Here is a 111,379-nt window from a genome sequence, read left to right on the forward strand (position 1 = left end):
GGGGCTCACATGTCCACGGCCGGCCGGCGTCGGCGTGAACCTGCAAGGTCGTGGCCATCGGAGGTGGGCGGCGGCGCGGGGGCCGGGGGCAATGAGACGCCTCCGGATCAGGCCGGCGATCATGGCGCGTCACGGGAAGGCGCGCGTCCGGGTACGGGGTTCGCAGGTCTCCCGCCCGCCCGCCGAAGGCGCGTCCGTTAGTCGCCAAGCAGCGGCCCTATGCGGTGGCGAGAGCCATTTCGGACAGCTTTCGATCAGACGGACCGCGCGGAGCGTCGTCGCGAAGCCGAAACGGTAATCACATCACAGCATCCGGGCTCCGCGCCCGGCGCTCCGCCCGCCCTTTCCAACTCCGCGTGAAAACGACGGAGCGTCCGATCGTGCCTGAAGCCTTCCCCGGCCTCGCGTTGCAAAAAGAACTTTACAGCGCAAAGCAGGCGGGCTAGATGGTCCTCATGACCGCAGCTTCCACGCCCTTTGTACGCGCCTCCGCCGACTGGACCGCCGGCCAGGCCGTCGGCCGCGTTCTCGTCGCCTCGGGCGCGGCGTTCGGTGCGGCCAACCTGTTCCAGTGGGGCCTCATGTCCGGCCTCCTGCCGCTGCATCCTGCGTGGCTCTCGCTCAGCTGGCCGGTCGCGCTGGCCGTCTTCTTCAGCGTCCTTATCCGCGTGCGCCGCAACCCGTCGCCGGGCGCGCGCACCGCGGGCGGCTGGTCGCGCCGCGCCATTGCGGTCCAGCTGTCGGTCGTCGCGGCGCTTCTGGCCGTCTCGGCCGCCACCGGCCGGTGGGAGACCATGGCCTGGGCGACGGTCAGCACGCCCGCGCTCTACGCGGCCGCCTGGGCCGTGGCGGCGCTGCGGACGCGCCGGCCGGTTCTGGCGCTGCCCGCCGTGGCCGGCCTCGCCGGCGCCGCGACGATCGCCCTCCTGCTGGGCAGCCCCGCCCAGCATCTGGCCTCGGCGGCGACCCTTCTGTTCACCGCCCTGATCCCGGGGCTTCTCCTCATCACCGCCCGTTCGGAGGCCTGACCATGACCCAGGACGACATCCGCTCCATGAAGGACGAGATCGCCTACATCAAAGCCCTGGCCGAGGAGGGCCGTCGCACGCCCGTCATGGGCGGCGGCATCCTGATCGCGGCGGGCCTGATCTTCGGCCTGGCCTCCATCGTCCACTGGCTCATCGCCATCGAGGCCCTGACCGTCACCCCCGTCGCCTATGCGGTCATCTGGATCGCCGCCATGGCCGCATTCTTCGCCTGTCTGTTCGTCCTCATCGGACGCAACAAGGGCCGCCCGGGCGCCGCCTCGCTGGTCAATCAGGCGGTGGGCACGGCCTGGATGGGCGTCGGCCTGCTGATCTTCGTCATGTCACTTTCGATCGCCGTCATCTCGTGGCGCGTGCAGAGCGAGATCCTGACGCTGATCTTCCCGTCGATGATCTTCGCGGCCTACGGCTCCGGCTGGGCGGTTTCGGCGACGATGTCGAAGTCGCGCTGGCAGTGGTGGCTGGCCATCGCGGCCTGGGCGGCCGCGCCCGCCATCGCCGCCCTGGTCGGCACCAGCTGGATCTGGCTGGCCTACGCCGCCGGCCTGATGCTGCTGGCCCTGATCCCCGGCGTCATCCTGGTCCGGCAGGAGCCGGCGGAGGTCGTCTGACCATGGCCGACGGCTTCGACATCAACCGCATCGACGAGGTCATCCACGGCCGGGTCCGGCTGGGAATCATGGCCTATCTGTCGGGCGCCGGCACGGCCGACTTCGGCGAACTGAAGACGCGACTCCAGACCACGGACGGCAACCTGTCGGTCCACCTGCGCAAGCTGGAGGAGGCGGGCTTCGTCGAGGTCACGAAACGCTTCGTCGGCCGCAAGCCCCTGACCGAGGCCCGGCTGACCGAGGACGGCCGCCTGGCCTTCGTGCAGTACCTCGACGCCATGGGCGCCCTGCAGGCCGCGGCCCAGCCGAAGCCGGACTGACTTCCGACGCGGAACGTGAGAAGGGCAGGGTCATGAGCCGGCTCCTGTCCTTCGACGCCATCGACAACTTCCGCGACTACGGCGACTACGCCACGGCCGCGGGGCGGCGGATCCGCGCCGGGCGTCTCTACCGGTCGGCCCATCACGCCCGCGCCAGCGACGCCGATCTCGACAGGCTGGCGGATCTCGGCCTCGGCGCCGTCGTGGACCTGCGCCGTCCCTCGGAACGCCTGCGCCAGCCGTCGCGCCGACCGGCGACCGCGTCCTGCGCGGTGGTCGAAAGCCATCACGACGACGGGGGCGAGGCCCCGCACATCACCTTCCTGCGGACCTCCGACCTCAGCGAGGCGTCCGGTCGAGACTTCATGCACCAGGCCTATCGCCGCCTGCCCTATGAGACGCCGCATCTCGACCTCTTCGCCCGGTATTTCCGTGCGCTCGGCGAGGCCGAGGGTCCGGTGCTCATCCACTGCGCGGCCGGGAAGGACCGCACCGGCCTGCTCGCGGCCCTGACGCATCACCTCCTCGGCGTGTCGCGCGACGACATGATCGAGGACTATCTGCTGACCAACACCGCCGTGGACCTCGAGGCCCGGGCGCCCGACATCGCCCGACAACTTCACGCCATGACCGGCCGCACCGCCTCGCATGCCGCGGTCGTCGCCTTCATGGGCGTGTCGCCGGACTTTCTCGACGTCGCCTTCCGCACCATCGAGGCGCGGGACGGCTCGCTCGACGCCTATCTGGAACGTGCGCTCGGCGTCGATGCCGCGCTGCGTGACCGCATCGGCGAGCGGCTGGCGGCGTGAGCGCGACCTTCACGGTCCGGCTGGCCCGCCCGCTGGGCCGGATCGACGCCGCCGCCGTCGCCCATGCCCTGCGCGACCGACCCGGCGCCCTCGTCCTGACCGCCTCACCGGAGGGGGGACGCGCCGTGATCGCGGCCGACCCGGACCTGACCTTCGCCGGAGCCGTGGCCGACGCGGCCCCCTTCGCCCGGCTCGCCGATCCGCTCTGGGGAAGCGGCGTCGTCGGCCTCGCTTCCTACGATCTCGGCGCGCGTCCCGCGGTCGGCCGGCGCGGCGACTGGCCCGACCTCATGCTGGCCCGCTACCCGTCGATGATCGAGATCGACGCCGGGGGTCGGGCGATCGCCGTGGGCCGCGGGCCGGACGCGGGCGCCGCCGTTATCGCGCGGGATCGCGCCGCCGCCTGGGCGGTCGCGCCGCCGCCGCCGCCTCCGGCCGCGGCGCCCTCTCCCCACTTCGCCGCCGAGGCGCCCGGCGAGGCCTATGAGGCGGCGGTCGCCGACGTCGTCGCCCGCATCGCCGCCGGCGAGCTGTTCCAGGCCAACGTCGCCCGCGGCTGGAGCGGTCGCCTCCGGCCGGGCGCCGATCCCTTCGACGCCTTCGCCCGTCTGCGCGGCCGGTCCTCGGCCTACGGCGCCTTCTGGCGGCTGGACGACCGGGCCCTCGTGTCCAACTCGCCCGAACTCTTCCTGACCCTCGACCGCGCGACGCGCCGGGTGGAGACCCGACCGATCAAGGGCACCCGTCCCCGCCACCCCGATCCCGAACGCGACGCGGCCCTGGCCGAGGAGCTGAGGTCCAGCGCCAAGGACCGCGCCGAGAACCTCATGATCGTGGACCTCATGCGCAACGACCTCGCCCGCGCCTGCGAACCCGGCTCGGTGCGGGTGGAGCGGCTCTTCGAACTGGAGGCCCACCCCACCGTGCACCATCTGGTCTCCACGGTGACGGGGCGCCTGGCGGACGGCGCCGGTCCGGCGGAACTGATGGCCGCGGCCTTTCCGCCCGGCTCCATCACCGGCGCCCCGAAGCATCAGGCGATGAAGGTCATCGCCGGACACGAGCCGCCGCGCGGACCATGGTGCGGCTCGCTTTTTCTGATGGAGGAGGAGCGTTTCACGGCCTCGGTCCTGATCCGCACGGCGGCCTTTGAACGACGCGGCGGTGGCTGGACGTGGCGGACCCTCGCGGGGGCCGGCATCGTCGCCGACAGCGATCCGGCCGCCGAGCGGGCCGAAACCGAAGCCAAGATCGCGGCCCTGCGCGAGGCCCTGGCCGGCGCTCAGGGCGTATAGGCGATCGTCTCGACCTCACGCGGCCGCATGTAGAACTTGTGAGAGAATTTGGTGATGGACGGCATCAGATAGTCGACCGGGGAATCGTAGTCGTACGTCGTTTCCGTCACCACGATCGTCTGACCCCGCTCCACCACGCCGGCGGGCAGGGTCATGGTCCCCGTCAGCGCCGGCAGGCCCTTGCCGCGGCTCCAGACGATGCGGTTCACGTCGTCGTTCCCGCGCGTCACGGCCGAGGCGCGCAGCTTCAGCGTGGCCGAGGGAAACGGCTTCATGATCTGGACGCCGACGTTGAACAGATCGTCCATCTGCGCGCCGGTGATGGCCTGTCGCTGGGTGATCAGGTCGGCCACGACCGCCGCGCTCTGGCCGGCCCGCTTCTGGGCCATGAACCCCTGACAGAACTCGGCCAGGCCGAAATACATGGCCACCAGCACCGGGGCCAGGAGCGCGAACTCCACCGCCGACACGCCGCGACGGTCGCGCCGCAGCCGCGCGAACACGCCGGCGCTCGTGGAGGCGCGCCGCATCAGAACGGCTCGTTCTGGAAGGCGGTGGTGGCCATCAGCCAGCTGTCCGAGCCACCGCGGGCTAAGCCCTGCGCCAGAAAAGGCGTGAACAGCGTGTGCCGGTACCAGGCCCGCGCCAGCATCAGGCTGCCGGCGGCGCCGTTCTGGTAGGTCAGCCCCGCCGAGGAGAACCCGCCGCCCTGCATGGGATCGGGAACGTTGGGCGCCGTGTAGTTGCCGACCACGCGCACGTCCACGAACACCTTCCCCTCGCAGCCGGCGGAGAAGATGCTCATGCGGGCGCACATGCGGGTCTTGAAGGTGGCGTCCGTGAAGCCTTGGGCCGAGGCCTGTCCGGTCCGTACGAGACGGCCCGTCTCGATGACGGCGTTCTCGAGCACGGAGTCGAGGACGAAGACGAAGGCGATCTCGGCGATCGCGAACAGCATGAACAGAAAGGGAAGGGCGATCATGCCGAACTCGACGGCCGCCGCGCCTTTGCGCGGACGCCGCCGGATCAGCCGATGCAGGAGCGCCCGGCGCATGCCGGTCAGTTCGGGGCGGCCGCCGGGGCCGCGGCGGCCGACGCGCCGTCGTTGGGCGAACGCAGGGTCGGCGCGCAGGAGGCGGCGCACGCCATCTCGGTGACCTGGGCGCCGCGCCACACGCGTACGCGGCCGACGTCGCCGCCCGCCACGACGACCTGGCTCTGGAACAGGGTCCGGCCCACGCCGTCGACCACGACCACCTCGGTCACGCCATAGCCCTTGCCCGTGACGAACAGGGTGTTGGCGTCCACGACGGTCACGTCGGCGATCTGGGGGTTGCCGACGATCACCGAGCCGGCCTGGCCGCGCAGCTGGATGCGGGCGGACTGGTCAATCTCGACGTTCAGGGACTGGGACTGCGCCGCCGCCGCGCCGGGGGTGGCCGCCGCGATCAGCAGGCCGGCGGCGATCAGAAGGCCGCGCGTCGATCGATGTCCGATGGCCATGGGGCCGCTCCCTTGGAATTCCGCACGCCCGCGAGGGGCGCCCGCACACTGGCGGGCAAATCTCAAGAAAGTCTGAAGTGACCCGAGCGGCGGCTGCGAGGAGTTCAACTTGATGAACATGCAGGTAACCACGAATTCAGCATCGTTCGTCTTGGCATTTACTCTGATTTAAGCGCGCTCGTGCAGTTTGGTCATACGGGGAACGGGCGCAGCAAGCGGCGGCCCCAAGTTGGTGGAAGTCATCTCGCGTTCCGTTTTCCAATCTGAAGGACAGATTCACATGACCAAGTTCGTTTCCCGCTTCATGGCCGACGAATCCGGCGCCACGGCCATCGAGTACGGCCTGATCGCCGCCCTGATCGCCGTCGTCATCATCACGGCCGTCACGGCCCTGGGCTCGACCATCAAGACCAAGTTCAACGCCGTCGTGACCGGCATGGGCGGCACCGCCGGCGCCTAAGCCGACGCACCGTCTCGAAACCGCGAAAGGCCCGGGGCTTCGGCTCCGGGCCTTTCTGCTTTCCGGGTCTGCAAGTCGAGAAATGAGGGTGAACGCGCAAGTAACCGTGTCCGCGCACCCGCCCTTAACGCAGGTCGGCGAAAGTGACCGTGCATTCCGGGGGCTCAGCGGGCGACCGCCCTCCCGATTGAAGTCGCTCGCTGAACCAAACTGAAGGACATCCCATGACCAAGTTCGTTTCCCGCTTCATGGCCGACGAATCCGGCGCCACGGCCATCGAGTACGGCCTGATCGCCGCCCTGATCGCCGTCGTCATCATCACGGCCGTCACCGCCCTGGGCTCGACCATCAAGACCAAGTTCAACGCCGTCGTGACCGGCATGGGCGGCACCGCCGGCGCCTAAGCCGACGCACCGTCTCGAAACCGCGAAAGGCCCGGGGCTTCGGCTCCGGGCCTTTCTGCTTTCCGGCGTGCGCAAAAACGCGCCCTTAACCGCCTGCGGGGCAGGATGGCCGCATGGATCCGCTCCACCTTCTGCCCCTCAGCCTTCTGCCCGCCCTGGTCATCGTCGCCGGGCTGAAGGATCTGACCAGCATGACCATCCCGAACTGGATCTCGGCGATCCTTGTCGTCGCCTTCTTTCCCGTGGCCTTCCTGATGGGCCTGCCGGTCGTGTCGGTGGCGGTGCATCTGGGGGTCGGTCTGGCCGCCCTGCTGGTGGCCGCCGGCATGTTCGCCCTGCGCTGGATCGGCGGCGGCGACGCCAAGCTGACGGCGGCGGCATGCCTGTGGCTGGGCGTGTCGGGATCCGGCATGTTCCTGTTGTGGACGGGGTTGATGGGCGGCCTGTTCTGCCTGTTCCTGATCTTCGCGCGCTTCCAGGCGCAGACCGCGCTGCCGGCCGGGGCGCCCGGCTGGGTCGTGCGCCTGATGGAGCCGAAGGGCGACATCCCCTACGGCGTCGCCATCGCCGCCGGCGCCCTGATGGCCTGGCCGGCCAGCCCCCTGATGAGCCTCTACGCCTCAGGCGTTTGAAAACCGGCGTTTAGGGGGCCGTTAACCCGCGGGCTTCATGGTCGTTAACGCAGGCGCCGGGAGTGTGACTTCCGCGATTCGCCCGCGTCGGAGACCCGTGGATGAAACCCGCCCGCATCGCCGTGATCTGCGTCGCCGCCGTCGCCGCCATCGGACTGGCCTTCGTCGTGCGCGCCATGGGCTCCGGCTCGGGCGAACCCGTGCAGACGGCCGCCGCCGCGCCGGTCGCAGCCGTGCCGATGGCCAAGGTTCTGGTCGCCGCGCGCGACCTCGAGCCGGGCAAGCGTCTGGTCGCCGACGACCTGGAGTGGAAGGACGTCCCCGCCGCCGAGGTCCTGCCCGAACACTTCACCGACGGCACGACGCCCGTCCCCGCCCAGCCCGCGGCCGAGGTCAAGCCGGCAGACGGTTCCGCCGTGGCCCGGGTCACCCGAGCGGCGTCCGAAGTGGCCACCGGCGGGGCCAAGTCCGACTGGCTGGGCGCGGTGGTCCGCGAGCCCATCCTGGCCGGCGAGCCCATGCTGGACCGCAAGGTCGTGCGCGCCGGCGACAGCGGCTATCTGGCCGCCTATCTGGAGCCCGGCATGCGGGCCATGGCGATCCGTGTCACGGTCGAGACCGCCGCGGGCGGCTTCATCCTGCCCGGCGACCGGGTCGACGTGCTGCTGACCCGCGAGATGAAGCTGTCCGACGTCGCCGGCGAGAACTCCGGCCGCAGCCGCTTCGCCACCAACACGGTCATGGCCAACGTCAAGGTTCTGGCCATCGACCAGACCACCAGCGTCGACGACGACGCCAAGGCGGTGGTGGGCGCCACCGCCACGCTGGAAGTTCGCCCCCAGGACGCCGAGGCCCTGGCCCTGGCGAAGTCCGAGGGCGAACTGAGCCTCGTCCTGCGCTCCTATGCCGACACCGGCGGCCCGTCCGGTCGGGTCGGTCCCTCGCCGAGCCAGAACACGACCTCGACGGTTCGCGTGTTCCGCGGCGGCGATCCTGAAGTGGTGGTGGTGCAATGAGACGCCTGACCGTCCTCCTGACCGCCGCCGGAATGGCGCTGGCGCCGATGACGCCGGCGACCTCGGCCATGGCCCAGAGCCGCGCCGTCGTCGCGGCCGGCGCCGCGTCGCAGCTGGTGAACCTGCCGCGCGGCAGCTCCATGGCCATCGATCTTCCGGCTGACGCCCGCGACGTCATCGTGTCCAATCCCGCGGTGGCCGAAGCCGTCCTGCACTCGCCGCGCCGGATCACCATCATCGGCCTGGCGCCGGGCGAGACGGACGCCGTCTTCCTCGACGCCGCGGGCCGCTCGATCCTGACCCTGCGCGTCCGGGTCGACGCCGGCGTCTCGGCGCTGCAGGACACCTTGTCGCGCACCCTGCCGGGCGTGAACGTCCGCGCCGAGGCCGTCAACGACAGCATCCTGCTGACCGGCACCGTCTCCAGCCCGGGCGAGGCCGACCGCGTCACCCAGATCGCGCGCGCCTTCGTCAGCGCGCCGGAGAAGGTCATCAACATGATGACCATCGAAGGCTCGGATCAGGTCACGGTCCGCGCCCGGGTGATCGAGGTGCAGCGCACGGCGGTCAAGCAGCTGGGCTTCGACGTCAACGCCATCCTGAACACGATCGGCGACGGCCTCTCGCTGCAGAACATCGCCACCTTCGCCGTTTCCGGCAGCCAGCTGGGCGGCGGCCAGATCACCTACAACGACGCCAACAACGACGGCGAGGGTGTGACGGGCACGATCCGCGCCTTCGAGCGCACCGGCCTGATCCGCATCCTGGCCGAACCGAACGCCACCTCCGTCTCCGGCGAAAGCGCGGAATTCCTCGCCGGCGGCGAATTTCCGGTGCCGGTCGGTCGCGACGACCGCGGCAACATCCTGATCGAGTTCAAGCCCTACGGCGTGCGGCTTGCCTTCCGCCCCATCGTGCTGTCGGGCGGCCGCATCTCGCTGCAGCTGTCGACCGAGGTGTCGGAGCTGACGACCAACGGGGCCTTCACGCTCGGGGGCACCGGGCCCAACGCGCTCGTCATTCCGGCGCTGGCGGTGCGCCGCACGTCGAACACCGTGGAACTCCCGTCCGGCGGATCTCTGATGATCGCCGGCCTGCTGCGCGAGGACACCCGGCAGAACATCGACCAGCTGCCCGGGATCGGCTCCCTGCCGGTGCTGGGCGGCCTGTTCCGCTCGCGCGACTATCTGGCCGGCGAGACCGAGCTGGTGATCATCATCGAGGCCTACATCGTCTCGCCGACGTCTCCGAACGCCCTGCAGACCCCGGCCGACGGCTTGGTCGTCTCGGGCGACCTGCAGACGCTTCTCTTCGGGCGGCTGACGGAATGGTACGGCGTGCCGGCGCCGCAGGCCGGCGCCTCGGCCGGCTGGCAGGGCCCCGTGGGCTATGTGATCGAGTGAGACGGACCATGCGCACCCTCCTGATCGCCACCGTCGCCGCCGTCGCCCTGACCGGGTGCGCCCAGACGGGCGGACTGTTCCAGGGCGAAACCCCGCCGCTCACGCCGCTGTCGCACTATGCCCTCCGGGTCGAGCCGGGCTTGGACCGCATCGCCCTGGCGGTGCACGAGACCGGTCTGTCGACGGCCCAGACCGACGCCCTGGCCGCCCTGAGCCACCGCTGGAAGCGCGGCGGCGCCGGTCGTCTGTTCATCCAGTCGCCGTCGGGCGAGGACCAGGTGTCCGCGGCCATGGCGTGGGCCGTTCACGACGCGCTGGTCCGCTTCGGCATCCCGGCTTCGGCCCTGACGGTGGAAGCCTACGGCGCGCCGGACGGCCGCGCGCCGGTGCTGGTGGGGTTCGAGACGGTGCAGGCGGTCATCCCGAACTGCGCCGCCGAGCGCGGCACGCTCAACGGCCGCGTCTCCAACGGCCCGTCCCCCGGTCTGGGCTGCTCGGTGAACGCCAATCTGGCGGCCCAGATCGACGATCCCCGCGACATCGCGCGCCCACGCGGCATGACCCCGTCCGACTCCGGTCGCGCGGCAGTGGTCTTCTCGGCCTACCGCACGGGCGAGACCACGTCGGCGACGCAGGAAGAACTGGTCGCGGGCCGCATCTCACGGGCGGTGGAATAGGTCGGCATGAACAACGCCTTCGCCCAGAGCCGCGACGAATTCGAGGACGACGCCTTCGACCTCGACATGGATTACGTCCGCGACGAGCCGGGCGCTCCGCAGCCGTTCACCGACGTCGCCGTGCCGGCGGCCCGCGAGCCGCTTCAGTTCACGCCGCCCGCCCCCACGGCTCCGGTTCCCGCCGCGGCCCTGCCGGTCGCCGCCGGCGAGCCGTTCAATCCCGTCGGCGAGATGATCGCCCATGCGGGCTCGGCCCTGGCGCCCATGGCGGCGGACGTTTCGGTGCCCCGCATCGGCATCCACGTCTTCGCTGAGCGTCAGGACACGTTGGCCGCGGCCGAGCGCGCCGGTCAGGACCGTCGCCTGTCGCGCGCCACCACCCAGGTCCGCGTCGGCGGCGTGGCCGCCGCGGTCGAGACCTACCGGCACGAGCCGACCCCGCCGCTGGTCGTCGTGGAATCCACCGCCGACCCGGCCACCCTGCTGGGCGAGATCGACCACCTCGCCGAGGTCTGCGACGCCGGCACCAAGGTCGTGGTCATCGCCTCGGTCAACGACATCCTGCTGTACCGTGAGCTGATGCGGCGGGGGGTCAGCGAGTATCTGGTCGCCCCCGTCCAGCCGCTGCAGCTGATCGCGGCCATCGGCGGCCTGTTCGCCGATCCGGCCCAGCCGTTCGTCGGCCGGACCATCGCGTTCGTCGGCGCGCGGGGCGGCTGCGGGGCCTCGGCCATCGCTCACAACACCGCCTATGCGATGTCCGAGAAGATCGGCGCCAACACCGTCATCGTCGACTACGACCTGCCGTTCGGCACCGCCGGGCTGGACTTCAATCAGGATCCGCTGAACGGCGTGGCCGACGCCCTGGGCCAGCCCGACCGTCTGGATCCGACCCTGCTCGATCGCATGATGGTGCGCTGCACCGACAAGCTGTCGCTGTTCGCGGCGCCCGCCACGCTCGACGCGGACTGGGACGTCAGCCCCGAAGCGTTCGAAGAGGTCACCACGCAGATCCGCGGCACCGCGCCGTTCGTCGTGCTGGATCTCCCGCACCTCTGGTCGGGATGGATGCGGCGCACCCTGATCTCGGCCGACGAGGTCGTGGTCGTCGCCACGCCCGACCTGGCCAGCCTGCGCAACGCCAAGAACATGATCGACCTGATCAAGCAGGGGCGGCCCAACGACGCCCCGCCGCGTCTGGTGCTCAATCAGGTCGGCGTGCCCGGCCGGCCGGAAATCCCGGCCAAGGAATTCGGGGCCGCCCTGGGCGTGCATCCCAGTCTGATCATCCCGTTCGAGCCCAAGGTGTTCGGCGCCGCCGCCAACAACGGGCAGATGATCCTGGACCTCGGCGGCAAGTCGAAGGCGGCCGAGAGCTTTCAGACTCTGGCCCAGATCGTCTCGCGCCGCGAGCTCCCGCAGCTGGCCGGGCCCAAGGCCGCGAAGCCGGCGGGCAAGTCGATCTTCGGATCCCTGTTCAGGAAGAAGAGCTGAGTGTTCGGCAAGCGCACAGGACAGCCCGGCGCGGCCCCGCCGCCGCTGCGTCCCGTCGCGCCTGAACCCGCGCCCGAAGCCTTCGCCCCCGCGCCCGATTTCCAGCCGGCGCAGGGCGTCCAGACCCAGGCGTTCGCCTTCGGCGGCGAGGCCGAGGTCATGGAGCGCCCCGCGGCCCAGCCCGTCCCCGCCGCGGCCCCCCGCGCGGCGCCCATGGCCGACCGGCTGGACGCCCTCGCTTCACGACCCAAGCCGCAACCGCAGGCTCCGAAGCCGGAAGGTCCCGGCCCGCGCGCCACCGCCGGCTTCGAACAGCTGAAGAAGGCGCAGCAGGTCGCCGAGATCGTCCGCGAGCAGTCGGACTACTACCACGCCACGAAGACCACGATCTTCAACGCGCTGATGAACACGATCGATCTGGCCCAGCTGGCCCAGCTCGACACCAAGGCCGCGTCCGAGGAAATTCGCGACATCGTCGCCGAGCTGGTGGCGATCAAGAACGTCTCCATGTCGGTGGCCGAGCAGGAGCACCTGGTCCAGGACATCGTCAACGACGTCCTCGGCTATGGTCCGCTGGAGCCGCTGCTGGCCCGTGACGACATCGCCGACATCATGGTCAATGGCGCCGGGCGGGTGTTCATCGAGGTCGGCGGCAAGGTCCAGCTGACCAACGTCCGCTTCCGCGACAACGCCCAGCTGATGAACATCTGTCAGCGGATCGTGTCGCAGGTCGGCCGCCGCGTGGACGAAAGCAGCCCCATCTGCGACGCGCGCCTGCCTGACGGGTCGCGCGTCAACGTCATCGCCCCGCCGCTGGCCATCGACGGCGCCACGCTGACGATCCGGAAGTTCAAGAAAGACAAGCTGACCATGAAGAATCTGGTGGAGTACGCCTCCATCAGTCCCGAGGGCGCGCGCGTGCTCGGCGTCATCGGCGCGTCGCGATGCAATCTGGTCATCTCCGGCGGCACGGGGTCAGGCAAGACCACCCTGCTGAACACCCTGACGGCCTTCATCGACCCGACCGAGCGGGTCATCACCTGCGAGGACGCCGCCGAACTGCAACTGCAGCAGCCGCACGTCGTGCGTCTGGAAACCCGCCCGCCGAACCTTGAGGGGCAGGGCCAGATCACTATGCGCGATCTGGTCAAGAACTGTCTGCGCATGCGCCCGGAGCGGATCATCGTCGGCGAGGTCCGCGGACCCGAGGCCTTCGACCTGCTGCAGGCCATGAACACCGGCCACGACGGCTCCATGGGCACGCTGCACGCCAACAGCCCCCGCGAGGCGATCAGCCGGATGGAATCGATGATCACCATGGGCGGCTATGGCCTGCCGTCCAAGACGATCCGCGAGATGATCGTCGGCTCGGTGGACGTGATCATCCAGGCCGCCCGCCTCCGCGACGGCTCGCGCCGCATCACGCACATCACCGAGGTGGTGGGTCTGGAAGGCGACGTGATCGTCACCCAGGACCTGTTCGTCTACGAGATCACCGGAGAGGACGAGAACGGCCGCATCATCGGCCGCCATCGCTCGACCGGCATCGCCCGCCCGCGCTTCTGGGACCGCGCCCGCTACTACGGTCTGGAGCGCGAGCTGGCCGAAGCGCTGGACGCGGCGGAGTAGGGCGATGCTGGAGATTCTGGCCGGCGTGCTCGGCTTCATCGTCATCGGGTCGCTGGGCTGGGTCTTCGTCGGCGGCGACGATTCCAGCAGCCAGGCGCTGAAGCGCGCCCAGACCTTCGGCGGGCCCAAGGTCGATCAAAACGCCCGCTCGAAGAAGGCGGCTGCGGCCGCCAACACGCCCGAGGCGCGGCGCAAGCAGATCATGACGCAGCTGCAGGAGGCCGACCGCGCCGAACGCAAGGCGCGCATGACCATGGCCGCCAAGCTGAAGCAGGCGGGACTGGGCATCACCCTGCGCACCTTCGTCGTCGTCAGCGTGGTGGTCGGGCTGATCGCCGGGCTGCTGCCGCTGCTGTTCGGCGCCAACGTCTTCCTGTGCCTGGGCCTGGCCGTCGTTTTCGGCCTGGGCCTGCCGCGCTGGTTCGTCGGCATGCTGGGCAAGCGCCGCATGAAGAAGTTCGGCAGCCTGTTCCCCGACGCCGTCGACGTGATCGTGCGCGGCATCAAGTCGGGCCTGCCGGTGCACGACTGCTTCAAGATCATCGCGCGGGAGAGCCCGGCGCCGCTGGGGCCGGAGTTCCAGCGTCTGGTCGACGGCCTCGGCGTCGGCCTGACCCTGCCGCAGGCGCTGGACCGGATGTACGAGCGCATGCCGACCCCCGAGCTGAAATTCTTCGCCATCGTCATGGCGATCCAGCAGAAGACCGGCGGCAACCTGGCCGAGGCGCTGTCCAACCTCACCACCGTGCTGCGCGCGCGCAAGATGATGGGCGAGAAGATCAAGGCGCTGTCGTCGGAGGCCACGGCCTCCGCCGGCATCATCGGCTCGCTGCCGCCGGCGGTCATGATTCTCGTGACGCTGACGACCCCCGCCTACATGATGCTGATGTTCACCGACCCCCGCGGACAGTTCATGCTGCTGGTCGCCGGCTTCATGATGGGCTTCGGCGTCTTCGTCATGAAGAAGATGATCGCGTTCAAGTTCTGAGGGCCGGGCGATGACCGAACTGATGGCCTTCCTGACGGATCCGCAGAACCTGCTCAGCCTGATGGTGGGCCTGCTGTCGTTCGCCGCCATCTGGGGCCTGATCACCGGGCTGAGCGGCGGCAAGGGCCTGGACAAGCGCATGAAGGCCGTCGCGGAACGCCGCGACGAGCTGAAGCGTCGCTCGCGTCAGGCGATCGCCCAGCAGGCCCAGGCGGGCGGCGCCCTGCGGCACACGGACGAAGGGTTCAAGAAGCGCGTCGTTGAGCGTCTGAACCTGACCAAGCTGCTCGAGGACCCGAAGGTCGCCGAAAAGATGGCCCAGGCCGGCTATCGCGGGCCGAAACCGCTGACCACCTTCTACTTCTTCCGCTTCTCCATGCCGTTCGTCTTCATGGCGGTGGCGATCTTCTATCTGTTCATCTTCAACGATTTCGGTCTGCCGCTGATGACGCGGGTGCTGGCCGTGGCGGTGGCGACGGTGGTCGGCTTCTACGCGCCCAACCTGTTCCTGGAGAACCGCATCTCCAAGCGCCGCACCTCGATCATGCAGGCCTTTCCGGACGCGCTGGACCTGCTGCTGATCTGCGTCGAGGCCGGCATGTCGATCGAGGCGGCGATCCAGAAGGTCAGCCAGGAGATCGGCGGATCGTCCATCGATCTGGCCGAGGAGCTGACCCTGCTGTCGGCCGAGCTGTCCTATCTGCCGGATCGCCGCATGGCCTATGAGGGGCTGGCGAAGCGCACCAACCATCCGGGCGTCCGCTCGGTCGCAACCGCCATGACCCAGGCCGAGACCTACGGCACGCCTTTGGGCACGGCCCTGCGCACCATGGCCAAGGAAAATCGCGAGATGCGCCTGTCGGCCGCCGAAAAGAAGGCGGCGGCCCTGCCGGCCAAGCTGACCGTGCCGATGATCATCTTCTTCCTGCCGGTGCTGTTCATCGTCATCCTGACCCCTGCGATCATCAACATTCAGGACACGATGGCCAAGGGCGGCTGACCCCGGTCAGCTCTCGGCGTTCGCCTTGATCGCCTCGCCGATCGCCTCGGCCGCCCGCTTCAGCTTCGCGCGGTGTTTGTCGAAGTACATCTCGCCGCGCAGGCCGCGGAAGATCCAGCCGTTGGCGACGATGCACGAGCCGGGCTCCAGCTCCTCGATCTCGTAGTACCGCACCGAGCGGAACCACAGGCCGCGGCTTTCGGCCCAGACCAGCTGGGCCCGCGGCTGCCATTCGACGACGCGGGCGACGGCGCGGCGCTCGCCCACCCCCTCCACGGTTTCCGTCAGCGCCAGCTCGCCCCCGAAGGCGATCGTGCCCTCCACGGTCGTCTCGACCGGGTTCCAGCGGTCCCAGGACGGCAGGTCGGCGATCAGGTTCCAGATGTCGTCCGAGGGGGCTTGCACCCCGACGCGCTTTTCGATGCGGGCGGTTTCCATCCGGCTTTTCCAGCACGCCTGAATGGCGGAGAAAAGGCTTTCAGCGCGCGCCTTCCGGGCCCGGCTGACTGGCGGGCTGCACGTCGGGAGCGGGGCGTTCGTCACGGTCGGGCAGATCGGGCGGCGGCGTGCGCAAACCCCTCAGCACGAAGGCCAGCACAAGCGCCACGCCGGCCATCCCCACGTTGAGGACGAACGGCGCCGGCTCCGTCCACTCGTACAGCGCGACGCCGATCACCGGCGGGAACAGGAAGCTGATGCCTGCCAGCGCCATCATCAGGCCGGCGATCGCGCCCTGCTCCCCCGGTCCGACCGCCAGCGAAGAGCCGGCCGTGAAGCCCGGTCGCGCGAAGCCCAGACCCAGCGACACCAGCGCGTAGCCCACCACGACGGCGAAGAAGTCCGGCGCGGCGACGCTGAGCAGGTTGCCCAGCAGAGCCAGACCCGCGCCCCAGCGCATCAGCGCCCTCGGCTGGAGGTTCAACAGCGGGATCAGGCCCCACTGCGCCAGCAAGGTCGCCGCCGCCCCCGCGAACATGGCCAGACCGATGAAGGGCTGGGCTTGGGTGGCGCTCATGCCCTGCGCCGCCAGCTCGTCGATGACGTGAAACCCGAGCACCGAGATGTTCACGGCCTGAACCCCGGTCACCAGCACGCCGAAGGCCAGATGTCCGGAGATGCGCGGGTCCTTCCACAGCCCCTTCGACGGCGTCAGTTCGCGGGCCTGACGCGGCACCTCGCCCGACGGCAGGGATCGCCAGACCCAGGCCAGCACGCACGCGCCGATCAGCGCGAAGACGTACATCGGGCCCGCCAGCCCGACGACCGGCAGCACCAGAAAGGGCGCCAGCGTCGGCCCGATCACCGTGCCCAGACCCTGGGCCGACGCCAGCATCGACATGGCGCGCGTCCGCTCCTGCGCCGTGGTGCGGTCGGCGACGTAGGCCTGCGACGCGATCGGGGCGGCCGACCCGAACAGGCCGTAGATCGCCCGCGCCGTGGCCATCAGCGCAAAGGCGACGCCGGCGCCCAGCCACCCTTCCAGACCGGCGGTGGTCGCGACGCCGAAGCCCGCCATCGAGACGACGAATCCGCCCAGCCCCAGCTGGATGGTCCGCTTTCGCCCCCACGCGTCGGAGCGCCGGGCCCAGACGGGGCTGGCGACCGTCCACAGCAGCGCCGACAGGGCGAAGGCGCCCGCCACCAGGGTGTCGGCCAGTCCGAACTCGCGCCCGATGGTGGGAAGGACCGATTGCAACGCCATATTGCCGCCCGCTGCGATCAGGCTGACGAGGAACAGGATGGCGAAGGCCTGGGACCGCAGGTTCATACGCTCACTCCGCCGCGGGCGCGGGCAGCAGTCTCATTCGCCGCCCGTCGTCCAGCCCCAGCCGGGCGTTGATCTCCAGCAGATCCGTGCCCGGTTCGATGACGAGCAGTTCCGCGGGTCGGGCGGCGTTGACGGCCACCACTGCGCGCTTGGGGCACACGTCGAAGCAGTCGGTGTGTCGGACGGTGATCTCGGACTTCCGGCCCTTGCCCGCCTTGAGATACTTCCTGAGCGCCTTTTTCAGGCTCCTGTCGCCGTTCGGCCCGAAGCCTTCGTCGTCCAGCTTCTTCGAGCATTTTCGGCACACCAGGACGACGTCCTGCCAGCGGGTCTTTGCGGCCTTGATGGGCATGAGTGCGAATTCGGCGTTTCCCGCGGCTTGCGCAACCCCGGGAGTGGGCCGCATCGTGCGCCGAACGCCGGGGGACTCCAGATGATCCGCACGCTCGCCTTCGCCGCCGCCCTGCTGGCGGCCGTTCCTGCGCAGGCCCAGATCCGCGCGCCGGACGCCGCGGTCGCCGCCGTGATGCCGGATGTGGTCGCCTGGCGGCGCGACTTCCACGCCAACCCGGAGCTGGGCTTCGCCGAGCACCGCACGGCCGCCGCCGTAGCCGCCCACCTGCGGTCGCTGGGGCTGGAGGTGCACGAGAACGTCGGCAGGACCGGCGTGATCGGGGTGCTGCGCGGCGGGCGGCCGGGCAAGACCGTGGCGCTGCGGGCCGACATGGACGCCCTGCCGGTGCAGGAGGCGACGGGGCTGCCCTTCGCCTCGACCGCCACGGGGACCTACATGGGGAATGTCGTGCCGGTGGCCCACGCCTGCGGCCACGACGCCCACGTCGCCATGCTGATGGGCGCCGCGGAGGTGCTGGCCGGCATGAAGGATCAGATCGGCGGCACGATCGTCTTCATCTTCCAGGCGGCGGAGGAGGGGGCGCCTCCCGGCGAGCCCCTGGGCGGCGCGGCGCTGATGGTTCAGGAAGGCGTGCTGGAGCGCTTCGGCGTCGACGCGGTGTTCGGGCTGCACGTGGTGCCCGGCGAACCGGGCGCCGTCTGGTGGCGGCCGGAGGGCTTCATGGCCGCGTCCGACCGCGTGGACATCGTGCTGAAGGGTCGGCAGACGCACGGCGCCTGGCCGTGGAAGGGCGTCGACGTCATCGCGGCGTCCGCCGCCGTGGTGCAGACGGTCAACACCCTGACCTCGCGCACGGTCGATCCGACCACCACGCCGACCGTCTTCACCATCGCCACGCTGGACGCCGGCGTCCGCTACAACATAATCCCGGATCAGGCCGTGATGTCGGGCACGCTGCGGACGTTCGACGTCGATCAGCGCGACGATCTGGTCGCCCGCGCGGAGGCCGCCATCGGCCACGTGGCGCAGGCCCACGGCGCGACCGCGGAGTTCTCAATCCGCCAGAACGCGGCGCTGGTCTACAACGACCCGGAGCTGTCGGGCTGGCTGGCCCCGGTCTTGGAGACGGTGTCGCCCGGCAAGGTGAATCCGGCCGCCCCGCCGACGACGGTCGCCGAGGATTTCAGCTACTTCCAGCAGAAGGTCCCGGGCGTCTTCTTCCACCTCGGCGCCTCGGCTGACGGCGTCGATCCCGCCGCCAGTCCGCCCAACCACTCACCGCAGTTCGACGTGAACGAGCGGGTGCTGGAGACCGGCGTGCGCGCCCACGTGACGATCGCGCTGAGCTTTCTGGCCGACTAGGCGAAGAAGCCCCGGATCACCCGCTCATAGACGCGGGTCAGGGCTTCCAGCTCCGTCACCGGCACGCGCTCGTCGATCTGGTGCATGGTCTGGCCGACCAACCCCAGCTCCAGCACCGGGCACATCGCGCGGATGAAGCGGGCGTCCGAGGTGCCGCCGGTGGTGGAGGCTTCAGGGCGGATCCCCGTTTCCGCCTCGACCGCGTCCAGCACGCCGCGCACGAAGGGGCCGGGCTCGGTCAGGAAGGCGTCGCCGGACCACAGGTGCTCGGTCGTCACCGTCACGCCCGGCGTCTCCGCGGCCTTCGCCTGCGCGTCCAGCCAGGCCATCAGGCTCTCGCCGGTGTGGGCGGGATTGAAGCGGACGTTCAGCCGCCCCCGCGCCTCCGCCGGGATCAGGTTGGTCGCCGCGTTGCCGACGTCCAGCGTCGTGATCTCCAGGTTGGACGGCTGGAACGCCGTGTAACCGTCGTCGAGCCGATGATCGGCCAGCTGCGTCATCAGCCGCGCCAGCACCGGGGCGGGATTGGCCGCCCGGTCGGGATAGGCGACGTGCCCCTGCTTGCCCTTGACCGTGATCCAGGTATTCAGCGAGCCGCGACGGCCGATCTTGATCATGTCGCCCAGCACATGCTGCGACGACGGCTCGCCGACCACGCAGGCGTCGATCACCTCGCCTTCGGCCTGCAGCGCCTGCACCACCCGTTTGGTGCCGTGCAGGGCGGGGCCCTCCTCGTCGCCGGTGATCAGGAAGGACAGGCTGCCCGCGACGCCCCCTTGCGCCAGAACGCGGCTGACCGCGGCCGTCCAGGCGGCGATGCCGCCCTTCATGTCCACCGCACCGCGCCCGATCACCACGCCTTCCCGCACCTCGGCCTCGAAGGGATCGGACGACCAGGCCTCTGGCGCGCCCGTGGGCACCACGTCCGTGTGCCCGGCGAAGCAGAGGTTCGGCCCCGTCGTGCCCCTGCGCGCATACAGGTTCTCGATCCCCTCGAAAGGCATGCGCCGCACGACGAAGCCCATGCCCTCCAGCAGGTGGTGCAGGACGTCCATCGCCCCCGCGTCGACCGGCGTCACCGAGGGGCGCCGGATCAGGTCGCGGGTCAGCTGGACGGGATCGATGGGGACGGCGCTCATGGACTCGTGCTTAAGCGTCATCCGATCACGGGAGAAGAGTCATGCCGAAGATCGATCCCGCGGCCGCCCCGACCGGGCACGGCACCAGCTATCCGGACGCCTTCGCCGGGCCGTGCAAGCCGCGCCGTCGCTGGCGCCTGGGCGACGCGGCCGGGCTGAGCCAGTTCGGCGTCAACCTGCTGCGTCTGCCCGCCGGCGCCTGGTCCAGCCAACGTCATTGGCACCAGACGGAGGACGAGTTCGTATGGGTGCTGGAAGGCGAGGTGGTGCTGGTCGAGGACCAGGGCGAGACGATTCTGGCCGCCGGCGACTGCGCGGGGTGGAAGGCCGGCGTGCCGAACGGCCACAAGCTGGAGAACCGCACCGGCCGCGAGGCCGTTCTTCTCGAGGTCGGCACGCGCACCCCCGGGGGCGACGGCGCCGACTATCCCGACATCGACATGGTCCTGCCCAAGGGGGCGGACCGCTATTTCCACCGCGACGGAACCCCGTACCCCAAGCATGACCGACGCACCTGAGGCGCCCCAGCCGATCACGCCCTCCGTCTCCGAGGCGGCGCAGGACGCGCACGGCACGAACCCCTGGCGCAATCCGGACTTCCGTCGACTCTGGGTCGGGCGGCTGGCGGCTGTGCTGGCCATCCAGACCCAGGGGGCGGCCCTGCTCTGGCAGGTCTACGACATCGCGCGGCGGGATCATCCGATCGAGCAGGCCAGCCTGTATCTGGGTCTGATCGGCCTGTGCCAGTTCCTGCCGCTGATGGCCCTGACCCTGCCCGCGGGCGAGATGGCCGACCGACTGGACCGCAAGCGGACCGTCGTCCTGTCGATCATGGTCGAGGGGCTGTGCGCCGTCATCTTCCTGGGCCTGGCCCTGCACGGCAGCCCGCCCTTGTGGGCGCTGCTGGCCACGGCCGCCCTGTTCGGCGCCGCGCGGGCCTTCCTGGCCCCGGCCAGTCAGGCCTTCCTGCCCATGGTCGTCGGCCGCGCCGCCCTGCCGCGGGCCATCGCCGCACAGTCGATCGCCTTCCAGACCGGCAGCATCGCCGCGCCCGCCATTGCCGGGCTGATCGTCGGCATCGCCGTGCCCTGGGCCTACGCCACCGCCCTGTGCCTGTTCGGCGTCGGCCTGCTCTGCATCGCCACGATCCGCACCTCGGGCAAGCCGCGGCGCGAGCGCACGCCGTTCAGCGCCCGCGCCATGTTCGAAGCGGTGAACGTGGGGCTGAGATACGTCTGGAACACCAAGGTGGTGCTGGGCGCCATCTCGCTGGATCTGGTCGTGGTGTTGCTGGCGGGCGTGGCGCTGCTGACGCCCATCTTCGCGCGCGACATCTTCCACGTGGGGGCCGAGGGCTTCGGCGTCCTGCGCGCCTCTTTCGGCCTCGGGGCCCTGTTGATGGCCGGCTGGCTGGCGCGCTTCCCCATCGTGCGTCGCGGGGGCGCGTGGATGTTCGGCGCGGTGGCGCTGTTCGGACTGTCGGCGCTGAGCTTCGGCGTGGCCGGATGGGGCGCGATGAGCTTCGGCTGGACGCATCTGGCGTGGGTCGCCGGCGTCGCCCTGTTCCTCGCGGGGGCGGCGGACATGATCAGCGTCAACATACGCCAGACCCTGATCCAGCTGGCCACGCCCGACGAGATGCGCGGCCGCGTCTCGTCGGTGTCGATGCTGTTCATCGGCGCGTCCAACGAGTTGGGCGAGTTCTATACCGGCTTCGCCGTGCGCATCCTCGGCCCGATCGGAGCCGCCCTGTTCGGCGGCTCCGCGGCGATCGCTTCGGTCGGCGTGTGGAGCTGGCTGTTCCCCGGCCTGCGCAAGGCCGACCGGCTCAGCTAGGCGTTCAGTCCTCCAGGAAACGGTCCACCAGGGCGAAGAGGACGTCCGGCTGGTCGGCCATGATGAAGTGGCGCGACCCGTCGACCCGCTCCAGCCTCAGGTCGGGCACGCCGGCCCATTGTTGCGACCACATGGCGTCGGCCATGGCCGCGGGCGCCCCGCCGTCGGCGTCCGCCGCGTAGACGGCCCAGACCGGCACCTTCATCGTCGACAGACCTGGCCGTGCGTCGGTGGTCATGACCTCCGCGATGCCGGTGGCGAGCGCCTGCCGGTCGGACGCCATGACCCAGGCGACCATCGCGGTCTGCATGGCGGGGTCCTTCGACAGTCCCGGCGCGCCGGCGATCTGTGCGGCGCGAAGGCCAGCGTCGTCGCCCGTCAGCATCTGCGACGCCGCTTGGGCCGCGAAGGGCCGGGCGCTCTCGACCGTGGCCGTGGGGCCGAACAGGGCGCTGAAGAAGGGCAGGCTGTCCACGCTCATGATCCGTCCGACCAGATCGGGCCGCGTCTGCGCCAGGAGAAGCGCGGACAGACCGCCCATGGAGTGACCGATGACGGCGGGCTTCCGCAGGCCGCGGGTCTCGATGTAGCCCGCCACCGCCTCGACGGCAGGCGTCAGAAGGGCGCCGTCGCCGTGCGTCCACGGCTCGCCTGCGAAGCCGGCCAGCTGAACCAGATGCACCCTGTGCGTCGCAGACAGCCGCTGCGCCAGGGGTCGCCACACCTCGCGACTGGATCCGTAGCCCGGGATCAGGATGACGTCGGGCCCCTGACCCGACACCTCCACCGAGATGCGCCCGTCGCGGAAGAGGGCGTCGGAGGCGACCCCGCTCTGGGCCTCGGCCCGGCCCGCGATCAGGGCGGCCCCGCCCACGGCCAGGGTCAGGGCAGAGGCGATGAAGAGGGCGCGCAGGGTCGCACGCCCCGCGAAGCGGCGCATGATCGGCATGGTTTCGGTTCCTTGTGAGGTGGGATCGCCCGGGATCAGGCGTGGGGGTTCTCGAAGATGTCCTCGACCGGCCGCTCGAACAGCACGGCGATGCGGTAGGCGAGATCGAGCGAGGGATCGTGCTTCTCGGTCTCCAGCGCGTTCACCGCCTGGCGCGACACGCCCAGCGCCTGACCCAGCTGTTCCTGGGTCCAGCCGCGCTCCGTGCGCAGAAGCTTCAGCCGGTTCTTCATCGCGACGACCTCAGGAACGGGGCGACGACCCCGAAGCAGGCCCAGAACAGCGGATAGACGAACCACGCGGGGACGTGCGTCGCGTCCGCATAGCTTTCGCCGAAGCCCCAGAAGGTGGCGATGGCCATGCTCAGGCCCGCGGCCACGATGAACTGCTTGGCGATCAGCGCGCGGACGAACTCGTCGCTCTCCCGCATGAAGCTCAGCGTGGCCCAGATCTGACCGATCACCGGGGCGCTCACCGCGGCGGCCAGCAGCCATGCCGCGACCGGCGACGTCAGGTCGTCGAATGCGCCGAAGATGGCGGCGACGTTGATGGCCGTGTAGCCGCTCATGAAGGCCAGGGTTCGGACCACATACCGCCGACCGGCCTCGGTGCCGTTTCTGAAGCTGCCCAGCATGTCATGTCCTCCTGACCTGATGTAAGGTCAACATGACACAGCTAGCGTGTCAGGTCAACATGACTTCGAGTCAGGCGTGCCTGACCCGACGGTCCGCGGGGAGGACCACTCGCTTTCCGGGAGGAAAGGCGCTAGGATGCCCTCATCGCGGGCAGACCTCCGGCGTCCGCGGCTGGAAGAGATCGGTGACGCACGCCGCATACTTTCGCCCTTTGCAGCGAAAGTCGCATCGTGACCTACGATCTACATCTGGAAACCGCGGACGGCGTCCGCATCGAGCCGCATGACGCCGAGCACATCTCGGCGCTTTACGATCACTGCGAGGCAAGGCTGGCCGCCGAGGCCTCGGTGAAGAAGATCCACCTGCACCTCGGCGATCGCCGCCTGCACACGATCGTCCGTCGGGACGGCCCCCGCGGCGGCTGAGGCTCACTGACGCCGGCGCTGCGCCGCCTGCCAGGCCTCGAACTCGTCGACCACGTCGGACTGGCGCAGGACCTTGCCGTAGGGATCGACCACATAGTGCGCGCCCGCCGGCAGGGCGATCTCGCCCCGGCCGCCGGTCATCGGCACGACCTGGACGCGGCCGGCGACCTCGATCTCGACCGGCAGCGGGAAGGGCGCGCCGTTCCCGGTCTTCCATTCCAGCCGCAGCCGGTCGCCGTCGCGCGTCTCGACCAGATCCGGAATGGCGGCCTGGTACAGATAGCCCTCGAAGAACCAGTCCAGATCCTGACCGGTCACCTGATTGACGATGGCCATGTAGTCGCGGGTCGAGGCGAAGCGCGGCTCGAAATTGCCGGGACGCGGGTCGTCGCGGCCGTAGACCAGCAGACGGATGGACCGGAAGAAGGCCTCGTCGCCGATCAGGTTCCGCAGGGTGTGGGCGACCAGAGACGCCTTTGAGTAGACGTCGTTGCCGGGGCCGGCCTGCGACGTGCCTTCGTCGGTGATCTCCTTGCCCGAGACGATCGGGTATTCGTTGCCGAGACCCAGCCGCTGTTCCAGCAGCTCGGCCTGGAAGATGCGGTCGCCGTGCAGCCAGCGCAGGTAGAGCGGCTGCATGTAGGTGCCCAGCCCCTCGTGCAGCCAGATGTCGTCCAGATCGACGTGCGTCAGCTGATTGCCGAACCACTCGTGCGCCATCTCGTGGTGCAGCAGCCAGTCATAGCCCTTGTGATCCTTGCGGTACTGGTTGCCGTAGGCGTTCAGCGTCTGGTGCTCCATGCCCAGATGCGGCGTCTCGACCACGCCCAGCTTCTCGTCGGCGAAGGGATAGGGGCCCACCACCTCCTCGAAGAACTGCAACATCAGCGGAAACTCGGCGAACAGGTCCTCGACCTTGGCCGGGTCGTCCGACTTCAGGTGCCAGTAGCTCATCTGGATGTCGTTGCCGAAGCGGCTGCGGTACGTCGCCGTCCGTTCGATGAACGGCCCGACGTTGATCGAGATCGCATAGGTGTTCATCTGGCCGGCCGACCAGTTCCAGGTCGTCGTGCCGTCGCCGTTGTCGGTCTTGCCGACGAAGCGGCCGGGTCCGGGAGCCGCCAGGTTCGACGGCACGGTGATGTGCATGTCGACGGCGCGCGGCTCGGCCGTGCCCCAGTCGATGCAGGGCCAGATCATGTCGCAGCCGTCCCCCTGGACGGCGGTCGCGATCCACGGCTCCCCCGACGGCGCGGTGCGCCACACCCAGCCGCCGTCCCAGGGCGCGTTGCGCGCCGGATGCGGCACACCGGCGTAGGCGATCCGCACCTGAACCGACCGCCCCACGGCCACAGGCCGGGGCAGGGTGATGGTCATCCGCCCTTGCGGATTGGTCCATGCCGTCCGGGGCAGGGCGCGACCGTCGACCGTGATCGCGGAGACGTCAAACCGCGTGTCCAGATCCAGCACCAGCCGCGGCAGGGGGGCGGTGGCGGTGAAGTCCAGCGTCGCGACGCCCTCGATCGACTTCGTCTCCGGCAGGATCCTGAAGGCCAGATCGGCCTTGTCGAATTGCATCGCCACCTGTTCGGGCGCGCGCGGCCAGCCGCTGTCGCGGGTCCAGTCGGTCGAGGTGCGCTGGGCTGGCGCCTCCTGCGCCAGGGCGGCGCCGGTCAGGGACAGGGCCGTGGTCAGCGCCAGGGCGGCGGTCAGGGACTTCGTCATCGGGCTTCCTCTCAGCGGCGCGGGCGCAGGCGGTCGACCAGCGGGTCCTGCCGCAGCACCTTGTTCTCGGGATCCACGACCACCACGGCGTCGGCCGGCACGTCCAGAGAGCCGCGGCCGCCCGTCATCGGCACGGTGCGGACCTCGCCGTTCACCGACACGTCCAGAGGCATGGGGAAGACGCCGGCCGGCGTCGACCAGCTGAGGTTCAGCCTGTTCCCGTCACGCGTCTGGGTCAGGACCGGAAGGGACGCCTCGTACAGATAGGCGTCGAAGAACCAGTCATAGTTCTCGCCCGTCACCTGATTGACGATCTGGTTGTACTGCGGCGTCGAGCGGGTCTGGGGCTCGAAATTGCCCGGCCGCGGATCGGGCCGGCCATAGGTCAGGATGCGCAGGCTCTCGAAGAAGTCCTCGTCGCCCAGCGTCATGCGAAGGGTGTGCGCCACCAACGACCCCTTGGAATAGATGTCGCCGCCCGGGCCGCCCGGCCGGTTGTAGACGTCGTTCACCGTCTTGGGCGTTCGCGACACGATGGGCGCACGGTTCAACAGGCCGTCGCGCTGATCCGCCAGCTCACGCTGCATGTACCGGTCGCCGCGCAGCCACCCGGCGTAGAGCGGCTGCATGTAGCTGCCCAGCCCCTCGTGCAGCCACATGTCGTCGGCATTCCAGTTGGTCAGCTGATTGGCGAACCACTCGTGGGAAAACTCGTGCTGCAGCAGCCAGTCATAGCCGCGGCCGTCCATCCGGTATTGGTTGCCGTAGGCGTTCAGCGTCTGATGCTCCATGCCCAGATGCGGCGTTTCGACCACGCCCATCTTTTCGTCGGCGAAGGGGAAGGGGCCGACGGTCGCCTCGAAGAAGTCCAGCATCTGCGGAAACTCCGCGAACAGACGCTCCACGTCCTCCGGCTTGTCGGATTTCAGGTGCCAGAAATGCATCGGGATCTCGTTGCCGAACCGGCTCCGGTAGGTCGCCGTCCGCTCGACGTAGGGTCCCACGTTCAGCGTGATGGCGTAGATGTTCGGTTGCTTGATCGACCAGGCCCAGGTCGTCGTGCCGTCGCCGTTGTCCGTCTTGCCCTGGAACGTGCCGGGCCCCGGCGCCGAGACGTTCGACGGCACCGTGAAGCGCACGTCGGCCTGTGCGACCTCGCCAGCGGAGTTGTCGATGCAGGGATACAGCAGGTCGCACCCGTTCAGCTGGAACGCCGAGGCCACCCAAGGCTCGCCCGTGGGCGCCGTGGCCCACACAACGCCGCCGTCCCACGGCGCACGGGGGGCCACGCGCGGGCTGCCGGCCCATTTGACGCCCAATCTGACCGTCTGGCCGGGCGCCATGGCGCGCGGCAGCTGCGCCGTCAGGCGGCCCTCCGGATTGCTCCAGCGCTCGCGGGGCACCACCACGCCGTCGACCGTGACCTCCGACACGTCGAACACCGTGTCCAGTTCGACCGACAGCCTGTCAGTGGGCGCCAGCACGGCGAACTCCAGCATGCTTTCTCCGCGAACGGCCTTCTGCTCCGGCAGGACGGTCAGATGCAGGTCCATCCTGTCGAACCGCACGGCCTCCTGCTCCGGAGCCCGCGGGTTGTCCGTCTCCAGCGTGAAGGGAGTCGAGGTGCGCGCGGCGTCCTGCGCGACGGCGGGGGCGGCGACGGCCAGACTGGCGGCGACGATCAGGGCGAGACGGGAAGCGGCCACGGCGGACTCCTCGAAATTCGGGTCCGCCGACCTTAAGCGCCGCTTTGGAAAAGGGGAGTCGTCCCGGCGACCATTACGGAATGGTCATGAAGCCGGAGGAGGCAAGCAAAAAGGCCGGCGCCTCCGCCGGCCTTTTCAGAACCCGATGTCGTCGCCTGATCAGGCGGCGGCGTTCTCGGCCAGCTTGGCGCGGACCTGACGCTTGATGCGCTGGGCAGTCGGCGACAGCTGCTCGTCACGGGCCTTGACGATGTAGGCGTCCAGCCCGCCCTTGAAGTCCAGGGTGCGCAGGGCGGCGTTGGAGATGCGCAGGCTGAAGGTCTGGCCCAGCGCTTCCGAAGCGACCTTGACCGTCTTGAGCGACGGCAGGAAGCGGCGCTTGGTCTTGATGTTCGAGTGGCTGACCGAGTGGCCGACCATCGGGCCCACGCCAGTCAGTTCGCAACGACGAGCCATTCGTCAGATCCTTCGCGGAGCGCCTGCCGACAGGGTCGCGGGCGCAATAAACAAAAGCGCGCGGAAGGGGCTCCCGCGCGAGAGGGGGCCGTATAGAGGAAGGCGCCCCGGAACGTCAACCCGCCGTCAAGCCCGGGCGACGGGCGGCGCGGCCGTTCAGCCGCCGTTCAAATCCCGCCACATATGCCCCATAGCATGATCGTTCACCTTCTTCGGGGGACCTGAAGACATGAAGACCCGCTTTCTGGCTTTGGCCGCCGTCTCCGGCGCCGTGCTGGCGCTGGGCGTCTCCGACCGCCCCGTCGCCGGCCCCGCGCCCCAGAACGCCCAGCACGTGCTGCCCGGCTACTGGGAATACACGACCTCGGCCGTCGGCGTTCGCGACACGGAGCGCAAATGCGTGCGTCCGTCGGAGATCAACCGCTTCTTCGGCGGCCTGTCGACGCGCCGCTGGAGCTGCACCTATCCGGTGCGCGAGGTCGGCGGCGGCAATGCGCGGTTCGAGGGAACATGCCGCGATCGCAAGGGCCGCACCGTGCGCGTGCGTCTGTCGGGCACCTATCGTCAGGAAAGCTTCCGCTTCAACGGCGGCGCCCAGCTCGCCCGCGGCACGCCCTACCTTCCCGCCTCCATCACCGCCAACCGCATCTCGGCCGACTGCCCGGCGGGCGCGGAGTATTTCTGAGGCCGTCACGCGGCCGTTGACTTAACTCTACATATGTAGATTTATTCGCGCGTGACCCGTTCCCGCGCCCTTTCCGCCGCCGGTCGCCGCCTGCTGGCCGCGTTCCTGGCCTCTCCCGGCCAATGGCGGCACGGCTACGACCTGTGCCGGGACGCGGAAGTCAAATCCGGCACCCTGTACCCGCTTCTTATCCGGCTGGAGGCGCAGGGGCATCTGCAGGCGGAATGGCGGGACGCCGAAGAGCCCGGTCGGCCGCCGCGCCACGTCTATCGATTGACGGCGTCGGGCATGCGACTGGCGGCCGACAATCCGATCCCCGACGCTCAGGCGTCCACGACCGTGCCGGCGGGGCGGCCCGCGTGACCGCCGCCGCCATCCGCGCGATCCTCGCCGTCGCCGGACTCATCGCGCCGCCGCGGCTCGCCCCCTGGATCGAGGCCGCCGCGCGTGAGACGGAGGCGATCCCCCACGCGGGCCATGCGCTGCAGTTCGCCCTCGGCTGTTTTTTCTGGACCGCCCGCGAGGCGGCGCTCGCCCGGATCAGCAACCTGACGAAGGAGACCACCATGCCCCCCACGGCATCCGGACGCACGCCGCGCGCAGCTGGCGTGGCGTGCGCACTCGGGGCGACGTCGCTCGGCGTCGTCTACATGGGACTGGCCGGCGCGCCGCTGAGCTATCCGCTCCTCAACGCGGCCGCGGCGGTCTTCGGTCTGGTGGGCTTGGCCGGACTGGGGCTGGCGGAGCGGCGCGGGCATTTGAAGGCGGGGCCCCTGTCGCTTGCGCTGGGGCTGACGGTCCTCGCCGTTTCGTTGTGGGGCGCCGAAGCGACCGGGGTCCGACGGTGGGCCGACCTTGGCGGACTGGTGGTTCAGCCGTCCCTGATCGCCGTCCCCCTTATGGTCGCGCTCTTCGCGAAGGCGCGCGACGGACTCTCGGCGCTGGGGCTGGTGATCGTCGCCGCCGCGCTCGCGATCCAGCCGGACCGCGGCGTGGCGGGGCCTTTGACGGCCGCGCTGGCCGCGCTGACGCTGCTGCGTCCCGGCCGGCTTGAGGCGATGGCGCTGGCCGCCGCAGCGTTCGCCTTCGCATTGACCCTGATCAGACCGGACGCCTCGCCTGCCGTGCCCTATGTGGACCGCGTCCTGCACACCGCGTTCGACGTCGGCTGGCTTGCCGGCTCCGCCGTGCTGGCCGGCTCCGCCCTGCTCGTGGTTCCCGCCGTCGTCGCACGGCGCGTCGGTCCTGCCATGGCCGCCTTCGGCGCCATGTGGGCCGGGCTCATCGTCGCGGCCGCCGTGGCCAATCATCCCACGCCCCTGGTCGGCTATGGCGGAAGCGCCGTGGTGGGCTACCTGCTCAGCCTGATCGCCCTGTCTTCCGGCGCGCGGGCTCCGGCGCGGCGAGGCTCGATCGTGCCGACGGAGGAGGCGCCGCCATCGGACGCGTCGGCCCTGTTCGTCGTAGGCGGACGCTGACCGGGCCGCAGAGAAAAAGGCCCGGGATCGCTCCCGGGCCTTTCGTGCATTCCGACGAGAGCGAAGCCGATCAGGCGGCTTCGGCTTCCTCGGCGGCCTCGGCGGCGGCGACGACGGCCTTCTTGGCGCTGAGCGACTTGCCCAGCAGGGCGACGGCGGCGTCCTTGTCGATCTTGTTGGCGGCGGCGACCTCGCGGGCCATGCGGTCCAGCGCGCTCTCGTACAGCTGGCGCTCCGAATAGGACTGCTCCGGCTGGGTCTCGGCGCGGTGCAGATCGCGGACGACCTCGGCGATGGAGATCAGGTCGCCGGAGTTGATCTTGGCCTCATACTCCTGCGCGCGGCGCGACCACATGGTGCGCTTGATGCGGGCGCGGCCCTTGAGCGTGGTCAGGGCCTTGGTGACGACGTCGTCGCCGGCCAGCGAGCGCAGGCCCGCGGTCTTGGCCTTCTTCGTCGGCACGCGCAGGGTCATCTTCTCGTGGTCGAAGGTCACGACGTAGACCTCCAGGCTCATGCCCGCCACTTCCTGCGTCTCGATCGCCGCCACCTTGCCGACGCCGTGCGCCGGATAGACGACCGCGTCGCCGACCTTGAACTCCAGACCGCTCTTGTTCGTCATCGTTCTTCCTTTCCGGCCGATCGGGAAGGATGAGGCGCGCCGCGACGTTCAGACGATGCTCCGCCCGCCGCCGGATCGCTCCGTCGGAGGGTGCAGGATCGGTCTTCAGCTACGGAAACGGATCACCAGACCTCGGGCCGCCCCCGCTCTTCGGCAGGGGTCTGTCGCAAAAGCGGTCGAGCACGATCCGTCGCCGGGCGCTCGACCAATGACGGGGAACCTATCACAAAACCGCAAGATTTCAAAATGTCGGCTTCGTGATCTCGCCCTGCGGCGCGAATCCTCGCCGCGGAGCCGACCAGACGGCCGTCAGCTGCCCTTGCCGGGCTTCTCGCTGAAATACTTCTCGAACTTGCCGGTTTCGCGCTCGAACTGTTCCTTGTCCGCCGGCGGCGTGCCCTTGACCGTGATGTTCGGCCAGACCTTGGCGTATTCGGCGTTGATCTGCAGCCACTTGCCGTCCGGCTCGTCCTCGGTGTCCGGCTTGATGGCGTCGACGGGGCACTCGGGCTCGCACACGCCGCAGTCGATGCATTCGTCCGGCGCGATGACGAGGAAGTTCTCGCCCTCGTAGAAGCAGTCGACCGGGCACACCTCGACGCAGTCCATGAACTTGCAGCGCACGCAGGCGTCGGTGACGATGTAGGTCATTGCGGCGAAACGGACGCTGTTCGGGGCGGGAGGCGGCAGATGACCCCGCAGCCTGCGCCCGTCAACCCCCGGGGGCCGTCGCGTCGCGCCACAGGCCGCGGGCCTCGTCCGCCGGGCCGCGCCGCTCGCCGAAGCCCAGCACCTCCACTTCGACCAGCCGCGATCCCGCGGGAAACAGCAGGACGTCGCCGACGTGGACCGACCGGCTGGGCTTGTCGAGCCGGGTCTGGGCGCCGTGATGGGTCAGCCGGACCCGGCCGGCCTCGACCATGGCCGCCGCGGCCGAGCGCGTCTTCGCGAAGCGCGCGCGCCACAGCCAGACGTCGACCCGGCACGCCCCCTCGCTCATGCGGCGGTCGCCTCCGGCTCCGCCCGGGCATAGGCGCGCGAAAGCTTGCGATATTGCGGAGAGTTGAAGGCGACGAGGGTCGCGAGGATGCCCACGACGCCCGCGACCGTGAAGACCAGCGCGATTCCCCGTGCGGGCCCCGTGCCGAACCAGTCGCCGATGGCCGCCGCGCCGGCGCCGCCTTCCGACATGAACGGGATGACCACGAACTGGGTCAGCGGCCCGATCAGGAAGGCCGTCAGGGGGCTTGCCGCCTGCTCCACCGACTGGGCGAACCCGAACACGCGGCCCTGCCGCTCGAAGGGCACGACCTTCTGCAGCGTGGTGTGCTCCGCCGCCTCGGCGAACGGACCCAGGAACATCCAGAGGAAGGTGCCGGCGAACAGCAGCCAGATCCACGGCTGCAGGGTGAACACCGCCGCCCCGCTCCACGCGATCAGGTTGACGATCATGAGGGTGCGCAGCGGGCTCTTTCCCAGACCGGTTCGGGCGATCACCAGCCCCGAGAAGATGAAGCCGGTCGAGACCGCGCCCCACATCAGGCCCCAGTGCTGTACCTTCATCAGCGACAGTCCGTAGGCGTCCATCAGCGCCATGAAGATGCCGCCCAGGAAGTTGTTGAAGGTGGCGAACAGGATCAGGGCGAACAGCCCCGGCACGGCCCCCACGACCGCCAGCGTCCCGCGGATGTCGACCCGGCGCCGTCCCGGCGTGCCGTCGGCGTCGGCCTCCGGTTCCGGGCGGGGTTCGTCCACGCGCAGGAAGCGCAGATGAAGAAAGGCCGCGGTGGTGAGCGTCAGGGCGAAGATCAGCGTCCCTTCCATGCCCGTTCGGGCCACCAGAAATCCGGAGATGACCGAGGTCGTCAGGAAGCCGACGCCGGTGACCATGCCGACCAGACCATTGGCCCGGTCGCGCCGGTCTTCCGGGACCAGCAGGGTGACGAGCGTCGGCAGGGCGATGCCGCGGATGTTGCCGGCGATGACGCCGAGCATGACCAGGCTGACGAAGAGCCAGAGCGTCGGCGAAGCGACGTCGCGCATCGGCGGCTCGCCGACGCCCAGCAGCAGCGCCAGCGCGGCGGCATAGAAGGCCACCGACACGGCGCTGGACGCCATCATGACCCGCTTCTTGCGGTGGTGGTCGACCAGACTGCCCAGCCAGAAGGCCAGGCCCGCCGTCAGCACCAGATACATCCCGGCGATCAGGCCGGTGGCGAACACCGACCGCGTTTCCAGATAGATCCAGAAGGTGATCGCGAACCACACCGTGAAGTTGGTGACGTTGGCGACCAGGTTGTTGGCCAGCAGGTTGTGGAACGGGGTCATCCGACCTGAAAAGCGCGGGAAGCGTCGCGGTTCAAGCGCGGGGTTTGCGCTGGCGCTTGCGTGCGGGCCGTGAGGGCGCGATCGGCCGCGCCAGTCCCGCCAGCGCCGCGAACGGCGACGCCGGCACGCGGTCGGTCTCCCGCACCGTTCGGGCGCGCGGGGTTCTGAGCGCCTTCGCCAGGTCGTCGGCTTGCCGGGACGTCAGCTCCAGTTCCGTGAGGGCCCCCGCATCCAGCGGTCCCGGCGCGGCCGCGCGCAGCTCCGCCAGTCTTTCCAGCCTCTCCAGCGGCAAAGTCAGGCCCGCCGCGATCCGCAGCCCCCGTGACGACAGCGCGCGCGCATGCGCCGTGCCGGGTTCGCGCGCCCAGAAGGCTTGGGCGAAGGCCCGCCCGCGCGCCTTCTGGTCGGCCGGAAGCCAGACGCTGTGCGCGCCCATCCGGACGCCGAACGTCTTCAGGGTGCGCCGCTCGACCTGGCTCAGCGCCGTCAGCTCGCCCTCGACGTCGCGGCGCGGCAGGATCCCGCCGGCCTCCACCAGCCGGAAGGCCAGACCCCGCGTCAGACCCTTGAGCCCGCCGCTTTCCAGCGCCCGCTTCAGCCGCGACAGGCCGCGCAGCGCCCGACCTGCCTCTTGCGCCAGCCACGCTTCAAGTCGGCGCCGCGCCCGTTCACGGGCCGCTTCGGCGCCCTGATCGCCGATCAGGCGGACCCGCGGCGACCACGGATCGTCGTTGCAGACCCGCGCCACCAGATCGCCGCGCCACGTGACGGCGCCGTCCGGCAGCAGGGCGAAGGCGTCGTCCGCGTCGGCCGCCAGCCGGCCCAGCCGCCGCGCCACCTCCGGCTCGACCGCCCGCTGCGCCAGTCGCCGCTGCGACGGATGGGCTGCCGCATCGCGGTCCGTCACGAACCGCAGCCCCTCCAGCCGCCCCAGCTCGGCCCCCTCGATCGAGACCGCCCCGCTCCCGTCGACCTGCACCGCGGCCTCGTCTTCCGTATGCAGGGCACGCATCAGGGCCGTGGTCTTGCGGTCGACGAAGCGCGCGGTCAGCCGGGCGTGCAAAGCGTCGGACAGCCGGTCTTCCAGCGCGCGCGTCCGTTCGCGCCAGTGGGCGGCGTTTTCCAGCCAGTCCGGCCGCGCGGCGACGTAGGCCAGCGTCCGCACCCCCGCCAGTCGCGCCGACAGCTGGTCGATCTGACCGTCGTCATGATCCAGCCCGCGGAACCGCTTGTCGACCCAGTCCTCGGGCAGGCGGCCACTCGGTCCGATCAGGGCGTGAAACACGTCCATCGTCAGCCGGAAATGCTCGTCCGCCGTCGTCTTCTGGAAGTCAGGGACTTGGCAGGCGTCCCACAGCCGCATCAGGCTGCCGCGGGATTTCGAGATGCGCTGCACGTCCTCGTCCTGCACCGCCCGGCGCAACAGGGTCTCGTCCAGCGCCTGGCCGGTGAGGTGCAGGCCCGGCCGCCTCGGCGGCTCGGTGAGCGAGCGCAGCAGGTCCGGCAGGCTGTCGAAGTCCAGCCTGCCGTTGCGCCACTCCGCGCCCTCGACGGGATCGAAGCGGTGCTCGACGACCTGCTCGACAAGATCGGGATCCAGGTCCTCGGCCTCACCCGTCACGCCGAAGGTGCCGTCGCGCAGGTGCCGGCCCGCGCGTCCGGCGATCTGGCCAATCTCGTGCGCGTGCAGCCAGCGGGTCCGCCGCCCGTCGAACTTCCGCAGGCCGGCGAAGGCGACGTGATCGACGTCCATGTTCAGGCCCATGCCGATCGCGTCGGTGGCCACCAGAAAGTCGACCTCGCCCGACTGGAACAGCTCGACCTGGGCGTTGCGGGTGCGCGGGCTCAGCGCGCCCATCACGATCGCGGCCCCGCCCCTCTGGCGGCGGATCAGCTCGGCGATGGCGTAGACCTGCTCGGCCGAGAAGGCGACGACGGCGCTGCGCCGGGGCAGCCGGGTCAGCTTCTTGGGCCCGGCATAGGACAGGGTGGACAGCCTGTCTCGCGACTGGATCTCTACGTCCTCGACCAGCCGCCGCATCAGCGGCTCCATCGTTCCGGCGCCCAGGAACATGGTCTCCTGCCGCCCCCGTGCGTGCAGCAGCCGGTTCGTGAAGACGTGGCCGCGCTCCGGATCGGCGACCAGCTGGATTTCGTCGACGGCCAGGAAGTCGACCGACCGCTCCATCGGCATGGCCTCCACCGTGCAGACGTGGAAGCGGGCATGCGGCGGGCTGATCTTCTCCTCGCCGGTCACCAGCGCGACCGACGCCTTGCCCGCTCTCGCGACGATCCGCTCGTAGATCTCGCGCGCCAGCAGCCGCAGCGGCAGGCCGATCATGCCCGAGCCGTGACCCAGCATCCGCTCGACCGCCAGATGGGTCTTGCCGGTGTTGGTGGGGCCGAGGACCGCGACGACGCGTCCCGGCGCCCGGCCTGTGCCGCGGTCGCTCATGATGGAGGAAGGTGGCGCTCCGCGAGCGGTTCCTCAAGCGTCGCGGCGTCGGGCACAGTCGCGCTTAACGACCGCTTCGCCGCGCGCGGAACAGGCGCGAAACGAATCAGGACCGAATCGCTGACTCGGCTCCATTCCTGATCCGTTCACCGCAAGATATTGTATCTTAAGACCGATTAACCACAATCGAATTTCACGCGGCGGGAGGCGGCGCTTCCCCTGCGCCGCGACGTCCGCTAGGTCAGCCGCCGACGGCCCCGTAGCTCAGCTGCATAGAGCAAGGCTTTCCTAAAGCCGAGGTCGGAGGTTGGAGTCCTCCCGGGGTCGCCATTATTTCAAGAACTTATGTGCCTCTCGCACTGACGCCTTATGCTATGGGGCACATTTGGGGCACGATGGTGCGGTTGCGGTTGATCTGGCCCTCACCAGCCGCCTGGCGGCTCTGCTGTAGTCTTGGGCAGGCCTGGGAGATCCAACGTCACTGACGGGTCGATCCGATTCGCCTCCTCCAGCGCCCATGTGGCCCACTGGTCGAAAGCGGCGTCTCGCCGGTTCTCTGTGTCTCCGATGCGCCGGGTCAGTTTGGCCACAAAGCCCCTGATGTCTTCGGCCCTGCGATAGTCGTCCGCCGCCTTGAACAGCGCCTCCAGCCGCTCGCGTTGCTCCTGTTCTCGACGTTCGGCCTCCTTTCGGATCGCTTCCAGCCGGCGCTCTTCCGCCTCGCGCTCAAGACGGGCTTTCTGTTCAGCCCGCCAGCGATGATGATGCAAAGCACCCTCACGGAGCTGAACCTCTGCATCGACGACCAGCTCGACGGCGATACTGGCGAGTTGGTCCTCCAACGGTCTTCTCGACTCGTCGACCCATGACGCTCGGACTTCTGCGTTCCCGAAGCCTTTCAGGATCGAGAAGCGCAACGGGGCAAACAGTTTGGCAGGGTCCGGCTTCCGACCCGCCTGCTCGGGATGCAGCGCCACCACCACGTGTTGCCGGTCGAACGTGATAGTTAGGTCGCGGGCCTCCGTGCCGCGCACAGTGACCTTGCCGTTGCACCGGCCCACAGCGAGGAAAATCGCATTTAGGATCCGCAAGCGTCGCTGTTCGACGTCGGTCGTGAAGACGGGTTCTTCCCAGCTGAAGGCGTATGGCGAAGACGCAGCCTTCTTCCTGCGGTCCTCATCCTTCTCCAGAAGCTTGCGAATGGCAGGATGCCAACCCGTGACCTTGGTCGTGCACTTGACCTTTCCGACGGCACGCTCGACCCGCGCTCGCACGGCATCGATCGGCTCCGGAAACGTAGGTGCCGGCGGCAAAGGACCCGCAAGCTCTTCGGCGGTCCAGTTGGGGTACCAGTAGGACGAATGGCCGAACGTAATGACGTTGCTGTGTCCGGGAGCTCTCGGCGGCAGGGCGATCTTCGTGACGGACTTCCCCGCCTCGCGTTTGGCCCAATATCCTCGATCGGGCGTCGGTATCGATGCGCGCTGGCATGCCTTCTTCAAGGCGACGTCGGATACCTCGAAGCGAGCAGCGACGGTGCGCACCGGCTCGGACCAGACCAAGTCGTAAAGCGCTTCCCTTTCGATCCGTTTCGCCACTCGCTTCGTCTCCTCGTTTGAGCGGGCGTTCGCCCCGCTCACGGCTGCGAGGCAAAGATAGCCGGGCGTCGATGGGGCAGAACGAGGAAACGGATATCTACGAGCCCTTTGGGCCTTCCCAGTCTTCGATCCAAAGCTGAGCTGCCGCTATAGAGGTCCGGCCGACCTTAAGGGGGCCCTTCGGGGCCGTGCTCACCGATGGTTGCGCCTTCGTTATGCGAGGACTAACGCAGAGGGCTCGTTATTTCCACATCTTGAGCCCGGTATGTCTTTGCTTTTGCTCGCAATCATCGGCGTCGCTATCTTCATCCTCTGGCACTTCCTGCCACAGCAGGCAAAACGCTCACCGCAGCCGGCACCAAGGTATCGAAAGGACGTTCGGATAAACGCCCAGCAGAGCGACTGGCAGACCATCGTGGAAGAACACTGCGAGTCCCCGGCCGAGACAGCCTTTCTGCGGGCAATGATTGCTGCACACGGCATGACGCCCGATAGCGGGTCGCTTGTTGCGGCGGGTATTCGGCTGGACTTTCAGGTCGAGGAAGGGCGTTACCGCGTCGACTTTCTGATCAACAAATGGCTGGTAGTCGAAGTTGACGGGGCGGCATATCATTCGTCGCCGGAAGCCAAGTCTCGAGATCAGATGAGAGATGGCTACTTCGAGGGGCTCGGCTACACAGTTCTTCGCCTGCCTGCCAAGCTTGTCTTTCATGCGCCGGAAGAGGCGGTGAAAGCCGTTCAATCGGCGCTGGCGGTGGGTCGGAGAGAAGTAGCGCCACTGCCCAAAAAATCGGACGGTTTCACCCGACTTGCACAGACTGCCGCCGCCTTCGGGCAGGCAGTCGAGCTGGCCGACAAGAAGCACGCGGTCCGCAAGGCTCTCGCCACCGCCGAGCTTGTCGTTTCATCAGAACGCAGTGCGCTTGACGCTGCGATGGAGCTTGCGCGTCAGCGGTCGCAGCACTCCTCCTGGCTGGCCGATCTGCCGGAGGAGGACTTAGCGCAGTATGAGCAGAGCGTCGCGGATCTCAGGGCGGCGGTGAGGGACGACGATTCAGCAAGTTTCAGCGAATCCGCAGTTTGGGAGCCTACCGAACTGCACCCATTCGAAACACCATCGAGGACGGGAGACGGATGGATTGACGATCAGATCGCAGACGGCCTCAGGCTCCTGACAGCGCGCAGGTCAGCGAACTTTCAGTCTGTTCGAAGGAAACTCGCGGCCGATGCATCGATCCGGCCGCACATGCGACAGGCACTTGCTGACCTAGGACGTGAAGAGCTCTGGGCCCGCCTGAACTAACGCACCTGGGCAGCCGAAGTAGGAGCCCGGCCCAACGCTGGAGTGAAGGCGAGGGGCTGGGGCGAGCGGTAGATCCTGGCAGCCAATGGTCCCTCACGTTGTCGGGCCAGCAGCCGCAGCTTTACAGCGCAGACCCAAGCCCGTCGGTCTCTTGCGACCGGGTTTGTCGCATTCGCTCGCCAGAGTGTCGGACGGATCAAGGTACAGGCGACGAATGCGGTTGCGTGTGGTGGATTTTGAGACGACGGGCGCTCAGGGCAGCGAGGTGATCGAGGCCGCTTTCGTCGACTTGGAACGGGTCGGCGTCGAATGGCGGGTCGGTCTGCCGACCGCCAGACTCTTCAGGCCGTGCGGCGGCGTTTCGGTTCATGCCCGGGCCGTGCATCACATTCGCGACGCCGATCTTCATTCGGCCGAAGCGTCATCGGTCGAAGCCGTGGAGCGGTTTCTCTCGCAGGGTGCGGCAATCGACGCCTTCGTCGCTCACCATGCGGAGTTCGAGCGCAGCTTCCTGCCTTCGCTGCGCTCGGCCCAATGGATCTGCACGGCCAAGTCGGCACGTCGGGCGTGGCCCCAAGCCGTGGGACATTCAAACCAGGTCCTGCGTTATTGGTTGGATCTCCAGCTCGATCCCGCACTGGCCTTACCGGCACACCGCGCCGGCCCTGACGCCTACGTGACCGCCCACATTCTCCAGCAGCTTCTGCTCACGGAGACCGCCGATACGCTGATCGATTGGACGACTCAGCCGTCGGTTGTCAGTTTCGGCAAACACAAAGGTCAGCCGTGGAGCGAAGTCCCCTCCGGCTACCTCCACTGGATGATGACCGAGAACGACATGGCCGATCGCCACCGACAACGGGCTCAGAACGAGCTGAAGCGCCGTGAGGCGAACAACCTGGTGGAGGTCGCGCAATGAGCGCACGCCTCCACCTGCTCTGCCGAGATGCGCTAGGGGTCACCTGCCTCGACGCGAAAACGTCTCTTTACCGGAGCGAGGCCTGGGCCCTGACGGCCGAGGAGGTCGCGGCTTTGCAAGGCGGCCGCGTTTACCTTCATCAGGCCAAGAGCGAACCTTCCTATTTCGGAGGATCGGTGGTCAGTGCGGAACGCCTACCGGCGGGGCCGGGCGAAGCCGATCGCTACGCCCTCACCGTGCAGTCCGATCTCGAAGGCAAAGGCGTCCACTGGGACGAGCGCGGCAAGTCTCACGGCATGGCCTGGTCCTCCGGCGTGATCGCCGCCTGACATGAGCGACACGCACAGAGACGAGAAGGCCGCATGGGCGGCCGTAGAGGCGGCGCGCAGACTCTTCGGAGCGCCCAGTCGGTTCAACGAAAAGATGGCGGAGTGGCGGATGCCGTCAGGCCTGGTGGTGAACATTCACCGCCAGGGCAAGCACTCCGCCAATGTCCTCGTGAGCGGCGGGGCCGTTCGAACGGAAGGACTGCTCAATCTGGACGACGGGAGCATTTCGCCCGGCCGAGGCCCGAAAAACTCCAACCAGTCTCCTGAGATCAAGGCCGGCCCCACCCTCGCCATGCAGGTGCGGACGGATCAGTTGACCCAGCTTACCCGGGTCCTGACTGAGCTCTCGGCGGGATCTGGCCCGTCGCCGAGCGTTCCCCGGCCAACCCCCGCCAGCACCAAGCCCGCTGTCGCTCCCATTCGCCCGAAAACGGCTCGATCCATGACCCCACGCAACATCATTCTCTACGGCCCTCCGGGAACCGGGAAGACGTTCGAGACGGCAGCGCTGGCCCTCGAACTCTGCGGCGAGAGCGTTCCTGAAGACCGGGAGGCCGTCATGTCGGCCTACGGCGCGCTCGTCGCGAAGGAGCGGATCACCTTCGTCACCTTCCATCAGTCGTACGGCTACGAGCAGTTCGTCGAAGGGCTCCAACCCAAAACGGGGGGAGGGGACGGCGAGGCGGAAGCCGATGGGCCAGGTTTTAGGCTCGAAGCCGAAGCCGGCGTCTTCAAACGTCTGGCGGACAAAGCCAGGACGAGCTCCAGCAGCGACGCCGATCTTTCAGCCGATGTCGCCCGCCTCAAGGGCAAGCGCGTTTTCAAGATGTCGCTTGGCCGAGCCGATCAGATCGAAATCTATCAGCGGTGCTTGGAGGAGGGGCTGATCCTGTCCGGCTGGGGCGGCGATGAGGACTGGTCCGATCCGAAGTACGTCTCGTATGACGAGGTCTACAAACGAGGCCGAGAGCTCGACGCAAAGGCCACCGGCAATTCGGGTCACATCTCCCAGCTCTGGGCGCTCCGCGGCAACATGCGCATCGGCGACCTCGTCGTCGTTTCCGACGGCAACTCCCGCTTCCGTGCCATCGGCGAAATCACCGGCGACTATCAGTTCGTGCCGTCACCCGACGGGTTCAACCACCGACGCAAGGTTCGCTGGCTCAGGGTCTTCGACCAATCGTTGGACGTGACGACCATCTTCGACGGCCAGTTCACGATGCGATCGGTGTATCAGTTGGATCCTAAGCGCCTGAAGCTGGAGCGACTGGCGGGTCTGCTGAACCAGCGAGAGGGTGAGCAGGCCCCGTCCGACCTGCTGCCTCATGTCATCATCATCGACGAGATCAACCGCGCCAACGTCTCCAAGGTGTTCGGCGAGCTCATCACCCTCATCGAGCCGGACAAGCGACAGGGACAGCCGAACTCGCTGGAAGTGACGCTGCCCTATTCCAAGGAGCCGTTCAGCGTTCCGGCCAACCTCCACATCATCGGGACGATGAACACCGCCGATCGGTCCATCGCCTTGTTGGACACGGCCCTGCGCCGGCGCTTCGAGTTCCGCGAGCTGATGCCACGTCCTGAGCTGCTGCCCAGGATCGACGGGATCGATCTTTCGGCCTTTCTTCAGAGCCTGAACGATCGGATCGAGTACCTGTTTGACCGCGATCATCAGATCGGTCACGCCTTCTTCATGGGCTGTCAGACCCGCGCCGACGTCGACCGCGTCATGCGCGACAAAGTCATCCCGCTGCTCGTGGAGTACTTCTACGAGGACTGGGAGAAGGTTCGCCTCGCCTTGGGCGAGTCCCAGGATGAAGGCCGCTTCATTCGCCGCACCAAGCTTCGCCGTCCGGGCGTCGAGCAGGAGGGGTTCGACGACGATGATCGATGGCGCTGCCAGGTGCAGGCGAGCTTCTCGAGCGACGCATACCGAACGTGAGCGGCGCCGGCGTGATCTCCGTCGGCGAATGGGGCCGGCTTCCGATCCGAGAGGACGACTCGCAAGGATCCGTCACGTCGAGCCAGGCCGACGCTCTGATGGCCGGCGCAGCCGCCGTCGAGCGCAAGCTTGGCATCGGGTCCGGTGAGGGCGCGAGCGTCCTTGTCCGAACGCACAAGGAACTGTGCGCGCGCCAAGTCGTCGGGGTGCTGGCGGTCCCCGGCGTCGAGCTCGAGATCCTGCCGAAGATTGATCGGCTCGGTGAGGACGGCGTCCGGGGCGTCTTGATCCATATGGTTGCCCACGCCTGGGATCTCCCCATCGCAGACGGAGAAGCGGCGCTCTTCAGCCGGCAAGAAAAAACGCTTCTGGAGATCCTGATCCGTCTTTTCTGCGACCGCCTGTTCAAGGCGGTCCATCGGGGCCTTTCGCGGCGCTACCTGGATCACGAAGACGACCTGCCAAGCCTGCGAGGGCGTCTCAACGTTCAACGTCAGTTCACCACCAACGTCATCACCCCCAATCGCCTGGCCTGCGGTTTCTCGGAGCTGAGCTCCGACATCGCCCTGAACCAGGTTCTCAAGGGCACGGTGGTGGAGTTGGCTAAGTGGTCGCGGTCGACCAGAAACCGTAGGCTGCTCCTGGAGCTGGAGCTGGCGTTTGAGGGCGTCTCAAGCCTTCCCCGCGATCGGTTGCCTTGGGACCAAGTGCATCTGGATCGGACCGACGCGAGGTACCGCGAGCTGTTCGACCTGGCGCGGGCCCTCATGAACCGACGCTGGCAAACCACGACCGCCGGCGACATGGGCGGAACCGCCCTCATGTTCGAGATGAATACGCTGTTCGAGGCGTACTTGGGGCGGCACATGCGCGCGGTCGGCCGGGCCCATCGGCGGGCGGTCGCGCTGCAGGGGCCTCGAAAGTTCATCCTGTTCGACGAGAACGGCTCGCCCCGGTTCGCCACCAAGCCCGACATCGTGGTCGGCGGTCCCGACGGCCCTCATGTCATCGACACCAAATGGAAGCGGCTTCAATCCGCCGACGTCGACGCGAAGCGAGGCGTCAACCAAGCGGACGTCTATCAGATGCTCGCCTACGGTCAGGTTTATGGCGCGAAGCGACTGACCTTGCTCTACCCCCACCACCGCGGGCTGGCTGAGGAGGCCGGAAGGCTTGCCGCCTTCACCATGCCCTCAACAGGCACGACCCTTGAGATCGCGACGGTCGATGTGTCCGATCTCCGATCCGTGCCGCATCAGTGCGCCCGCCTGATCTCTTCGCGCCACGCTGAAGCTACCGCCCTGGCGGGGTGAGCAGTGGGCTTCTGGCGTCGCGCGCGATCGCCGGCGTCGGCGGCAGTTCGAACCGCCCGGTCACCCCGTCAGGACGCCAGAGCGGCAGGTGGTCGAGCTGCTCCGGCGGCGTGGGGTGATATTCCTCGATGACGAAGGGGAGCGCTTCCTGACGCTCCAGCACGCCCATGAGCTCGGCCAGCCATCCCGCGTAAGCCCAGTCTCGCCCCTCGCCGGAAGACGCGACATCGGGAAAGCGGAGGATGAACTTCTCTGCCAGCTGCCGCGCCGTATCGTCACGCGCATCCTCCCAGCCGAAATAGCGGTTCCCACTGGCGCTCGTGTATCCGGCGTAGGCGACCTCGTGGAGCCGGGCGCTGTAAGCGCCATTTCGGTCGGAGAAGTGCTCCGCGGCCCCGATCGCGACCCGATAGGCGAGCGGGTAAAAGTACGGCATCACTCGAAGTCGCTGGTAGCCGAGCCTGTGCAGCTCGCACACCATGCGGATCACCCGCTGGCTTCGACGGATCTCTGGAGCGCTGGACCCGGTCAAGGCTTTGCTCCCATGAGCCTGCGGACCTGCTCCAGATCATAGCGTTTGGCCGGAGCGCCCGCCGCCTTAGGCCCTGGCGATGCCAGGGGCGTGTCGGTCTCCGCCGCCGCCCACTCTGAGGCGACCTTGCGATGGAGATTGGAGCGGTCGACCTTTCGTTCGCCCTCCCAGAACAGCGCATAGGCGTCCTTGAACATCGGGTAGGTGAAGACCGCGGGCATGAGGTCCAGGAACAGGTCGATCTCATAACGGCGACGCCTGATGTGCCGGTGGGCATCCTTGACGATATCATCGTGGTCGAAGGCCAGGCCTTTGGCTTTGTCGATCGATCGCCACTCGAAAGATCGAGCGTCTGATCCAGCCTTCGGACGACACCGCTCGTTATGGACGAACGTCCAATAGGCCACTGAGACGTAGCGGCCGCGAGGATCCCGATCGGCGTTTCCGTAAGCGCCGAACTGGTGAAGCTTACGAGGGTCGACGCCCGCCTCCTCCTTCAGCTCGCGCCGAGCACAGGCCTCCAAGGAGGCGTCGACCTTGGGATGCGTCGCGCCCTTTGCCGCCGCCAATTCGATGCGCGGTCCCCCGACCCTGAGGAATCCGCCCGGCAAGGCCCAGCCCTTGGGCGTCTCGGCCCTCTCGATCAGCAGCACTTCGATGCGTCCCTCGTGGACGCGGAGCGTCACGACGTCGGTGGCCACTGAGGGGCGAGGATAGGTGTACGTCGGCATTTGTTGCGACATTGACACGATTAGATTTGTGTGGCAAGTACCACAAATGCGAACCGGAGCGACCATGCGAACCAGCCAGACCGATCCCATTCAGATCGCCGAAGTTCGCTGCGGTGCGGGCGTCGTCGGCGTCACCTTCTGTCCGGGGAAGTCAGGGCCGAGCGTGTTCGGTTCGCCATGGGCGAGGGATCTCGCCATGGACCTCGCCGAGCTCAGCCGGTGGTCGCCGTCGGCGATCCTCACCCTCATGAAACCCCATGAGCTGGATGGCCTTGGCGTCTCCGACCTAGGCCAAGCGGTCCGCCAGGCGGGTATCCGCTGGCTGCATGCCCCCATCAAAGACGTCGGCGTTCCCAACGCGGGTTTCGAAGCCCGTTGGGCCCTGCTCGGTCATTTGCTGCGTCAGGAGCTGCTCGCCGGCCGCAAGGTGCTGGTTCATTGTCGCGGGGGGCGTGGTCGAGCCGGGATGATCGCGGCTCGCCTGCTCGTCGAGCTCGGCGAAGACCCCGAGAAGGCGATCTCCCAGGTCCGTGCCGTTCGGCCCGGAGCGATCGAGACCCGCGCCCAGGAAGATCACGTCCGGAGCGTCCGTCCGGTCGGCAGTCATGACCGAGCCGACCGGATCTGGGGATGCTTGCTCGGAGGCGCAGTCGGAGACGCTTTCGGCTACGCCGTCGAGTTCGATCGCCTGGCGCGGATCAGAGAAAAACACGGCCCTGAGGGCCTCACGGAGCCGGAGCTGACCGACGGCAAGTTCGTCGTCAGCGACGACACCCAGATGACGCTCTTCACGGCTGAAGCGCTGGCCCGAGCATCTGAGCCGGACGACTTTCTCGAAGAATGCCGCGCGGCTTACCTCCGTTGGCATGAGACCCAGTCAGGGCGGCGTCCCCCGTCGGCGACCGGTCTGCTGAGGCATGATTGTCTATGGGCGCGACGCGCGCCGGGGATGACCTGCATGTCCGCTCTCGCGGCCGGAGGGAACGGCAGTCCGGAGCGGCCGCTCAACAACTCCAAGGGCTGCGGCGGAGTCATGCGCACCGCCCCGATCGGCCTGATGGGCTGGGGCGAAGAGGTCGCCTTCGACCTCGGGGCGCGAGCCTCTGCGCTCACCCATGGACATCCCAGCGGATACTTCTCCGGTGGCGCGATGGCGGCGATGGTCGCCACGCTCGTCACCGGCGATGACCTTCTTCACGCCGCTCGCAAGGCGCTGACCTTGTTGAGCGACAAGGCGGGAGCTGAAGAGACGTTCAAGGCGCTGGCGGCGGCCCTCGAAACCGCCGAGTCCACCTCGAACAGAGCCGGTGTGGCCGACGGCGCTCTGGGCGAAGGGTGGGTCGGCGAGGAGGCTCTGGCGATCGGCGTATATGCGGCCTTTGTCGCTGACGACTTCGCCGACGCGATGAAGATCGCGGCTAACCACGACGGTGACAGCGACTCCACCGCGTCCATCGCCGGTCAGCTCTACGGAGCCTGGAAGGGAACCGCGGACATTCCCTGGGAGTGGGTCGAGCGGTTGGACGTGCTGGACGCGATTTGTGAGGCGGCCGTGCCGCTGCTGAAGGGAGAACGAGATGCAAACTGACGCCGGCTCACGAACGATGCTCCAAGCGCGAGCCCTTGAAATCTGGCAGGTAATCCAGGGCTACGACGCGCCCTACGCCTGGTCGGTCGGCCCCAAGGCCCGCGCCAAGCTCGAGGACATCCTCGGCCGGCCCGTCGCCTGCTGGCAGGCGTCGACGCCCGCCGATGTCAATCGCAGCCTCCGCACCCTAATGCGGGACGTCCTGAACGACCCGGCGACGGATGCCGTCACGGCGGGCCGGCTCTACGGCTGGATCGTCGCGGACTGGGGTGGCGTCCGTCGGAACCGGTCGGAAGTGGAGACTTGGGCAGCGCCGAGCTTCGGCTGGCACGCGGGTTATGACGATGCCGTGCTCCTCGCCTACGCAGATCGGGTCGGGGTCAAGCGCATTTCGTCATGGAGCAAGGTGTTCGCCTTCGCGGCCCCTGACCGGCACGCGATCTACGACAGCCGGGTCGCCGTCGCGCTGAACCTCGCGCTGGAGCAACTCGGCGAAACCGAGAGATTCTTCATGCCGCCGTCCCGGGTCGTACGCGGGAAGGACGGCGCGTATCGGCCGAACGCGGTCGCGAGGGCTCGCGCGCGCATGAAGGGGGAGGGGCGCTTAGGCTACCGAGACTACCTGTCGTGGCTGGAGTCGGTTCGCTTCGCCGATGGACAGGACTTCCTGACCATCGAGGCGACCCTGTTCGCCGTCGCGCCTGAAATGGCCTCAGGCACTACCGAGGCTGCCGTCAGGGCCGGCGACGGATAGCCCAGATCAGGCCGGCGAGCGCGGTGGTGACGGTGCCGATGGCGGTCAGGACGGCGGCGAGCTCGAGAGGAGACATACGGGGACCTTGGAGAAGTTGTAGGGCGGTTACGCGAACCGGCCCACGATATAGACGCCCGGGGCTTGAAGTGCAAGCGTAAGAACCCTACACCTTCAAAATGACTCCGATTCGCACGCTGGAAGACGCCGCGGAACGCATTTTCGCCGGGCGTATGTCGTCTCGCCTCAAGCCCGGGCCGGACGTGCTCCCGGTCGTCGGCATGCGGGACGTCACGCGGGGGCTTTCCACCCCCGATCAACTCGAAACCGCGTCAGGGGTTAGCAAAAGCGACGCAAAGCACCTGCTCCTCGAGAAGAACGACATCGTGATGACGTCCAGGGGCACGGTTCGCACGGCCGTCGTCGACTCGAAGCACGCTGGTGCCGTACCTGGCGTCAACACTGTGGTCATCCGGCTCGAGGAGCCGAGCACAGCTGGGGCCTTCGCCGCCTACCTCCAGCATCCGCGCGTAGTCGCCACCCTGCTTCAGGATTTCGCGGGATCGAAGATTCCAGGTTTCAGCCTCGAGACATTAAGGGCCTTGCCTGTGCGGATTCCAGACCTGCAACAGCTCCATGTACTCGCCGAGATGGTCAATCAGGCTGGACGCTACAGGCTTGCGGCCATCAAGGCTGCCGAGGCCCGCCATGAACTCGCAGTCGAGCTGGTCGCGAAGAGTCTCGGAACCTGGAACGGAACGACGTGATCCCCGCACCTAAATCTAGCGGCCTTCGGCCGGCCGACCTCATCGCTTCGCTTCGTGGTTTCGAAAAAGCGAGCGCAGGCAGGCAAATCGCGACGCTGGCGTCGCTCGCCTTCCTCAGCCTTCCGATCGACGACGGGCCTGATGAGTGGAGATACATCCGGAACATCGCCGCTCACAAACACGGCCAAGGCCAACTTTCCCACCGCCTGTACGACCTAAGCAGCCGGGTGGAGCGCCACAACTCTGCCCTCGACGGCGTTTTCACCGAAACGCTCACGCCGGACGCCCTCCGATCGGGCGCCAGTCTGACCGACTTCATCCTTCTTGCATCAAGCGTCGTCGAGCAGGTGGGAGAGGATTGGAACAACTTCGGCCCATGGGTCGACGCCTTCTTGTCCGAGTCAGCGGTCGGCAAAAGCGTCGGGGAAGCTGGTACCCCGACTGCCGTGGCGCAGCTTCTTGCCAGACTCGTGCAACCCCAGCCGGGATGCGCCGTCTTGGACCCAGCATGCGGACCGGGCGAGGCATTGAAGGAAGTTGCGGCCCTTGAGCCGACGGTTGCGCTTTTCGGCCAGGAGGTCGACGGGCTCTCAGTCGCTGTTTGCAGGTTACGCTTGTATTTGCTCGGGCAGCGCGCCGACATCCGAGTCGGTAACGCCCTGTGGGAGCCGGCGCAGGCGCCGACGCCGGACGGTCGGTTCGATCGCATCGTGTGTGATCCCCCGCATGGACTGATCATCGCGTCGAGCTACGACGAGGCGCTTAAGCGCCGCTACAGCGATGTGTCGTCCAGGAGGAGTGAGGCTTGGTTCCTCGACCTATGCTTGGACAGGCTGAGGCCGGACGGAAGAGCGGCGCTCCTGTTGCCAATGGGGTTCCTCGCCAAGCGAGGTCGCGAGGCGAAGTATCGAGCGCGCCTCGTTCATGAAGGACGCATCGAGGGGGTCATCGCCTTACCTGGTGGGATTCTGCCAGGCACAGATCTTCCCACAGCGTTGCTCGTGCTTCGGGGCACCATGAGCTCTGACCGCGTAAGGTTCGTCGACGCAAGCTACCTGCTGTCAGGCGGAAAGCGAGCTTCGGAGCGCCTGACTCCGCAGCACGTCGGGGAGCTGGTCGACCTTTACAATACGCCATACGACGATCAGCGCGCTGCGCGCGTTCCGATCGGACTGATTCTCGAACGAGAGGCCGAGCTCCAGCCGCGGATGTGGATCGACACGCCGGAGGCCGACGCTCAATCAACGTCTGAGCTTTATCAGACCGCTCTTCAGGCCGAGGCAGAGGCAGAAAGGGCAAAGGTCGAGCTTGAGCGACTGATGACCTATTTTAAGCTGAGACTGTGAGGCCCAGACCGCAACTGCAGTCGGCTAGTAGTACTCGCGCACATAGGCGTAGGCCTTATCGAAAAGGTCGGCGTCCTGGTGCAGCTGGTAGCGCAGAAGCGTTTGTCGGAGGGCTTTCTTGACCTCCCGCTCGCCCGCATGGGTGGTCTGCCATCCCTCAAACCTGACGGCCCGGACGATCTCATCGATGTCGTCGACGACCCGCGACACCATGATGGGCGTCTTACCGTTTCTGGCCTCCTCGAGCAGTGCGGTGAGAGCGGCCTTGCCGGCGTCGATTTCCGGCTCCTCAGTCGACTGGCGCTCAGCCCTGACGACGTCCTTCGCGAGCGCCAGCAAAGCCTTCAGAAACTCGATCGACAGAAGAAGGCCCTGCTGATGCCTTTCGCGTAGGTCTTCAAGGCGCTCGCTAAGAGCCTTGAACGTCGGATTGCCGGCATGTTTCCGTAAACGGCCGTCAAGCTTGATGGCGATTTCCTTGGACTTCTTGTCAGGGTCGGGATCTCCCAGAACCGCTTGCAAGAGATCGGAATCGAGGACGATCAGATCCAGGTCGTCTCGGATCGCATCCACGTGCACGTTCGCGTGGATGATCTCGAGCGTCTTGGCCCCAAGTGCATGCCAGAGAAGTTTGCCCGTGCCAGTCGAAGGCTTCAGCGACTCGTAGACCTGTCCGAGCCAACGGTAGTCGGTTTCGAATTCCGAGAGCATGGGATCCGGCGAGAGCGCCTCCCAAATCCGGGCGAGCGTCGTGAAGTCACCTGCGAAGCGGTCCCGCACTTCGTTGTTCGACACGCAGTCCTGGGCTGCGATCAGTCCTTGATAGCCGCCGACGGTGCGATCGACTCCCGCGAAGTAGGCGAGGCAGGCCTGCACGGCGCCGGCCAGCGCGGCCTTCAGCAGCGAAATGTTGGACACGGCCTTCTTGACGCCCTGCTCATCGAACCGGAGCGCCTGAGCGACGTCGTCGAAGACCCCGAGATAGTCCACGATGAGCCCATGGGACTTTTGCTGACCATACGGACGGTTCGTCCGACAGATCGCTTGCAGAAGAGTGTGATCCCGTAACGGCTTGTCCAGATACATCGTCTGCAAGATCGGCGCGTCGAAACCGGTGAGCAGCTTTGCTGTGACGATGAGGATCTTGAGCGGGTCCTTAGGATCCCTGAAGCGATCGAGCAGCTTCTCTTCGGCGTCCCTATCGCGCCGGTAGGCGGCATATTCCGGCTCGTTGGCGTTCACCGACATCACGATGTCGGAGACCTCCGGAGGAAGCAGCTTATCAAGCGCTTGCTTGTAGAGCACGCAGCTTGGGCGATCGTAGACGACGACCTGAGCCCCAAAGCCGTTGGGCGCGACCTTGGCTTGGAAGTGCGCGGCGATGTCCGCGCAGATGGCATCCACGCGAGCCGGAGCCTTCACGAAGTTGGCCATGCTGGCGGCAGCCTGCCCCAGCTTGTTCCGATCCTCTTCCGTCAGATGTGCTGTGGTCGCCTGGTAAGCCTCTTCAATCGCCTTCTGGTCGATGTGAAGCTCGATCAGGCGGGGTTCGAAATGCAGCTCCTTCGTAGCTCCATCTCGAATGGAGTCATCCAGATCGTACCGGCTCAGATAGCCGTTCTCGTCCTCGTCCGCCCCGAACGCATAGAAGGTGTTCTTGTCGGCTCGGTTGATCGGCGTCCCAGTCAGGCCGAAGAGAAACGCATTGGGCAATGCGTCGCGCATCCGGCGGCCAAGATCGCCTTCCTGGGTCCTATGGGCTTCATCGACCAATACGACGATATTGGATCGGTCGTTCAGCACACCCTCAGCTTCTGCGAACCGATGGATCGTGGTGATGACGACTTTTCGAGCATCCCCTTCGAGCGTCGCTTCCAGCTCTTTGCGCGTCTCGGGACGCACGAGGTTCGGGATGTCCGCGGCGTAAAAGGTCCCGGAGATCTGACTGTCGAGGTCAATCCGGTCAACGACGATAAGCACAGTCGGGTTCTGAAGCGCGGGGTGCAGGCGGAGCTTCCTGGCTGCGAACAGCATCAGAAGAGACTTGCCCGACCCTTGGAAGTGCCAGATCAACCCCTTTTTCGGGTGTCCTGCCACGACCCGGGCCACGATCTTGTTGACCGCGTCGACCTGCTGATAGCGGGCGATAAGCTTTACGCGCTGCTTGCCCTTCAATGTGGCGAAAGCGGTGAAGCTGTCGAGCATGTCCAGGACCATGCCCGGGCTGAGCATCGAACAGACCACCTTCTCGACTTCGGTCAGCGATTGCTTGCCGCCTTCATTTCGCCAGGGGCCCCAAAACTCGACGGGCAGACGGATCGATCCGTAGCGGAGCTCCTTGCCTTCGGTGCCGACGGAAAAGACGTTCGGGACGAAGAGCTCGGGAATGTGAGGCTCGTAGTCGACGTGGACCTGCAGCGCCGCATCGACCCAACTCTCGCTGGATCTAACGGGTGTCTTGGCCTCGATCAGCACGAGTGGGATGCCGTTCACAAGAAGGATCAGGTCAGCACGTTTCTCGGCCTTGCCGGCCCGGAAAACGAACTGCTGCGTGACGACGAAGCTGTTGTTCTCGAGGTTTTCAAAGTCGATCAGGCGGATCGTGACGTGTTGCCCATCCGCGCCAAAGGGCATGGAGCGGTCGCCCTGCAGCCAAGCGGTGAACTCCTCATTCGCCTTCACCAGCCCGTCGGACCGTGCGCTCATCACGAGAGCTCGAAGGCGATAGAGAACGTCATCGGCCCGGCCGGGGTTGGCGGCGATGTCGGGGTTCAGCCGGATCAGGGCGTCACGCAGATGGGGTTCGATCAGCACCTCTTGCGGCTGGCGGGGAAGGTCGGCGGGGGCGACGTAGTGCCAGCCGAGGCCCGCGATCTTGCCACCCGTGCGGGCAAGGCCGATGGAAAGCTGCACCGGGCGGGCCGAGGCCGTGCCCGCGAGAAGGTCGCGCAGATGGGCTTCGACGGTGTTGGCTTCGGTGAAGGTCATGCACCCACCTCAGTTTCAGGAAAAACACCTTCACGCATCTTGGTATGGGCATCCTGCGCTTTTCGAATTCTATCCGCTGAATTTGCCAAGGCATCGGCCAAAAGTGAAATCCGCGCGCAGATTTCTCCTTGTTGTTCAATGGATGGAACAGGAACAGGAACAGGGTTTAGGTGCTTGTGATTTAGCTGCGGGACAGACGTTGTGTCAGCGAAGCGCCAGAGCCCAATGCCTTTGTAGAACCACATCAGATATTCAGCCGACACTTTCTCGGCTCGAGGCTCAAGCGCCATCAAATTCGGATCCAAGGCCGCTGGGTGCACAAGTATCCCGATCTTGTTCAGGAAAATTGATGCACCGCGTTTAGGGAAAACGACGGTTCCGGGCTGAAACACCCGAATACCAGGATTTGACTTGGCCGAGAACTTGACCTCAGCGTTCGCAAGCTTTCGATGGTCGCTATTGCGGTTAAAGTCAGCGACTTTGAAAAAGAGCGTGTCACCAGCTGCATCAGGGGTGGGTTCCCCATTCCCGCTGCGCGCGTGGTAAATTCGCTCCCCTTTCTCCACCTGAAAACGCCCCTTGTATCCCTGAGTCATCGAGAAACTACGAATTTCAATGGTTTCAAGGATGAGCGCGTCGAGAAGAACAGCTGCCTGTTCGTGCAGCAGAAAAAGGCAGTCCAAGTTGGTTGCCGACGCACTTAGCGCCTCTACCAACCGCGCCTGCTCCTGGATCGGCGGCAGCAAGAACTCGAAGCTGGCAAGGCTGGTCCAGGTGGTGCGCGGCGACAGCGACCCGGCCGAGGTGCCGACGGCGTGATCGAAGAAGGCATCGGTCTGGCACAGGAACGGCAGCAGTTCCGGCATCAGCCGGTCGTTTGCCGGTTCCAGTACATAGATGTCGCCAGAACAGACCCCTTCGAAATCCGCCACCGCCACCTTGCGCTGATAGGCGCGGCGCTTGCCGAACAGAACCTGCCCCGGCTTAACCAGCGTGGTGAAGGTCGTGCCATCGGCCACGTCACCCCAGCGCCGGATGCGCAGGTCGCCGGGTTCGATATGCTCCAGCCCCACGACACGTTCGATCCCGGCAGCCAGCGGATCGGCCACACGCGCTTTTGACAGGCGCACCACCTCGCCAAACGCTACCCGCGTCCACCCTGCCTTTGAACTCGGCCGCTCAAGCATCGGCATCCTCCGCAGGCATCAGGCCATCGAGCATGTCGACCAGCGCGTCCATGCCCGTCCAGAACTCGCGCCCGTCTTCATCAAACGCCGCCCAGGTCGCCGCCAGCGTGGCACTCCCGCCCGCCACCGCCGCCTTGGGCCGCTTCACATAGCGGGCAATCGACAGGTTGCCGTCCGCCGCTAGCACGTCGGCTATATCCGCCACCGCGGCAAAGCCGGGATCATCGGCAAAGGCGTGATAGGCCGACAGGATGCGCGCCTGATGTTCGGGACGCAGAAAGCTTTGCACCCGTTCGCGTGCAATCTCGGCCACCGCGTCGATGAACAGGATGCGCCCCTTGCGCGCCTCGGGCTTCTGCGATCGGCAGATCACCACGCAGGCCTCCATCGGCGAGTTGTAGAACAGCCCCGGCCCCAGCCCCAGCACGCACTCAACCCGGTCGGACTCGACCAGCCTGCGTCGCATCTCAGCCTCTTCATTTCGGAACAGCACGCCATGGGGAAACAGGATCGCGCAGCGCCCGGTCTTCGGGTGCATCGACGACAGGATATGCTGGAAGAAGGCGTAATCCGCCCGCCCCTGCGGCGGGGTGCCAAGGAAGTTGCGACCCCAGGCATCCTGCTCCCACGCGCCACGGTTCCATTTCTTGATGGAATAGGGCGGGTTCGCGAGGACGACGTCGAAGTTGCGAAGTCGATCGCCCTGCACGAAGGCGGGTGTGGCCAGCGTGTTGCCGCTGGCGATGTGGAAATCGTCCACGCCATGGATGATCAGGTTCATCCGTGCGATGGCGGCGGTGATGGTGATCAGCTCCTGCCCGTAAAGGCCGGTGGTACGAATGTCGCCGCCACGCCGCTTCACCTCGGCCAGGCACGAGATCAGCATGCCGCCGGTGCCGCAGGTTGGGTCATAGATGCTTTCGCCCGGCTGGGGCTCCAGCATCTGGGCCATTAAATGGACCAACGTCCGGTTGGTGTAGAACTCCTGAGCGGTGTGGCCGCTGTCGTCGGCGAACTTTTTGATCAGGTATTCGTAGCCGTTTCCGAGCTCGTCCTCGGGCACGGCGGCGAGGGTCAGATCGTGCTTGGAGAAGTGCTCGATCAGGTTCTTGAGCGTGGCATCAGGTATCTGGGCCTTGTCGGTCCAGTTGGCATTGCCGAACACGCCCCGGAGACGTTCGGGGTTCGCAGCCTCGATCGCCAGGAATGCTGAAAGAAGGACGCGCCCGACATCACGCGCAGAAGCGCGGACGTCCGCCCAATGAGCGCCTTGTGGAACGACGAAGCGATCATTGGCGCTGTCGACAGCATAGCGTTCGTCTCCGCTGTCATTGAGAGCCTGGCGGTAGTCCTCGTCCCAAACGTCCGAGAGGCGTTTGAAGAACATCAGAGGGAAGATGTACTGCTTGTAGTCGCTGGCATCGATAAGCCCGCGCAGCAGGGTTGCGGCCCCCCAGAGATAGCTCTCGAGCTCGCGTTGGGTCAGACCGCTCATTGCAGCCAACCTCCTTCGACCAGCACTTTGCGCAGATGGTCCTCGGCCGCCCGGGCATCGGCCAGCGCAGTCTTGAACGCCTCTACGGCCTCGGGCAGCGGCGGGATGTCCTGGCCGATGGGCGGCAGCACGTAGCGCGAGATGTTCAGGGTCCAACCTTCCTTCTTGATCTCGTCCGGCGTCGCCACCTTGGCGCGATCCTCGACATCCTCGAAGGCGCGGTACCAGGCTACGATCTGGTCGCTGTGTTCTTGGTCGAGGAAGTTTTGCGCCCGGCCTTTGCGGAATAGGTTGGAGGCGTCGACGACCAAAACTTTGTTCTTGCGAGCCTCTGGCTTTCTACGACGCAGGATGACGACGCACCCGGCCAGCTGCGTTCCGTAGAAAAGGTTCGGCGCCAGGCCGATGACCGCCTCGATCAGGTCGTGCTCGAGAAGGGCTTGGCGGATCGCCCCCTCTGCTGATTTGCGGAAGAGCGCCCCCTGGGGAAGCACGACCGCCATGCGGCCGTCGCCGGTCGTGGCGGTCGACGCCAACATGTGCTGGACAAAAGCGTAGTCCCCATAGCCCTCAGGCGGGATCCCATACTTGGCGCGCCCCCAGGGATCGGCCTCCCAGACGTCTCGGCCCCACTCCTTCAGGGAGAATGGCGGATTAGCGATGACGCAGTCGAAAGTGGCCAGTCCGCCAGTGCTGGAGTCGGTGAAGGCAGGGCTCCTCAGCGTGTCTTCGCGAGCGATCTGGAAGTCCTCAATGCCGTGCAGCACGAGGTTCATCCTTGCGATCGCCGAAGTGGTCAGGTTGCGCTCTTGACCATAAATCTTGCCGTAGAAGGTCCGGGGATCGCCTCCTTTTCGACGGACATGTTCGATCGCTCCGAGAAGCATGCCCCCTGTGCCGCAGGTCGGGTCGTAAATGCTCTCCCCTTCCTTTGGGTCGAGGATCTCGACCATCATGTTCACGACGCTGCGTGGGGTGTAAAACTCCCCAGCCTTGTTGCGGCGCGTGACGTCGGCGAACTTCCCGACCAGATACTCATACGCGTCGCCGAGCACGTCCGTGCTGACGGCACTGTTGCCGAGCGGGATGGACGAAAAGCTGTCGATGAGATCGATCAGGAGCTCATCGGTGAACTTTTCCTTGTTGCCCCAATCCGCCGTGCCGAAGACGCGATAAAGGGTGTCTGGGTTCGCGCGTTCAATCTCCTGCATCGCGCGCTGCAGTGCCGCGCCCACGTTGGTCGCCACAGAGCGAACATCGCGCCAATGGCAACCCTCCGGCACGTGAAAGCGATGCTCTTCAGGATATAGAGACGGATCGACGTCTCCATAGATCTTTACGGCTTCAGCCGTCTCTTCGTCCCAGCAGTCCGAGATCCGCTTCAGGAAAATGAGGGGAAGGATGTATCCCTTCCAGTCCGTCCGATCGATCGCCGAACCACGTAGCGTATTTGCAGCGTCCCAAAGTGAGGAACGCAGGGCTGGCGAGCTAGGATCGGCCATCTGTTCCTGCTGAAGAGTCCTAGTGGTGGGGGTCGGAGCGTATCGACGACGCCGAATCGACGTTGCCGCGAGCGGGGCAGGGCTAGCAGCTCTCGGCTCCGACGTAGTTGCCTTCCCAATCTCGGCGACCTCGCAGCACCGGGATTACAGTCGAGGGTGGCCGGATGTAGGGGATGATCCCTGAAGCGGGATCCTGAGCCAATCCCCACGCGAGAAGCAGTCTTTCCTGATCGGTGTCCAGGTCGCGCTCTAGCCAGCGGCTGACGCCGGGTGACCGCATGGGAGCCAGAAACGCCTTTGAGTAACCCTCGTAGGTCGCTTGGTGCAGCGCGGTCATCCGACCACCGCCGACGTAGATCATCGGCTTGGTCGATCCCCCTTCGCCGGGGAGGAAGGTGAAGTGCTTCGTTCTGAAGGTCTTCGACAGAACGGACTTCGTGTGTTCTTGGCAGGCAGAACGAAAAGTTGGCTCGGGCACCCCTGCGGCTAGGGCGGCCTGCAGCGCCTGGGCCCCCAAGATCTGCACGCCCGACTCGTAGACCTCCAGCGGGTGCTCCCCGTCGGGAATATGGAGGGTGGCCACGTCCAAAGTGGCCGCCCCTACGTCGACAAGGATGTGTGGCCCCACCGCCCTTTCAGGCGTCAGCATGTAGCCGGCGACGACGCCCGCAAGTTCTTCAAACAGCTGGTAGGGCGTATCCGCCGACGTCTCCAGTAGGCCGGCATCTCGAGACAGGGCGTCCCTGATGTCATCGAGACGCAGTTCGGCAGCTGTCGGAGCGAGGGCGAAGGCAGCTTTGACGACTTGATGGAAGCCTGCGACCCGCGGATCCTCCTCCAGCGACGGAACCGGTACGCCCACATGAAAGCGTGAATAGTGGCGAGGAGCGCCACCCATCCGCTCGATACGCTCCGCGTCGGCTCCGACGATGTAAGCGATCAGGAGAGCCAAGTAGGCGGCTGCGGCGGCGTTGTGGGAGATGCCGGCGAAGAGCATCCGATGACCGTCCGCCTGGATCAGGCCAGTCTTGAATCCCGTGATCGAACGAGCTGCCGCGGAAGGGGCAAGCCGGAAGCATGCGGCGGCGTCCTCATACCAAACACACGTTTGCCAGAGATGCTGCTGACGCCGCCCGTCTTCATCGACCCGAAGGCCTACGGGGACGTCCAAAGCATAATCTGCGTCGGCGGTGTCGCTGCAGAGCACGACCTTGGTCGCGCTGGTCCCAAAGTCTAGACCGACACGATAGCCCATCGGGTCAGGATCAGGCCGAGAACGCAGGATCCCAGCTCCCCTTTCGATGCGCGCTTGGATCGAACGCGTCGTCGCTTCGTCGAGGCTATCCAGAACCGGCGCTGTCGTGGCCAGCGTTGCCCCGTCTACGGCTTCAAGGACGTACCGCAGGGCTTCAGGCCCGGCGAGGGCCGCGGGTCCTTCCGGCCTAGCCGGTTTCGGTCCCTTTCGCGTAGACTCCAGCTTGGGCGTTAGACGCCCCGGTTTGACTCGAACGGGTTGAACCGCAGCGACTGACCGTGTGTTGCGGCGCTTATTCTTTTTGCGGAATGGCGTCGATACGGGTCCGTTCGCAGACGGCGTGTTCGGAGAAGGGCTGGCGGCGTGAACGGGGACCGCTGCTGCGGCTCCCTTGGCCAGCTGCTGCGACACCGCTGGATCCCGCTCGGGCGCCGGAGGGTCATTCGGCGGCGCCTTTAGAACAAGGTTCGCCAGGACGTCGAAGGGACTCGGGCTGCGCGACTTCGACATCACACAAGCTCCACGATGGCGGCGACGTGGGTCTCGGGCTCGCTGCAGTCGAAATCCGACGCGGCGCGGACCTGGGCGATCTTGTGCTCCATTCGCGCGACGTATTTCGCCAGCTTGGCGCGTTCCGCCGGCACGATCCGTGCCTTGCTGCCGCCTGCGCGAAGCCTCTCCTCGTTGAGCTGCTCCACCCGGGTTCGCTTGGCTTCCAACTGCTGCTGGAATACCGCGATCAAGGTTTCGCGCTTGTCGCTGTGGGAGGCCTCCTCAGTGTCGAAGAACGAGTCGAACTCACGAGCCAAATGTCCGTGAACCAAAACGCCTTCCAGCGTTGCAGCAGCCGCTTCGGCCTCGCCCTGCGGAACGACGGCTGGAGACATTTCTCGAGCGGCCGTCATCGCGAGGAGCTCGGCCTGTTCGTCTCCAATGACCTGACCGCTCTCCAGGTGAATGGCGGCGTAAATCAGCCGGTCCTGCGGAGCGGCGCCACCCGCAGACCATTTCTGGACGACCAAGCCGTACTTGCCGCGAGTGAAGTCAGCCAAGGCCCCGTCAGCGGTCAGCCGGCCGCAAACCGCCGGCCGGGGGGCGAGCCCCCGACCCGCATCAGTTCGGAGTTTGGCGGCGAACTTGACCAGCGGGTGTCCGGTGGTGATCGCTTCAACGCGCGCCCGGCCCGCTGCCTCGGGCAGTTTGCCGAAGACGATGCGGTGCCGCTCCTGGCGACGTAGATCCGTCTTGAACCGCTTGCTCCTCTCCTCGAGGAACTCGCGGAACGCCAGATGACCGGCTGCAGTGAACGCGAAATCGTAGGCTTCATAGTCGGTGGGAGCACGCTCGAGCAGCGTGCCGGGGAAGGCTGACGAGAGCGCACCCGACACATATTCGAACAGTTCGAACGGTTGGATCCAACGCTGCTGCTCATGTGTGCGCTGGATCCGGTTCAGGATCATGTCGCCATGAGCGATGAGTCCGGCTGCCTCTTGCTCAAGCGCTTCCTCCTGCAGCCGGCGCGCTTCCGCGGCGCTGGCTTGGCGCTCCAGCTCCTCATTGGCCTCGGCGGCACTGAGAGCCGGGTCCAGGAGCCGGTTCTCCAGCTCTCTGACGATGTCGCCGAGGATCGGCTCGTAACCCCCAAGCGTCTGCACGATCAGGTTCAAGCGCTCGTAAAGGCGCCGGTAGATCTGCTCTTCGATCGTGCCTTCACAGACCAGGCTCAGGATCTCGACCGAGGGAGATTTCTGGCCGATGCGGTCGATCCGGCCGATGCGCTGCTCGACCTTCATGGGGTTCCATGGGAGGTCATAGTTGATCAGGATCCTGCAGAACTGCAGATCAAGGCCCTCTCCGCCGACCTCGGAGGTGAGTAACACCATGGGCCCGTCGCCGTCGCGAAACTCGCGCAGGATGTCGTTTCGGTCGCGCTTCACCGAGCCATGCATCTTCAAGCACGGCGTCTTCTCCTCGGTCAGGCGGTTCTCGAGGTAATCGATGGTGCCGCGGAAGCTGGAGAAGACGATGATCTTCTCGAAAGGGTGGGCGGCCCAGGTATCGGAAAGGGCTCGGCGCAGCAGCTCAAACTTGCTGTCGTCGATCGTCAGCTGCCTCAGGACAGCGGGATCCCCGCACCCCGACGAGAGCATCGCGGTCAATGGCCCAGGCGCATTGGATGCGTCGGCCTCGTCGGGATCGTCCAAGCCGAGATCGGTCTGCGCGCCTGACCATCGCTGGTACGCCGCCGGCAGACAGGAGGCCAACATGCGCTGGCTGTTCGACAGGAGAAAGCGTTCATTGACGTTGGCGCTAAGCGCGTAGTCGATGATGGCGTTCGAAGCCGCGTCATAAAACGCTTGTTCAGTCTCGCACATGGACCACAGTCGGCAGTCCGGTCGCCGTTGAACCTTGAAGTCGTTCACGTCCCGACGCCGGGTGCGATTCACGATCCCGCCCAGCATCGACATTTCTTCCAGGCGAGCGGCGATCATGGCCCTCTCTGACGAGGGGATCGGTCCGCTCTTCCCCGCAACCAGCCCCTTCAAGACCGCCAGACGTCCGTCAGTCTTTAGGAACCGGCCCGGCGCAATCTGATCGATCGTCTCGCCCAGATCGGCGAAGGTCGCGTCGGTCCGCAGCGCGCATTCACGAGCCGCGACGATGGGCACGTTCTCCGTTTGAAGCTGGCTGAAGATCCACTCGCGGTCGAACAGATCAGGTTCGACAAGCCTCAGTATCGAGCGAAGATCTTCGCTGCGCAGGTTGATCGGTGTCGCTGAAAGCATGAGCTTGTAATCAGCGAGCTCGACGATCTGTCGCGCAGTGCGATGTTGCGCCGTCTCAGAGTTTCTGAGGTGATGCGCCTCGTCGAAGACCACGAGGTCAAAGAGAGGGTCGCCCGCGATGCGGTCGCGCAGATAGCGCGCCAGATCAGCTCGCGCGCTCTTCGCCGGCTCGTCGGGATCATCCCAATTTTTCGGCGCGCGAATGCCCGAGAGCGTGGCGACGACGGCGAAGTCTTCGCCGGTCCGCTCATGCTCTTGGAGTGTCTGCAGCAGGTCTGAAGCGTCCACGGCTTGGGCTCGGACGCCGAACTTTTGACTGAGCTCCATTCGCCACTTTTCCTGAAGTGACTTCGGACACACCACCAGGAGCCGCTGCATGTCGTACCGCGCCACCAGTTCGGTCCATACCAGGCCGGCCTCGATCGTCTTCCCCAGGCCGACCTCGTCGGCGATCAGCAGCCCCTTTGAGGCCGCATTGAGGATCTTCACCACCGGCTTGAATTGGTAAGCATGGAACTCCGTATTGGTGCTCTCCATGCTGTAGATGAGGTCCGCAAGCCGACCGGTCAGCCGGATGTGCGTCAACGTGTGGCTGAGCGCCGAGCGGTGAGAGAACTGGCCTCCCCTGAGGTCGGCCAGGGCATCGGGAGCCGCGGTGACCGGCTCGAGCGCCATGTGAAGCAGGAGCTTCCTCTCCCCGTTCGCCAGCCGGACCCACTGATACAGGCGTCCGCCGGAGACCTTCGTCTCTGCAGTGGCGACGCCCACTTGAGAAGGGTCATTGCGGTTTCGTACCGCGGTGCCTTCGGCGTACATGTCCAACCCTCCCCTCCGAACCTTAGCTTTCCCGTCGACGTAGTCCACGGTTGTGCTCAGTGAGCTGCCTCGGCACGCGCTAGAAGATCCAGTCGCGGCAGATCGGAGAGGCCTGGCGTCGGTAGATCCAAAAGACGGCGGCCCTTGATCACGACCGCGAGGCACTTCGCCCGGCTGATGGCGACGTTCAGGCGGTTGCGGTTGAACAGGAACTCCGTCCCGCGAGGCGCATCGCCTCCGAAGGACGTCGCCATGGAGACCAGCACCACCGGCGCTTCCTGCCCTTGGAACTTGTCGACGGTCCCGACCCGAGCGCCCTTGGGCAGCCGCTTCTTGAGCAGCCCGACCTGCATGTTGAACGGGCTGACGATGACGACGTCATCCAGTGTGATCGGCTTCTCTTCGCCAGCCTGGTCGATCCAGCGCTGGCGCGCGAGCTGACCGAGCAGCTCGGCTACCACCGCAGCCTCCTCTTCGGAGCTCTGCGTGCAACCTTCGTGGTCCAAGTCGATCGTGCTGATTCCCGTGGGCCGCAGGGCCTCGTGCAGACCGTCTTCGAGGATCAGGCGCTGCCCTTCGGTGCTCGTCTCCGCCCGCAGCCGGCCTTCGTAGACGGCGTCGGAGATGAAATCGCAAACGTCCGGGTGCATCCGCCAGGAGATGTTCAGCAGGATGCCTCGCTCCGGCGGGACCGTAGGATGGTCCTGCATGGGGTAGTCCATGGCAGAAAGCCCCGTCTCGCCAGGGTGCACGCCCTGCACGGGCTGAGGCAGCTGCATCTGATCGCCGACCAGGACGAGGTTTTTGGCGCAGCCGGTCATGGCCAGAAGGTTGCCGAGCGAGACCTGACCGGCTTCATCGACGAACAGGAAGTCGAAGGAGTCGGCCGGGTGCTTGGCGAGCTCATAAGCCGTCGCCCCAACTAGCTGATGCTCCCCCGGGTTCTCGTTCAGCGAGGCCTTGCTGATGATGCCGTAGCCCGTGAACACAGTCTCAGCATCCCCGGCCGTGCATTTCTTCACGCCGTCCAGGGGCAGCCCCTGGGCTTCGCAGTGTCGAGAGATCCCGGCCAGCAGATTGATGATGGCCTTGTGCGAGTTCGAGGACACCGCCACGCGCTTGCCGTCCTGAAGCAAGGCGCAGATGGCGCGCGCCGTCGAGTAGGTCTTCCCCGTTCCCGGCGGCCCCTGAATGATGAGACAGCTGCGGTCCAAGGCCCGGACCGCCGAGATCGTCCCCGCCACCAAGTCCTCGCCGTCAGGCACCACCGGAAGGTCGTCAGGACGCCCTTCCAGTCGCGGGGATCTGCGGCGCAGCATGTCCAGGACCGCCCGGTCTGTGTCGAGGTCGCCGTTGGCGATCCTCAAGCCGAACTCGACCAGCGCCCGTTCCAGGACATCCTGGTCAAGGGGCTGTCCGGGCGAGAGGCTCGCAGTTTCCGGAAACTCGCCCGACTTGGCCTGACGCCTGAGCGTGACTGTACAGGCCTCAAGGTCCAAGTCCGCGATCGACCCCGCCGCTTCCAGCGTGAGGGCGATCTTCGGCCGATCCCCCACCCTAAGCTTGGTGTCCTGGGGCGGGAAGGCATAGGTCGCCACCAGCGACCGCTTGTCCGCCCCGCAATCGATCAGCGTCAGACCACCCAGGCTTTCCGCGTCCTCGATCAGGTCCTCATCGGTCCAGGTCTGGCGATCGAACACCGCCCACCATTGAGGCTTCTGCGACCTTTGGTGAAACCAGAGCAGTTCGGCGATCAGCTCTCGAAGGCGGGGCTCAAGCCCCTCCTGACGACGGATCGCTTCCGCCAGCGCCCTGCGCTCTTGCTCGAACTCCTGACGTTGCAGCGCTCGAGGGGACGGCTCGCTCGGTGCTTCGGGCTCCCGCACGGCCAAGCCGAACGGCGCGTCGTCAGGCCTCAGTCCTTCTAGCCAATCACGCAGCTTGGCCGTCGAGACGCAGTCGTCTTCGTTGTAGCGCTCGATGGCGTCGAGAATGGCCTGATCGCCCAGCTCCCGCCACCGCTCGTACTCCACGATGCTGTCCCCGGCGTTGGTCACCTCGCCGGACCGCTCGCCCCAGTAGATCTTCTCCAGGTCCTTGAGCGAGTAGCTCTCAGTGGACGCCCGGATCGCGTTACGCACTACCGCGTAGAGATCCACGAAGCGCTGCTCGCGCAGCATCTGGTCGAGCTCGGCCTCGCGGGTCGCGTACTTCATCGCCAACCGCTTCAGGGCGGTGGTCTCGTAGGGCGCGTAGTGGAAGATGCGCGCCGTCGGATGGCGGGCCAGGTGATCCGCGAACAGATCCATCAGCTTCTCGAACGACGCCTTTTCCGCGGCATGGTCGTGGGCCCACAAGGCGACGAACCGATCGGAACCGTCATCGCCAAGAGGACCCCAAAGGCCGTGAAGGTACTCCAGCCCCTCCGGATAAAGCGGGTCGCCCTCGATGTCGTAGAACAGATCGCCCGGCTGCGGCGGCGGCAGGATGGCGAACCCGCGCAGAGGCTGGCTCGGCAGAACTTCGGCGACATGCCGGCCCGCTGACGTGCCTTGCCGCTGAAGGCGCGCTTGGGCCGTCAGCTTGGCCAGGACCTCATCGCCGATGCCCGCCACCTTGGCGCCGTCCGGCAGGGCGGCGACGTCGCTGAGCGTGCGGATGCCCGCCTTCGCCAACTTGACGATCTGGTCGCCGCGCATCCCCGCCACGAACACAGGGCTGTCCGCCGCACGCCATTCGGCCGTGCAGCGCTCGAGGAAGTCGCAGTGCCCGCACGCGCCGTTCTTGACGGGGCGGGTTTCGCCCGGGGCGTCGACGAAGGCTTCGAAGCTTCGCATCATCCGCCGCGTGATGTGGCGGGTGTCCTCCAGGCGGAATCGCTCAGGGTCGCCGCCGGAACCGTGGATCACTCCCTCGGCCGGGAAATGTCCCGTGGCCGTCTCCAGCAGCGCCGCATAGACGCCGAGCTGCATGAGGTGTTCGGCCTTGGCCTTGCGGGCGAGCTTGGCGTCCTCCGGCTGGTACAGCCACGTGCCATCCTCGGCCTGACCGCAGAGTGTGAGGAAGTCCGGGTAGCCGACCCAGCGACCATCCGTGAGCGCCGCCTGAAAGATCAGCGGAACGCCGTCGGACATCGCTTGGGCGGTGGCCGCCGCCCGCTCCGCCGGCGACCCCTCGGTCGGGATTTCTACGAACTCGCCATAGCCCTTCTTCAGGAAGTCGAGCACCTCGGCTTCGTGTTCAAAACCCTTGTCGCGGATCAGTCGAACGGCGTCGTCCGCACGTTCCGGAGGTTTCACGCCCTGCAGCCAAAGCGCCGCCTGATGCGGGCAAGACTGGAAGCCGTTGAGGCGTGAGGCGGAGAGAAGCTTGGTCATGGGATCAAGCCTGAGCCGTATTTGCGACAAGAGCGGTCGCGGACTGTGGGCGGTGGCGCTCAAGCGCGCGCTGGAGCTCCTGGACCATCACTTCGCCAAGCCGGACGGGTGAGAGGATTTCGACTTCGCCGCGCCAAGTGAACAGGTGCCAGGCCAGCTCCAACATGCCGCCGGTTTCGAACTCGACGATCAGGGAGCCGTCGTCTTCGTGCGTCACCGACTGCCCAGGATGGAAGCGCCAGCGGGCCGCCTCCACCGCCGCCTCGCCTGTGAACCGCAGCCGGACTTGCTCCACCTGATCGTGAAACACGCCGAACGACCTCGCTGTGTAATCGGAGATCGAGAAGTCCTCCGGCGGCGCGCCCGGGACGTCCAAAACCTCGAAGTCCGCGATCCGGTCCAGTCGCCAGTTTCGCGGTTGGCCCGAGGCCCCCTCCGCCCCCACCAGGTAATTCATCCGCTCGAAGAAGAGCCCGTAAGGGATGAGGGTCCGAAGCGCGCCGGGCTTCGATCCGCCCAGGTATCGGAAGCGAACCTGACACATGCCCATCAGCGCGCGCCTGATGCCGGCCAACAGCTCGGGGTCCTCCACCGGCTGGGGGCCGGCGCGGATGCCGGTCAGCTCGGCGCGTGCGAGGGCGTCCACGTCGGGAGATATCCGACGACGATGCTCGGCCTTCAGAGCGGCGCGGATCTTGTGGTCCAGCCCCTCCAAAACCGACGCCCGATTGACGTGGCCGCTCGAGCGAAGGGTCTCCACAGCCCGGGTCAGCTCGACCAGTTCTTCAGTGGTCGGCGACTGATAAAAGCCATCCAATCCGCGCGGAATGCGAAAGCGCTTGCTCACGCCTTCCTGCACGACCTCCATCTGGGGGAAGACCTGGGCGACGGCGTCACGCATGCGCTCGGCCGTCCGGCGACATACGCCGAGGCCCTGCGCCATCTCCTCGGTGCTCAGACCTTCGGCGCTGGCCGCCAAACGGCGGGCGAGCTCAAGCACCGAGGTCGCCTTGTCATGCCGCATCGAACCCCCCTTTCGATTTGCGACCGAAGCTGTCGGAAAAGAACCGTAGCGTGTCCCTCGTCGCCAGCAAGGGAGGAACGACATGGATCTGCAGCTCACCACTCACGCCACCATCCGCGCTTCCCAGCGGGGCGTGCCCCACGACCTCATCGCCGACCTGCTCGCCCATGCCGATTTGGAGACGCCCGTGGGCGGTGGTCGCGTCGCCTTCAGCGTCAGCCGGCGACGGCTCGCCGATTGCGACGTGCGCCGCAGCGCCGGCCGCAACCTCGACCGCCTGCGGAATCTTGCGGTGGTCTGCGACGCCTCGGATGGCGCGGTGATCACGGTGCTGCATCAGCAAGGCCAGAAAGGCCGTCGCTATCATCGAGCCTGAACCGGCTCGTTCTTCGGTTGCGTGAACGCGGCGCGCCGGCACTATTCGACGACCGGTGTGACGCCGGCAAACAGGGGGAGCTGCGGTGGCGGCGTTCGACGAGAAGCATGTTCAGAGCGCGATCGCCCGCTTGCCGGCCATGGCGACCAAGGGCATCCGCGAGTTGCGGAGCCGCGCGGAGTCTCAAGAGCTCGCCGCGCTCATTGCGGCCTGCGACGCCGAGCTCGAGGCCCGACCGGTCGACTTCAGCGCCGACGAAGCGGTGGATCATCTGGCCATGGCGAGAGCCACGGACGGCATGGACTTCATCGACGCCGTGGCCGTCGCCTTTTCCAAGGTCAGGCCGCCCAGCGAGGTCGAACACGCCTTCCTGACCTGGATCGCCGGCAATCCCGGGGCCAGCTACGAGGAGGCGGTCGCCCAGAGAGGCAAGGGCGACGTCGGCTTGCTGATCGGCCACCTCATCTACGATCGCTTCGGGTGCTTCCGCAGGTTCGTCGCCGAAGGCGCCGACCTCTCCAGCCTGATGCTGATCAAAGACCGGTCGGGCCGCAGCGTGAGGTACACGCTCCGCGACGAGGCTCGCGAAGGCCTGAAACGCGCAGGCGTCCTTTGACCGTCGCTTCCGCAGTCCCACCGGATCTGCAGCGTCTCGCCGGCTTCTTCGAAAGCGTGCGAGCGCTCCGGCCAACTTCCGAGGCCGACGATAGGGTTGCGCGCCTCGAGGCCGTGATGCGCCAGCTCAGGCCTCTTCTGACGGCGGCGCGACCGCAGGCCCAGGGCGCTCTTGAGGCCCGGGGCCCCGACGCCGGAGCGTTGAGCCGCACGCTGGAGGCCCTGCGGCCGTCTCTCGCGCACGCTCGACGTTCGGGGGCGCTCACCAACGTCTGGACCACCGCCGGACTGAAGCGCGACGAGGTCAGAAACGCCGCCGTGCTTGCGTCTCTCTTCAATCTGCTGGACGCCGGCGACCGCGCCATCCCGTTCCTGCGGGCCTTCTTGAGCGAGGTGGAGGGAGCGGATCATTCGCGCCTTCCGACGCTGACGGAGTTGGAGCGCGGCTACTCGGTGCAGACCGAAGCCTGCCCGCTCGGCGCGATCGACGACCGGGTGGATCTGTCCATTGAAGGGGCAACCTTCCTCCTGCTGATCGAGGTCAAGATCGACGCGGCGGAGGGCCCCGCACAGCTCTGCCGCTACGATGAAACCCTTCGCCGAAAGGCCCAGGCGCTCGGGAAGAGGCCGGCGCTGATCTACCTCAGCCCGAAGCCGGCGCGCGAACCGCCGCCCGACGCCTTCTATGCCGACTGGTCCGCCGTGCGTCGGGCCGCGCGGCGCGCCTCAATGGCGCGGCCGCAAGCCCAACGCACTTTCCAAGATCATCTGCTCGCGCAGTTCGCCGAGCACGTCCGAAACTTTTGACGAGAGACCCATGTCGCAAGCCGAGCTCAATGCCCTGATCGTCGCCAACATCCAGGATCTGGATGCGGCGGCGCACCACTTGGACCAGGTGCTCCAGCATTCAATAGCCGAGGCGATCGACGAACGTCTCGAAGACCTGATCAAGCAGGCCGCCTGGGACGGTGCGCCGGGCTGGAATGACGGCGACGCCTGGGTCGCCCCAAAGGCCTGGCATCGTCCCGACCATGGAGCAGACGAATACAGCGCCTACTTCGAGTGCGACGTCGATGACAAAAAACTGGACGCAAGAGACGCCTATCAGCTGACCCAGCTGGTCGGAAAAGCTCACGCTCGCCGGGGATTCCGCTGGGTTCAGCAGCCGATGGGCAACGCAGCATGGGCGAAGATTGCCGGTAAATGCCTCGCGGAAATCCAAGAGCTGCGCAGCCTCGGATTCGAGTATCGCGAAAAAGATGGGACCTTTTTCCTCCCGATCGTGGTCGATCCGGATGAACTGGCCTCTGCCCTGGCGGACGACGACATCTCGAGGGCACTCGGTTCGGTCGACAGAGGCTTTGAGACCATGCAGACGGCAGTCCGCGTATTCAATCGTCTGCTGACGAACCTTGTCGTCGATTGAGCAGAAGAACCGATCGTGTCCGCAGCTGAACTGATGAACCGTCTTGGGCTGACGGTCGTCTCGCAAGGCCCGGCGGGCAGATACCCGCGGGCTGAGCCTGGACCAGGACAGGGCTATCGATACTGGGGGCAGGCGCTGGAGACAGGCTGGCGCTTCGGCGTCCAACCGCATCCCAAGGCCACGCTCGCCCCAGCTCTCGCGGCCGCCTTCACGCAAGCCGGCTTCCAGATCATGCCGGGTCGGACCGAGGCGTTCATGACGCTTTCGGGCTCGGTGCAGGATGCCGCTGATCAGGCCCGCGCCGTGATGGCTCAAGCGCAAGCCATCGTCGCCAAAGCTGGGTAGGTCGTCACGCCGAACAGCGGAGCGGTCGCGCCGACGCGCCTAGCGGGTGAGAAAAGCAGCGTCTCCGCTCGACCACGCCAGCAAGAGGCTTCTTCCGCACGGTAGATCGATCGAGTGTGGCTGAGCCGGATCGACTTGGGGGCCGATCACCAAGCGTGCGAACTTGGCGTAGGCTTCGAACCACCGCTTCTGCGGTGAGAACGAGTGAACGATCATCGCCGCGTGGCGCGCGCCAAAACGTTCGGCTTCGATGACGGCCGACGCCGACCGGTGAAGCAGCTGATAGTGGACGTCGGGCGGGCAGTCTTGGAGGCCGACAAGGTCGCAGAGATACGCGAACCGCTCTCGTTTTCCCGGCGTGCTTGCCGGGGCCCACTCGGACACAAGGGGCCCGAAGGGCTCGTCGACCTTTCCTTCAATCGCACAAACGACCAACCCGTCCGCTGATCCGACCAAGGCGAGAAGATCCGACTGACTTTCGCGGCGGCCACCAGGCAGAGCAGTCTTGTGTTCGGGGATCGCGAACAACAGGTGCGGATCGGCATGGACCGACGCGATGGCGTCGTGGATCTCCGGCGGGAGACCGGCCGCGCCTTCCCATGCATGGGCCAAGGTGCGGGCCGAGCGCCCGATCGCCCAGTGCAGATCAGGTTTGGCGAGCAGTCGACGCCAATCGTCCGGGCCCGTCGTGGGAACAAGAATGCGGCTCACGACGGCGACCCTGACGAAGATCGCTTCACGAACCTGACTCGTGCCTGAGCCTTGAGAAGGAAGGCATCATAGCCCGCGGCCCGCCACGCCTCGCGCTGGACGTTCGTGTGGGCCTTCGTCGTGTTCGCCCACCATTGGGGGCGTTCGGCACTGGCGGGCAGGGCCGTGCCCAAGACCTGTTCGATCTCGGCGAAGGACGCCACGAACTCTCGGGCGGTCTGGCTCGAGAGCCACTCACGCAAAGGGTGGTAGCGTGACGTCTGCGGCGCGGGCGCCTCGTCGAAATGTCGGTCCAGACTTTCCGCCTCTTGGTCCTCAAGTCGCGCGACCTTGTTGAGCGAATGTCGGTAGAGCTTGCGCGCGAGTCCGGCGGTCGGTGACCCGTCCGTCGCGTCACGACTCTCGCGCAGATCATCGAGCGTCAGCGGCATGGCCGGAGCGGCGGCGTCGACCATGATGAACAAATCCATTGGATGATCATCGCTCGCCGCTGCGATCCGCCCCCGGCCTGCTAGGCCGGCGTCTTCTCCGAGGCCTGCGAACCAGAGGAACACGACGTCGCCTGCAGCTGGGCTCGCGCCGCCATACGTCGGGACCTGGACGAAGATCCGTTGGCCCACCGTCAGGTCGAGCGGGTCGCATTTGACGACATAGGCCACCGCTTCGCGCTCCATCACTCGCCGGCGTGCACGAGCAGGCTCACCCATGTGCCTCTCCGGGCTTGAAGCTCATGCCAGTGTGCGCGGGTCGTCGCGTCGTCCGGGCGGAACCCGGGCGTCGGTCGCCCATCCTTCCCGTCCGCCATCTTGCGCCAGACCCCGGTCGCGCCCTCGACGACGAACCGAACGGTGGTCCCGGCCGGCATGGCAGTCAGCCACTCCAGCGTGCGCTCAGGCCCCTCCATGTGCTTGATCCACAGGGCGTGGTCTCGGACCTCTACGCGCATCATCGTAGCCTCATGCGGCCAGGGGACTGGTTGCCGGCGACGGCTTGTCGAACGTCGCCGGAATGCCGATGAGATCCCGGTGGATTTCTGGCCAATCGCGATCCAGATCGACCGTCTTCACGAGCACCTCGTGACCGCGGATGCGATACCGAAGCGACACGTCGTGTCCGACCGCCGGGTAGAGCAGAATGCCGTCACAGGGCAGGTGAGGCGCGCGGGAGCCTGCATGCTCCAGGTAGGCGAAGAGCTGATACAGATGGCCGGACCTGACCTTTCCAGGTCCGCCTCGAGACGCGAGCGTCTCCTTGTAGAACTTGGCGTCCATCACGATGGTCCGCTCGCGCGATCTGAGCGTGATGTCGGTCTCCATGATCGGCAGTCGTCCGGCGGAGACGTCGTCCAACGCCACCGCGTCCCAGGACATGATCTCACTGCCCACCCGGTAACGGGTCTGATGGTGGGCGTAGAAGTTCCGCAGGAAGTCCTCGAAGACGGCCGACATCGTCGTCTCGTCCGTCAGGATGTCCGCGAACCGATTGGTCGTACCCGTCTCGTCCGGGATCTGCGCGCGCCAGACCAGCTCACAAAGCTTCATCAGCGGGCCGTAATGGCGGGAGTTGCGCGACAGCTGAACGGCCTTGAACGCTTCCACGCCCAAGTGGACGTCGCCGACGCCCTGGAGCTTCATCACGACTTCGCCGAGCTCGTGGACCAGCTCTCGGTCCACACCTCGTGTACGGGCCAACGACCTGGCCGTGGCTTTGAGGATCCGGTTGTGCGGCACGTCGGCGGTCAGCTCGTCGACCGCGCAGACGACCGCGCCTCGTCTCATCGTCTGGGCCTTGACGATGTCGTCCAGCAGCAACCGGCCTCGCGGCGCGCGGGTCTCTTCGACGAAGGTGCGATAGCCCCGATCGAGGCCTCGGCGCAGAAGCGTGCGGACGTCATTGACCAACAAGCGCGCGAACAGGTTCGGCAGATCCGGGGAGGCATCGACGCCCGTCTCGACCGCACCGCCCGGCGGGAACCGCCGCCAGGCGTAGCAAAAGAGGAAGTACAGGTTCCGGATCGGGATCGTCATAGGTGGCCGAGCAGGCGCAGCCGCCATTCATCCGCCCGGTCGGGCGCGTCGAACCAGTACTCCTCCAAGAGCGGCCGAATCTCGGTGTCGATCACGCGCTCCACCCACGACCGGCCGACCGCCTGGTCCCGTCCAGGCGTGAAGAAGCTGTGGCCGATCATGAAGCCCGGGCCGAGGTTCACTCGGTCTTCGGCAATGGCGGCGTTGAGCTCCTGCATCCCGGCGACGATCGCGGTGATTAGGTTCGGCGCGACGCCCGCATCCGACAAATGGCGGCCGAAGGCCTCCGAGGTGAATCCCGGCTTCAGCGTCACGAATGCGAACCGCCGCCGAAGCGCATAGTCCACCACCGACAAGGAGCGGTCGGCTGTGTTCATCATGCCGAGGATCCAGACGTTCTCCGGCACATGGAAAGCGTCCGCTTCCGGACCCGCGTACGCCAAGCGTGCCGCCCATTCCGCAGCCCGCTTGTCATGCTCGATCAGCAGCATCAGCTCCCCGAAGATCTTGGAGAGGTTGCCGCGGTTGATCTCGTCGATGATGAACACATGCGGCACGCCCGGACGCGCGCGCGCCTTCTCGCAGAAGCGATGGAAGACGCCGTCGCGGAGTTCAAAGCCTCCGTCTTCCGTCGGTCGATAGCCTTGGACGAAGTCCTCGTAGCCGTAAGACTGATGGAACTGGACCACCTCCACCCGGGACGGGTCCTTGTGTCCCATGAGCGCATAAGCGAGCCGTCGGGCGATGAAGCTCTTGCCTACACCCGGCGCGCCCTGCAGCACGACGTTCTTCTTGTCGCGCCAGATCTCCAGGATCCGCTCGAACTCCTCGCGCTCGAGGAACAGACCCTCCATGGCTTCGTCGATCCCATAAGGGGCCAGCGTCTCGGCTGGTGGCTCGACGGCATCCTGACGGCGATCGAGGACGGTCTGATAAGCGGAGAGCAGGCCTTCCATCACCTCGTCGAGTTCCTGGTCATCGGGCAGGGCGTCCGTCGCCAACGGCATGTGTGCGATGCAGCCAGCTTCATAGGCCCGGGCGCGTCGGCCTTCCGACGTCAGGTCGACGTCGCCGTCCAGCCGGAAGCCCAGCTCCGCAAGCTCCGGCACCAGAGCGCGGTAGGCGTCCGACCTGGCCCGAAGGATCGGAAGCGCGCCCCGCTGGCGATGTTCGTCGACGACCTCCGCCGTGCCTTGAATCAAGCACAGGTGAGCCTGCGCAAGGTCTCTGGACACGAGGAAGACGACGTAGACGCCGCTCTGCGTCGAAGTCGTCTCACGCGAGTCCATCACGGCGACCCAGGGCACCCGGGACCAGACGCCCTTGCCGAGACTCCAGTCGATCAGCAGCTGAGGTCGAGACTTGATGCTCGGCAGGCCGCCCAGCGCCGACTTCAGCCGATCCATGATCCCCCAAAGCTCGGGGTCGGTCTGGAACGGCGTTTCCCGCACGGTGCGGAACCGCTCGAGGAAGGCGCTGAACGCGTCGGCCACGGCGGTGGTCTCGGCGGCCGAGCGATCGTACGTCAGCGCGACCCATAGGAAGCTTTGGACGTCGATGAGATCGCCCGGGGCCCAGCCGTCCTCGGCCAGGCGCTCAAACACCGCCTCCGTGAGACTCAGTGCAGCCCGCACGCGACCCGGCTCGTCCGAGTAGGTCGGGAACTTCGTCCCTAAGAGTTTCAGCGAGGCCTTTTCGAAGAGGTCGGTCCGAATGGCCACGAAGGCCTCGGGCGACTGCAGCATCAGGGCGCAGGATCCGAGCAGGCGCGCGATGCCCTGGGGTCCCGTCGCCCCGGCGGACCGGAAAACGTCGCCCGCAGCAGAGATGAAGGCGGCCAGTCGGTCGGCAGCCGGCTCCTCCCCGACCAACAACGCGTTCAGCGCGTGGCCGAGCGCTTGGGACCGGCCCCGTGCCACAGGCTTCAGGCGATCCACGGCCTGCCAGCTGATCAGGTTCTGCGGCTTGCCCGTGCTCGGGAGCTTGCGGGTCAGGACGCCGTAGTATGCCGTGCTCAGGCGCGCCGCCGCCTCATCGCTCAGATCTGGACTGGTGAGAGCCAGGACTTCGTCCTGGAACAGCGCGACCAGCTCGTCCTTGTAGGTGCGCTCGTGCTCCATGAAGGTCGCACCAGGTTCCTGGAACGATCGGAACTCCGGCATCTGGAGACGGAAGGCTTCCTTCAGCTCCTCAAGTGCGGCCAGATCGAGGGCCGATGCGGGCAGGTCGGCATACCAGTCCAGCAAGCGATCGAGCGTCGCGGGTGCGTCGACCACCGCCAGCCAGGCGACGTTCGGCTCCGCCAAGGCGGGCGCGTTGGCACGCAGCGCGCTGTGACGCGTGTCCGTTGGGCCATAATGCGTGCCGGTCGTCAGATCCGCCGGGGGTTCAACCTCCAGCCAGATGCGGACCGACTCCTGCTCGAGCTGAAGAGCCAAAGAGCGTCCTGACGGCGCGTCCCACGTGGCCATGTATTTCACCTGGGCGCGCTCGGGGCCCCAGGTGGCGCGGATCTGCTCCAGGGCATCCGCTGAGCGGAAGGGCGCGGCCGCGTCGCTCGACCAGACGGTGAACCCGAGCCGTTCGAGCGCCTTCCTGACCGTCGCGTCGCCCCCCGAAAACTCGTCGGGACTCAACGGCCCCCGCTCTGGATGCTGCTTGCCGACGGCGACGCCGGCGATGGCCTTGGAGTCGAACAGTTTGCCGTCACGGACGACGAAAAGATTTCGGGCAGGCCCATAGCCGTACTTGGCCCGGAAGCCGTCCGGCTTGAGCTCTTCATACTCGTCGATCGCAGCGTGCACCGCTGCAGGATCCGTCAGCAGGCTCAGGCTCATGGCGTCCCCCTCGCGATCTGGTTGGAGCCAAAGCGCCAAGCCGTCAACCGAAGCGCTTTTCGCGAGCGCGCGTCACCGAGCGTGGCGCTCAGATGATTTCCGGATGGGGATGAGGATAGGAGAACGGCCTTGAAAGACAGCTTCGTCGCGGAAGATCTGATGGATTTGGCGCTGGCCAACCTCGCCTGGTTCGATGGTGAAGATGCCGGCGACGACAGCGGCCTCGGTTGCAACCGCGACTATCGCGATCTCCGCGGGAAGACGTGGGCGGACGTTCGCCGGGTCTTGGAGTGCGAGCGTCGTCTCGTGGCAGATTTTCGGGCTGGCGAATGGGTACCCGACGAGCCCGGTGACGGACCCGAGGTGGAAGACCTGGAGCTGGGTGTGGCATCGGTCGTCACTGCGCTGTCGGCTCTTGGCTGCATCCCATTCACGAGCTGCAACGGCAGGGCATTTGGAGGCGAGCATGACGCTGACGCCTTGATCGTCGGCTTCTATGCACGACCGAAACACTGGCGGAAGCTTGTCGACCTAGGTCGAGGGTCGCGGACCGAGCTGCAAGTGTGGGACGGCGCGCTCTGGCTCCAAGCCCGGACCACAGAAGACATGCTGAGATGGGCAGAGCGCGCAGTGGAACGCGCCGGCCCGTCTGCTTCTCACCCTTCCCTGATGTAGACGGGCGATGCGCCGCCTGGCTATTCTGGCTACATGCTAAGCCTGCAACCGCCTTCTCAGCAGATTGCTGCAAAGCTGGCCAGAGCCCAGCAGCAGACCGGTCTCGAACACTATTGGGCCATCGAAAAATCGGGCCGCATCTACGAGGGTAGTGGGCGGCCTGATCACGTAATTGCGGGAGCGGAACTCGAAGCAGCATATGACGTGCATGCGTCTGACCTTCGCTATCATCACTCTCATCCTGATGAACGAGCGCTAAGCCCTAGCGATTTGGGATTGCTCCACCGGAGTGGTGTTCGCGAGGTGTGGGCACACAGCGTCAATGGGGCTAGTTATGGCGCTGCTCTCGTGGATCCCGCCGCGAAGGCTCACTTCCAGTCTCTGTTGGACAAGCTGCATGGCCACATGGACGTCGAGCTCGTGAACGCTCAAGGCTATTCGATTACAACGGATGAGTTCGAGGCCTTCCGCGACTTGGCGGCATGCGAAGCGCTTGAAAGTAGGGGTGTGATAAGGACCCATATACGCCTCTCCGATGCGATGCGGCGGCGTTGGCTTAGTGAACATTGTACGTTCATCGCCATTCGGAGTTACTTTGCGAGCGTGCTCGTGTGATGCTCCGACGGCGCGGAATTTGAAAAGCGCTAGGGAAGGCCAGCTCCAAAATCGGCTTTTGGCCTGGCGCTTAAAGTCCGCTCCTGACTCATAGCGGCGGTTGCCGATGTCTGCTTCCGTGCAAGGTGCCCGTCAGCCGCCGAATGCGCAGGTCTGCCATCTGTCCGAACAGGCGCCGCGAACCTCACAGGATCCGCCTTTAGTTCCGGAAGCGTATCCGCACGATCGGCTTGTCCTCCCAGACGTAGATCGGCGTGTAGCGCAGTCGAATACGCCCCTGTCGAGGTTGTTCGGCGTTTTCGAGCCAGTCTGCATCGACGACGTTGCCGCCGGGCTGGCGTGCGTAACGCACCTCGCGAAGCAGATCCGTCGGAATGAGAAAGCCCTCCATCACTCGCTGCGTCTCGAACTCGTGGATGTCCAGATCTCCGACCGAGCGTCGATAGGTTCTGCGATCCCGCTCGCGGCGATACTCAACGTCGAGCTCGTCCGCGTGACTGTCGGCGTTCACCCATCGATCCTCGAACAGCCGATAGGCGCTACCGGAGAGGATGAGGATATACTCCCTGCCGAGCTTGGAGGCTCGCTCGGTTATCGCGGTCCAGAACCGAAGACTGTCGGGTCTTGATTTCAGAAGGACGTCCTGAATCGGTCGGGCGAGGAAGGATGCCCACAGCGGCGCGATGAGCTGCTCAGCCGCGGCGCCGGCGAAGACCTCGATGTAGTTGCTGGACTGTGGCTCAATCTCCGGGTCGAGAAATTCATTGCGATCCATGTTGGGGACGATCCGCGTCACTGGGTCTCTCTGGGTCTCGTCCGTCAGACCGATGCTGACGTTCTGGAAGAACGGGATGTCCTGTCCCGCCAGCAGGCGGTTTGCCACCGTGTCCCTGAAGGACCGCAGACGTTCCGGAGAAATCGGTGCCCGGGCAATCCGGTCGGCCTGGATGCCAGCCAGATAGATTTCGGCACGATTGGCGAGATCACGTCCTTCGTCGAAGGCCTGAAGAACATTCACGTCGTGGTCGAAATTCTGGACTGCCAGCATCACATCCTGATCGGCTTCGGCCACCGTGCGGCCGAGGGACTGGAAACGCTGGACGAGGTTGCGCCGCGTTACGGCGGCGAGGTCCGTCGTGTCGCGTTCGACCAGGCTGCGAAGCGTGTTCAGACCATACGCTGCCGCATTCTGTCTGGTGGACGCGAGGAGAATGATGTCCAGCGCCCGGCTCAGACTGTCGCGGTCATGGACGGTCGATGGGGTGTAGACGCGGCCGGTCGTGACCCGTCGCTCGCTGACATTGTCCAGGCTCGAGACCCAGCTGTCGAGCGCCGCCCCATAGCCCTTCTCGGCGTGAGGAAGGCCGATTGATTCCATCGCAATAAGCGCCTGAAGACGATCGGCGAACCGCATGCCGTTTGTTCGAGCGGGCTCCTCTTCCTCAAGAAGCTGATTGTCGATCAACCGTTTCGCCGCGTCGAAGGCGAACCCTCCGCCCTTGCCGGTCAGGGTCCAGTTGAGCACTACGGCGGCGGTGAGCAGAACGGTGTGTCGGTGGAGGTTCTGAACCACAATGCGAAACAGGCCTGCCGGCGTCGGCTCGTCCCACGGCTCTTCGTGGAGGGTGTGTGATATCGCAGCGCGAGCCGCAGACCACTCCAAGCTCATGACGTCTCCCGTGACGAGCCACGGGTGCCTGAAGGCGAATACGTCGCCGCCCATGTGAAGGTTTGCGTTCCAGCGAAGCAGAAGATCCGCGAGGCGAGACACACCAACCGGATCCTGGTTCCAAACCGCCGCCACGAAGGCTGCGGCGGTCGCTTCGCAGTGAGCTCTCAGCCCGGGCCAGTCGAGACGATAGTCCCGCCATTGGCTCTCCAGGTCCGGCCAGGCTTCGTCCATGTGGCGGTAGGTGTTCGTCGGCCGCGCCGTGGATTCCCAGGCCGAGACGAAGTCCATCATCGCATTCTCATAGGCGCGCTGATCGCTGCCGATCAGCTTCACCGGGCTATCTTCGGCGCGTTCGACGCCGATGGCCGCGGCGCGCCGCGAAAGCCACTCCTCAAGCCGGAACACGGTAAAGGGGCCGAGCCGCAATAGCGCTTTGACGATCTGCGGAGCCAGGCGCTGCTCACCGACCAACAGGCCATAGGGGATGTAAACCACGGACCTGAAATATTCCGGCTCTTCCGAGATCCGCGACACCGCGCGAGTAATGACGGCGCGATACGGTTCCATCCAGGACTGGTGATAGGGACGGAGTCCGTCATCAAGAAGGGCGTAGCTGTCCGGGCGGCCCTTGGGGTCAGTTGTCGCATAGAGCTTGAGCAGGAGGCGGTGGTACTCGCGCATTTCCCGAAGGGTCGCCTGGAAGCGGGTGATCGAGCGTGCGTCGATGTGGGCCATCGCCCCTTCCGCGAACTGGGCGAGGATGTCGGCTGGAGGCGTCGCGTCGTGATCCCAGATCATGATGCCGGTCCGAACCGGAAGGCGACACGGATCAGGAAACGCTCGAGGTTGGTCAGCTCTCCTCCCAGATGTGTGCGGCACAGAACGACCCTGCCTTGAACCTCTCCGTCGAAATTGATCACGAAAGCCAGATTTCTTCGGTCATCGTCATCGCCCAGACGTCGATGCCACAGACGTACCGCCAGTGAGAGCGGTCCAAGCCAGACGTCGCGAAGTCGGGCGCGTCTTGGAAGGTTCACCACCGCGCCTTCGGCCGGTGGGATCAGGTAGTAAGGTCCCATCGTCACCCCCGACGCGGGGTAGTGTGGAAGGCGGGTCGGGACCTGCATGTACCGGGCTCTGAGGATCCCCCGGTAGATGTCTTGGGGTGCCGAGACCCTGATCGTGTAGAGCGCCCTGAACCGGATCCTGTGTCGCTCCTGCCCGAACCTCAGGCTCGTCAGGGTGAACTGCACATAGACGAAGATGTTCGCGACGAGCCAGAGAAGATGGAATCCCGTCAGAGCGAACTCGGCGCTGAGGTTGCGGCTGTTCGCGTCGAAGACGGGCGAGAGCAGTTCGGACGGCCAGAACAGCTGAAGGCAGAGCACTGACAACAGCCCAAGGCTGGACACCGCGAGGGGGACCGCGAAGCTTTCGTGGTAATAAACACGGACATCTGCGTCCGCGTGATCGCGTTGGCCGATCATGGTCACTAGCGCCACGGCGATCGACAGCACACCGAGAAGGCCTGTCTGAACGCCGAGCATGAAGCCGGCGACCTCCCGAAGTATATCTTCCGCTCGGTCGGTCCGCATGAGCGCCGAGGGCATGTCGAACGGACACAGGCCGTCGGCGCAGGCGACGTTGTTCCAGGCCTCAACCCAAGTGACAACAATCGCGATCACCAGATACCCGACCAGCAGCCACGGCAGCTTTGTGCGATCAAGGCAGGCTCGCGTCAAACGCGCTGGCCAAGCCGCGCGGTGGTTCTGGAACTCCACGTTTGCGGCCTGGTGACGCCGGAATTCCTGCCAAGCCTCGCCGTGCAGACTCTTCAGCATGAACACATCCATAGGAGAGGTTTCGGCTGCGAACGGCAAAGCTGCAAGCCAATAGCTCGACCATCTCGGGGTTAGGGTGTCGGCCGAATCGTCGACGAGCTGCGCGAACTTCGCCGCTAGAGATCACACGCCGCGCCGCGTGAACGCTCGAGCGGAGGCGCTTCATTCCCGATGTCCGATCTCCGGCGGCAAGCCAGTGTCCGCTGTTGGCGCTGAACAGATCCAGAGAGCGTAGACTGGGCCGCGGACAGGGAGGCACCTCAATGGAGGTTGGCCATGCGCCAGTCTGACCTGTTCAAGCAACCGAAGCGCCCATGGAATGCCGGCCGTCTGATCGGCCCCAAGGCACCGCTGAAACCGAAGCACATCTGGGCCATTCGACAGCAGTCGAAGGTCGCGAAGAGGGTTCGTGACCTTGCGATGTTCAACTGCGCCCTGGATGCCAAGCTGCGAGCCTGTGACGTGGTTCGGCTCCGGGTCAGTGACGTGGCGCCTGGCGGTGCGCTCCGACAACGGTCGATCGTTATCCAGCAGAAGACCGGAAGGCCGGTGCCGTTCGAGATCACCGAACCTGCGCGCGACGCAATCGCGGCCTGGCTCAAGCTCCGTGGCGAGCGTGAAGATGACTGGCTGTTCCCGAGCCGCAGCCGACCGGGCCAGCATATCGGCACCCGGCAGTACGCACGGCTCGTGGATCAGTGGGTTCGGATGATCGACCTGGAACCGCAGGGCTACGGGACCCACAGCCTCAGGCGCACGAAGGTGTCGCTCGTCTACAAGAAGACCGGCAACCTTCGGGCCTGTCAGCTCCTGCTCGGCCATAGGAAGCTTGAGAGCACCGTCAGGTACCTCGGCATCGAGGTGGACGACGCCCTGGAGATGTCGGAGCAGATCGATCTGTGACTCAGGACCGGGCCCGAATGCGGGCCCGGTCATCGTCGCCTAAGGCTGGAAAGCGCACGTCGGCGCGAGCGTGAGCGGTCGGCCTATTTAAACTCTTGATGGTAGGCGTTCAGAATAACGACGCAGCCCTCGCGTCGAGCGGCGGACTCGGTCTCCCCGCGCTGAAGCATCATGTGATGGGTGTCGACACGGCTTGTGACGCTGCGCTGAGCGCGCTCTGCATCGAAGCCGCGGTCCGCCTGGAGGCGCTCGACCGCCCGCAAGCGGCCCCTCACAAGGGCGTCAGAAGCCGGTGCTCCGAAAGCGATCGCAGTTCGCGCGCAAAAACTCCAGCGCCGTGGCCAGTCTGCCCGCGTGCTCGGCGCCCCCGGCCCCGTCCGGCCGGCGCACGACAAGGGTAAAGTAAAGCCAGCCGTCGGGTGCCGGCTTGATCTCAACGGAGTCAGTGTGGCGCCCGAAGTTCTGGACGTGCTCTACTGAGGTGACGCGCGACCAGTCGATCACCATCGTCTGTTCCGGCCATGCCCCGTCGTTCCGCGCCTCATGAACCCGACCAAGCTCAAGCGTGGTCGTGCATCGAGAGGTGCTGACGGTGCCCGAGACGGCGCGCGAGTGAGCGGTCAGATAGCCACCCGTCCCGTCCGGGTCCCGTCCTATGAACAGGTTCAGCCACCCATCTTCCGCGGTCGCTTGAGTGAAGGCTTGAGCGCCCTCGACAGTCCTCTCGCTCTGCGCGGCCGCCGTTGAGGCCACAGCCGCGAACGCCGCCGTTGCGAGGAGCCTGACAATAGTCTGGAGGGTCATGATTGCCTTACTTGGATATGTGCTTCGCCGCTCGCTCACCTTCCGTGGTACGCCCACTGCGCCAGCGATACGCCGTGACCGTCGCGGCGGTTCTGTGCGATGTAGGCGTTCTTCTGATCCTCGGCTTCCTGCCATGTGTCGTAGGGGCCGAAGCAGATGACGTTGGCTCCGAAGTCGCGGCCGTCATAGGCGGTGGCGAAGCTGTAGAAGCTGTTCTGGATGCCGACGTGGTAGGTGCCGTCCGGCACCCGGAACACGGTTGAGTATAGGTGGTAGCGACCGTAGTTGGGCTCCGACGCCTTGCAGAAACGGTAGTCGTCGTTCCGCGTCTCGACGGACGGAGACGCAAGGCCGGCGACAGCCGCGGCGAGCAGTGGCATCAGCATGGTTCGTTTCCTCTCGACGCTCCTCGGCCCCCCGGCCGATCCCTTCGAGGAAACGGTGCTTTTTGAATCCGCCAGTGTCAATCAGGAAGACCTGACGAGAGGTGATGTGCGCAGCCGGCCCAGTTACCGCAATGGGTCGGGAGCCGACGGTCACCGACGGGTGGGAAGCGGACACGGAGTTTGCCCATAGGCAAACATTGTCGGGCGCTCCCCAAGGCTGCGCTTCAGTCCGTCGGTTGGCGGACGCTCAGTCGCAGATATGCCCGCCGCAGAGCGGAATCCAGCTCAAGCTCACAGTCGCGTACCCGCTCGGCGAGGGAGGACTGACCCGAACCTGGATGGCTTGGCTGTCCGACGTCCAGTTGCTCCAGTGCTGCCCGTGCTCCAAAGCCCGATCGCGAGTGCGGCGAAGCGGCGGCGCCTGCAAGGTTGCCCATGCGTGCATGGACGCGTTGACGCCCCCGACGCTCACGTCCACGCCGGGCTGGCTGCCCAACTCCACAAAGCATTGAGACAGCCTCCCCGAAGCGTCCTCGACGTACATTACCTCGGCCGACCCGCCGTCCGACGTCCGCACGTTGATGGCGTGAGGCGACAGGCTTTGCGAGTAATCATACGTTCCTAGCCTGCCGAGGACCGCCTGATCCTTCCGCAAAGCCACCGCGCGCGCTAGGGCGGCATCCGCGCCTCGACCGGCGCAAAAGGTTTCCATGATGGCCACGAGCAGGTGATCGGGTGCTGCCGCCGGCAGGGACGGCGCAGAGGCGCAGCCCGATAGGACCAATGCAACACACGGCAATGCTCTGGCAGCTGGCGTCATTCGCTCGGTCTCCACAAACTTCGCGCGATTCTGCCGGTCAGGGAGCCCGAGCAAGATCGCAGATCTCAGCAATACTGATGATACAAATCCATCTTATGCCGATTTCGGCCGCCTGACGTCCGCATGGGCTTCAGAAGCCGGTGCCGCCGAGGGTGTCGCAGGAAGACCTGAGGACCTCCATGGCGGTCTTCACCCGCGTCGCCAGCTCGGGCGTGTCCAAAACGAACGACGGCGCGTCGACGCCGTCGGACATCGTGCCGGTCAGACGCACGCGCGTCGGCTCCGACTCGGCGATCGACACGAGCGTGATCTTGGACCAGTCAATCCGGGTCGCGGTGGTCTGAGCGTAGGGCGCCCACGCCAGCCCCCCGCCGAAGGGATAGCCTTGGGGCGGGGTGTGGGTCAGCGCCGTGCCGCACTCCCCATCGCCGACGCCGGTTTGCACGGTCACCGGCAGCCAGTGCGTCTCGACGCATCCGTATGAGCAGTCCCGACCATAGGGGCCGCCGACGAAGCCGGTGGTCGCCCCCGGCCAGGATCGCCACATCTTGAGCCCGCCCTGCTCCGCCACTCGGCTCAGGAACGTCTGCGCGCCAGCTGGTGTCTGAGCGGCGACGGCCGCCGGCACGGACGCCAAAGCCAGCGTCATGGCGAGCCCCGAAGTGAATTTCGGCATTGTAGAGTCCTCTGATGAGCCGGTCGGCTCAGTCCCCGTAGTAAGCCCACTGCGCCAGCGACACCTCGTGACCGTCGCGGCGGTTTTGGGCGATGTAGGCGTTCTTCTGATCCTCCGCCTCTTGCCAGGTGTCATAGGGCCCGAAGCAGATGACGCTGGTCCCGAACTCCCGACCATCATAGGCGTTGGCGAAGCTGTAGAAGCTGTTCTGGATGCCGACGTGATACGTGCCGTCCGGCACGGCAAAGACCGTGGAGTAAAGGTGGTAGCGGCCGTAGTCCGGCTCGGACGCCTTGCAGAAACGATAGTCCTCAGACCGCGCATCGGCAGCCGGAGACGCGAGGCCGGCGATGGCCGCGGCGAGCAGTGGCATGAACATGGTTGGTTCCCCTCACGATTACGCCGGCCCCCGCCGATCGGTTCTGTGCAGCGGTGGTTTTTGAAAGCGACGGTGTCAACAGGGCGAACCTGACGGGAGATGACGTACTGGTGCCGCAGCGGGCGCTCCGACGGGGTTGGGTGTATAGTGTCGTCGGCCCGCAGCGGACCGGATCAGCGTCCGCAACGGGTGGAAAGCTGACGTCCGGCAGGCATACACACGACGATCTGCTTTCTGGCTGCCAGTGAATGGCCGCTGACGCTAGCCGGCGGTCATAACCATTCTGACCAACTCCGAGAGGCTACCAGCCTGCATCTTGGTCATGGCATTGGCCCGGTAGACCTCCACCGTACGCGGGCTGATGCCGAGGTCGAAGGCGATCACCTTGTTGGCATGTCCTTTGACGAGGCCGTCCACGACATCGCGCTCGCGCGGCGAGAGGGAGTCGAGGCGATCGGCGAAGGCACGCCTTTCGGCGTCGGCCGAGGTCGCCTTGCCCGCCTGATCCAGGACGCGATGGATCGAAGCGAGGAGGACCTCGTCATCAAAGGGCTTTTCGATGAAGTCGACGACGCCCGCGCGCATGGCCTCGATGGCGAGGGGCACGTCGGCATGTCCGGTGATCACGATGACGGGCTCAACCGACCCGCTGTCGCGGAGCCTGCGGGCAAGTTCCAGTCCAGTCATGTCGGGCATTCGAACGTCGGTCACGACACAGCCCGCCGGACGATCCTCCACCGCCAAAAAGGCGACAGCGGACTCATAAGTCCGCACCGTCAAGTCGGCAGTTTCGAGCAGGAAGGCGATGGAGTCCCGCACCGCGGCATCGTCGTCGATGACGTGAATCATGGTGTTGGTCGCCATCGGCAGCCTCCTCCTCAATACGGGCGCGCTGAAGCGTGAAATGGAAGACGGTCCCGCCGCCCGGGTTCGGTTCGAACCAGATGCGTCCGCCATGAGTCTCGATGATGGTTCGGGAAATGGACAGTCCCACGCCCATCCCGCTCCTCTTGCTGGTCACGAAGGGCTGGAACAGCTGATCCGCGAGCTCGTCGCCGACGCCCGCTCCGGTATCCGACACCGACACCCGCATCAGTTCGGCGTCCAAAGGGGCCGCGGCGATGACCAGCTCGCGCTTCGGCGAGTCTTCCATGGCGTCCATGCCGTTCCGGATCAGATTGAGCAGCACCTGTTGGATCTGCACCTTATCGGCGAGCACGCGGTCGGCGGCGGGATCTATCGCGAACCGTACGCGAACGCCGTGCTCACGCGCGCCGACGAGGGCTAGGGCGCTGGCTTCCTCGATGAGTTTCGGGAGGTCCTCGATGCGCCGTTCCGTTTCGCCGCGCGACACGAACTCGCGCAGCCGTCGGATGATGACGCCCGCCCGCAGGGCCTGATCCGCCGCTTGGTCGAGCGCAGTGGCGATCCGGTCCTCCCCCAGTCCCTTCGAGCTTAGCAGCCGTTTTGAGCCTTTGAGATAGTTGGAGATGGCCGTGAGCGGCTGGTTCAGTTCATGCGCCAGCGCCGAAGCCATTTCGCCTAGAGCCGTGAGGCGGGAAACCCGCACGAGGTCGCTCTGCAGCTCCTGCATCCGGGCCTCGGCCTGCTGGCGTTCGGTCAGGTCCCGCACGAAACCGGTGAAAAACCGGCCCTCGGCGGTGCGCATCTCGCCGACGGCGAGCTCCATCGGAAAGGTCGAGCCGTCCTTGCGCTGACCGACGACGATCCGCCCCAGACCGATAATGCGGCGCTCGCCTGTGCGGTAGTAGCGCTGCAGATAACCGTCGTGCGCCTCGCGATGGGGCGAGGGCATCAGCACGCTGACATTCTGACCGATGGCCTCGTCGACAGACCAGCCGAACAGCCGCTCGGCCGTCGGGCTGAAGGCCCGGATCACGCCGGCGTCGTCGATCAGGATCATCGCATCGGGAATGGTGTTCAGGATCAGCCGGAGGTGGGTCTCGCGCGCCGAGAGTTCCCGGTGGGCCCGTTGGAACCATTCGCCGCCCACTGTCACGGCGGCCGCCACGCCGACGAACAGGGCGGCCTCGATCCAGAGCGCCGGGCTGGCCGGCGAGAGCAGCAGCCCGGCGCAGAGACCGATCACCCCCGCCACCGCTCCCGGAATCCAGCCGCCCATGGCGGCGCCGACCACCACAGCCGGGACAAAGACCAGAAACGCGCCGTGGTCGCCGATCCGCTCGTCGAGGGCGATGCGCAGCCCGGCGCCGACCAGGGCGACGACGACCGCCGCCGCAACGGCGATCCACGGGGACGCCGGGCGGATGAACGCCGAGGGCGCTGTCTCCGGGGACTGAAAGGCTCGCATCGATGCTCCTTGCCCCGTCCGGCCGGCCTCCGCGCCTCCGGGATTCTCCTTAGGGTGAAGACCCGAATACCGCCGTCGGACGCACGCTTCTACACCGGTTGCATCTTCCAAGACGCCGCCGCAGCGGCCCGGAACGCTTTCCGGATCAACAGGAGCCAAGGCCATGACCCCCCCCCTCGTCGACCTTTCGATCCACCATCAGCCGAAGGGCCTGTCGGACCGCGTGGCCTTCGGCTTCACCAAGCTGCTGCGCTTCTGCGCCGACACCTTCTTCGCCAAACGCTACGGTCACCGGGCCGTTGTGTTGGAGACCGTCGCCGCCGTGCCCGGCATGGTCGGCGCCACCATCAACCACCTGAGCTGCCTGCGCCGGATGTGCGACGACAAGGGGTGGATCAAGACCCTGATGGATGAGGCCGAGAACGAGCGCATGCACCTGATGACCTTCATCGAGATTTCGAAGCCGACGCTGTTCGAACGCTTCGTCATCGTCTCCGTACAGTGGGTGTTCTACCTGTTCTTCTTCGGCCTCTACCTCGTCTCCTCGAAGACGGCTCACCGCGTGGTCGGCTATTTCGAGGAGGAGGCGGTGATCAGCTACACCCACTACCTCGCAGAGATCGACGAGGGCCGCAGCCCGAACGTGCCGGCGCCGGAGATCGCCAAGCGCTACTGGGGCCTGCCGGATGACGCGACGCTTCGCGACGTGGTGCTGGTCGTCCGCGCCGACGAGGCCCACCACCGCGACGTCAACCACGGCTACGCCAACGAACTCGGTGGTCTACCGATCCAAGCCGTCGCGCCCTGCCCGCCGCACGCGGCGCTGGAGCCGACTTGGAAGGCCGCTGCCTGATCCCACACTATCCAGCCGCGCCCAAGCCTCCCGTGAGCGTTACCACGGGAGGCTTGCCTTGCCGGACTCAGAGATCATCCGTCTCGGTCCTCAAGCTATCTGCAGTGGCGGGTCGCTGACGTCCGCAATGGGTCGGAAGCGGACCTTCGCAAAGCCGGCGCAGAAATGTCCGCTCTCCGGCGGGCTGCGAATGAAGGGAGGGCGATGGCAAGTTCGAGAGCGAACCTCTGTCCGTGAGCTCCTCGACCGAACTCGTCAGCGCGCCGCTCGCGCCCCCTCGGCCAGAGCTGCCGGAAAGGGATAGGACTTCGGCGCGGTCGACGACGGGATCGGCGGATCGGCGCACACACGGGTGTGCATCGCCGCTTCGGCCGTGTTCGGCGACACCGGGAACGTGTCCCGTGACTTGGCGTAGTCGAACACTCGCCCGTCGACGTCGTAGCGCCATTTCTCCGTCACATTGAAACGGGGCGTCGCGCAGTCGAAGGAAATGCGCATGACCGAAAAGGCTTCACGGCCCTCCGGGGCTCGCTCGGCGACCACGAACCAGCCATTACGAATGGTGACCCTCGGTCCGTAGCGGCTGGCGTCGTGCCCGACCCAGACCTCGGCCGTTTCATGAATGACCTCCCAGCTTTGGCCGCGATCCTGTCCGCCCAGGCTAACAAGCGCCAAAAACAACCAGATCATTTTCGTTCCCTCTTCGCTGCGCCTTTCGCCGGCGGCCCGGCAGCCTTGCGCCGTTACAGTCCGGGCCAGGGTCCGCTTCGGTTGGTCCCGCTTCACGCCTCAGGGCCGTTGCAGGTCGGCCCGCCGTAACTCCGCTTCATATCGCTCGACCGGCATCCAGTCGCGGCTGCACGTTTGAGCGTAAAAGCGTCCCTTGGTCTTCTTTGCGAACACGACGTGCGTCCGATTGGGGTCGTAGCGCATTCCGCACAGGCTGCTGTCGCCGGATTGATGACGTATGGCGACCCAGGTTCCCACCTGCCCCTTCAGTGATCTCTCCACCCTGAAAATGGTGGCGCTGATCGGTCTACCGTCGATTTGGCCTATGCGGCCCACCCGTTCGACCCGGCCGACGAAGATGACGTCGGCGTCGGCGACTTGCACCGCGGGATCCGGGGGGAAGCACGAACACGCACACGCCGGCCCGGCGGGTGCTGCGACCCCCAAAGTGATCGCTAGCATTGCCGCCTGGATGATACTCGGACGCCACATTTCTGCTCTCCATGCATTCCGGACGCCGGCCGGCGTCACCGCCTGATCCGGTAAAGGTACGAGAAGTTGGGTCCTTCGACCGCGGCGCCGGATGCGGCGGGCACGACCGCGGCCACGACGACGCTGTCCTGGCTTTCTTCGACGAAGGCGGTGATGCGTGCGTCAAGACTTTCGAGCTGCAGAAGCGCCGGCTCCCCGATCCCGGACACGTAAAGGCCCGAAGGTCCCCGGGAGCCTCCAGCCAGCCCGACCAGCCGCCCGTCATCCAGTCGGACGGGCTCCATGAGGGTTCCGGTCGAGTTCAGGACTTCGATGCCGGCTTTGCCGAAGCCGTGCCGGTCGAACCGCCGAACGACCTGATCATTGCCGAGCGTGAAGACGGCGGCGACCTCATCGCTGCCGGACATCGGGAGGAGGCGGACGTCGAACGTCCTCGCCCGATCGTCTGAGGATTGCCAGACCCTCCGTGCCAGGTCGGCCCATTGGCCGTCTGGTTCCAGCCTGGTCACGTACAGGCGTTCTCCCATTGGGTCGCCCGATCCCCACGCCAGCAGGGCGCCCCCAGCGGCCGTCGGCCGCGTGCTCACGGACGGCAGGTGATCGAGCGACGCTTCCAGCACGTCCGTGGCCCCTTCCTGCCCATCGGGGCGAAACGTGGTCAGGCGCAGCTGCTGCCGTCTGGTGGACGCTGCGGGAGCGGCGAAAGCCACGGCGACGGCTCCGCCAGGAAACGTTATGATCCAGCCACGCCGGGGCTCGTTGAGGACGTTCGTGTCGGTGAACAGCGACTGTGTGACCAGTCTGGACGCGCCGACGGGTCTGCCCTCCCGGTCTAGAAGCTGCAGCCTCATGCCTCCCGCACGGACGCCCGGCTCGGTCGCTTCATCCGCTGAATGGTAGAGCGTCCAGACCCCGCCGTCATGAGCCGGCTCCGTGTCGTAGACCGTGCCCTCTGCCGGCGCGAACGCCTGGCCCACCGGGCCGAACTCCGGACTGTAGACGACCACCCGGTCCGAGCCTGCGACGTCAGGCCGGTCGCCGATCGTCATGACGAAACGATTGGGCCCGATGACCTCCAGATCCTTGACCACGCCTTGGAACGGCGGTCCGAGGCTGCCACGCTGCTGGATCGGGGAAGGAGCCTGCGGCTCGATGTTTTGCGCCACCGCCGCGGTCGAGCTCGTCGCGATTGAAGCCAGCACCGCCAGAGCCGCAAGCGGGCCGGCGCAGCGCAAGGAAGTCTTCATCCGAATGTTCCCGCGACGCACCCGCACGGGAGCGGAAAGACAAGAGAGCAGAAGATCGCATCCATCCCCCCGGACCTCCAGTTCAGCAGACGCCGTCAACGTGCGCCGGCGCGTTCCTTCGACCGACTTCCCAAGGCTCATGGCGTGCGCATCGGCGGTCATCGGGAGATCCAGGGCTCACGGCTGCGATAGACCGGAGCAATGGCGTAGCAGAAGTCCCGGTCTTCCACGCGCGCGAGGGCGCAATCCTCAGTGAATGCCTTGCACGACCAGTACCGATCTGCGTCGGCGTAGTTGCATTGTCTCTCGGTCAGCGCGCGGCACTCCCAGTAGTCGGAACGCTCGGCCAGGTTGCATTTGCGCTCCGAGATCGCCTTGCAGAACCAGTAATGAGCCTCAGCCGCCACGCCGCAATTTCTTCGATCAAGCGCGTAGCAGAACCAGTAGAGGTCCCCGGCGAGGCGCCTGCAGTCCAGCCGCTGCTCCTGCGCCGCGGGAACGTCCGGTGCCCGCCCGCCTCGGAAGCATGCGCGGCCGATGCTGCGGCGCAGATCGCCGCGCCCAGGAACCAGCCTCTCAGAAGCTTGAACGTCATCTGCATGCCCGTCACAGGTCCCTGACGAGAGGCGCGCCGCGTCCGGAGCGAGGACGGCCGCGGACCAAACCGAACGCCGCGCCCCCGGCCGACCCTGCTAACCCCGCCAACAGCAGCATCACCCAGCCCGGCTCCCTGTGCACGTCGGGGGTCCCGCCACTGGAAAACACGATCAGTCCCGAGACCAGCCCGACGATAGCTCCCGCCAGAAGGAACCAGGGAAGGCTGTCCCGCCCGACCGCTTTGAGAAGAAGAAATGACGATCCGCCGCCGACCAGAGTCGCCGGAACGGTGAACAGGAGGCCGAAGAGCCCAATCATGATCGTCCCGAAAACCCAGGACATCGCGTCCGCACCCGAGGACGCGCTGAGCGCGGCCCCGAGCGCAAGGCTCGACGTGAGTGGAGCTGCGGCAAAAGCCAGAACCGTACGACCCAGAGACATCGCTCTCTCCTTGGAGATCGGACTGAAGCTGGAGGCGGCATGCAGCGTCAAGGTCAGGGCGAGAGGACGTCAGGTTGCGTCATTCGCCTGCCGCCCAAGGGTTCCGCGACGCACTTGCCGGAGCCGGGGCCCGGTTCGATCGACTCTAGGGTTGGGTCGCGGGAGCCGCGGCGATGTTCATCGAGTAAGCGCCCGTCTGTCGAAGGCCGCCGCTGGTCACCGCGATGAAATAGCTGCCCGCTCCGGGAAGCAGCCCTGACGCGCGAAACTCTTGAGGATCAACCTCGCCGGACTCGGACACGGAAACGAGTTCCACCGAGTACCCCCGCCTGCACGACGCGTCCCTGTAGACGTGCCCGACGGGGCTGAAGTCCGGAGATCGGACATCGAGGATCACCTGCACCGGGCCGGCGACGGTGACCTCATAGCAGTCGAAGTATCGCCCAGGCGCCCGGTTGGCATCAACCGGAGACAACTCGCCGGACACCTCACCTCCCAAGGTCATCGTCAGGGGATCCGCGCGCAGGCGGGCGGCCTCGGGCGTGTCCGCCACAGCCAGCCCGATCATGTAGTCTCCGACGTCCTGTGCATCCGCGCTGCTGGCGCGGAAGGACCAGGTGCCTCCTTGATCCAGCGTCGCCTCGAGATGCGCTGCTCCAAAGCCGAAACCGCCGTCGTCGTCGGCGTCTTCCCAGTCCCCCTGGCAGCCGGGCCCTCGATGCAACGCGACCCAGGCATCCACGTCGATGGAGCGCATGACGATCTCGATGGACTGGCCTGCGACGCCGGCGAAATCTCGACAATCGTAGTAGGCGCCCCTGTGATCCGCGGGATCGCCCTGGGACAAGGCCCCGAACAGCGCCTGGCCGGGCGCCACCGCCTGAGCCAGGCAGGGTGCGGCGGCGCAGGTCGCTGCGATGAGCGTGAAAGTACTCAGGGTGGGCTTCATGAGCGACGGCTCCGCTTGACGACCGTTTCGAAGGCTTTGGAAGGCAAGATTTAGTGAGAGCTGATCGGCGAGACCGGAGAGGTCGGCCTGGCTGCCTTCGAGCCCATGCCGAGATCGAACAGCCGATGCCGCTTCACCGCTCAGCCGGCACGATGCCTTGCCGCGTGCAGCCCGGGTTATGAGGGCCGTTCTGAGGGCATCCAAGAAGCTCATTTATGGCAGGAAGGCGAGCGATGGTTTGGTTGATCCTAAACGGGGTCGGTGCGTGAACCTTGGGCTTGGAACCGTCGTCAATCTCGTCAGGCTCCAGTCGTCGCGTGGCATAGGCGATCACCTTGGCGACGTGTTCGGGCGGCGGCGCTCCCCCGGTACGGGTCCGCAACGTTTCAGCAAGCACCACCGCGCCCCAGTGATCTGCGGAGATTTCGTCCGCCAGACCCGGATCCCAGATTGCCGGAAACTCGGTGATGCGCCTATAGCACTCCGCCATCGAGCCGTAGAGTTCCGGGTAGGCCGAGTCGTCGATAGCGTGGCCCAGTTCGTGACCGAGCGTGAAGCTCAAGGCATCCAGCAGATCCTGTCGACTGATCCCGTAGTCATGTGCCTCAAGCACAAGGCCCGGACAGACGACGGCGAACCTCATGCCTGAGTTCCCGACGCCTACGTTTGCGGCCTCATCGTAGAAGGCGTTGGGGCTCAGGCCATTTCGCCCGCACGACGCCATATATTGACGATATGCTCGGGCCTGCAGCGTCACCGTCGACGCGGTTGAGCCTTCCGCTCGTCCTTTCGCGACCATCACGTCCACGTACTCACCCGTCGTGAGAAGCACCACGGCCGAGACCCGGCGCACGATCTCGTCGCGCACACCTTCGACGGGCAGCGGCTCCACCTTGAGGTGCTCCACGAGCAGGGATTTGCTTCGGTCGAAGGCCAGACGCCGCAAACCCGCATGGGTCAGGCCGGTGATCGCGGCCGCACGCGCCTCGGCCTCGGTTATCGCCGCGCGAAAGGTGGCGACCAGGGCTTCGTCGGTGTATTGCGGGCTGAGCTTCTTCCAATGCTTGAGGTCGAGCTCCTCGCCAAGTTCGGCGACGCGGTCGGTCCTTTTCGTGACGCCTTGATTGGCCGCGAGCAGATCACGGCACCGAAGCGGAATGTCCTGAGAAGATGCCGTGGGCTCCGCGACGGACAGCGCCGCCACCAAGGCCGCCAAACCGGCACCCCAACGCCCGCTCGCCGCTGCCATCGCGCCTTCCTCCCGAGACAATCGTGGTTTGATGCCGGGAGACTAGCCAAACTGCCGGTGTCGACCAGCAGCGACGAAGCGATCGTCAGCTTTCGTCGGCCGTCCACGCCGTCGACTCCATTGGCGCCAGTTTCGCGGAGAAGATCCGTCCACAGCCGATCGCGCATGCCCGTGCGCCATGCTCGCGCATGCGTGCGCTTTGCAGAAGGTGTACTAAGCAGTCATCGCGAACGTCTGATACGGGTCGGGAGCGGACCATGGCTCAGCGGTGGCAAGCGGACGGGCACATAGGGGTGACAGCCGACCGCTCGTGTTCACAGCCTCGGGCCGAGCCACACATCCACGGGAAACGCCTCTGCGTCGAGAAGCAGTTTTCCGCCCTTCTCGGTGAAGTCTTCGAGAATGCCTCTCGCTGCCCGCAGTGTCAGAGAGAGGGCCTGCACCGAGTCTGCGCCAGCGACCTCTTGGGGCTTGGTCAGGAGCGGATGCAGCGTCAGGGTGCACGCCCACGTCTGATGCCTTTCGCTTATCGAGGGCGCACCGATGGCGAGTGCAATCACGATCTTCTCTCCGTCCGCTCGAACGGCATCTAGCGACAGGCTCGCGATGATTTGCGGGGGCGACACCGGGGCAGACTGAGGCTTGGCCTCCGTGTCCGCAATGGGTCGGGAACGGTCTCAGCCGACCGGCCGAGAAGCGGACGTTCCGACGCTGAGAGGGCATGGCTGAATGTCGTGTTCCCCGCGCTCGCCGAATGACCGGTCCTGGCGCAATCCGGCTCGACGCCCTAGCAACGCTTCAAGCGGTGCGCGCTGTCGCGTCGAAGCCAACGGGGTCGGCGGGGCCAGACGACGCGCGGGGCTTAAGACTGGTGGGCGGAGCCGGTGCAGGAGACAGCCATCGGCGCACCGGCTCATTCGAAATGCCGCCCGACATAGCCGATCCGCACGTGCGGAGCCTCGTCGCGGACGTCGAAATAGATCCGGACGCACTGGTCCGGGGGCACGCCGTCGTTCGGCTTGGCATGGAGCTCGAAGGCGACCTCCTCGCCAGCGACGGTGAAGGTTCTCCGTCGCATGGCGTCGCGATTGTTCCGGATCGTCTCGGACTCGATTGAGGCGGTCACACCCCGCTCCCGCAGCCAGGCCGGGACTGTGCCGCCCAGAGCCCCTCGCGACCGGGTCGTGGCGAGATCGGCCAGGGCGTCGAAATATCGGAGCACCTTCTCGGGCGGCCCGGCCTCGGCCGAGAGGCCCGCGGCCTGATCCTCAACCCCGTCGCCGAAAAGGAGCACCCCCTCCCATTTTCGGCGGGCGATCTCCAGCGCTTCATGCACCGTCGTGGGCGGCGCTTCGTCCGCGGCCGGATCCTCGGCCATCGATTGCGAACGCAAGGCGAGGTTCAGCGCGGCGAGGTTGTCGTTGAGCGTCGCGATCTCGGCGTCGCGCGCTTCGAGTTCCGCCTCGAGTTCCTGGACGCGGCGCGTCAGGTCCTCCCCGGGCAGGTTGTCGGCGGCCGGCACAGCGGCGCGGTCGCGCAGGGTGGCGAAGCGTCGGAAGGCCGGATCGTCCGGCACGAAACTCGATGCGTCCAGAAGTCGGGTCCGCAAATCGCGCCGCAGACGGTCCCGCGCCTCGGCCTCGTCCTCGCTGCGCGTCGTCAATCGATCGCGGGTCCACAGGGGATGATTGCGCGGCCGCTCTCGATTGCCCCGGAAGGGCCAGAACAGGCGCACCCCTCCATTGTAGCAGGACCATTCCTTGTCCAGCCGCTGGGTCACGGCCCAGGCGGCGGCCTGGTCGATCCGGCAAACGTGCGCCAGGCCGCAGACGTCGGATGCGAGCCGGGTGTGCAGGTCGCCGGCCAGGGTCCGGCCGTCCAGCTCGGAGACGAGGATCAGCGGCAGTCTTCGCTGACTCGACTGGAGCAAGTCGAGAAAGGTGTCGACGTCCGCGGACCCGATGCGGGCGAAGGTTGAGAGCAGGTGTTCTCCGTCAAGCGACGAGCGCCAGTCGACGTCCAGCCCGACCACCTCGCGGACGAAGCGCGGGGTGAACAGGTCGACATTCGGCGGCACCAGGCCGCCATGGACGCCGAGCGAAAGGGTGCAGCTGAAATGCAGGCCCGTCGGCGTCGCCAGCACACGGGCGGCCGTCAGCAGTTCGCCGCCGTTGACGGGTTCGAGCACTTCGAAGTTGGACCAGGTCTGATCCCCAACCGCCTCCTGCCGACGGTCGGTCATTGCCGAGGTGCCGCTTCGCTGGATAATGGAGCCGCCGTCCTCGGCCGGCGCGAACTTGCCGTCGGCCCAATTCTCCAACGCCGACATCACAAGCGGAAACGCATCGGCCCTCCCCGGAGCCACGGCCTGAATCTTCCCCACGACCTGCATGACGTCCCCCTTGTCTCGCTGACTATAGAAGGCCGGCCGCCGGCCCGCCACCGGAGCGGAGCCCTCGCCTGTGCGTGACGGCGCCTCAGCCGGCGCCGTGGTCGGGCCAGGCGTAGCCCGCCCGCCACATGCGGTAGTCGCCGAGCCGGGCCTCGAAAGCGGCCCGGCTCACGTCCTGGACGTAGGGGCCCCAGTCGCAGTCGTCGTAGATCCAGGTGGTCGGCCCGAAGCTCTGCTCGTCACGGATCAGATCGTACAGCCACGGCGCCGTCCGCTCGCCTCTGCGCGGTTCGCGCAGATGGGCGAGGAGTCGCTCCAGGAACACGGCGGTCTGCGTTGGGCGCTCGAGATCGTTCCGGACCTCGCGGATGGCCGGCCGCAAGCAGTCGCTCCCCTCCTGGAGCAGGAAATCGATCTCGAACAGCAGGGAGCCGTGGATGCAGACGGCGGAGACCGGGTCGTCGACCGTCTGGATATGCTGCTCGGCGTTCTCGGCCCCCGTCGCGTAGGCCGAGCCCTTCTCGTTCACCTCGCCGCGGTAGTAGCGTCGCAGGTGATCGACGATGGTGGGCGCCGTCGCGCCCCCGAAGCCGAAGACGCCCTTGAAGATGGGCGGCTGGTCGACGCCACCCGAGACCTCCGACAACAGATCGAGCGCGCCGCACAAGGCCCCGCCGTCGAGCGTGGTCTTGCATTCGATGACGGCTCGCACGGCGTCGGGATGGACGACCACGAGTTCGCCTTCGCGGAAGAAGACGGGTTGGTCCATCCGATCGTAGATGAGTATGTCGAGCTGGCGCGAACAGCCGTGCACGAAGCCGGTGGCGACGTGATAGCGCTGCGGCAGATGCCTCTCAAGCAGGCGGCGGAGCAGGGTTTCGCGATAACCCCCGGACGTCGCCCTGTGTTCGATCAGGTTCCCGATCTGACGGCTCTGGGAGTCCATCTCTTCGGACAGGGAGGCCGCGAATCTGCGGCGCCTTTCCTGGATGAGACTGGCATGGGAGATCGACAGGACATCGACGGGCCCCCGCTTGGTGCCGCGGCCCTTCGGCGTCGGGGTGACGAGAAAGGTACCGGTCCCGATCCTGAACCGGATGGCGTCCTCGACGGCGTCCGTTGCGACGCTCAGGGCCGCAGACACGCTTGCGACGAGGTCGGGGAGAAGGGTCTCGCCGCCGCCTTCGGAGACCGTCTTCACCACGGCGTTGCCGATCAGCCGGTGAAGGGTCCGCCTCTCGTCTTCCGCCGGATGCGGATCGGACCAGTCGGGAAGAACGGCCACGTTCGAAGGCGGCGCGGTCCAGGCCGTGACCGGACCGGGCGCAAGCTTTCCGGCTTCGTAGACCGTCGCGGTTCCGAGTCGACCGTTCGCGTCCGTTCTGACCTCCTCGATGAGGACGTCGTGCCAGAGGCGGTTCTGGGGGCGATGATATCCCCTTCGCGCAAAGAGCGATGGAGTGTCGCGGCCGTCATGCTCGCCACGCCGCAAATTGGACCGGATCGACGCCCGCTCGCCAACCTCCGAGGCGAGATGACTTGCTTTGGGTCCAAAGGCTGGCGTGACTCTTCATGCAGGCATCTTCAAGTGATGCCCTTAACGCGCGGTAGTGCGCAGAGCTTTTTGGCAGGTTAGCGTCTTATCTGCGCCCTGTCAGGTATGTCTGCTCCGGGCGCATTTCTCCCGCTCGAAGCCTGTGAGATAGCTATCTCAGACGGACTTGGGGATCTTGGAGGTGCTCAAGACGACGGGCTTCAAAACCAGCGCGTCCACGAACCGCTTCGGCAGGGCGGCTAGCCCGCCGCCGATCTTGGAAAGCGTGAGCTCTCGGGCGGCTTTGAACGCGGTCATGACCGCGTCGACAGCCAGCTCCTCACGTTCGTCGATCCGACCGTCAGCTGCCACGACGTCTCGAAGGAATTGCATCAGCTCGGCCTGCATCGCGACGGCGTTGCAGTCCGGGTTGCCGGCTTGGAACTCCGCCAGCATCTTCGCGATGGCCTTCACGGAGACCGTATCGGTCGTGGACGTGAGCACATCGAGCGCGCGCGAGACGTAGTGTGGATCATATCCCCACTCATCGACGAAATGACGCTCGATCGCCTGGCGCTCTGAGGGGGCGACCTCCCCGTCGATCGATGCGACGCGGAGCGCGAGCGCGCCGACCATGTCGAGCAGCTGCATGCCCAGTAGGTCGATCGGCGTGTTGATGAACCGAGGGATGGTGTCGACCATGGCCTCGGTTTGCTTCTGAACCAGGCGCGTGACGCCATAGTAGGCACCGCCGGTGGCGACCGCGGCAGCCAGCACCCAGCCGATCGGAGTGGTCGCCACGCCGATGCCGATGAAGGACAGCCACCCCGCGGAGGAGGCGAAGAAGGTCCCTGCAACTATGGGCGAAGCGGCAACAGAGCCGGCCGTTATCGCGACGCCGCCCACATCCCAAATGCTCTGCAGGCCCCTCTTGGCCTTTAGGATCTTGTAGGCGTCTCCCCCGATTCGAAGCTTGCGCTTGAACTTGAGCGCATCGGCCACGACGCATTCCAGGTCGTCGCCGAACGCCTCCGGCTTGGAGGTCTTGCGGGGGCGACGGCTCACGCGACGCCGGCTTGGCGAAGCTGCGTCTGCAGGTTGGCAAGCCGCGCGCGCATGCCGCCGTCCGTCAGATCGTCCAACGCACCGAGGCTGATGCCGACGATGAGCAGAAGGGGAGTGAGCACGGGCGAAAGCACCGGTCCGACCACCGGGATCGAGCTGATCAGATAGGACAGCACCAGGGCGACCACCGCGCCGAACGCGATGCCCGGATAGGCCTTGGCCAACTCGAAGACGAACGCCATGACCCGAGCGCCGATGTCCACCAGCTTGCCGGCGACCACGATCGTCGCCTCCACCAAGCGCGACAGCGCCGATTTCATGTCGGCCGAGACGTCCAACCGATCGATCCGGCGGTTGATGGCCGCGCGATCGAGCAGCGGAGGGATGGCGGGAGTGTCGCCCATTTGTCTTTCGATCCCAATCTGAGCAGCCTTGCGGCGACCGCCGCAGATTACGCGACCCGCAAAGACGAGCAACCGAATGCCATGCTTTGCGCGCTCGATGCGCGCCAGATCAACATCGAACCTCCGATCGCAGTAGGCGGGACGGCCGCCCGCGGGGCGAACGTCCCCCACCATTGGGCCGCCGACCGCCCGTTCTTCGCCGTCCACTGCCGGCAACGCGGAGTGTCGTCCACGCGGCTCTCAGCGTGCGGAGGTCTCGACGCGTCGGGGTCGCGCGCCGATCCGCTGAAGTTCGATCGACGCGTTCACCTGCTGGATCAAAGCCGGTTCGGTCTCCGCCAGCTCGCGAAGCAAGGCGGCGAGCCCCGCACGCGCGTCTGAGCCTTCCATCTTGCAAAGTTCGGCGACGAGCGTCCGCCAGCGGCCGGAAGGGGCGGGAACAGGCTCGGGGCAGGGGGGCGATCAACGTCATTCTTGTGTTTCCGTCGCGCCACCGACGGACTGCGTAGCCGGCATGACGAGCCGCCGGCAAGATCAATTGTTCTGTTTTTGTTCCAATGTCGGTGGACAAGCCTGGAGGTCGCTCATCCCAGGGTCTGCGCCATAAGCCAGACCGTGCCGGCTATCTGCGCCGCGGTGACAATCACTAAGGCCACGATGAGGGCGACCTCCGTCCTGCTGGGGCGGGTCGGGCGGTCGCTCATCGGGCGGTCGCCGCGGGTGGACGAGCACCGGAGCATATCGGCGCGCGGGCATTGAAGCGCTCCCAGACCACTGCCATGCCGCTGCGGACCATCGCACAGTTCACCTCGGTGCCCGCGGCGTTCCAGCAAATGGCGGTCACGCGGCGATGGCTTCTTCCCGTGGCGCGGCACGTCAAAACCTGGTTACCCACCAGCGTCTCCAGACGGGCCGTCGACGCGGCCGCGGACGCCGGAGCGCAGGGATGATCGGGAGCGCAGGTGTCGTCCCGCTCGCGCGCGGAGATGGCGTGAAGTCGGATCCGCGTGCCGTCTTCGCACCTGAGCGTGTCGCCGTCGGTCACCGACGCCGTCCGACACATGAATGTCGCTCCCGCATCCTGCAGAGCGACGGGCTGGACGGCCCCTCGGCCATCGCTTTCCCGCTGCGCCAGGCCAAAGAGCAGCACGGCGGCGACCACGAGCAGGGTTGCGCCAATCGAGGAGAACCGACGCCTCAAACCGGAGCGCTCCGAGCCGGGCCCATGACGCGTGGAGGAGGGGATCTGTCCATATCCGGGCACGATGACACCGCGCACGACGGCGGGCCAGGGGCGGGCCGCATCCCTCCACCACTCGCCGTTCGAGCCGATGCGCAGACGCTTGCCGGACCAATATTATATGAAAACCCCCTCCCCCTCCTCTCTCCTCTCCTAATCCCCTCTGCCATCCATCCTTCCCAAGGGTGGAATCCAATCCCTCCTCGCTTGCTCAAGCTTCCAGCCGGCACGCTCCGGGAAGGTGGAACTTGAATGAGGTCAGCTAAGTCGCGGGCCCAGTGAACCTCGCTGCATCGTCAACGCAGCTGAGGCCTTCCCTTGGACCTGTTTCCTCCCGACCGCCTGCCCCTGGTGCCCGAAGCCCTCCTGACCGCGCACAAGGTCAACCACCCCGCCGACAGCCGTTTCCGCGCCTGCGCCCGCCTGCTTCAGGCCCTTCATCGTGAGGCGGCCGGCTGGGGCATTGGGACCTACACCACCGCCGCGGGACGCAAGCGCAAGATGGGCCACCTGGTCGGCGTCTTCGACGGCGCGGCCGGGGCGAACTTCCTGAGCCCCGAGGTTCATCGACTGGCCCGGCGCGAGCTCGCCTATCGCGAACCGGGCGCGATGTTCGAAGAGAAGCGGCTCTACGAGAACCTGCTTTCCTCCACGCCGCTCGCCCTGAACCTGCTCGGCCCCATCAAGCTGAACCGCGACCTGGCCGAAGCCTTCGTCCGCGAGGCCCTGCCGGATCTGGCCGGCCGGGTGTGCTCGGTCGCCTTCGAGCACTCCCCGGGTCGTGGTGACCCCAACTTCACCGACGACGCGACCGCCTTCGACGGCTTCATCACTCTGCGGCTGGAGGACGGCCGCAAGGCCTTCGTCGCCATCGAGATCAAATACTCGGAAAGCTGCGGCGAGCCCGAGCCGCGCATGCGCGAGCGCTACGACGCCCTCAGCGCCTCGAGCGACCTCTTCCTCGACCCGGACGACCCGGCCCTGCGCCGCAACCCGATCCAACAGATGTGGCGACTGCACATGCTGGCGCAGTCGATGATCGACGCGGGCCTCTACGACGCCGGCGCGGTGGTGGTGATCGCGCCGCGGCTGAACGACCAGGTCCAGCGGGCCGTGAGCCAGTACCGGGCCCACCTCGCGCCTGCCGCGACCGGCAAGGCCGCCTTCGTCGACCTGCCGCTGGAAGACGCGGTCGCCGCGCTGGCCCTGGCCGGCGCACCCGACATGGCCCGGGCCATCACAACCCGATACGTCGACTTCGGTCCCATCCACGCTCTGATCTGATGGGGGCGCTTCCTCTCTTTCCGCAAGGCGACCCAGGGCGTGACCGCGCCCTGGGGGCGCTCCTCGGTGCGGCACGCGGAGCCCGGGAGTCGCGACGTCTCATGGGCGGACGCGCCGCCGCCGACTGGCCCGACGCACAAGCCGTCATGATCCACGCCGCCCACGCCCTCCTGGAAGCCGGGACCCTGGCCCCCGGCGACCTCCTTCGTCGCCTGCTGACCGACTGGGCCCAGGGCGCGGGCCGCCCCCGCCTCCTGCGCGTGCTTGACCCGGAACGTCCGCGGCACACGGGACACGGCTTTGTCGCTGGCCTCGCCGTCGTCGGCATCCTTCGTCGGGCCGATCGCAGGACCGCGCAGCAGGAGGCCATGCACCTGGCCGCCTTGATGAACGCCACGCCTGAGGAAAGCGAGGCGCTGGAGTTGGCCAGCATCTTCGTCCGCCGCGCCCTTCTCAGCGGCGACGCCGCACACGCCTTGGAAGCCATGGACTGGGAAGGCGACGACCGCGTCGCGGCCGTGGCGGCCGGACGTTCCCTGCCGACCGACGAGCCGCGAGACGTCGTGTCCGCACTGGATCAGGCGCGGACGCTCGCCCTCAATGCGGACGGTCTGGCAGTTGGGTTCGACGCGCTCGTCCGCGTCGGAGCCACACCCGCCGCCTTCATCCTCACCGGCATGATGGTCGGTGCCGCCAAAGGAGCCGCCGACCTCGGTCTCGTGCCTCCCGCTTCCGACCGCCACTCCACGACCACCGCCCGCCTGGAAGCCATCGGCGGTCAGCTGCTGGCGCGGGTGCATGACGCGCGCGCCTCGACCTACGCCTTGCCACGGAGGCGTCGATGACGTTCCGCCTCACCAAGATCCAGAGGAAGAAGCTGATCGCAGCGTGGGGGCGCATGGACGCGGCGCGCGCCAGCGGCGCGACCTTCGACCCATTCCCGGTGGCCAAGTTGTTCACCCCGGATGCCGGCGCGACGTGGTTGCTGGCCGCCGTCAGCCCAGACGAGACCCTCGCTTGGGGCGTGGCGGACCTCGGGCTCGGCTTCGTCGAAATCGGCGAGGTGGATCTCGAGGAGCTGCGCCGGCTTCGCGGACGGCTCGGCTTGCCGGTCGAGATCGATCGGTGGTTCAAGCCCGACCGATCGCTGGCGACCTACCAACGTGAAGGTCAGGCCGCCGGCCGTCTGACCGCCTAGTCCTCGGCGCGCTCGCCGTCCGGCCTGAGCAACACGAGCCAATCCGCAAGGCCCATGGCGGCGGCCAGCGCATGCACCGTCTCGATCGTCGGGTTGCGGCGGCCGGCTTCCAGGCTGCTGACGTAGAACTGAGATGTGCCCGCGCGGTCGGCCAACTCTTCCTGAGTCAGGCCCAGCTGGATCCGCGCGCGGCGGACGTTGCGGCCCACCAATGCGCGGATGTCCATGCCGAGACGGTGACCATCTCGACGGTCACGCTGAACCAACTATAGTTGTTAATCGAGTGGAGGAGGCCAAGGCATGCGAGATGGCTTGAGAGGGGTGGTCGCCCTGGCGATCGTCATGGCGGCGTCGGGGACGGCCGCTTGCGATCAGAGGGCCGAGGCCGAAACGGCGTCTCCGGCGGCGGGCCCGGGCCATGCGTCAACCGGCTCAATCCGCGTCGAGCGAACGGGCGACGGCCAGGATCCCGGCCCGTTGGAGCCCATGCCTTCGGCTCAGCAAAAACTGGCGATGGCGGCGCAGTTCGACCCGCGTCGGCCGTGGTTCTCGCCCTATCTGACCACCGCGGAAGCGACCGAGAGCAAGGGTTTCTACATCCAGTTTCTCGAGGCGTCCCCCGGCAGCCGCGCTGAGCGCCAAGGGTGGGCGGGCTACGCGCGGTACGTGGCGCTGGAGCGCTCACGGCAGCAGGAATACGCGCAAGCCGAGGCGGTTCGTCTCGACGAGAAAGCTTCGCGCGAGGATCGGGATCGTCCCGAGGCGGAGGAATTGTGTCGCCGCTATCGCGCAAACCCTGACATGAGCGCGGCCGAAATCATCAGCATCCATGAGCGGCTCGAGCAGCTGGCCATCCCGTATCCGAGCCCATTGTCGAGCTGCGCGACCAGCGTCAGGTTCAGTTACGGCGAAGCGCTGGATCGCAATCGGGTGTGCTCCGCGGCACCGTGCTGACGGCAAAAGGCGTTGGACAAAGCTGGATGATGGTCGAAGACCGCCGAGGTTAGACGCCCGACGGCTCAATGGTGTGGGGCTTGCGGCACCCAACTCTCGACCATTCCACCGGACACGAGACGCCTTTCTATCGTTGCGCCTCACGCCTTTCCGCGCTGGGCCGCGCAGAAAAAAGGGCCGGTCTGCGCCGGCCCCTTCCAGATTTCAACCTTCTCGCTCCAGCTAGACTCTGAGCCTTCTCAGACCGAGTTCCGACTCAGACGCCGTCTTCGGGTACGCGTCGGCGGTCGGCCCGGAACTGTGGCCTGCAGGCTCGGTCGCCGGCTCCGCGCGGTACGCCTGATATTCCGCCGCATAGGCTCCACAAACCAGCGGGTAGGGCCGGGAGGCGTTCTTCAAGAAGTCCTTCATCCAGGTGACGTGCCGCCCGCGGTTGACGACAAAGCGCTTCCAGGGGGTCGACCCGAGCAGGTGATGCGAAAAGCCGGCCCGCTTTCCGATGATCTCCCCGGTCTTGCCGAACGAGCTCGGCTTGGGGGTGTAGCTGATCGTCTTGGTCTTCGTGACGTAGCCGAAAAGCGTCCACTGCTGCCGCATGTCTGCTTTCAGGCCCGTTTGTTCCGGGCGGTCAGAGAAGTCGAGGGCGCTCGCATCCAACGGCAGATGCGACATCGCCCCGGTCTGTTGAGCCGTCGATCCGGCCGACGCCAAAGACCGCTGGATCACACGCCACAGCGCCGTCCGTTCTTGGGGCGGGCAGCAAAACAGGTAGTGCGTGTGCACGCCGACGGTCGGTCCGCTTTCGTGAACCCAAATCCAGCCGATCAAGGCGTCCAAGCGCTTGCCTTGGAATGTGCGTCCCTTGGCCCACTCCCTTACGCGGCGCATGAGACGCGCCTGCGCCGCGGCGATGTTCGCTTCGTCGATCCCGGCCCGCTCCCAGGCGATCGTCACAAAGACGTTCATGACCAGGCCCATGCAGTTCGCCCGCAGTACGATTTCGTGCAGGTGGGTGACCTGGGCCTTCGACAGGGCGGTCGTCTTGCGGTGCTTCTGCGACGGCCGGTTAAGACTGTCGGTGGGGAAGAAGGGGTTTACTTGCCGGGGCTGAAAGGTCTGATGCCGCGGCGGCCGGATCGGTCTCGTGTGGCCGATGGGCGGCTCTGCGGTCACGCTGTGCTCAAGGTCCAGTCGCTCTTCGTGGGTCCAATCAGCCAGCGGCAGGCACTGACGCTCACGCAGGCGCTGCTGCTTGCGGTCGAACTCGCGCTCCTCGTGGCGACGGTACTGCTCTTCCGTGTCCGACTGCGAGGGCATCGGCTCCTGCAACGTTCCAGCGGTCCGCATCACGACTTCTCCGAGTCGTCGGCCCGGCCGATCGCTTCAGCCTCGGCGCGCGACTTCGCCGCTTCCCGGAAGATCGAAACCCAGTCGAGCCTGACGTGCTTCCTGATCGGTTCGAACAGGGCTGCGCGCGGTTTGATCGCGTCGCCCTTGTAGATGTGTGCGAGTGCCGCCCGGGGGGCCCGGAGCAGGGCGCGCGGCGGCTGGCTGTTTTGCCACTCTTCAAGCGACAGAGTCGCGTTCGGCGGGGAGGGCGTGCCGGCCGGTGCGGCAGCGGCCGACGCCACGATGGGGTCGCTTTCGGAGGTCCGTTCAGTCGGACGGGGGGCATCGATCACGTTAGATCTCCTGGTGGGTTGGACGTGTTCAGCGCCGACGAGCTCGCTCTGTCTCGACGCTGGGAATCTGCCGTCAGCTGCTGGTGCGGCATGTGCTTCGGGCGGGGGCTACGCCGGCGCCGGCCCGTTTCGCCGTCTGGTCGTAGCGAGCAGATCAGGGAACAGGCGCTTCGGCCTACGAATGCTGGCGGCTCTTCGTCAGGCGTCTCGGCGCGTACCCTTAGCCCGCTTGGAGCCGCTCGCCTTGATCGCGGCTTCCTGGCGCAGGAAATCCAGCCAGAGGCCACGGACGGTGCGGTCGTCCGCCGCGTCGAACAAAGCACGCGTACAGGCGCACTCCGGCAAGACCTGGTTGAAGTAGAGCGCGTCGGCCAGAACGGTCGCGTCCGACACGCGCGCGTAATCTTCGAAGCCCGGCGTCACCCTTTCGTGCGGGCCGTCGGCCAGGTCGATGCCGGCCAGGACCTTCGGCGGCCCAGCGGGGAGGCGCGTCAGTTCGACGTCGTCGCCCCCGGCGACGATCAACTCGTCGAAGGGGGACGTGTCGGCCGGAGCCAAGTCGGCCGGGAACCGATGGCGGAGATGCGGACAACCCCTGCAGGTCTCACGCCCCGGCAAGGCCGTCGCGGGGCTGGAGGGCTCAGCCATCGGCGCGCGCCTCACCGCGCTCTCGTAGTCAATCGGTCGACAGGCGGTGGTCTGTGCAGCGGCCATCGCGGTGGAGAAGTCCGTGTCCGCGTGGATCCGCCGGGTCACGGGGGTGATGGAGGGACGGACCATCAGCGCACCTCCGGATGGGAGAGCGCCGCAGCGACTTCGTCGATGTCCCATACGACGGTACCTGCCGTCAGCCTGATGCCGGGCGGAACGCGCCCCTGGGCGACCCAGGAGAACCACGTCGACCGGGAGATCTGCAGCCAGCTCGCGATGCTGCTGGCGCGCATCAGCTTGGCGTGCGGATTGAGGGGGGAGTGGGTGCGCATGGTGGGGGCTCCTGAAAAAGCAGAAGCGCCCACATAATGCAGCCGAAATGCGGAAAGATATAGCGAGGTAAAGCGGGCGACACCTTAGATCTGTCGACTCTTATCTTGCCGTTTTTCGGCTGCCGCCGTGATCAGCCTTTCGCCCTCCTTCAGGCGCTCCGCCAGGGTGCGCGCCCCCCGCGGAAGGCGGACGCGCTTGCCCGCCGCCATCTTAACAATCCCCGCAGCCAAGCCGCTTGGCATCGAGGCCTTTTCCGGCAGCAACAGTTTAGATACGGCAAGGAGCAGTATAGTCGTTGAATCTAGTAAGTCTTGCTTGACGGCGCGCGTTCTGTCCTTCTCCTTTAAACGAACGTATTTGTCATTGTCTTTTAGAGTGTTACGTAGTTTGTCGTTCTCGTTAATAATATACTTGAGCGCAGCCCATGCAAAATAAGCTGCGCTTGGTTGCAGTCGTTCGGGCCACGCCGACACGAGGTGCAAAATAGCCGCCGGACTGTCCTCCACGTTCGGGTCGAGCTCGTCTCGCAAGCGCCGATAACTTTCCAGCACTTTCAAACCCTCAGCAGGTTTGCTCGCTGACCGTTTGATGATGGTGAGAGCGTCGTGGGCGCGGGATTCGTCTAAAATGTATCCGTGCAGAACGAAGGCCGCGAAGGCGGCCGACCATGCCGGAAATTGACTAAGCTCTTTCAGAAGGGCGATGTCGTCCGAGGGCACGCGCGACGGGTCTTCTAAGAAGTCGCGGATGGTGATTCCCTGGACCGGCTTAAGGAACGCTGCCGTCAGCCCGGGGTCGGCCGAACCAAAGCGTTTTTCGACCAGCTCGGCATCCGGGCCAGGATGGGTCGCCGTCAGCAAGAGGATGAGCTGTTGCCGTGGTGTCGGCGCATTAGCGGGCGGCAGCCAGTCGCTCACATCCGCATCGCTGTCGCGGTCAGTCAGGTCGTTCACCGCCGTACCCCTCAAGACTGCCTGACGACGCAGGCACCCAATAGGCCGTGGCTCCTACGACCGCTCCCACCTTAGCTTTCGGCCGAGGCTTTCGCAGCACCTACGATCTCCAGCAATCGGTCTTCCCAAGCCTGAAGCGCGCGGCGTCTCTCGCCCATGTAGCTGTTGACGTCATAGTGGATGGCTGTGACGGCCGCGCCGCCGCCCGCATCTGTCGAGTGGCCCAACACTTTCGATCGAATGAAAGGCGACACGCCGAGACGCTCGCTCGTCAAGGCGGTAGCTCCCGTCCTGCGAAGATCATGCAGGGTAGCCCCTTCGATGCCGGCCGTTGCGGATAGGCGCGCCAGCGCACGCGACAGGCTCATGGGATCAATGGAACACTCCGCGTCCCTCGCGTTCGGAAACACCGCCTTCACGTCCGAACCGCCCACCTTCTTCGCCAAATCGATGGCCTCTTCGATCAAAGCGATGGAGTGAGGCGGCAGCGGGACTGAGTGGGGACGGCCACCCTTCATGCGATGGGCGGGGATGGTCCACACGGCGTCGTCGAAGTTGATCTCCGCGATCTGCATGCCGGCGATTTCGGAACGCCGCTGCAGCAACAGTGCGCAGAGCATGACCGCGATCCGCAGCTGCCTACCGACGAAGCACTGACGTCCCTGGCGATCAGTCAGGCTGCCCTCGGTGTTGAGCACCCGCCACAGCTCTTTGAGCTCGTCGGTCGACCAGGTGCGCGTGCGGGGCTGTTGGTCTGCGAAAGGGGCGAAGCCCGTCGCAGGATTGATCTGCACCAGGTCTTCAGAAATCCCGTAGGCGAAGACTTGGCGAACGAGGGCCTGGCAGCGATTGGTTTGCGCGCCGATCCCCTTGCCGACCATGTTCCTGAGCAGGTCCTTCACGATCTTTCGGTTGATGTCCTCCAGGATCATCTGACCGATGTTGGGGATGACATGACGACGGGCCAAGCGCTCTTCATAGACGATCGTGACTTCGCGCTTCCTTTTTCCCTTGGGCTTCCACTCGCCTGCGCGGCTGGCCTGGACGTACTGGTCGTAGAGCTGTTCGAACGTCAGTTGGGCGTCGGCCGCGACCTTAGCGCGTCGCTTGGCGGCCGCAGGGTCTCGGCCATCCTCGACTTCTCCCCGAATTCGCCCTGCCTCTATCCGCGCAGACCTGAGAGACATGTGCGGGAAGCGACCGAGCTTGAACCGAGGCTGGCTGCCGTCTGTGGCCCGATAGCGTAGGACGAACGTCTTCAAGCCGCGCTCGGTCACACGAAGGCAAAGGCCGGGCGTCCTCAGGTCCCACAGCTCGAGACGCTCTCCCGGAGCGGCCTTGGCGGAAGCTACTAGCTTGTCAGTCAGCTGCAGTTTGGGCATCGGATCCTCTGTGCCCCAAGTTCGCTATGGGGCACAAATCGCCTGAAATCGGCTGGATTGCGATGTAACGCTTCGGACGCTGTTGTCCAGCAAGGATATGAATTTACTCGAGATCCTGGACTGATCTGGACTGGACTAGACCCGACACTCAAAAATTCCTAAAGCCGAGGTCGGAGGTTGGAGTCCTCCCGGGGTCGCCATCGGCGCCGCCGTCGTCCGGTCATCCTCCGTTAACCGCGATGAAACCGCGCCCGCGCCAGGGTGCGCGCGAATGTCCGCGCGCCGCACATCCCGCCGGGTCCTGAACTCGACCGTGGCCCTGGCCGCGGCCGGGGCCGTCGCGCTGTCGCCGGTCCTGCCCCTGGCGCAGGAATACCAGCCGGCCGCCCTGGATCCGGTGGCCATCCGCATAGGCGCGGCAGCCGACTACACGCGCCTTGAGTTCGCCGGCGTCGTCGGCGCCCGCGCGCGGGTCGTCATCGAAGGGCGGCGGGTGGTCGTCCGCATCGGCACGACCGCCGCGCCCGACGTCTCGCGCCTCAAGGTCGATCCTCCCGCGGGGGTCGAGGCGGTCGAGACGCGCGCGGTGCAGGGCGGCACGGAACTGGTCCTGACGCTGGCCGAGGGCGCCGAGGCCCGCACCGGCACGGCCGACGGCGCCGTCTTCCTGAACCTCTACGCGCCCGGCCGGGCGCCGGAACCGTCCGTCGCAGAGACCTCCGCTGAAGCGGACGTCCCGACCGTCGGGGTGCGAACCGAGGCGACGGCCGACGGCGTCACCCTGAGGTTCGACTGGCCGCGGTCGGTCGGGGCCGCCGTGTTCAGGCGCGGCGAAGCGGTGTGGGTCGTGTTCGACGCCGCCGCCAAGCTGGACCTGGCCGACGCCGCGAATCTGGGTCCCGCAAAGGGCGCCCGGTGGGCGGCCGGGCCGGACTACGTCGCGCTGAGGCTCGAGGCGCCCAAGGCCCTGACCGTCTCCGCCTCGGCCGACGGCGGAGCCTGGACCGTCCGCATCGGCGGAGGCGCGACGCCCGCCGGCGGCGTCAGCCTGGATCGCGACCCGTCCGGAGAGCCGGCGCTGGCCTTCAACATGGCGGGGTCGGGCCGGGCCATCTGGCTGACCGACCCGGTGGTCGGCGACCGGTTCGCCGCGGTGACGGCCGTGGGGCCGGCAAAGGGCTTTCCGCAGCGGCGTCGCACCGTGGACCTGCACGTCCTGCCTTCGGCGCAGGGACTGGCGATCGAGACCCTCGCCGACGATCTCAGCATCGCGGCCGACGGCGATCGCGTGATCGTGTCGCGTCCGCGCGGGCTGATCCTGTCCTCGCCCACGGCCCTGCTGGAGGCGGCCGAACCGACCGCCGACGACGCGCCGCGCAAGGCGCCGAATCCGGCCCTGATCCTCGAGGACTGGAAGGGCAGGGACGAGGATGGCTTCCTGGCCCGTCACCGCAAGCTTCAGGCCGAGGCGGCCGAGGAGGGCGCGGCCGCCGTCGACGATCCGCGCGCGCCTGCGGAGAAGCGTCTGGCCTATGCCCGCTTCCTCGTCGGCTCGGGGCTGGGATACGAGGCGATCGGCGCGCTGAACGCGCTGGTCGACGTGCAGCCCGGCATGCTCGGCGAAGCCGAGGTGCGCGGCCTGCGCGCCGCCGCCCGCGTGTCCATCGGCCGGCTGGAGGAGGCGCAGGCCGACCTGTCCGGCGCCGCGATAGCCGGCGATCCTTCGGCCAGGGCATGGCTGGGCCTGATCGCGAGCCGGCGCGGCGACTGGGAGGAGGCGCGCCGCCAGTTCGCGGCCGCCGCCGGCGTCGTCGACGCCTTCCCCCCGGAATGGCGCGCCCGGTTCGCCTGCGCCCACGCCATGGCGGCGATCGAGCTGGGCGACGTCGAGGCCGCCCGCGCCCTGATCGCCTACGCTCTCAGCCAGCAAATCGGCGCGTCGGAGCAACTCCAGATCCGCCTCGTGCAGGCGCGCCTGTTCGAACAGATCGGCGAACTCGACAAGGCCGCGGCGGTCTTCACCGCGGTCGGCAAGGCGCCGCTGGACGCCGTCGCCGTGCCCGCCCGTCTGGGCGTGGTGCGCATCGGCATGGCCAACGGCAAGGTGGTGCCGAAGGCGGCGGCGGCGGAGCTGGAGACCCTGCGCTGGCGCTGGCGCGGCGACGCGACGGAGCTGGAGGTCATCCGCACCCTCGGCCGGCTGTATCTGTCGCAGGGCCTGTACCGCGAGGCGCTGACGGCGCTGCGGGCGGCCGGCCCCCGCATGGCGACGATGCCCGGCGGGGTCGAGCTGCAGGCCGACGTCCAGGCGGCGTTCCGCATGCTGTTCCTGGAGGGCGGCGCAGACGGTCTGCAGCCCATCCAGGCGCTGGGCCTGTTCTACGATTTCCGCGAACTGACGCCGATCGGCGCCGACGGCGACGAGATGGTACGCCGGCTGGCGCGCCGACTGATCGACGTCGATCTGCTGGACCAGGCCGCCGAGCTTCTGAAGTATCAGGCCGATCAGCGCCTTGACGGGGTGGCGCGGGCCGTCGTCGCCACCGATCTGGCCACCGTCTACCTGATGGATCGTCAGCCCGAGGCGGCACTGCAGGCCATCTGGTCGTCGCGCACCACGCTTTTGCCGGCGGCCCTGAACGCCGAGCGTCGCGCGCTGGAGGCGCGGGCCCTGATGGATCTCGGGCGCTTCGACCACGCGTTGGAGGTGCTGGGCGACGACGCGTCGACCGCCGCGCTGGAGGTGCGGGCCGAGGTGCTGTGGAAGCAGGAGAACTGGGCCGGCGCGGGCGCCCTGTACGAGCGCCTGCTGGGCGACCGGCATCTGGATGCGGCGACGCCCCTTTCGGCGGCGGACGAGACCCGGCTGATCCGCGCGGGCGTAGGCTATTCGCTGTCGAACGACGACGCCGGCCTGTCGCGGCTGGCCCAGCGCTATGCGCCGTTCGTCGAGAAGGCCCGCAACCCGGACGCCGTGCGGATCGCCCTCTACGACCCGCTGACCCTGTCGTCGCCGTCGGGTCTGGCCGCGGCGATCCAGAGCTCGAACACCTTCACCGGCTGGGTGGAGGGCGCCCGGACGAAGTTCCGGGAGCAGACGCCGGCGGCGCAAACGAAGACGGGCGGAACGACGCCTGCCGCTCCGCCCGCCCGTCCGGCCCCCGCGGGGGCCTGATCTCTCAAGAAGCCGAACGGCTTACTTGTTGACCGCATCCTTCAGCGGCTTCGAAACGCGGAAGCGCACGGCCTTCGAGGCGGCGATCTTGATGGTCGCGCCGGTGGCCGGGTTGCGGCCTTCGCGGGCGGCCCGCGCGGCGGTGTCGAACACGCCCAGGTTCGAGATGCGGACGTCGCCGCCGCTCTTCAGCGACTTGTGGATGTTGTCCACCATGGCGGTCAGCACGCGGCCGGCGTCGGCCTGGGACACGCCCGCGTCCTTGGCGACGGCGGCGATCAGTTCGGCTTGAGTGGTCATATGGGTCGTTTCCGATTTTCTGCCGCCCGACGGGGCGACGACGGACGGATTGACGCCGCTTTTCGTTCGCTTGGCAAGCGGCTTTGCCGCTGAAAGCCCCACGGGCTGGGGATTCACCCCCCGCCGGACGCTCTCTGGAAGCTCTCGACCAGACTGCCCGCGACCAATCTCCAGCCGTCCACGAGGACGAAGAAGATCAGCTTGAAGGGCAGCGACACCACCACCGGCGGAAGCATCATCATGCCCATGGACATCAGCACGCTGGCGACCACCAGATCGATGACAAGAAACGGAACGAAAAGCAGAAATCCGATCTCGAACGCCGTCTTCAGCTCGCTGATCATGAAGGCCGGGACGATCACCCGCAGCGGCAGTTCCTGGGCGGTCGGCGGTATGTCGACGTTCGACAGTCGGGTGAACAATTCCAGGTCGCCGCGGTCGACCTGGCCCAGCATGAAGGTCTTCACGGGATCTGCCGCCAGATCGAACGCCTGCGGCAGTTCCATCTGCTGATCCATCAGCGGTCTGATTCCCGAATCATAGGCGTCCTGCCAGGTCGGAGCCATGACGATGGCCGACAGGAACAGGGCCAGCGACACCAGCACCGCGTTCGGCGGGGACTGCTGCATCCCCAGCGCGGTGCGCAGCAGCGACAGCACCACGACGATGCGCACGAAGCTGGTGGTCATGATCACGATCGACGGGGCCAGGCTGAGCACGGTCATCAGGCCGACCAGCTGCACCACCCGGGTGGTCAGCCCCGCGCCCGTCCCCAGGTCGACGTTGATGGCCGACGACCCGGCGGCCTGCGCCTGCGCCGCCTCCTGCGCGAACGCGCCCAGCGGCCACAGTAGGCAGGCCAGTGTGACGCACAGCGACAGCAGGGCGGCCCGCTTCACCTCGTCACGCGTCGGCTTGACGAACACCGTCACTTGCCCGGGCTCCGGGGCTCGATCAGCTCCTTGCCCTCGCCGAGCAGCAACAGGCGCTCCTCGTCGTCGATCTTGACCAGCACCAGGCGGCGCGCCGGGTCGAGCACGAGCGTCTCCATCACCTGCATTCGCCGCTCGCCGCGCTGGGCCGACAGCTTCGCCATCAGCTGCGGCGCATAGCGACGCGCCGCCCAGGCCGCGCCCCCGATCAGGCCGAGGGTGAAGGCCAGGCCGAAGACGGCGCGCAGGAGGTCGAGGAAATCCATCGACCGGGATCGTTAAGGATCAGGGTTAACGGCCGGTTGAGAAAACCTTTGATTAACCACGACAGGTCACGATTTCGCTCGGGCACGTCCGCCCGCGTCGCGAAGGGGGAACGGCCGTGTCCATCGCCGACCTGCCGCTGCTGAACCAGATCAAGGGCCGGCTGACGTGGCTGGACGAGCGCCAGCGCGTCATCGCCCAGAACGTCGCCAACGCGGACACGCCCGGCTACATGGCTCGCGACCTGCGCCAGCCGACCGACTTCGCCAGGGCCATGCAGAACGCCGGTGGCCTGCAGATGACGCGGACCTCCGCGTCCCACCTCGCGCCGTCGAACGCGCCGGCGCGGTTCGCGGTGCAGGACAGCCCGGATTCGGAGACCACCCTCGACGGCAACGCCGTGGTCGTCGAGGAGCAGATGCTGAAGATGGCCGAGAGCCGCATGGCCTACGACGCCGCCATCAGCCTGTACCAGAAGTCCATGTCGCTCCTGCGCATGGCCGCGCGGCCGCCCGGTCGCTGAGGAGGGCTGACCCGTGCCTGACCCCATCCCGCCCCGCAACTCGACCCTGGCCGTGGCCGCCAGCGCGCTCAAGGCGCAGCAGTCCCGCATGCGGGTGATCGCCGAGAACATCGCCAACGCCGACTCCACGTCGGACACGGCGGGCGGTCAGCCCTACCGCCGCCAGGTGCCCGTGTTCCGGGCGCGCGAGGTGGACGGCGCCACCGGCGTGGCCCTCGCCGAGGTGCGCGCCGACCCGGGCGAGTTCCGCCGGGATTACGATCCGAACCATCCCGCCGCCGACGCCGAGGGCTATGTGCTGCGTCCCAACGTCGACACGCTGGTCGAGGCCATGGACATGCGCGAGGCCCAGCGCG

At 66.7% G+C, this 111,379-nt stretch carries 112 protein-coding genes and 1 tRNA gene (1 of these 113 cut by a window edge); 49 read left to right on the forward strand and 64 right to left on the reverse strand.

Annotation, left to right across the window (positions count from 1 at the left end; genetic code table 11):
- Positions 1-455: 455 nt before the first annotated feature.
- The 5 genes from VGR32_RS04755 to VGR32_RS04775 are packed head-to-tail and all read left to right on the forward strand — an operon-like array spanning position 456 to position 4,081.
- On the forward strand, positions 456-1,028 hold the full coding sequence (locus tag VGR32_RS04755) for a hypothetical protein (RefSeq protein ID WP_327448596.1): 573 nt from the start codon (positions 456-458) through the stop codon (positions 1,026-1,028).
- A gap of 2 nt (positions 1,029-1,030) precedes the next feature.
- Positions 1,031-1,657, forward strand: coding sequence for a hypothetical protein (locus VGR32_RS04760; protein ID WP_327448598.1), 627 nt, complete (start codon positions 1,031-1,033; stop codon positions 1,655-1,657).
- A gap of 2 nt (positions 1,658-1,659) precedes the next feature.
- Positions 1,660-1,977, forward strand: coding sequence for a transcriptional regulator (locus VGR32_RS04765; protein ID WP_327448600.1), 318 nt, complete (start codon positions 1,660-1,662; stop codon positions 1,975-1,977).
- Between the two features lie 32 nt (positions 1,978-2,009).
- The gene (locus tag VGR32_RS04770) at positions 2,010-2,786 is read left to right on the forward strand and encodes a tyrosine-protein phosphatase (protein ID WP_327448602.1); all 777 of its coding nucleotides are present in this window, start codon (positions 2,010-2,012) and stop codon (positions 2,784-2,786) included.
- Positions 2,783-4,081 (forward strand): anthranilate synthase component I family protein, encoded by a 1,299-nt coding sequence (locus tag VGR32_RS04775; RefSeq protein WP_327448604.1) that lies wholly within the window; start codon positions 2,783-2,785, stop codon positions 4,079-4,081. The genes VGR32_RS04770 and VGR32_RS04775 overlap by 4 nt, the downstream gene beginning before the upstream one ends.
- Here VGR32_RS04775 and VGR32_RS04780 read toward each other — a convergent pair.
- Genes VGR32_RS04780 through VGR32_RS04790 form a run of 3 tightly spaced genes read right to left on the reverse strand, consistent with a single transcriptional unit; the run spans position 4,069 to position 5,584 of the window.
- Positions 4,069-4,611: a TadE/TadG family type IV pilus assembly protein gene (locus tag VGR32_RS04780; protein ID WP_327448606.1), complete on the reverse strand. Its 543-nt coding sequence runs from the start codon at positions 4,609-4,611 to the stop codon at positions 4,069-4,071. The genes VGR32_RS04775 and VGR32_RS04780 overlap by 13 nt on opposite strands.
- Complete coding sequence (locus VGR32_RS04785; protein ID WP_327448608.1) at positions 4,611-5,135, reverse strand: TadE/TadG family type IV pilus assembly protein; 525 nt, start codon at positions 5,133-5,135, stop codon at positions 4,611-4,613. Before VGR32_RS04785 ends, VGR32_RS04780 begins: the two co-directional genes overlap by 1 nt.
- A 5-nt stretch (positions 5,136-5,140) precedes the next feature.
- Entirely contained in the window at positions 5,141-5,584 is a 444-nt protein-coding gene (locus VGR32_RS04790; protein WP_327448610.1) for a pilus assembly protein N-terminal domain-containing protein, read from the reverse strand.
- A 280-nt stretch (positions 5,585-5,864) separates the two neighbouring features.
- Between VGR32_RS04790 and VGR32_RS04795 the strand changes: the two genes are divergently transcribed.
- The 10 genes from VGR32_RS04795 to VGR32_RS04840 all read left to right on the forward strand — a co-directional run bounded on the left by VGR32_RS04795 (position 5,865) and on the right by VGR32_RS04840 (position 15,287).
- Positions 5,865-6,044 (forward strand): Flp family type IVb pilin, encoded by a 180-nt coding sequence (locus VGR32_RS04795; RefSeq protein ID WP_327448612.1) that lies wholly within the window; start codon positions 5,865-5,867, stop codon positions 6,042-6,044.
- Positions 6,045-6,268: 224 nt separating this feature from the next.
- On the forward strand, positions 6,269-6,448 hold the full coding sequence (locus tag VGR32_RS04800; protein ID WP_327448612.1) for a Flp family type IVb pilin: 180 nt from the start codon (positions 6,269-6,271) through the stop codon (positions 6,446-6,448).
- Positions 6,449-6,561: 113 nt separating this feature from the next.
- Entirely contained in the window at positions 6,562-7,080 is a 519-nt protein-coding gene (locus tag VGR32_RS04805; RefSeq protein ID WP_327448614.1) for an A24 family peptidase, read from the forward strand.
- A gap of 101 nt (positions 7,081-7,181) precedes the next feature.
- Positions 7,182-8,096, forward strand: coding sequence for a Flp pilus assembly protein CpaB (gene cpaB / locus VGR32_RS04810; protein ID WP_327448616.1), 915 nt, complete (start codon positions 7,182-7,184; stop codon positions 8,094-8,096).
- Positions 8,093-9,499: a type II and III secretion system protein family protein gene (locus VGR32_RS04815; RefSeq protein ID WP_327448617.1), complete on the forward strand. Its 1,407-nt coding sequence runs from the start codon at positions 8,093-8,095 to the stop codon at positions 9,497-9,499. Before cpaB ends, VGR32_RS04815 begins: the two co-directional genes overlap by 4 nt.
- A gap of 8 nt (positions 9,500-9,507) precedes the next feature.
- Positions 9,508-10,176, forward strand: coding sequence for a CpaD family pilus assembly protein (locus VGR32_RS04820; RefSeq protein WP_327448619.1), 669 nt, complete (start codon positions 9,508-9,510; stop codon positions 10,174-10,176).
- Between the two features lie 6 nt (positions 10,177-10,182).
- Positions 10,183-11,670, forward strand: coding sequence for an AAA family ATPase (locus VGR32_RS04825; RefSeq protein ID WP_327448620.1), 1,488 nt, complete (start codon positions 10,183-10,185; stop codon positions 11,668-11,670).
- A gap of 159 nt (positions 11,671-11,829) precedes the next feature.
- Positions 11,830-13,299, forward strand: coding sequence for a CpaF family protein (locus tag VGR32_RS04830; protein ID WP_414642895.1), 1,470 nt, complete (start codon positions 11,830-11,832; stop codon positions 13,297-13,299).
- Between the two features lie 4 nt (positions 13,300-13,303).
- Entirely contained in the window at positions 13,304-14,287 is a 984-nt protein-coding gene (locus VGR32_RS04835) for a type II secretion system F family protein (RefSeq protein WP_327448624.1), read from the forward strand.
- A 10-nt stretch (positions 14,288-14,297) separates the two neighbouring features.
- Positions 14,298-15,287 carry a type II secretion system F family protein gene (locus VGR32_RS04840; RefSeq protein WP_327448626.1) on the forward strand — a complete coding sequence of 330 codons (990 nt, stop codon included), beginning with the start codon at positions 14,298-14,300 and terminating at the stop codon, positions 15,285-15,287.
- A gap of 6 nt (positions 15,288-15,293) precedes the next feature.
- Here the strand turns inward: VGR32_RS04840 and VGR32_RS04845 are convergent, their stop codons facing one another.
- From VGR32_RS04845 to VGR32_RS04855, 3 genes are read right to left on the reverse strand one after another with little or no spacing between them, the layout of a single operon-like run.
- On the reverse strand, positions 15,294-15,725 hold the full coding sequence (locus VGR32_RS04845) for an SRPBCC domain-containing protein (protein ID WP_327448628.1): 432 nt from the start codon (positions 15,723-15,725) through the stop codon (positions 15,294-15,296).
- Positions 15,726-15,765: 40 nt separating this feature from the next.
- Positions 15,766-17,055, reverse strand: coding sequence for an MFS transporter (locus VGR32_RS04850; RefSeq protein ID WP_327448630.1), 1,290 nt, complete (start codon positions 17,053-17,055; stop codon positions 15,766-15,768).
- 4 nt (positions 17,056-17,059) lie between these two features.
- Positions 17,060-17,407: a hypothetical protein gene (locus tag VGR32_RS04855; RefSeq protein ID WP_327448632.1), complete on the reverse strand. Its 348-nt coding sequence runs from the start codon at positions 17,405-17,407 to the stop codon at positions 17,060-17,062.
- A gap of 81 nt (positions 17,408-17,488) precedes the next feature.
- Here VGR32_RS04855 and VGR32_RS04860 point away from each other — a divergent pair, with 81 nt between their 5' ends.
- Positions 17,489-18,772 (forward strand): amidohydrolase, encoded by a 1,284-nt coding sequence (locus VGR32_RS04860; RefSeq protein ID WP_327448634.1) that lies wholly within the window; start codon positions 17,489-17,491, stop codon positions 18,770-18,772.
- On the opposite strand, the gene dapE is transcribed toward VGR32_RS04860, so the two are convergent.
- A complete protein-coding gene (dapE, locus tag VGR32_RS04865) occupies positions 18,769-19,911 on the reverse strand; it encodes a succinyl-diaminopimelate desuccinylase (RefSeq protein ID WP_327448636.1) in 1,143 nt (380 codons plus the stop codon). The genes VGR32_RS04860 and dapE overlap by 4 nt on opposite strands.
- Positions 19,912-19,952: 41 nt before the next feature.
- Here dapE and VGR32_RS04870 point away from each other — a divergent pair, with 41 nt between their 5' ends.
- Both VGR32_RS04870 and VGR32_RS04875 read left to right on the forward strand, forming a co-directional pair.
- Complete coding sequence (locus tag VGR32_RS04870) at positions 19,953-20,429, forward strand: cupin domain-containing protein (protein WP_327448638.1); 477 nt, start codon at positions 19,953-19,955, stop codon at positions 20,427-20,429.
- Entirely contained in the window at positions 20,413-21,747 is a 1,335-nt protein-coding gene (locus VGR32_RS04875) for an MFS transporter (protein WP_327448640.1), read from the forward strand. Before VGR32_RS04870 ends, VGR32_RS04875 begins: the two co-directional genes overlap by 17 nt.
- A gap of 4 nt (positions 21,748-21,751) precedes the next feature.
- On the opposite strand, the gene VGR32_RS04880 is transcribed toward VGR32_RS04875, so the two are convergent.
- The 3 genes from VGR32_RS04880 to VGR32_RS04890 are packed head-to-tail and all read right to left on the reverse strand — an operon-like array spanning position 21,752 to position 23,330.
- The gene (locus VGR32_RS04880) at positions 21,752-22,696 is read right to left on the reverse strand and encodes an alpha/beta hydrolase (protein ID WP_327448642.1); all 945 of its coding nucleotides are present in this window, start codon (positions 22,694-22,696) and stop codon (positions 21,752-21,754) included.
- Between the two features lie 35 nt (positions 22,697-22,731).
- Positions 22,732-22,929 (reverse strand): helix-turn-helix transcriptional regulator, encoded by a 198-nt coding sequence (locus VGR32_RS04885; RefSeq protein ID WP_327448644.1) that lies wholly within the window; start codon positions 22,927-22,929, stop codon positions 22,732-22,734.
- A complete protein-coding gene (locus tag VGR32_RS04890; protein ID WP_327448646.1) occupies positions 22,926-23,330 on the reverse strand; it encodes a hypothetical protein in 405 nt (134 codons plus the stop codon). The genes VGR32_RS04885 and VGR32_RS04890 overlap by 4 nt, the downstream gene beginning before the upstream one ends.
- Positions 23,331-23,561: 231 nt before the next feature.
- Between VGR32_RS04890 and VGR32_RS04895 the strand changes: the two genes are divergently transcribed.
- On the forward strand, positions 23,562-23,756 hold the full coding sequence (locus tag VGR32_RS04895) for a hypothetical protein (protein ID WP_327448648.1): 195 nt from the start codon (positions 23,562-23,564) through the stop codon (positions 23,754-23,756).
- Positions 23,757-23,759: 3 nt separating this feature from the next.
- On the opposite strand, the gene VGR32_RS04900 is transcribed toward VGR32_RS04895, so the two are convergent.
- From VGR32_RS04900 to rpmB, 3 genes are all read right to left on the reverse strand, one after another.
- A complete protein-coding gene (locus tag VGR32_RS04900; protein WP_327448650.1) occupies positions 23,760-25,481 on the reverse strand; it encodes a M1 family metallopeptidase in 1,722 nt (573 codons plus the stop codon).
- 11 nt (positions 25,482-25,492) lie between these two features.
- Positions 25,493-27,187: a M1 family metallopeptidase gene (locus VGR32_RS04905; protein WP_327448652.1), complete on the reverse strand. Its 1,695-nt coding sequence runs from the start codon at positions 27,185-27,187 to the stop codon at positions 25,493-25,495.
- A gap of 159 nt (positions 27,188-27,346) precedes the next feature.
- Positions 27,347-27,643, reverse strand: a complete 297-nt coding sequence (gene rpmB / locus VGR32_RS04910) for a 50S ribosomal protein L28 (RefSeq protein ID WP_327448654.1) — start codon at positions 27,641-27,643, stop codon at positions 27,347-27,349.
- A 229-nt stretch (positions 27,644-27,872) separates the two neighbouring features.
- Between rpmB and VGR32_RS04915 the strand changes: the two genes are divergently transcribed.
- Genes VGR32_RS04915 through VGR32_RS04925 form a run of 3 tightly spaced genes read left to right on the forward strand, consistent with a single transcriptional unit; the run spans position 27,873 to position 29,806 of the window.
- Positions 27,873-28,328, forward strand: a complete 456-nt coding sequence (locus VGR32_RS04915) for a DUF3617 domain-containing protein (protein WP_327448656.1) — start codon at positions 27,873-27,875, stop codon at positions 28,326-28,328.
- Positions 28,329-28,379: 51 nt separating this feature from the next.
- Positions 28,380-28,691, forward strand: a complete 312-nt coding sequence (locus VGR32_RS04920) for a PadR family transcriptional regulator (RefSeq protein ID WP_327448658.1) — start codon at positions 28,380-28,382, stop codon at positions 28,689-28,691.
- Positions 28,688-29,806, forward strand: a complete 1,119-nt coding sequence (locus VGR32_RS04925) for a hypothetical protein (RefSeq protein WP_327448660.1) — start codon at positions 28,688-28,690, stop codon at positions 29,804-29,806. The genes VGR32_RS04920 and VGR32_RS04925 overlap by 4 nt, the downstream gene beginning before the upstream one ends.
- A 70-nt stretch (positions 29,807-29,876) precedes the next feature.
- Here VGR32_RS04925 and VGR32_RS04930 read toward each other — a convergent pair whose 3' ends face one another.
- From VGR32_RS04930 to VGR32_RS04950, 5 genes are all read right to left on the reverse strand, one after another.
- Positions 29,877-30,428, reverse strand: a complete 552-nt coding sequence (locus tag VGR32_RS04930; RefSeq protein WP_327448662.1) for a CarD family transcriptional regulator — start codon at positions 30,426-30,428, stop codon at positions 29,877-29,879.
- A gap of 309 nt (positions 30,429-30,737) precedes the next feature.
- A complete protein-coding gene (gene fdxA, locus VGR32_RS04935) occupies positions 30,738-31,079 on the reverse strand; it encodes a ferredoxin FdxA (RefSeq protein ID WP_327448664.1) in 342 nt (113 codons plus the stop codon).
- A gap of 61 nt (positions 31,080-31,140) precedes the next feature.
- Positions 31,141-31,428 (reverse strand): RNA-binding S4 domain-containing protein, encoded by a 288-nt coding sequence (locus VGR32_RS04940; protein ID WP_327448666.1) that lies wholly within the window; start codon positions 31,426-31,428, stop codon positions 31,141-31,143.
- The gene (locus tag VGR32_RS04945; protein WP_327448668.1) at positions 31,425-32,756 is read right to left on the reverse strand and encodes an MFS transporter; all 1,332 of its coding nucleotides are present in this window, start codon (positions 32,754-32,756) and stop codon (positions 31,425-31,427) included. Before VGR32_RS04945 ends, VGR32_RS04940 begins: the two co-directional genes overlap by 4 nt.
- A 31-nt stretch (positions 32,757-32,787) precedes the next feature.
- Entirely contained in the window at positions 32,788-35,211 is a 2,424-nt protein-coding gene (locus VGR32_RS04950; RefSeq protein ID WP_327448670.1) for a helicase-related protein, read from the reverse strand.
- A 253-nt stretch (positions 35,212-35,464) separates the two neighbouring features.
- Between VGR32_RS04950 and VGR32_RS04955 the strand changes: the two genes are divergently transcribed.
- Positions 35,465-35,541 (forward strand) — tRNA-Arg (locus VGR32_RS04955).
- Positions 35,542-35,633: 92 nt separating this feature from the next.
- On the opposite strand, the gene VGR32_RS04960 is transcribed toward VGR32_RS04955, so the two are convergent.
- Entirely contained in the window at positions 35,634-36,809 is a 1,176-nt protein-coding gene (locus tag VGR32_RS04960; protein WP_327448672.1) for a hypothetical protein, read from the reverse strand.
- Positions 36,810-37,074: 265 nt separating this feature from the next.
- On the opposite strand from VGR32_RS04960, the gene VGR32_RS04965 reads away from it, so the two are divergent.
- From VGR32_RS04965 to VGR32_RS04985, 5 genes are all read left to right on the forward strand, one after another.
- Positions 37,075-38,112 carry an endonuclease domain-containing protein gene (locus VGR32_RS04965; protein ID WP_327448674.1) on the forward strand — a complete coding sequence of 346 codons (1,038 nt, stop codon included), beginning with the start codon at positions 37,075-37,077 and terminating at the stop codon, positions 38,110-38,112.
- 214 nt (positions 38,113-38,326) lie between these two features.
- The gene (locus VGR32_RS04970; RefSeq protein ID WP_327448676.1) at positions 38,327-39,031 is read left to right on the forward strand and encodes a hypothetical protein; all 705 of its coding nucleotides are present in this window, start codon (positions 38,327-38,329) and stop codon (positions 39,029-39,031) included.
- Positions 39,028-39,360, forward strand: coding sequence for a hypothetical protein (locus tag VGR32_RS04975; RefSeq protein ID WP_327448678.1), 333 nt, complete (start codon positions 39,028-39,030; stop codon positions 39,358-39,360). Before VGR32_RS04970 ends, VGR32_RS04975 begins: the two co-directional genes overlap by 4 nt.
- 1 nt (position 39,361) lies before the next feature.
- Positions 39,362-41,302 carry an AAA family ATPase gene (locus tag VGR32_RS04980; protein ID WP_327448680.1) on the forward strand — a complete coding sequence of 647 codons (1,941 nt, stop codon included), beginning with the start codon at positions 39,362-39,364 and terminating at the stop codon, positions 41,300-41,302.
- Positions 41,299-42,615, forward strand: a complete 1,317-nt coding sequence (locus VGR32_RS04985; RefSeq protein ID WP_327448682.1) for an McrC family protein — start codon at positions 41,299-41,301, stop codon at positions 42,613-42,615. The genes VGR32_RS04980 and VGR32_RS04985 overlap by 4 nt, the downstream gene beginning before the upstream one ends.
- On the opposite strand, the gene VGR32_RS04990 is transcribed toward VGR32_RS04985, so the two are convergent.
- Both VGR32_RS04990 and VGR32_RS04995 read right to left on the reverse strand, forming a co-directional pair.
- Positions 42,596-43,147, reverse strand: coding sequence for a hypothetical protein (locus VGR32_RS04990; protein WP_327448684.1), 552 nt, complete (start codon positions 43,145-43,147; stop codon positions 42,596-42,598). The two genes, VGR32_RS04985 and VGR32_RS04990, sit on opposite strands and share 20 nt — an antisense overlap.
- The gene (locus VGR32_RS04995; protein WP_327448686.1) at positions 43,144-43,848 is read right to left on the reverse strand and encodes an NUDIX domain-containing protein; all 705 of its coding nucleotides are present in this window, start codon (positions 43,846-43,848) and stop codon (positions 43,144-43,146) included. Before VGR32_RS04995 ends, VGR32_RS04990 begins: the two co-directional genes overlap by 4 nt.
- A 94-nt stretch (positions 43,849-43,942) precedes the next feature.
- Here VGR32_RS04995 and VGR32_RS05000 point away from each other — a divergent pair, with 94 nt between their 5' ends.
- The 4 genes from VGR32_RS05000 (at position 43,943) to VGR32_RS05015 (ending at position 48,330) form a co-directional block, all read left to right on the forward strand.
- A complete protein-coding gene (locus VGR32_RS05000) occupies positions 43,943-45,466 on the forward strand; it encodes an ADP-ribosylglycohydrolase family protein (protein WP_327448688.1) in 1,524 nt (507 codons plus the stop codon).
- Entirely contained in the window at positions 45,456-46,220 is a 765-nt protein-coding gene (locus VGR32_RS05005; protein ID WP_327448690.1) for a hypothetical protein, read from the forward strand. The genes VGR32_RS05000 and VGR32_RS05005 overlap by 11 nt, the downstream gene beginning before the upstream one ends.
- Before the next feature lie 176 nt (positions 46,221-46,396).
- On the forward strand, positions 46,397-46,984 hold the full coding sequence (locus tag VGR32_RS05010) for a hypothetical protein (RefSeq protein ID WP_327448692.1): 588 nt from the start codon (positions 46,397-46,399) through the stop codon (positions 46,982-46,984).
- Positions 46,981-48,330 (forward strand): HsdM family class I SAM-dependent methyltransferase, encoded by a 1,350-nt coding sequence (locus VGR32_RS05015; RefSeq protein ID WP_327448694.1) that lies wholly within the window; start codon positions 46,981-46,983, stop codon positions 48,328-48,330. The genes VGR32_RS05010 and VGR32_RS05015 overlap by 4 nt, the downstream gene beginning before the upstream one ends.
- Positions 48,331-48,354: 24 nt before the next feature.
- On the opposite strand, the gene VGR32_RS05020 is transcribed toward VGR32_RS05015, so the two are convergent.
- From VGR32_RS05020 to VGR32_RS05055, 8 genes are all read right to left on the reverse strand, one after another.
- Entirely contained in the window at positions 48,355-51,318 is a 2,964-nt protein-coding gene (locus tag VGR32_RS05020) for an HsdR family type I site-specific deoxyribonuclease (protein WP_327448696.1), read from the reverse strand.
- Positions 51,315-52,511 (reverse strand): restriction endonuclease subunit S, encoded by a 1,197-nt coding sequence (locus VGR32_RS05025; protein ID WP_327448698.1) that lies wholly within the window; start codon positions 52,509-52,511, stop codon positions 51,315-51,317. Before VGR32_RS05025 ends, VGR32_RS05020 begins: the two co-directional genes overlap by 4 nt.
- Complete coding sequence (locus VGR32_RS05030; RefSeq protein WP_327448700.1) at positions 52,498-54,000, reverse strand: class I SAM-dependent DNA methyltransferase; 1,503 nt, start codon at positions 53,998-54,000, stop codon at positions 52,498-52,500. The genes VGR32_RS05025 and VGR32_RS05030 overlap by 14 nt, the downstream gene beginning before the upstream one ends.
- Positions 53,997-55,502: a class I SAM-dependent DNA methyltransferase gene (locus VGR32_RS05035; protein ID WP_327448702.1), complete on the reverse strand. Its 1,506-nt coding sequence runs from the start codon at positions 55,500-55,502 to the stop codon at positions 53,997-53,999. Before VGR32_RS05035 ends, VGR32_RS05030 begins: the two co-directional genes overlap by 4 nt.
- Positions 55,503-55,584: 82 nt before the next feature.
- A complete protein-coding gene (locus VGR32_RS05040; RefSeq protein ID WP_327448705.1) occupies positions 55,585-56,757 on the reverse strand; it encodes a hypothetical protein in 1,173 nt (390 codons plus the stop codon).
- 509 nt (positions 56,758-57,266) lie between these two features.
- On the reverse strand, positions 57,267-60,359 hold the full coding sequence (locus tag VGR32_RS05045) for a helicase-related protein (protein ID WP_327448707.1): 3,093 nt from the start codon (positions 60,357-60,359) through the stop codon (positions 57,267-57,269).
- A gap of 56 nt (positions 60,360-60,415) precedes the next feature.
- Positions 60,416-63,736, reverse strand: a complete 3,321-nt coding sequence (locus tag VGR32_RS05050) for a TM0106 family RecB-like putative nuclease (protein WP_327448709.1) — start codon at positions 63,734-63,736, stop codon at positions 60,416-60,418.
- 4 nt (positions 63,737-63,740) lie between these two features.
- Complete coding sequence (locus tag VGR32_RS05055) at positions 63,741-64,760, reverse strand: WYL domain-containing protein (protein ID WP_327448710.1); 1,020 nt, start codon at positions 64,758-64,760, stop codon at positions 63,741-63,743.
- A gap of 82 nt (positions 64,761-64,842) precedes the next feature.
- Between VGR32_RS05055 and VGR32_RS05060 the strand changes: the two genes are divergently transcribed.
- The 5 genes from VGR32_RS05060 (at position 64,843) to VGR32_RS05080 (ending at position 67,522) form a co-directional block, all read left to right on the forward strand.
- Positions 64,843-65,136, forward strand: coding sequence for a hypothetical protein (locus VGR32_RS05060; RefSeq protein WP_327448712.1), 294 nt, complete (start codon positions 64,843-64,845; stop codon positions 65,134-65,136).
- Positions 65,137-65,221: 85 nt separating this feature from the next.
- Positions 65,222-65,752, forward strand: coding sequence for a hypothetical protein (locus tag VGR32_RS05065; protein ID WP_327448714.1), 531 nt, complete (start codon positions 65,222-65,224; stop codon positions 65,750-65,752).
- 200 nt (positions 65,753-65,952) lie between these two features.
- A complete protein-coding gene (locus VGR32_RS05070; protein WP_327448716.1) occupies positions 65,953-66,558 on the forward strand; it encodes a PD-(D/E)XK nuclease family protein in 606 nt (201 codons plus the stop codon).
- 10 nt (positions 66,559-66,568) lie between these two features.
- On the forward strand, positions 66,569-67,177 hold the full coding sequence (locus VGR32_RS05075) for a hypothetical protein (protein WP_327448718.1): 609 nt from the start codon (positions 66,569-66,571) through the stop codon (positions 67,175-67,177).
- 15 nt (positions 67,178-67,192) lie between these two features.
- The gene (locus VGR32_RS05080; protein WP_327448719.1) at positions 67,193-67,522 is read left to right on the forward strand and encodes a hypothetical protein; all 330 of its coding nucleotides are present in this window, start codon (positions 67,193-67,195) and stop codon (positions 67,520-67,522) included.
- Positions 67,523-67,561: 39 nt separating this feature from the next.
- Here the strand turns inward: VGR32_RS05080 and VGR32_RS05085 are convergent, their stop codons facing one another.
- The 5 genes from VGR32_RS05085 to VGR32_RS05105 are packed head-to-tail and all read right to left on the reverse strand — an operon-like array spanning position 67,562 to position 73,097.
- Positions 67,562-68,233 (reverse strand): DUF6946 family protein, encoded by a 672-nt coding sequence (locus VGR32_RS05085; protein ID WP_327448721.1) that lies wholly within the window; start codon positions 68,231-68,233, stop codon positions 67,562-67,564.
- Positions 68,230-68,892, reverse strand: coding sequence for a DUF7662 domain-containing protein (locus tag VGR32_RS05090; protein ID WP_327448723.1), 663 nt, complete (start codon positions 68,890-68,892; stop codon positions 68,230-68,232). The genes VGR32_RS05085 and VGR32_RS05090 overlap by 4 nt, the downstream gene beginning before the upstream one ends.
- Before the next feature lie 14 nt (positions 68,893-68,906).
- Positions 68,907-69,182: a hypothetical protein gene (locus VGR32_RS05095; RefSeq protein WP_327448725.1), complete on the reverse strand. Its 276-nt coding sequence runs from the start codon at positions 69,180-69,182 to the stop codon at positions 68,907-68,909.
- Positions 69,183-69,189: 7 nt separating this feature from the next.
- The gene (locus tag VGR32_RS05100; protein WP_327448727.1) at positions 69,190-70,260 is read right to left on the reverse strand and encodes a 5-methylcytosine restriction system specificity protein McrC; all 1,071 of its coding nucleotides are present in this window, start codon (positions 70,258-70,260) and stop codon (positions 69,190-69,192) included.
- Complete coding sequence (locus VGR32_RS05105; RefSeq protein WP_327448729.1) at positions 70,257-73,097, reverse strand: MrcB family domain-containing protein; 2,841 nt, start codon at positions 73,095-73,097, stop codon at positions 70,257-70,259. The genes VGR32_RS05100 and VGR32_RS05105 overlap by 4 nt, the downstream gene beginning before the upstream one ends.
- A gap of 129 nt (positions 73,098-73,226) precedes the next feature.
- Here VGR32_RS05105 and VGR32_RS05110 point away from each other — a divergent pair, with 129 nt between their 5' ends.
- Complete coding sequence (locus VGR32_RS05110) at positions 73,227-73,772, forward strand: hypothetical protein (protein WP_327448731.1); 546 nt, start codon at positions 73,227-73,229, stop codon at positions 73,770-73,772.
- A gap of 33 nt (positions 73,773-73,805) precedes the next feature.
- Positions 73,806-74,387, forward strand: coding sequence for a hypothetical protein (locus tag VGR32_RS05115; protein ID WP_327448733.1), 582 nt, complete (start codon positions 73,806-73,808; stop codon positions 74,385-74,387).
- Between the two features lie 199 nt (positions 74,388-74,586).
- Here VGR32_RS05115 and VGR32_RS05120 read toward each other — a convergent pair whose 3' ends face one another.
- Both VGR32_RS05120 and VGR32_RS05125 read right to left on the reverse strand, forming a co-directional pair.
- Positions 74,587-76,857 (reverse strand): hypothetical protein, encoded by a 2,271-nt coding sequence (locus VGR32_RS05120; protein WP_327448735.1) that lies wholly within the window; start codon positions 76,855-76,857, stop codon positions 74,587-74,589.
- Positions 76,854-77,900 carry a hypothetical protein gene (locus VGR32_RS05125; protein WP_327448737.1) on the reverse strand — a complete coding sequence of 349 codons (1,047 nt, stop codon included), beginning with the start codon at positions 77,898-77,900 and terminating at the stop codon, positions 76,854-76,856. Before VGR32_RS05125 ends, VGR32_RS05120 begins: the two co-directional genes overlap by 4 nt.
- 276 nt (positions 77,901-78,176) lie before the next feature.
- On the opposite strand from VGR32_RS05125, the gene VGR32_RS05130 reads away from it, so the two are divergent.
- Positions 78,177-78,803: a site-specific integrase gene (locus VGR32_RS05130; RefSeq protein ID WP_327448739.1), complete on the forward strand. Its 627-nt coding sequence runs from the start codon at positions 78,177-78,179 to the stop codon at positions 78,801-78,803.
- A 282-nt stretch (positions 78,804-79,085) separates the two neighbouring features.
- Here VGR32_RS05130 and VGR32_RS05135 read toward each other — a convergent pair whose 3' ends face one another.
- The 6 genes from VGR32_RS05135 to VGR32_RS05160 all read right to left on the reverse strand — a co-directional run bounded on the left by VGR32_RS05135 (position 79,086) and on the right by VGR32_RS05160 (position 84,200).
- Complete coding sequence (locus VGR32_RS05135; protein WP_327448741.1) at positions 79,086-79,607, reverse strand: hypothetical protein; 522 nt, start codon at positions 79,605-79,607, stop codon at positions 79,086-79,088.
- A gap of 35 nt (positions 79,608-79,642) precedes the next feature.
- On the reverse strand, positions 79,643-79,993 hold the full coding sequence (locus VGR32_RS05140; protein WP_327448743.1) for a hypothetical protein: 351 nt from the start codon (positions 79,991-79,993) through the stop codon (positions 79,643-79,645).
- Positions 79,994-80,943: 950 nt separating this feature from the next.
- Positions 80,944-81,489: a hypothetical protein gene (locus VGR32_RS05145; protein WP_327448745.1), complete on the reverse strand. Its 546-nt coding sequence runs from the start codon at positions 81,487-81,489 to the stop codon at positions 80,944-80,946.
- A gap of 28 nt (positions 81,490-81,517) precedes the next feature.
- Positions 81,518-81,868 (reverse strand): hypothetical protein, encoded by a 351-nt coding sequence (locus VGR32_RS05150; protein ID WP_327448747.1) that lies wholly within the window; start codon positions 81,866-81,868, stop codon positions 81,518-81,520.
- Positions 81,869-82,129: 261 nt separating this feature from the next.
- Positions 82,130-82,732, reverse strand: a complete 603-nt coding sequence (fixJ, locus tag VGR32_RS05155; RefSeq protein WP_125256741.1) for a response regulator FixJ — start codon at positions 82,730-82,732, stop codon at positions 82,130-82,132.
- On the reverse strand, positions 82,629-84,200 hold the full coding sequence (locus VGR32_RS05160; protein ID WP_327448752.1) for a PAS domain S-box protein: 1,572 nt from the start codon (positions 84,198-84,200) through the stop codon (positions 82,629-82,631). Before VGR32_RS05160 ends, fixJ begins: the two co-directional genes overlap by 104 nt.
- A 163-nt stretch (positions 84,201-84,363) precedes the next feature.
- Between VGR32_RS05160 and VGR32_RS05165 the strand changes: the two genes are divergently transcribed.
- Positions 84,364-85,053: an alternative oxidase gene (locus VGR32_RS05165; protein ID WP_327448754.1), complete on the forward strand. Its 690-nt coding sequence runs from the start codon at positions 84,364-84,366 to the stop codon at positions 85,051-85,053.
- A 255-nt stretch (positions 85,054-85,308) separates the two neighbouring features.
- On the opposite strand, the gene VGR32_RS05170 is transcribed toward VGR32_RS05165, so the two are convergent.
- The 11 genes from VGR32_RS05170 to VGR32_RS05220 all read right to left on the reverse strand — a co-directional run bounded on the left by VGR32_RS05170 (position 85,309) and on the right by VGR32_RS05220 (position 96,152).
- Positions 85,309-85,743, reverse strand: a complete 435-nt coding sequence (locus tag VGR32_RS05170) for a hypothetical protein (protein ID WP_327448755.1) — start codon at positions 85,741-85,743, stop codon at positions 85,309-85,311.
- Positions 85,744-85,842: 99 nt separating this feature from the next.
- Positions 85,843-86,166 carry a hypothetical protein gene (locus VGR32_RS05175; RefSeq protein WP_327448757.1) on the reverse strand — a complete coding sequence of 108 codons (324 nt, stop codon included), beginning with the start codon at positions 86,164-86,166 and terminating at the stop codon, positions 85,843-85,845.
- A gap of 143 nt (positions 86,167-86,309) precedes the next feature.
- Complete coding sequence (locus VGR32_RS05180; protein ID WP_327448759.1) at positions 86,310-87,683, reverse strand: hypothetical protein; 1,374 nt, start codon at positions 87,681-87,683, stop codon at positions 86,310-86,312.
- A gap of 444 nt (positions 87,684-88,127) precedes the next feature.
- Complete coding sequence (locus VGR32_RS05185; RefSeq protein ID WP_327448761.1) at positions 88,128-88,559, reverse strand: hypothetical protein; 432 nt, start codon at positions 88,557-88,559, stop codon at positions 88,128-88,130.
- Positions 88,560-88,704: 145 nt separating this feature from the next.
- Complete coding sequence (locus VGR32_RS05190) at positions 88,705-89,508, reverse strand: hypothetical protein (protein WP_327448763.1); 804 nt, start codon at positions 89,506-89,508, stop codon at positions 88,705-88,707.
- A 133-nt stretch (positions 89,509-89,641) separates the two neighbouring features.
- Positions 89,642-90,757 carry a hypothetical protein gene (locus tag VGR32_RS05195; protein WP_327448766.1) on the reverse strand — a complete coding sequence of 372 codons (1,116 nt, stop codon included), beginning with the start codon at positions 90,755-90,757 and terminating at the stop codon, positions 89,642-89,644.
- A 314-nt stretch (positions 90,758-91,071) separates the two neighbouring features.
- The gene (locus VGR32_RS05200) at positions 91,072-91,383 is read right to left on the reverse strand and encodes a DUF6968 family protein (protein WP_327448768.1); all 312 of its coding nucleotides are present in this window, start codon (positions 91,381-91,383) and stop codon (positions 91,072-91,074) included.
- Positions 91,384-91,670: 287 nt separating this feature from the next.
- Positions 91,671-93,149, reverse strand: a complete 1,479-nt coding sequence (locus VGR32_RS05205) for a hypothetical protein (RefSeq protein ID WP_327448770.1) — start codon at positions 93,147-93,149, stop codon at positions 91,671-91,673.
- A gap of 85 nt (positions 93,150-93,234) precedes the next feature.
- A complete protein-coding gene (locus VGR32_RS05210) occupies positions 93,235-94,434 on the reverse strand; it encodes a DUF6602 domain-containing protein (RefSeq protein WP_327448772.1) in 1,200 nt (399 codons plus the stop codon).
- 426 nt (positions 94,435-94,860) lie between these two features.
- The gene (locus VGR32_RS05215) at positions 94,861-95,748 is read right to left on the reverse strand and encodes a TerB family tellurite resistance protein (protein WP_327448774.1); all 888 of its coding nucleotides are present in this window, start codon (positions 95,746-95,748) and stop codon (positions 94,861-94,863) included.
- Positions 95,745-96,152, reverse strand: coding sequence for a hypothetical protein (locus VGR32_RS05220; protein WP_327448776.1), 408 nt, complete (start codon positions 96,150-96,152; stop codon positions 95,745-95,747). Before VGR32_RS05220 ends, VGR32_RS05215 begins: the two co-directional genes overlap by 4 nt.
- Between VGR32_RS05220 and VGR32_RS05225 the strand changes: the two genes are divergently transcribed.
- Positions 96,153-96,533: a hypothetical protein gene (locus VGR32_RS05225; protein ID WP_327448778.1), complete on the forward strand. Its 381-nt coding sequence runs from the start codon at positions 96,153-96,155 to the stop codon at positions 96,531-96,533. It begins immediately after the preceding gene.
- Between the two features lie 319 nt (positions 96,534-96,852).
- On the opposite strand, the gene VGR32_RS05230 is transcribed toward VGR32_RS05225, so the two are convergent.
- Positions 96,853-97,314: a nuclease gene (locus VGR32_RS05230; protein ID WP_327448780.1), complete on the reverse strand. Its 462-nt coding sequence runs from the start codon at positions 97,312-97,314 to the stop codon at positions 96,853-96,855.
- A gap of 396 nt (positions 97,315-97,710) precedes the next feature.
- On the opposite strand from VGR32_RS05230, the gene VGR32_RS05235 reads away from it, so the two are divergent.
- From VGR32_RS05235 to VGR32_RS05245, 3 genes are all read left to right on the forward strand, one after another.
- A complete protein-coding gene (locus VGR32_RS05235; protein WP_327448782.1) occupies positions 97,711-98,676 on the forward strand; it encodes a PGN_0703 family putative restriction endonuclease in 966 nt (321 codons plus the stop codon).
- A gap of 101 nt (positions 98,677-98,777) precedes the next feature.
- Entirely contained in the window at positions 98,778-99,521 is a 744-nt protein-coding gene (locus VGR32_RS05240) for a hypothetical protein (protein WP_327448784.1), read from the forward strand.
- Positions 99,518-99,874 carry a DUF2958 domain-containing protein gene (locus VGR32_RS05245; RefSeq protein ID WP_327448786.1) on the forward strand — a complete coding sequence of 119 codons (357 nt, stop codon included), beginning with the start codon at positions 99,518-99,520 and terminating at the stop codon, positions 99,872-99,874. Before VGR32_RS05240 ends, VGR32_RS05245 begins: the two co-directional genes overlap by 4 nt.
- On the opposite strand, the gene VGR32_RS05250 is transcribed toward VGR32_RS05245, so the two are convergent.
- Positions 99,871-100,101, reverse strand: a complete 231-nt coding sequence (locus tag VGR32_RS05250; RefSeq protein ID WP_327448788.1) for a helix-turn-helix transcriptional regulator — start codon at positions 100,099-100,101, stop codon at positions 99,871-99,873. The two genes, VGR32_RS05245 and VGR32_RS05250, sit on opposite strands and share 4 nt — an antisense overlap.
- A 73-nt stretch (positions 100,102-100,174) precedes the next feature.
- On the opposite strand from VGR32_RS05250, the gene VGR32_RS05255 reads away from it, so the two are divergent.
- Positions 100,175-100,828 carry a hypothetical protein gene (locus VGR32_RS05255; RefSeq protein WP_327448790.1) on the forward strand — a complete coding sequence of 218 codons (654 nt, stop codon included), beginning with the start codon at positions 100,175-100,177 and terminating at the stop codon, positions 100,826-100,828.
- Between the two features lie 222 nt (positions 100,829-101,050).
- Here the strand turns inward: VGR32_RS05255 and VGR32_RS05260 are convergent, their stop codons facing one another.
- From VGR32_RS05260 to VGR32_RS05285, 6 genes are all read right to left on the reverse strand, one after another.
- Complete coding sequence (locus VGR32_RS05260; RefSeq protein WP_327448792.1) at positions 101,051-102,145, reverse strand: hypothetical protein; 1,095 nt, start codon at positions 102,143-102,145, stop codon at positions 101,051-101,053.
- A 29-nt stretch (positions 102,146-102,174) separates the two neighbouring features.
- The gene (locus VGR32_RS05265) at positions 102,175-102,510 is read right to left on the reverse strand and encodes a hypothetical protein (RefSeq protein WP_327448794.1); all 336 of its coding nucleotides are present in this window, start codon (positions 102,508-102,510) and stop codon (positions 102,175-102,177) included.
- 198 nt (positions 102,511-102,708) lie between these two features.
- Positions 102,709-103,068 (reverse strand): hypothetical protein, encoded by a 360-nt coding sequence (locus VGR32_RS05270; RefSeq protein WP_327448796.1) that lies wholly within the window; start codon positions 103,066-103,068, stop codon positions 102,709-102,711.
- Positions 103,069-103,289: 221 nt separating this feature from the next.
- Positions 103,290-103,493: a helix-turn-helix transcriptional regulator gene (locus tag VGR32_RS05275; RefSeq protein WP_327448798.1), complete on the reverse strand. Its 204-nt coding sequence runs from the start codon at positions 103,491-103,493 to the stop codon at positions 103,290-103,292.
- Between the two features lie 84 nt (positions 103,494-103,577).
- A complete protein-coding gene (locus VGR32_RS05280; protein ID WP_327448800.1) occupies positions 103,578-104,447 on the reverse strand; it encodes a hypothetical protein in 870 nt (289 codons plus the stop codon).
- Positions 104,448-104,518: 71 nt separating this feature from the next.
- Entirely contained in the window at positions 104,519-105,829 is a 1,311-nt protein-coding gene (locus tag VGR32_RS05285) for a tyrosine-type recombinase/integrase (RefSeq protein ID WP_327448802.1), read from the reverse strand.
- A gap of 271 nt (positions 105,830-106,100) precedes the next feature.
- On the opposite strand from VGR32_RS05285, the gene VGR32_RS05290 reads away from it, so the two are divergent.
- A complete protein-coding gene (locus tag VGR32_RS05290) occupies positions 106,101-109,004 on the forward strand; it encodes a hypothetical protein (RefSeq protein WP_327448804.1) in 2,904 nt (967 codons plus the stop codon).
- Positions 109,005-109,025: 21 nt separating this feature from the next.
- Here VGR32_RS05290 and VGR32_RS05295 read toward each other — a convergent pair whose 3' ends face one another.
- The 3 genes from VGR32_RS05295 to VGR32_RS05305 all read right to left on the reverse strand — a co-directional run bounded on the left by VGR32_RS05295 (position 109,026) and on the right by VGR32_RS05305 (position 110,502).
- Positions 109,026-109,304 carry an HU family DNA-binding protein gene (locus tag VGR32_RS05295; RefSeq protein ID WP_327448806.1) on the reverse strand — a complete coding sequence of 93 codons (279 nt, stop codon included), beginning with the start codon at positions 109,302-109,304 and terminating at the stop codon, positions 109,026-109,028.
- A 113-nt stretch (positions 109,305-109,417) separates the two neighbouring features.
- Positions 109,418-110,236, reverse strand: coding sequence for a flagellar type III secretion system pore protein FliP (gene fliP / locus VGR32_RS05300; protein WP_327448808.1), 819 nt, complete (start codon positions 110,234-110,236; stop codon positions 109,418-109,420).
- Entirely contained in the window at positions 110,233-110,502 is a 270-nt protein-coding gene (locus VGR32_RS05305) for a flagellar biosynthetic protein FliO (protein ID WP_327448810.1), read from the reverse strand. The genes fliP and VGR32_RS05305 overlap by 4 nt, the downstream gene beginning before the upstream one ends.
- A gap of 116 nt (positions 110,503-110,618) precedes the next feature.
- Here VGR32_RS05305 and flgB point away from each other — a divergent pair, with 116 nt between their 5' ends.
- Positions 110,619-111,023: a flagellar basal body rod protein FlgB gene (gene flgB, locus VGR32_RS05310; RefSeq protein ID WP_327448812.1), complete on the forward strand. Its 405-nt coding sequence runs from the start codon at positions 110,619-110,621 to the stop codon at positions 111,021-111,023.
- A gap of 13 nt (positions 111,024-111,036) precedes the next feature.
- Positions 111,037-111,379, forward strand: the 5' portion of a protein-coding gene (gene flgC / locus VGR32_RS05315; RefSeq protein ID WP_414642893.1) for a flagellar basal body rod protein FlgC. The gene runs 77 nt beyond the window's last position; the window shows 343 of its 420 coding nt (coding positions 1-343); the start codon lies at positions 111,037-111,039; its stop codon lies off the right edge, out of view.

Origin of the sequence: Brevundimonas sp. (assembly GCF_035935935.1) — a bacterium.
GTDB lineage: Bacteria > Pseudomonadota > Alphaproteobacteria > Caulobacterales > Caulobacteraceae > Brevundimonas.

Coding starts and splice junctions, on each gene's coding strand:
- VGR32_RS04755 (WP_327448596.1), top strand. CDS start 456: ATGACCGCAGCTTCCACGCCCTTTGTACGCGCCTCCGCCGACTGGACC.
- VGR32_RS04760 (WP_327448598.1), top strand. CDS start 1,031: ATGACCCAGGACGACATCCGCTCCATGAAGGACGAGATCGCCTACATC.
- VGR32_RS04765 (WP_327448600.1), top strand. CDS start 1,660: ATGGCCGACGGCTTCGACATCAACCGCATCGACGAGGTCATCCACGGC.
- VGR32_RS04770 (WP_327448602.1), top strand. CDS start 2,010: ATGAGCCGGCTCCTGTCCTTCGACGCCATCGACAACTTCCGCGACTAC.
- VGR32_RS04780 (WP_327448606.1), bottom strand. CDS start 4,611: ATGCGGCGCGCCTCCACGAGCGCCGGCGTGTTCGCGCGGCTGCGGCGC.
- VGR32_RS04785 (WP_327448608.1), bottom strand. CDS start 5,135: ATGCGCCGGGCGCTCCTGCATCGGCTGATCCGGCGGCGTCCGCGCAAA.
- VGR32_RS04790 (WP_327448610.1), bottom strand. CDS start 5,584: ATGGCCATCGGACATCGATCGACGCGCGGCCTTCTGATCGCCGCCGGC.
- VGR32_RS04795 (WP_327448612.1), top strand. CDS start 5,865: ATGACCAAGTTCGTTTCCCGCTTCATGGCCGACGAATCCGGCGCCACG.
- VGR32_RS04800 (WP_327448612.1), top strand. CDS start 6,269: ATGACCAAGTTCGTTTCCCGCTTCATGGCCGACGAATCCGGCGCCACG.
- VGR32_RS04805 (WP_327448614.1), top strand. CDS start 6,562: ATGGATCCGCTCCACCTTCTGCCCCTCAGCCTTCTGCCCGCCCTGGTC.
- cpaB (WP_327448616.1), top strand. CDS start 7,182: ATGAAACCCGCCCGCATCGCCGTGATCTGCGTCGCCGCCGTCGCCGCC.
- VGR32_RS04815 (WP_327448617.1), top strand. CDS start 8,093: ATGAGACGCCTGACCGTCCTCCTGACCGCCGCCGGAATGGCGCTGGCG.
- VGR32_RS04820 (WP_327448619.1), top strand. CDS start 9,508: ATGCGCACCCTCCTGATCGCCACCGTCGCCGCCGTCGCCCTGACCGGG.
- VGR32_RS04825 (WP_327448620.1), top strand. CDS start 10,183: ATGAACAACGCCTTCGCCCAGAGCCGCGACGAATTCGAGGACGACGCC.
- VGR32_RS04830 (WP_414642895.1), top strand. CDS start 11,830: ATGGAGCGCCCCGCGGCCCAGCCCGTCCCCGCCGCGGCCCCCCGCGCG.
- VGR32_RS04835 (WP_327448624.1), top strand. CDS start 13,304: ATGCTGGAGATTCTGGCCGGCGTGCTCGGCTTCATCGTCATCGGGTCG.
- VGR32_RS04840 (WP_327448626.1), top strand. CDS start 14,298: ATGACCGAACTGATGGCCTTCCTGACGGATCCGCAGAACCTGCTCAGC.
- VGR32_RS04845 (WP_327448628.1), bottom strand. CDS start 15,725: ATGGAAACCGCCCGCATCGAAAAGCGCGTCGGGGTGCAAGCCCCCTCG.
- VGR32_RS04850 (WP_327448630.1), bottom strand. CDS start 17,055: ATGAACCTGCGGTCCCAGGCCTTCGCCATCCTGTTCCTCGTCAGCCTG.
- VGR32_RS04855 (WP_327448632.1), bottom strand. CDS start 17,407: ATGCCCATCAAGGCCGCAAAGACCCGCTGGCAGGACGTCGTCCTGGTG.
- VGR32_RS04860 (WP_327448634.1), top strand. CDS start 17,489: ATGATCCGCACGCTCGCCTTCGCCGCCGCCCTGCTGGCGGCCGTTCCT.
- dapE (WP_327448636.1), bottom strand. CDS start 19,911: ATGAGCGCCGTCCCCATCGATCCCGTCCAGCTGACCCGCGACCTGATC.
- VGR32_RS04870 (WP_327448638.1), top strand. CDS start 19,953: ATGCCGAAGATCGATCCCGCGGCCGCCCCGACCGGGCACGGCACCAGC.
- VGR32_RS04875 (WP_327448640.1), top strand. CDS start 20,413: ATGACCGACGCACCTGAGGCGCCCCAGCCGATCACGCCCTCCGTCTCC.
- VGR32_RS04880 (WP_327448642.1), bottom strand. CDS start 22,696: ATGCCGATCATGCGCCGCTTCGCGGGGCGTGCGACCCTGCGCGCCCTC.
- VGR32_RS04885 (WP_327448644.1), bottom strand. CDS start 22,929: ATGAAGAACCGGCTGAAGCTTCTGCGCACGGAGCGCGGCTGGACCCAG.
- VGR32_RS04890 (WP_327448646.1), bottom strand. CDS start 23,330: ATGCTGGGCAGCTTCAGAAACGGCACCGAGGCCGGTCGGCGGTATGTG.
- VGR32_RS04900 (WP_327448650.1), bottom strand. CDS start 25,481: ATGACGAAGTCCCTGACCGCCGCCCTGGCGCTGACCACGGCCCTGTCC.
- rpmB (WP_327448654.1), bottom strand. CDS start 27,643: ATGGCTCGTCGTTGCGAACTGACTGGCGTGGGCCCGATGGTCGGCCAC.
- VGR32_RS04915 (WP_327448656.1), top strand. CDS start 27,873: ATGAAGACCCGCTTTCTGGCTTTGGCCGCCGTCTCCGGCGCCGTGCTG.
- VGR32_RS04930 (WP_327448662.1), bottom strand. CDS start 30,428: ATGACGAACAAGAGCGGTCTGGAGTTCAAGGTCGGCGACGCGGTCGTC.
- fdxA (WP_327448664.1), bottom strand. CDS start 31,079: ATGACCTACATCGTCACCGACGCCTGCGTGCGCTGCAAGTTCATGGAC.
- VGR32_RS04940 (WP_327448666.1), bottom strand. CDS start 31,428: ATGAGCGAGGGGGCGTGCCGGGTCGACGTCTGGCTGTGGCGCGCGCGC.
- VGR32_RS04945 (WP_327448668.1), bottom strand. CDS start 32,756: ATGACCCCGTTCCACAACCTGCTGGCCAACAACCTGGTCGCCAACGTC.
- VGR32_RS04950 (WP_327448670.1), bottom strand. CDS start 35,211: ATGAGCGACCGCGGCACAGGCCGGGCGCCGGGACGCGTCGTCGCGGTC.
- VGR32_RS04965 (WP_327448674.1), top strand. CDS start 37,075: ATGTCTTTGCTTTTGCTCGCAATCATCGGCGTCGCTATCTTCATCCTC.
- VGR32_RS04970 (WP_327448676.1), top strand. CDS start 38,327: ATGCGGTTGCGTGTGGTGGATTTTGAGACGACGGGCGCTCAGGGCAGC.
- VGR32_RS04975 (WP_327448678.1), top strand. CDS start 39,028: ATGAGCGCACGCCTCCACCTGCTCTGCCGAGATGCGCTAGGGGTCACC.
- VGR32_RS04980 (WP_327448680.1), top strand. CDS start 39,362: ATGAGCGACACGCACAGAGACGAGAAGGCCGCATGGGCGGCCGTAGAG.
- VGR32_RS05000 (WP_327448688.1), top strand. CDS start 43,943: ATGCGAACCAGCCAGACCGATCCCATTCAGATCGCCGAAGTTCGCTGC.
- VGR32_RS05005 (WP_327448690.1), top strand. CDS start 45,456: ATGCAAACTGACGCCGGCTCACGAACGATGCTCCAAGCGCGAGCCCTT.
- VGR32_RS05010 (WP_327448692.1), top strand. CDS start 46,397: ATGACTCCGATTCGCACGCTGGAAGACGCCGCGGAACGCATTTTCGCC.
- VGR32_RS05020 (WP_327448696.1), bottom strand. CDS start 51,318: ATGACCTTCACCGAAGCCAACACCGTCGAAGCCCATCTGCGCGACCTT.
- VGR32_RS05025 (WP_327448698.1), bottom strand. CDS start 52,511: ATGCCGATGCTTGAGCGGCCGAGTTCAAAGGCAGGGTGGACGCGGGTA.
- VGR32_RS05030 (WP_327448700.1), bottom strand. CDS start 54,000: ATGAGCGGTCTGACCCAACGCGAGCTCGAGAGCTATCTCTGGGGGGCC.
- VGR32_RS05035 (WP_327448702.1), bottom strand. CDS start 55,502: ATGGCCGATCCTAGCTCGCCAGCCCTGCGTTCCTCACTTTGGGACGCT.
- VGR32_RS05040 (WP_327448705.1), bottom strand. CDS start 56,757: ATGGGCTATCGTGTCGGTCTAGACTTTGGGACCAGCGCGACCAAGGTC.
- VGR32_RS05045 (WP_327448707.1), bottom strand. CDS start 60,359: ATGTACGCCGAAGGCACCGCGGTACGAAACCGCAATGACCCTTCTCAA.
- VGR32_RS05050 (WP_327448709.1), bottom strand. CDS start 63,736: ATGACCAAGCTTCTCTCCGCCTCACGCCTCAACGGCTTCCAGTCTTGC.
- VGR32_RS05055 (WP_327448710.1), bottom strand. CDS start 64,760: ATGCGGCATGACAAGGCGACCTCGGTGCTTGAGCTCGCCCGCCGTTTG.
- VGR32_RS05060 (WP_327448712.1), top strand. CDS start 64,843: ATGGATCTGCAGCTCACCACTCACGCCACCATCCGCGCTTCCCAGCGG.
- VGR32_RS05075 (WP_327448718.1), top strand. CDS start 66,569: ATGTCGCAAGCCGAGCTCAATGCCCTGATCGTCGCCAACATCCAGGAT.
- VGR32_RS05095 (WP_327448725.1), bottom strand. CDS start 69,182: ATGATGCGCGTAGAGGTCCGAGACCACGCCCTGTGGATCAAGCACATG.
- VGR32_RS05100 (WP_327448727.1), bottom strand. CDS start 70,260: ATGACGATCCCGATCCGGAACCTGTACTTCCTCTTTTGCTACGCCTGG.
- VGR32_RS05105 (WP_327448729.1), bottom strand. CDS start 73,097: ATGAGCCTGAGCCTGCTGACGGATCCTGCAGCGGTGCACGCTGCGATC.
- VGR32_RS05115 (WP_327448733.1), top strand. CDS start 73,806: ATGCTAAGCCTGCAACCGCCTTCTCAGCAGATTGCTGCAAAGCTGGCC.
- VGR32_RS05120 (WP_327448735.1), bottom strand. CDS start 76,857: ATGATCTGGGATCACGACGCGACGCCTCCAGCCGACATCCTCGCCCAG.
- VGR32_RS05125 (WP_327448737.1), bottom strand. CDS start 77,900: ATGCTGAAGAGTCTGCACGGCGAGGCTTGGCAGGAATTCCGGCGTCAC.
- VGR32_RS05130 (WP_327448739.1), top strand. CDS start 78,177: ATGCGCCAGTCTGACCTGTTCAAGCAACCGAAGCGCCCATGGAATGCC.
- VGR32_RS05135 (WP_327448741.1), bottom strand. CDS start 79,607: ATGACCCTCCAGACTATTGTCAGGCTCCTCGCAACGGCGGCGTTCGCG.
- VGR32_RS05140 (WP_327448743.1), bottom strand. CDS start 79,993: ATGCTGATGCCACTGCTCGCCGCGGCTGTCGCCGGCCTTGCGTCTCCG.
- VGR32_RS05145 (WP_327448745.1), bottom strand. CDS start 81,489: ATGCCGAAATTCACTTCGGGGCTCGCCATGACGCTGGCTTTGGCGTCC.
- VGR32_RS05150 (WP_327448747.1), bottom strand. CDS start 81,868: ATGTTCATGCCACTGCTCGCCGCGGCCATCGCCGGCCTCGCGTCTCCG.
- fixJ (WP_125256741.1), bottom strand. CDS start 82,732: ATGGCGACCAACACCATGATTCACGTCATCGACGACGATGCCGCGGTG.
- VGR32_RS05160 (WP_327448752.1), bottom strand. CDS start 84,200: ATGCGAGCCTTTCAGTCCCCGGAGACAGCGCCCTCGGCGTTCATCCGC.
- VGR32_RS05165 (WP_327448754.1), top strand. CDS start 84,364: ATGACCCCCCCCCTCGTCGACCTTTCGATCCACCATCAGCCGAAGGGC.
- VGR32_RS05170 (WP_327448755.1), bottom strand. CDS start 85,743: ATGATCTGGTTGTTTTTGGCGCTTGTTAGCCTGGGCGGACAGGATCGC.
- VGR32_RS05180 (WP_327448759.1), bottom strand. CDS start 87,683: ATGACCGCCGATGCGCACGCCATGAGCCTTGGGAAGTCGGTCGAAGGA.
- VGR32_RS05185 (WP_327448761.1), bottom strand. CDS start 88,559: ATGTCTCTGGGTCGTACGGTTCTGGCTTTTGCCGCAGCTCCACTCACG.
- VGR32_RS05190 (WP_327448763.1), bottom strand. CDS start 89,508: ATGAAGCCCACCCTGAGTACTTTCACGCTCATCGCAGCGACCTGCGCC.
- VGR32_RS05195 (WP_327448766.1), bottom strand. CDS start 90,757: ATGGCAGCGGCGAGCGGGCGTTGGGGTGCCGGTTTGGCGGCCTTGGTG.
- VGR32_RS05205 (WP_327448770.1), bottom strand. CDS start 93,149: ATGCAGGTCGTGGGGAAGATTCAGGCCGTGGCTCCGGGGAGGGCCGAT.
- VGR32_RS05220 (WP_327448776.1), bottom strand. CDS start 96,152: ATGGGCGACACTCCCGCCATCCCTCCGCTGCTCGATCGCGCGGCCATC.
- VGR32_RS05240 (WP_327448784.1), top strand. CDS start 98,778: ATGGGCGGACGCGCCGCCGCCGACTGGCCCGACGCACAAGCCGTCATG.
- VGR32_RS05245 (WP_327448786.1), top strand. CDS start 99,518: ATGACGTTCCGCCTCACCAAGATCCAGAGGAAGAAGCTGATCGCAGCG.
- VGR32_RS05250 (WP_327448788.1), bottom strand. CDS start 100,101: ATGGACATCCGCGCATTGGTGGGCCGCAACGTCCGCCGCGCGCGGATC.
- VGR32_RS05255 (WP_327448790.1), top strand. CDS start 100,175: ATGCGAGATGGCTTGAGAGGGGTGGTCGCCCTGGCGATCGTCATGGCG.
- VGR32_RS05260 (WP_327448792.1), bottom strand. CDS start 102,145: ATGCCCTCGCAGTCGGACACGGAAGAGCAGTACCGTCGCCACGAGGAG.
- VGR32_RS05275 (WP_327448798.1), bottom strand. CDS start 103,493: ATGCGCACCCACTCCCCCCTCAATCCGCACGCCAAGCTGATGCGCGCC.
- VGR32_RS05285 (WP_327448802.1), bottom strand. CDS start 105,829: ATGCCCAAACTGCAGCTGACTGACAAGCTAGTAGCTTCCGCCAAGGCC.
- VGR32_RS05290 (WP_327448804.1), top strand. CDS start 106,101: ATGTCCGCGCGCCGCACATCCCGCCGGGTCCTGAACTCGACCGTGGCC.
- VGR32_RS05295 (WP_327448806.1), bottom strand. CDS start 109,304: ATGACCACTCAAGCCGAACTGATCGCCGCCGTCGCCAAGGACGCGGGC.
- VGR32_RS05305 (WP_327448810.1), bottom strand. CDS start 110,502: ATGGATTTCCTCGACCTCCTGCGCGCCGTCTTCGGCCTGGCCTTCACC.